At 64.2% G+C, this 114,817-nt stretch carries 99 protein-coding genes; 60 read left to right on the forward strand and 39 right to left on the reverse strand.

The features are described 5' to 3' along the window. The first annotated feature begins 175 nt into the window (after window positions 1-175). Window positions 176-370: a hypothetical protein gene (locus tag C2L71_RS03920; protein WP_103264482.1), complete on the forward strand. Its 195-nt coding sequence runs from the start codon at window positions 176-178 to the stop codon at window positions 368-370. Between the two features lie 133 nt (window positions 371-503). Here C2L71_RS03920 and C2L71_RS03925 read toward each other — a convergent pair whose 3' ends face one another. Further along, window positions 504-1,304, reverse strand: coding sequence for an SDR family NAD(P)-dependent oxidoreductase (locus C2L71_RS03925; protein WP_103264483.1), 801 nt, complete (start codon window positions 1,302-1,304; stop codon window positions 504-506). 26 nt (window positions 1,305-1,330) lie between these two features. Further along, window positions 1,331-1,801 carry a VOC family protein gene (locus C2L71_RS03930; RefSeq protein WP_103264484.1) on the reverse strand — a complete coding sequence of 157 codons (471 nt, stop codon included), beginning with the start codon at window positions 1,799-1,801 and terminating at the stop codon, window positions 1,331-1,333. A 319-nt stretch (window positions 1,802-2,120) separates the two neighbouring features. Here C2L71_RS03930 and rplS point away from each other — a divergent pair, with 319 nt between their 5' ends. The 13 genes from rplS (at window position 2,121) to C2L71_RS03995 (ending at window position 15,722) form a co-directional block, all read left to right on the forward strand. Next, window positions 2,121-2,468: a 50S ribosomal protein L19 gene (gene rplS, locus C2L71_RS03935; RefSeq protein ID WP_103264485.1), complete on the forward strand. Its 348-nt coding sequence runs from the start codon at window positions 2,121-2,123 to the stop codon at window positions 2,466-2,468. A 388-nt stretch (window positions 2,469-2,856) separates the two neighbouring features. Then, window positions 2,857-3,645 carry a ribonuclease HII gene (locus tag C2L71_RS03940; RefSeq protein WP_103264486.1) on the forward strand — a complete coding sequence of 263 codons (789 nt, stop codon included), beginning with the start codon at window positions 2,857-2,859 and terminating at the stop codon, window positions 3,643-3,645. A gap of 261 nt (window positions 3,646-3,906) precedes the next feature. Beyond that, on the forward strand, window positions 3,907-4,380 hold the full coding sequence (locus C2L71_RS03945) for a YraN family protein (RefSeq protein WP_239926315.1): 474 nt from the start codon (window positions 3,907-3,909) through the stop codon (window positions 4,378-4,380). After that, complete coding sequence (locus tag C2L71_RS03950) at window positions 4,377-5,876, forward strand: YifB family Mg chelatase-like AAA ATPase (protein ID WP_103264488.1); 1,500 nt, start codon at window positions 4,377-4,379, stop codon at window positions 5,874-5,876. The genes C2L71_RS03945 and C2L71_RS03950 overlap by 4 nt, the downstream gene beginning before the upstream one ends. Further along, on the forward strand, window positions 5,873-6,847 hold the full coding sequence (gene dprA, locus C2L71_RS03955) for a DNA-processing protein DprA (RefSeq protein WP_239926317.1): 975 nt from the start codon (window positions 5,873-5,875) through the stop codon (window positions 6,845-6,847). Before C2L71_RS03950 ends, dprA begins: the two co-directional genes overlap by 4 nt. A 128-nt stretch (window positions 6,848-6,975) precedes the next feature. After that, window positions 6,976-8,376, forward strand: coding sequence for a methylenetetrahydrofolate--tRNA-(uracil(54)-C(5))-methyltransferase (FADH(2)-oxidizing) TrmFO (trmFO, locus tag C2L71_RS03960; protein ID WP_239926319.1), 1,401 nt, complete (start codon window positions 6,976-6,978; stop codon window positions 8,374-8,376). Window positions 8,377-8,419: 43 nt separating this feature from the next. Beyond that, on the forward strand, window positions 8,420-9,331 hold the full coding sequence (locus tag C2L71_RS03965; protein ID WP_418762849.1) for a tyrosine recombinase XerC: 912 nt from the start codon (window positions 8,420-8,422) through the stop codon (window positions 9,329-9,331). A 155-nt stretch (window positions 9,332-9,486) separates the two neighbouring features. After that, window positions 9,487-9,942 carry a hypothetical protein gene (locus C2L71_RS03970; RefSeq protein WP_103264490.1) on the forward strand — a complete coding sequence of 152 codons (456 nt, stop codon included), beginning with the start codon at window positions 9,487-9,489 and terminating at the stop codon, window positions 9,940-9,942. A 123-nt stretch (window positions 9,943-10,065) separates the two neighbouring features. After that, on the forward strand, window positions 10,066-10,569 hold the full coding sequence (locus C2L71_RS03975; protein WP_103264491.1) for a hypothetical protein: 504 nt from the start codon (window positions 10,066-10,068) through the stop codon (window positions 10,567-10,569). Window positions 10,570-10,686: 117 nt separating this feature from the next. Then, entirely contained in the window at window positions 10,687-11,352 is a 666-nt protein-coding gene (locus tag C2L71_RS03980; RefSeq protein ID WP_103264492.1) for a response regulator transcription factor, read from the forward strand. Window positions 11,353-11,473: 121 nt separating this feature from the next. Continuing rightward, window positions 11,474-12,472 (forward strand): sensor histidine kinase, encoded by a 999-nt coding sequence (locus C2L71_RS03985; protein WP_239926321.1) that lies wholly within the window; start codon window positions 11,474-11,476, stop codon window positions 12,470-12,472. Window positions 12,473-12,700: 228 nt separating this feature from the next. Beyond that, complete coding sequence (locus C2L71_RS03990; protein WP_103264494.1) at window positions 12,701-13,540, forward strand: ABC transporter ATP-binding protein; 840 nt, start codon at window positions 12,701-12,703, stop codon at window positions 13,538-13,540. After that, window positions 13,530-15,722 carry an ABC transporter permease gene (locus C2L71_RS03995; RefSeq protein WP_103264495.1) on the forward strand — a complete coding sequence of 731 codons (2,193 nt, stop codon included), beginning with the start codon at window positions 13,530-13,532 and terminating at the stop codon, window positions 15,720-15,722. Before C2L71_RS03990 ends, C2L71_RS03995 begins: the two co-directional genes overlap by 11 nt. A 54-nt stretch (window positions 15,723-15,776) precedes the next feature. Here the strand turns inward: C2L71_RS03995 and C2L71_RS04000 are convergent, their stop codons facing one another. Continuing rightward, window positions 15,777-17,141, reverse strand: coding sequence for an MFS transporter (locus tag C2L71_RS04000; RefSeq protein WP_103264496.1), 1,365 nt, complete (start codon window positions 17,139-17,141; stop codon window positions 15,777-15,779). A 154-nt stretch (window positions 17,142-17,295) separates the two neighbouring features. Here C2L71_RS04000 and C2L71_RS04005 point away from each other — a divergent pair, with 154 nt between their 5' ends. The 11 genes from C2L71_RS04005 (at window position 17,296) to C2L71_RS04055 (ending at window position 32,069) form a co-directional block, all read left to right on the forward strand. Beyond that, window positions 17,296-17,640, forward strand: a complete 345-nt coding sequence (locus C2L71_RS04005; protein ID WP_103264650.1) for a nitrous oxide-stimulated promoter family protein — start codon at window positions 17,296-17,298, stop codon at window positions 17,638-17,640. A gap of 241 nt (window positions 17,641-17,881) precedes the next feature. Continuing rightward, the gene (locus C2L71_RS04010; protein ID WP_103264497.1) at window positions 17,882-20,023 is read left to right on the forward strand and encodes a PTS sugar transporter subunit IIC/EAL domain-containing protein; all 2,142 of its coding nucleotides are present in this window, start codon (window positions 17,882-17,884) and stop codon (window positions 20,021-20,023) included. A gap of 241 nt (window positions 20,024-20,264) precedes the next feature. Then, window positions 20,265-23,141, forward strand: a complete 2,877-nt coding sequence (gene uvrA, locus C2L71_RS04015) for an excinuclease ABC subunit UvrA (protein WP_103264498.1) — start codon at window positions 20,265-20,267, stop codon at window positions 23,139-23,141. A 265-nt stretch (window positions 23,142-23,406) separates the two neighbouring features. Beyond that, entirely contained in the window at window positions 23,407-24,990 is a 1,584-nt protein-coding gene (locus tag C2L71_RS04020) for a GNAT family N-acetyltransferase (protein ID WP_103264499.1), read from the forward strand. A 44-nt stretch (window positions 24,991-25,034) separates the two neighbouring features. After that, the gene (locus C2L71_RS04025) at window positions 25,035-25,520 is read left to right on the forward strand and encodes a GNAT family N-acetyltransferase (RefSeq protein ID WP_239926323.1); all 486 of its coding nucleotides are present in this window, start codon (window positions 25,035-25,037) and stop codon (window positions 25,518-25,520) included. Window positions 25,521-25,705: 185 nt separating this feature from the next. After that, window positions 25,706-26,545, forward strand: a complete 840-nt coding sequence (locus tag C2L71_RS04030) for an alcohol dehydrogenase (RefSeq protein WP_239926365.1) — start codon at window positions 25,706-25,708, stop codon at window positions 26,543-26,545. Between the two features lie 23 nt (window positions 26,546-26,568). Continuing rightward, complete coding sequence (locus C2L71_RS04035) at window positions 26,569-27,510, forward strand: DUF1848 domain-containing protein (protein WP_103264501.1); 942 nt, start codon at window positions 26,569-26,571, stop codon at window positions 27,508-27,510. Between the two features lie 396 nt (window positions 27,511-27,906). Next, entirely contained in the window at window positions 27,907-28,173 is a 267-nt protein-coding gene (locus C2L71_RS04040; protein ID WP_103264502.1) for a twin-arginine translocase TatA/TatE family subunit, read from the forward strand. 206 nt (window positions 28,174-28,379) lie between these two features. Then, entirely contained in the window at window positions 28,380-29,897 is a 1,518-nt protein-coding gene (locus tag C2L71_RS04045) for a helix-turn-helix transcriptional regulator (protein WP_103264503.1), read from the forward strand. A gap of 113 nt (window positions 29,898-30,010) precedes the next feature. Beyond that, entirely contained in the window at window positions 30,011-31,492 is a 1,482-nt protein-coding gene (locus C2L71_RS04050) for a UbiD family decarboxylase (protein ID WP_103264504.1), read from the forward strand. Continuing rightward, window positions 31,482-32,069, forward strand: coding sequence for a UbiX family flavin prenyltransferase (locus C2L71_RS04055; protein WP_103264505.1), 588 nt, complete (start codon window positions 31,482-31,484; stop codon window positions 32,067-32,069). Before C2L71_RS04050 ends, C2L71_RS04055 begins: the two co-directional genes overlap by 11 nt. 28 nt (window positions 32,070-32,097) lie before the next feature. Here C2L71_RS04055 and C2L71_RS04060 read toward each other — a convergent pair whose 3' ends face one another. From C2L71_RS04060 to C2L71_RS04075, 4 genes are all read right to left on the reverse strand, one after another. After that, window positions 32,098-32,985, reverse strand: a complete 888-nt coding sequence (locus C2L71_RS04060; protein ID WP_103264506.1) for a sensor histidine kinase — start codon at window positions 32,983-32,985, stop codon at window positions 32,098-32,100. 3 nt (window positions 32,986-32,988) lie between these two features. Then, on the reverse strand, window positions 32,989-33,861 hold the full coding sequence (locus tag C2L71_RS04065) for an ABC transporter permease (protein ID WP_239926325.1): 873 nt from the start codon (window positions 33,859-33,861) through the stop codon (window positions 32,989-32,991). Then, window positions 33,854-34,765: an ATP-binding cassette domain-containing protein gene (locus C2L71_RS04070; RefSeq protein ID WP_103264652.1), complete on the reverse strand. Its 912-nt coding sequence runs from the start codon at window positions 34,763-34,765 to the stop codon at window positions 33,854-33,856. The genes C2L71_RS04065 and C2L71_RS04070 overlap by 8 nt, the downstream gene beginning before the upstream one ends. A 142-nt stretch (window positions 34,766-34,907) precedes the next feature. Further along, window positions 34,908-35,612: a response regulator transcription factor gene (locus tag C2L71_RS04075; protein ID WP_103264508.1), complete on the reverse strand. Its 705-nt coding sequence runs from the start codon at window positions 35,610-35,612 to the stop codon at window positions 34,908-34,910. 548 nt (window positions 35,613-36,160) lie between these two features. Here C2L71_RS04075 and C2L71_RS04080 point away from each other — a divergent pair. From C2L71_RS04080 to C2L71_RS04095, 4 genes are all read left to right on the forward strand, one after another. Next, window positions 36,161-36,814: a response regulator transcription factor gene (locus C2L71_RS04080; protein WP_103264653.1), complete on the forward strand. Its 654-nt coding sequence runs from the start codon at window positions 36,161-36,163 to the stop codon at window positions 36,812-36,814. Between the two features lies 1 nt (window position 36,815). Then, window positions 36,816-38,216 (forward strand): sensor histidine kinase, encoded by a 1,401-nt coding sequence (locus C2L71_RS04085; RefSeq protein ID WP_103264509.1) that lies wholly within the window; start codon window positions 36,816-36,818, stop codon window positions 38,214-38,216. Then, window positions 38,213-38,956, forward strand: coding sequence for a hypothetical protein (locus C2L71_RS04090; protein ID WP_103264510.1), 744 nt, complete (start codon window positions 38,213-38,215; stop codon window positions 38,954-38,956). Before C2L71_RS04085 ends, C2L71_RS04090 begins: the two co-directional genes overlap by 4 nt. 82 nt (window positions 38,957-39,038) lie before the next feature. Beyond that, window positions 39,039-39,848 (forward strand): M15 family metallopeptidase, encoded by an 810-nt coding sequence (locus tag C2L71_RS04095; protein ID WP_103264511.1) that lies wholly within the window; start codon window positions 39,039-39,041, stop codon window positions 39,846-39,848. A gap of 105 nt (window positions 39,849-39,953) precedes the next feature. Here the strand turns inward: C2L71_RS04095 and C2L71_RS04100 are convergent, their stop codons facing one another. The 4 genes from C2L71_RS04100 to C2L71_RS04120 all read right to left on the reverse strand — a co-directional run bounded on the left by C2L71_RS04100 (window position 39,954) and on the right by C2L71_RS04120 (window position 43,396). Further along, the gene (locus tag C2L71_RS04100; protein ID WP_103264654.1) at window positions 39,954-40,385 is read right to left on the reverse strand and encodes a hypothetical protein; all 432 of its coding nucleotides are present in this window, start codon (window positions 40,383-40,385) and stop codon (window positions 39,954-39,956) included. Between the two features lie 234 nt (window positions 40,386-40,619). Beyond that, window positions 40,620-41,228, reverse strand: a complete 609-nt coding sequence (locus C2L71_RS04105) for a putative ABC transporter permease (RefSeq protein WP_103264512.1) — start codon at window positions 41,226-41,228, stop codon at window positions 40,620-40,622. 15 nt (window positions 41,229-41,243) lie between these two features. Continuing rightward, a complete protein-coding gene (locus tag C2L71_RS04110) occupies window positions 41,244-42,350 on the reverse strand; it encodes a putative ABC transporter permease (protein WP_103264655.1) in 1,107 nt (368 codons plus the stop codon). A gap of 554 nt (window positions 42,351-42,904) precedes the next feature. Then, window positions 42,905-43,396 (reverse strand): VanZ family protein, encoded by a 492-nt coding sequence (locus C2L71_RS04120; RefSeq protein WP_239926327.1) that lies wholly within the window; start codon window positions 43,394-43,396, stop codon window positions 42,905-42,907. Window positions 43,397-43,586: 190 nt separating this feature from the next. On the opposite strand from C2L71_RS04120, the gene C2L71_RS04125 reads away from it, so the two are divergent. From C2L71_RS04125 to C2L71_RS04135, 3 genes are all read left to right on the forward strand, one after another. Further along, entirely contained in the window at window positions 43,587-44,420 is an 834-nt protein-coding gene (locus tag C2L71_RS04125) for a DUF4013 domain-containing protein (protein WP_157938923.1), read from the forward strand. Next, a complete protein-coding gene (locus C2L71_RS04130) occupies window positions 44,417-45,511 on the forward strand; it encodes an aldo/keto reductase (protein WP_239926329.1) in 1,095 nt (364 codons plus the stop codon). Before C2L71_RS04125 ends, C2L71_RS04130 begins: the two co-directional genes overlap by 4 nt. 67 nt (window positions 45,512-45,578) lie before the next feature. Beyond that, complete coding sequence (locus C2L71_RS04135) at window positions 45,579-46,385, forward strand: rhomboid family intramembrane serine protease (RefSeq protein ID WP_103264515.1); 807 nt, start codon at window positions 45,579-45,581, stop codon at window positions 46,383-46,385. Window positions 46,386-46,420: 35 nt separating this feature from the next. Here the strand turns inward: C2L71_RS04135 and C2L71_RS04140 are convergent, their stop codons facing one another. Then, complete coding sequence (locus C2L71_RS04140) at window positions 46,421-47,293, reverse strand: hypothetical protein (protein WP_129588471.1); 873 nt, start codon at window positions 47,291-47,293, stop codon at window positions 46,421-46,423. A gap of 247 nt (window positions 47,294-47,540) precedes the next feature. Between C2L71_RS04140 and C2L71_RS04145 the strand changes: the two genes are divergently transcribed. Further along, on the forward strand, window positions 47,541-50,186 hold the full coding sequence (locus tag C2L71_RS04145; RefSeq protein ID WP_187143258.1) for a DEAD/DEAH box helicase: 2,646 nt from the start codon (window positions 47,541-47,543) through the stop codon (window positions 50,184-50,186). Between the two features lie 74 nt (window positions 50,187-50,260). Here C2L71_RS04145 and C2L71_RS04150 read toward each other — a convergent pair whose 3' ends face one another. Both C2L71_RS04150 and C2L71_RS04155 read right to left on the reverse strand, forming a co-directional pair. Then, window positions 50,261-51,175, reverse strand: coding sequence for an SIR2 family NAD-dependent protein deacylase (locus tag C2L71_RS04150; RefSeq protein ID WP_103264517.1), 915 nt, complete (start codon window positions 51,173-51,175; stop codon window positions 50,261-50,263). 16 nt (window positions 51,176-51,191) lie between these two features. Continuing rightward, a complete protein-coding gene (locus C2L71_RS04155; RefSeq protein WP_103264518.1) occupies window positions 51,192-51,611 on the reverse strand; it encodes a peptide deformylase in 420 nt (139 codons plus the stop codon). Window positions 51,612-51,964: 353 nt separating this feature from the next. On the opposite strand from C2L71_RS04155, the gene C2L71_RS04160 reads away from it, so the two are divergent. The 4 genes from C2L71_RS04160 to C2L71_RS04175 all read left to right on the forward strand — a co-directional run bounded on the left by C2L71_RS04160 (window position 51,965) and on the right by C2L71_RS04175 (window position 59,674). After that, a complete protein-coding gene (locus C2L71_RS04160) occupies window positions 51,965-53,167 on the forward strand; it encodes an NADP-dependent isocitrate dehydrogenase (RefSeq protein ID WP_103264659.1) in 1,203 nt (400 codons plus the stop codon). Between the two features lie 266 nt (window positions 53,168-53,433). Beyond that, window positions 53,434-56,028 (forward strand): YhgE/Pip domain-containing protein, encoded by a 2,595-nt coding sequence (locus C2L71_RS04165; RefSeq protein WP_103264519.1) that lies wholly within the window; start codon window positions 53,434-53,436, stop codon window positions 56,026-56,028. Continuing rightward, window positions 56,015-58,207, forward strand: a complete 2,193-nt coding sequence (locus C2L71_RS04170) for a YhgE/Pip domain-containing protein (RefSeq protein ID WP_239926331.1) — start codon at window positions 56,015-56,017, stop codon at window positions 58,205-58,207. Before C2L71_RS04165 ends, C2L71_RS04170 begins: the two co-directional genes overlap by 14 nt. 150 nt (window positions 58,208-58,357) lie before the next feature. After that, complete coding sequence (locus C2L71_RS04175; RefSeq protein WP_103264520.1) at window positions 58,358-59,674, forward strand: FAD-dependent oxidoreductase; 1,317 nt, start codon at window positions 58,358-58,360, stop codon at window positions 59,672-59,674. Window positions 59,675-59,737: 63 nt separating this feature from the next. Here C2L71_RS04175 and C2L71_RS04180 read toward each other — a convergent pair whose 3' ends face one another. Further along, entirely contained in the window at window positions 59,738-60,547 is an 810-nt protein-coding gene (locus C2L71_RS04180; RefSeq protein ID WP_103264521.1) for an SIR2 family NAD-dependent protein deacylase, read from the reverse strand. 192 nt (window positions 60,548-60,739) lie between these two features. Here C2L71_RS04180 and C2L71_RS04185 point away from each other — a divergent pair, with 192 nt between their 5' ends. Beyond that, the gene (locus C2L71_RS04185) at window positions 60,740-61,117 is read left to right on the forward strand and encodes a winged helix-turn-helix transcriptional regulator (RefSeq protein WP_103264522.1); all 378 of its coding nucleotides are present in this window, start codon (window positions 60,740-60,742) and stop codon (window positions 61,115-61,117) included. On the opposite strand, the gene C2L71_RS04190 is transcribed toward C2L71_RS04185, so the two are convergent. From C2L71_RS04190 to C2L71_RS04200, 3 genes are all read right to left on the reverse strand, one after another. After that, entirely contained in the window at window positions 61,114-61,911 is a 798-nt protein-coding gene (locus C2L71_RS04190; protein ID WP_103264523.1) for a hypothetical protein, read from the reverse strand. The genes C2L71_RS04185 and C2L71_RS04190 overlap by 4 nt on opposite strands. 123 nt (window positions 61,912-62,034) lie before the next feature. After that, entirely contained in the window at window positions 62,035-62,961 is a 927-nt protein-coding gene (locus C2L71_RS04195; protein ID WP_103264524.1) for a Fic family protein, read from the reverse strand. Between the two features lie 156 nt (window positions 62,962-63,117). Next, window positions 63,118-65,664 carry an excinuclease ABC subunit UvrA gene (locus C2L71_RS04200; protein ID WP_157938924.1) on the reverse strand — a complete coding sequence of 849 codons (2,547 nt, stop codon included), beginning with the start codon at window positions 65,662-65,664 and terminating at the stop codon, window positions 63,118-63,120. 391 nt (window positions 65,665-66,055) lie between these two features. On the opposite strand from C2L71_RS04200, the gene C2L71_RS04205 reads away from it, so the two are divergent. The 5 genes from C2L71_RS04205 to C2L71_RS04235 all read left to right on the forward strand — a co-directional run bounded on the left by C2L71_RS04205 (window position 66,056) and on the right by C2L71_RS04235 (window position 75,283). Continuing rightward, window positions 66,056-66,889 (forward strand): transporter substrate-binding domain-containing protein, encoded by an 834-nt coding sequence (locus tag C2L71_RS04205; RefSeq protein WP_103264525.1) that lies wholly within the window; start codon window positions 66,056-66,058, stop codon window positions 66,887-66,889. Between the two features lie 14 nt (window positions 66,890-66,903). Further along, window positions 66,904-69,981 carry a mechanosensitive ion channel domain-containing protein gene (locus C2L71_RS04210; RefSeq protein ID WP_103264526.1) on the forward strand — a complete coding sequence of 1,026 codons (3,078 nt, stop codon included), beginning with the start codon at window positions 66,904-66,906 and terminating at the stop codon, window positions 69,979-69,981. Between the two features lie 348 nt (window positions 69,982-70,329). Beyond that, the gene (locus tag C2L71_RS04220) at window positions 70,330-72,117 is read left to right on the forward strand and encodes an ABC transporter ATP-binding protein (protein ID WP_103264528.1); all 1,788 of its coding nucleotides are present in this window, start codon (window positions 70,330-70,332) and stop codon (window positions 72,115-72,117) included. Window positions 72,118-73,554: 1,437 nt separating this feature from the next. Further along, window positions 73,555-74,946: a Y-family DNA polymerase gene (locus tag C2L71_RS04230; RefSeq protein WP_103264529.1), complete on the forward strand. Its 1,392-nt coding sequence runs from the start codon at window positions 73,555-73,557 to the stop codon at window positions 74,944-74,946. After that, on the forward strand, window positions 74,939-75,283 hold the full coding sequence (locus C2L71_RS04235) for a YolD-like family protein (protein ID WP_103264530.1): 345 nt from the start codon (window positions 74,939-74,941) through the stop codon (window positions 75,281-75,283). Before C2L71_RS04230 ends, C2L71_RS04235 begins: the two co-directional genes overlap by 8 nt. Window positions 75,284-75,494: 211 nt before the next feature. Here the strand turns inward: C2L71_RS04235 and C2L71_RS04240 are convergent, their stop codons facing one another. Both C2L71_RS04240 and C2L71_RS04245 read right to left on the reverse strand, forming a co-directional pair. Continuing rightward, the gene (locus C2L71_RS04240; RefSeq protein WP_239926333.1) at window positions 75,495-75,929 is read right to left on the reverse strand and encodes a cytochrome c3 family protein; all 435 of its coding nucleotides are present in this window, start codon (window positions 75,927-75,929) and stop codon (window positions 75,495-75,497) included. Window positions 75,930-75,962: 33 nt separating this feature from the next. Next, window positions 75,963-77,729 (reverse strand): FAD-dependent oxidoreductase, encoded by a 1,767-nt coding sequence (locus C2L71_RS04245; RefSeq protein ID WP_103264532.1) that lies wholly within the window; start codon window positions 77,727-77,729, stop codon window positions 75,963-75,965. A gap of 258 nt (window positions 77,730-77,987) precedes the next feature. On the opposite strand from C2L71_RS04245, the gene C2L71_RS04250 reads away from it, so the two are divergent. Further along, window positions 77,988-79,427: a helix-turn-helix transcriptional regulator gene (locus C2L71_RS04250; protein WP_103264533.1), complete on the forward strand. Its 1,440-nt coding sequence runs from the start codon at window positions 77,988-77,990 to the stop codon at window positions 79,425-79,427. Window positions 79,428-79,678: 251 nt separating this feature from the next. Then, window positions 79,679-80,356 (forward strand): nitroreductase family protein, encoded by a 678-nt coding sequence (locus C2L71_RS04255; RefSeq protein ID WP_103264534.1) that lies wholly within the window; start codon window positions 79,679-79,681, stop codon window positions 80,354-80,356. Window positions 80,357-80,359: 3 nt separating this feature from the next. Here C2L71_RS04255 and C2L71_RS04260 read toward each other — a convergent pair whose 3' ends face one another. Together C2L71_RS04260 and C2L71_RS04265 are read right to left on the reverse strand one after the other, a co-directional pair. Continuing rightward, a complete protein-coding gene (locus C2L71_RS04260) occupies window positions 80,360-82,516 on the reverse strand; it encodes a Tex family protein (protein ID WP_103264535.1) in 2,157 nt (718 codons plus the stop codon). A 41-nt stretch (window positions 82,517-82,557) separates the two neighbouring features. After that, window positions 82,558-82,971, reverse strand: a complete 414-nt coding sequence (locus C2L71_RS04265) for a winged helix-turn-helix transcriptional regulator (protein ID WP_239926336.1) — start codon at window positions 82,969-82,971, stop codon at window positions 82,558-82,560. 115 nt (window positions 82,972-83,086) lie between these two features. Here C2L71_RS04265 and C2L71_RS04270 point away from each other — a divergent pair, with 115 nt between their 5' ends. Next, window positions 83,087-83,437, forward strand: coding sequence for a TIGR04076 family protein (locus tag C2L71_RS04270; protein ID WP_239926338.1), 351 nt, complete (start codon window positions 83,087-83,089; stop codon window positions 83,435-83,437). Here C2L71_RS04270 and C2L71_RS04275 read toward each other — a convergent pair. After that, on the reverse strand, window positions 83,434-83,883 hold the full coding sequence (locus C2L71_RS04275) for a GNAT family N-acetyltransferase (RefSeq protein ID WP_103264536.1): 450 nt from the start codon (window positions 83,881-83,883) through the stop codon (window positions 83,434-83,436). The two genes, C2L71_RS04270 and C2L71_RS04275, sit on opposite strands and share 4 nt — an antisense overlap. Before the next feature lie 118 nt (window positions 83,884-84,001). Between C2L71_RS04275 and C2L71_RS04280 the strand changes: the two genes are divergently transcribed. Continuing rightward, complete coding sequence (locus C2L71_RS04280) at window positions 84,002-84,343, forward strand: arsenate reductase family protein (protein WP_103264537.1); 342 nt, start codon at window positions 84,002-84,004, stop codon at window positions 84,341-84,343. Window positions 84,344-84,556: 213 nt separating this feature from the next. Then, entirely contained in the window at window positions 84,557-86,512 is a 1,956-nt protein-coding gene (locus C2L71_RS04285) for a fructose-1,6-bisphosphatase (RefSeq protein WP_103264538.1), read from the forward strand. 272 nt (window positions 86,513-86,784) lie between these two features. Here C2L71_RS04285 and C2L71_RS04290 read toward each other — a convergent pair whose 3' ends face one another. Then, window positions 86,785-88,035: an L-lactate MFS transporter gene (locus tag C2L71_RS04290; protein WP_103264539.1), complete on the reverse strand. Its 1,251-nt coding sequence runs from the start codon at window positions 88,033-88,035 to the stop codon at window positions 86,785-86,787. Window positions 88,036-88,298: 263 nt separating this feature from the next. Between C2L71_RS04290 and C2L71_RS04295 the strand changes: the two genes are divergently transcribed. The 3 genes from C2L71_RS04295 to C2L71_RS04305 all read left to right on the forward strand — a co-directional run bounded on the left by C2L71_RS04295 (window position 88,299) and on the right by C2L71_RS04305 (window position 90,404). Then, window positions 88,299-89,177 carry an aldose 1-epimerase family protein gene (locus C2L71_RS04295; RefSeq protein ID WP_239926340.1) on the forward strand — a complete coding sequence of 293 codons (879 nt, stop codon included), beginning with the start codon at window positions 88,299-88,301 and terminating at the stop codon, window positions 89,175-89,177. A gap of 8 nt (window positions 89,178-89,185) precedes the next feature. Further along, window positions 89,186-89,782: a DNA-3-methyladenine glycosylase I gene (locus tag C2L71_RS04300; RefSeq protein ID WP_103264541.1), complete on the forward strand. Its 597-nt coding sequence runs from the start codon at window positions 89,186-89,188 to the stop codon at window positions 89,780-89,782. Between the two features lie 292 nt (window positions 89,783-90,074). Continuing rightward, a complete protein-coding gene (locus C2L71_RS04305) occupies window positions 90,075-90,404 on the forward strand; it encodes an SWEET family sugar transporter (RefSeq protein ID WP_239926342.1) in 330 nt (109 codons plus the stop codon). Window positions 90,405-90,603: 199 nt separating this feature from the next. On the opposite strand, the gene C2L71_RS04310 is transcribed toward C2L71_RS04305, so the two are convergent. Both C2L71_RS04310 and guaA read right to left on the reverse strand, forming a co-directional pair. Continuing rightward, complete coding sequence (locus C2L71_RS04310; RefSeq protein WP_103264542.1) at window positions 90,604-90,972, reverse strand: 3-hydroxyisobutyrate dehydrogenase; 369 nt, start codon at window positions 90,970-90,972, stop codon at window positions 90,604-90,606. A 23-nt stretch (window positions 90,973-90,995) separates the two neighbouring features. Next, window positions 90,996-91,979, reverse strand: a complete 984-nt coding sequence (gene guaA, locus C2L71_RS04315; protein ID WP_103264543.1) for a glutamine-hydrolyzing GMP synthase — start codon at window positions 91,977-91,979, stop codon at window positions 90,996-90,998. 248 nt (window positions 91,980-92,227) lie between these two features. Between guaA and C2L71_RS04320 the strand changes: the two genes are divergently transcribed. Next, window positions 92,228-92,593, forward strand: coding sequence for a transcriptional regulator (locus C2L71_RS04320; RefSeq protein WP_103264544.1), 366 nt, complete (start codon window positions 92,228-92,230; stop codon window positions 92,591-92,593). Window positions 92,594-92,605: 12 nt separating this feature from the next. Next, complete coding sequence (locus C2L71_RS04325; protein WP_239926344.1) at window positions 92,606-93,601, forward strand: DMT family transporter; 996 nt, start codon at window positions 92,606-92,608, stop codon at window positions 93,599-93,601. Here C2L71_RS04325 and C2L71_RS04330 read toward each other — a convergent pair. Continuing rightward, entirely contained in the window at window positions 93,595-93,990 is a 396-nt protein-coding gene (locus C2L71_RS04330) for a metallopeptidase family protein (RefSeq protein WP_103264545.1), read from the reverse strand. The two genes, C2L71_RS04325 and C2L71_RS04330, sit on opposite strands and share 7 nt — an antisense overlap. 345 nt (window positions 93,991-94,335) lie before the next feature. On the opposite strand from C2L71_RS04330, the gene C2L71_RS04335 reads away from it, so the two are divergent. Further along, complete coding sequence (locus C2L71_RS04335; protein WP_103264546.1) at window positions 94,336-94,794, forward strand: PadR family transcriptional regulator; 459 nt, start codon at window positions 94,336-94,338, stop codon at window positions 94,792-94,794. Then, window positions 94,791-95,789, forward strand: a complete 999-nt coding sequence (locus C2L71_RS04340) for an HAAS signaling domain-containing protein (protein WP_103264547.1) — start codon at window positions 94,791-94,793, stop codon at window positions 95,787-95,789. The genes C2L71_RS04335 and C2L71_RS04340 overlap by 4 nt, the downstream gene beginning before the upstream one ends. A 91-nt stretch (window positions 95,790-95,880) precedes the next feature. On the opposite strand, the gene C2L71_RS04345 is transcribed toward C2L71_RS04340, so the two are convergent. The 8 genes from C2L71_RS04345 to C2L71_RS04380 all read right to left on the reverse strand — a co-directional run bounded on the left by C2L71_RS04345 (window position 95,881) and on the right by C2L71_RS04380 (window position 105,038). Then, window positions 95,881-98,799 (reverse strand): ABC transporter permease, encoded by a 2,919-nt coding sequence (locus C2L71_RS04345; protein WP_103264548.1) that lies wholly within the window; start codon window positions 98,797-98,799, stop codon window positions 95,881-95,883. Between the two features lies 1 nt (window position 98,800). Further along, window positions 98,801-99,481, reverse strand: coding sequence for an ABC transporter ATP-binding protein (locus tag C2L71_RS04350; protein ID WP_103264549.1), 681 nt, complete (start codon window positions 99,479-99,481; stop codon window positions 98,801-98,803). Between the two features lie 115 nt (window positions 99,482-99,596). Then, window positions 99,597-100,601 carry a sensor histidine kinase gene (locus tag C2L71_RS04355; RefSeq protein WP_103264550.1) on the reverse strand — a complete coding sequence of 335 codons (1,005 nt, stop codon included), beginning with the start codon at window positions 100,599-100,601 and terminating at the stop codon, window positions 99,597-99,599. Next, the gene (locus C2L71_RS04360) at window positions 100,598-101,290 is read right to left on the reverse strand and encodes a response regulator transcription factor (RefSeq protein WP_103264551.1); all 693 of its coding nucleotides are present in this window, start codon (window positions 101,288-101,290) and stop codon (window positions 100,598-100,600) included. The genes C2L71_RS04355 and C2L71_RS04360 overlap by 4 nt, the downstream gene beginning before the upstream one ends. A gap of 152 nt (window positions 101,291-101,442) precedes the next feature. Next, complete coding sequence (locus C2L71_RS04365) at window positions 101,443-101,838, reverse strand: hypothetical protein (RefSeq protein WP_129588472.1); 396 nt, start codon at window positions 101,836-101,838, stop codon at window positions 101,443-101,445. A gap of 345 nt (window positions 101,839-102,183) precedes the next feature. Next, window positions 102,184-104,106 (reverse strand): heavy metal translocating P-type ATPase, encoded by a 1,923-nt coding sequence (locus C2L71_RS04370; RefSeq protein ID WP_103264553.1) that lies wholly within the window; start codon window positions 104,104-104,106, stop codon window positions 102,184-102,186. Between the two features lie 199 nt (window positions 104,107-104,305). Further along, a complete protein-coding gene (locus C2L71_RS04375) occupies window positions 104,306-104,524 on the reverse strand; it encodes a cation transporter (protein WP_087189829.1) in 219 nt (72 codons plus the stop codon). Window positions 104,525-104,621: 97 nt separating this feature from the next. Beyond that, window positions 104,622-105,038: an ArsR/SmtB family transcription factor gene (locus C2L71_RS04380; protein WP_103264554.1), complete on the reverse strand. Its 417-nt coding sequence runs from the start codon at window positions 105,036-105,038 to the stop codon at window positions 104,622-104,624. Between the two features lie 194 nt (window positions 105,039-105,232). Between C2L71_RS04380 and C2L71_RS04385 the strand changes: the two genes are divergently transcribed. The 3 genes from C2L71_RS04385 (at window position 105,233) to C2L71_RS04395 (ending at window position 107,988) form a co-directional block, all read left to right on the forward strand. After that, window positions 105,233-105,907, forward strand: coding sequence for an ATP-binding protein (locus C2L71_RS04385; RefSeq protein ID WP_103264555.1), 675 nt, complete (start codon window positions 105,233-105,235; stop codon window positions 105,905-105,907). Window positions 105,908-106,130: 223 nt separating this feature from the next. Continuing rightward, a complete protein-coding gene (locus tag C2L71_RS04390; protein WP_103264556.1) occupies window positions 106,131-107,045 on the forward strand; it encodes a helix-turn-helix transcriptional regulator in 915 nt (304 codons plus the stop codon). A 1-nt stretch (window position 107,046) separates the two neighbouring features. Next, window positions 107,047-107,988 carry a DMT family transporter gene (locus tag C2L71_RS04395; RefSeq protein WP_103264557.1) on the forward strand — a complete coding sequence of 314 codons (942 nt, stop codon included), beginning with the start codon at window positions 107,047-107,049 and terminating at the stop codon, window positions 107,986-107,988. A 198-nt stretch (window positions 107,989-108,186) separates the two neighbouring features. Here the strand turns inward: C2L71_RS04395 and C2L71_RS04400 are convergent, their stop codons facing one another. Continuing rightward, window positions 108,187-108,945 (reverse strand): SOS response-associated peptidase family protein, encoded by a 759-nt coding sequence (locus C2L71_RS04400; protein WP_103264558.1) that lies wholly within the window; start codon window positions 108,943-108,945, stop codon window positions 108,187-108,189. Between the two features lie 229 nt (window positions 108,946-109,174). Between C2L71_RS04400 and C2L71_RS04405 the strand changes: the two genes are divergently transcribed. Both C2L71_RS04405 and C2L71_RS04410 read left to right on the forward strand, forming a co-directional pair. Then, entirely contained in the window at window positions 109,175-109,501 is a 327-nt protein-coding gene (locus C2L71_RS04405) for a metal-sensing transcriptional repressor (RefSeq protein WP_103264559.1), read from the forward strand. Between the two features lie 96 nt (window positions 109,502-109,597). After that, entirely contained in the window at window positions 109,598-112,213 is a 2,616-nt protein-coding gene (locus C2L71_RS04410; RefSeq protein ID WP_103264665.1) for a heavy metal translocating P-type ATPase, read from the forward strand. Window positions 112,214-112,440: 227 nt separating this feature from the next. Here C2L71_RS04410 and C2L71_RS04415 read toward each other — a convergent pair whose 3' ends face one another. The 3 genes from C2L71_RS04415 to C2L71_RS04425 form a co-directional block, all read right to left on the reverse strand. After that, window positions 112,441-113,121 (reverse strand): DUF2461 domain-containing protein, encoded by a 681-nt coding sequence (locus tag C2L71_RS04415; RefSeq protein ID WP_103264560.1) that lies wholly within the window; start codon window positions 113,119-113,121, stop codon window positions 112,441-112,443. Continuing rightward, complete coding sequence (locus C2L71_RS04420) at window positions 113,100-114,032, reverse strand: RNA polymerase sigma factor (RefSeq protein WP_103264561.1); 933 nt, start codon at window positions 114,030-114,032, stop codon at window positions 113,100-113,102. The genes C2L71_RS04415 and C2L71_RS04420 overlap by 22 nt, the downstream gene beginning before the upstream one ends. A gap of 245 nt (window positions 114,033-114,277) precedes the next feature. After that, window positions 114,278-114,778, reverse strand: coding sequence for a flavin reductase family protein (locus C2L71_RS04425; RefSeq protein WP_103264562.1), 501 nt, complete (start codon window positions 114,776-114,778; stop codon window positions 114,278-114,280). Window positions 114,779-114,817: the final 39 nt, after the last annotated feature.

Genomic DNA, 114,817 nt, shown 5'->3' on the forward strand with positions numbered 1-114,817 from the left:
GGAGCCCCGTCTCGCCCCCTGCCGCCCCGCGCGCCGGCGGAAACGGTATCGACGCCCGCCGGGCGAATCCCTATACTGGAACGGTATGTTCGACAGCGGGCCGCATGAGGCCGGCCTGCAGCGGATTTCCGCCCCCGGACAGGTCCGAGGGCCCGCAAAGAGAGGAGACCCGGACATGGGACGAGGAAGCGGACCTGCGCGTATCGATGTGGCTTTGCTGGCGGCGATGCTCAACCCGGCGATCTTCGTCATTCTGCTCGGAGGTCTGCTGCTGGGCTACGATCCCGCCGTGCTCATCGTCGTGGGGATCGTTGGCTATACGACGTGGGGAGTACTCAAATATATTGCCAATCGGCAGAGCAGGGAATAGCTCGGGCGGGAGGGAGCTTGCCGACGCGTTCGAACCTGCGCATCGGTGAGTGCTATGCATACCTGAGCGAGATGGGGCGAAAAGGAAGGCGCGGCCGTGGCCGCGCCTTCCTTTTCGCCTTGGAGGCGCTGGATCAGAGCATTGCTCCCAAATCGATGACGATCTCGCGGCCGTTGAACTTCGTGGCCTCGTCGGACTCGGCGAGCCAAAGCACCATCTTCGTGATGTCCTCGGGGTTGAGGAACTTGAGCCCTCCGGGGTTCTTCTCGTCTTCGAACATCTCCTGCCAAGAAGAGAAGTTCTTGCCCATGGTGCTATTGACGAAATCAACGTAGGCCTCGGTTTCGCACATGGGGGTGCGCACCTTGGTGGGGCAGACGACATTGCAGTAGATGGGAAGCCCTTCGCGCTGAAGTTCGAGGGCGAGCGTCTTGGTGAGGCCGATGATGCCGAACTTCGTCATGCAATACGTCGCCAGTTTGGCTGTGCCTTTCAAGCCCGAGACGGACGATATGTTGATGATGCGGCCATACCCCTGCTTGCGCATGTATAGAGCGGCATACTTATCGGTGCGCCACGTGCCCTCCAGGTTCACCGCGAGCGCTTTCTCGACTTCTGCATCGGTGAGATCCCAGGTGTAGTTGAAGTTGATGATGCCCGCGTTGGCGATGACGACGTCGAGGCGTCCAAATTCATCCCAAGCCCGGGCGAATGCCGTTTCCATCTCGTCGGTCGAGCAGATGTTAGTCTTGATGGCGAGGGCCTTCCCGCCGGCTTCTTCGACCATCCTGACGGTCTCGGCGAAGCGTTCGTCGGTTGGATCGAGCATGTCAAGGAGGATGCAATCGTAGCCCTCCTTCGCGAATGCGACGGCATGCGTGCGGCCTTGGCCCATCGCGCCGCCGGTAATCAGAACGGTTTTCTTATCCGACATGGGGCGTCTCCTTCGGATCGGTCTTCTTAGCGAGCGCGTGTGACGGCTTCGACGATGAAGCCGAGCTTGTCCATCGAATCAAAGTACGTGAAGCGGCATGCGGGATTGACGAGCGACGTCCCCTCCTGCCAGATGCCGATGCCTTTGTCGGCCATGAGCTTGATGATGGCATCCTGGTCATCCACGTCGAAGCGGATGTGGTGCAGGCCGTGCATGCCCATCTTGAGATAATCCTTCCAGATGGTATCCTGGTCACCGACGGGCTGGAGAAACTCCAGCTGCACGTTGAAGAAATCGTAGAACACGGCGTAAACAGGCGCTTCGATGGTCTCGCCCCGGTAATAGCATTCCTTGTAGACGAAATCGCCCTCGTTGTCCGGCGCCAGGCCGAAGACATCGAGCATTCCCTGCTTCGCCTTTTCGATATCTTCGACTACGATGCCAATCTGGACAATCTCTTTCAGTTCGTCGGTGATTGTGAGGTCCTTCACTTTCATGGCACTCCTCCTTTAACGATGGGCGGTACGACTCCGTGCTTCTATTCTACCGCGTCAAGCCTGGCCGTGTCGCGCTTGGAAACGGGCTTGGTCGACGTGGGCGGAGTATTGTCTAATAATGTGCAGATGCTGTTTGACACATCATCGAAAGTGTCAAACAGCGGAAGCGTTCGGCCGCTATGCGGACGCGCCTGCCAAGCTGGGACGGTATCCAAGATTTCCCCTTGCAAGATGGTTACTTGGGCGGTATACTATCCAATCGTGTCTTTCCAAGACAGCGTGCACGAGGTTTCACTGAACATATACGAAGGAACGGACCATGGATATCATTCGCGCCATCGAGCAACAGCAGATCAAGCAGGACCTCCCCGAGTTCAACGTGGGTGACACCGTGAAGGTCCACTACCGTATCACCGAGGGAAACCGGGAGCGCATCCAGGTATTCCAGGGCGACGTCATTCGTCGCCAGGGTGCATCGAGCCGTGAAACGTTCACGGTTCGCAAGATGAGCTTCTCGGTGGGCGTGGAGCGCACGTTCCCGGTACATTCTCCGAAGATCGAGAAGATCGAGGTCGCGCGCCACGGCGATGTTCGTCGTGCGAAGCTCTACTACCTTCGCGACAAGGTGGGCAAGGCCGCCAAGATCAAGGAGAAGGCGTTCCGCTAGTTTTGGCTCGGTTTTCGACCGATCCGTTTCGACGGAGTTGTTAAGCCGTCGCTCCGTGTGCCGAGGTTCGACCGGAGTCGCAAAGCCTCCTCGTATCGAGTTCCTTTCTTCGTCAGCCTAGCGTTTTCGCTGCGGAGGAGGGATGCCGATGCGCAGGAGGCTTTTTGCCGTCCTGGGTCTCGGCAGCTTGTCGTCTCCCAGGCGAAAGGATGCTCGAGCGCGCTTTGGCGGCGGCTTGCAGGGTGCATGGGCATTCCGCATCTGCCCGATTGCTGCATAGGCTGTTTCACGTGCCGCTGCTGCGGCTTCGAGGAAGCTGCGTTTTGGTATCATGGGCAAAATAAGATAGCGGCCCGTGCTTACGGGACGAATGGGGGCATGAGAGCGCATGGGATCCACAGTGGCCGATATCAAGCGCCGGCTGCAGGAAGCAGGAGAGCGCGAGTTTGCCGTGCTGGAGCGCGCGCTCGTGGCCGACACGCGACGAGGCGTGCGCGAGGCCGTCGAAGTTGCTCGCAGGCGTCTTGCAGGCGAGCGCGCCGAGCGCGAGCGTGTGGCGCGCTTGTATGCCTATGAGCGCGAACTGGCGGCTGGCCGCGGTGCCGGGGTAGTGGTTGGTCTTGACGAGGTGGGCCGCGGCCCTTTGGCGGGGCCGCTTGCGGTGGGCGCCGTCGTGCTGCCGCTCGAGCCGGCCGTTGAAGGTTTGGACGATTCTAAACAGGTGCGTCCCGAGGCGCGTGAACGCATTGCTGCAATCGTAAAGCAGGTCGCCGTCGCTTGGACCGTCGAATACGTGGAGGCTGCGGACATCGATGCCTGCGGCATGACTGCATCGCTTGTCCTGGCGTTTCGCCGCGCTGTTGCGCACATCGAAGAGGCGGGGGCGTGCCCCGATGTCATTTTGCTCGATGGGAACCCGTTGCGTCTCGATCCGCGCGAGGTAAGCGTCGTGAAGGGCGATGGATGCTGCGCCTCTATCGCCGCAGCTTCGATCGTTGCAAAAGTCGAGCGCGATGCCCTCATGTGCCGCTACGCCGAGCAGTATCCCGAATACGGTTTCGATGCGTGCAAAGGCTATGCCTCCCCAGCGCATATCGAGGCCATCAGACGCTACGGCCTCACGCCCATCCACCGTGCCACATTCTGCACGGCGTTCGTCCAGCCGACGCTGTTCTAACGCGCCGCTTCCACGCGCCGCTGCGTGGGCACGGGGTTGGGTGCTCCTTGCCCATGGCTCGAGGACGCCGCTGGAAGCGCGCGAGATTTTTGTCAGCTCTGCGTTGAAATCGCGCAGGGAAGGCGTTCGCGCCTCGCAAGGCTTGTGCGGCCCCTGCGCATGATAGAAGGTCGATATGCGCCGTCGACCTGCTGGATGCCAGCAATCTTGGCGTCAGGATAGCTGCGTATCATGGCCTCGGAGACGAAAGGGGCGATGATTATGAAGGAAGCTGCGACGGCGGAAAAGGTATCTGGAAAGCAGGAGGGCTCCGCAGGGCGGCCGGGCTGCGAGCGGAAGCGCAAGCAGCCCGTCAAGCGCAAGCCGATCGGTAGGCAAAACGCCGAGCTGGGCCGTCGCGGCGAGGATGCTGCGGCACGGTTCCTCGAGCGGCGCGGATATGAGATAGTCGCACGCAATTGGACGTGTGCGGCCGGCGAGGCGGACATCGTTGCACGTGACGGCGAAACGATCGTGTTTGTGGAAGTGAAAACGCGTTCGAGCTGCGAGAAAGGAATGCCGTCCGAGGCTGTGGACGCCTCGAAGCGCGAGCGCTACGAGCGAATAGCGGCGCTGTATCTACAGGGTTGCGACGTGGTCGACGTTCCCATCCGCTTCGATATTGTGGCGATCGTGGTGATCGCGCCCGATCGTGCGATGATCCGCCACCATATCGATGCGTTCGGCGCGGCATGAGCGGGAAGGGCCGATGCCTCGTGCAGGCCGCCACCTTGCGCGGTGTGGAGGCGGTGCCGGTGGATGTGGAGGTGGCGGTTTCGAGCGGCGTGCCCGGCTTTGCCATCGTCGGCATGGCTGATGCTTCTGTGCAGGAATCGCGCGAACGGGTGAAGGCGGCCCTGCGTTCGTGCGGGTTCACCATGCCGGCAAGCAAGATCGTCGTGAATTTGGCTCCGGGAGCGTTGCGTAAAACAGGTTCCGGTTTTGACCTGCCTATCGCTGCGGGTATTCTGGTTGCCACAGGACAAGTTGATCCCTCCGCGCTCGAGCGCGCGCTCTTCGTCGGCGAGCTTTCGCTCGAGGGCGCCGTGCGACCTGTCGCCGGGTTGCTTGCCTATGCGCTGTGCGCGCGCATGCTTGGGGTCGGGCTGGTAAGCGCAGAAGTCGAAGAGGGGTCGTGTGCGCTTGGGAGGCTGGAGTTGCGCTGCGCGCGCACGCTGGCGGACTTCCGCACCCCTCCTTTTCCCCGTGCTGTGGGGAAGAAGATGCAGATACGAGCCGAGTCTTCCGATTTCTGCGATATTGCAGGGCACGATATGGCCAAGCGAGCCCTGCAAATAGCTGCGGCAGGAGGGCACGGAGCGCTGATGATGGGGCCTCCCGGATCAGGCAAGACCATGCTTGCGTCTAGACTGCCCTCCATCCTGCCGCCGCTGTCGGAAAGCGAGGCTCTCGAGACGGCGGTGGTGCATTCGGTTGCCGGAGAGAATTACGATCGTTCGCTTCACGGTGTGCGGCCTTTTCGCAAGCCGCATCATTCGGCGAGCCTCGCGGGGCTTGTGGGCGGGGGATCCCCTCCGCGCCCCGGCGAGATATCGCTCGCCCATAACGGCGTCTTGTTTCTTGACGAGCTGGCTGAATTCTCGCCATCGGTGCTGCAGGGCATTCGGCAGCCGCTCGAATCTGGCAAGGCAACGGTGACCCGCGCCGACGGCAATGTCGAATTTCCTGCTCGGTTCATGCTCGTAGCCGCCTCGAACCCCTGCCCGTGCGGTTATTTTGGGGACGATGAGAAGAAGTGCACGTGCTCGGAACGGCAGATACGCGCCTACCAGGGCCGGATCGGCGGACCTGTTATGGACCGTATCGACGTGCATATCGCGGTGCGCCGCATACCGCCCGGAGAAGTTCTTGCCACGGGGCGCGGTACGAGTTCTGAAGAGTTGCGCCGCGCTGTGCTGAAAGCGCGGGAGTACGCCTCATGGCGCCGCGCTCGGGCAGGCACCGGCTCGCGTCGCGAGACGACCGAGGAGCTGGTTCGTGCCTGCGATCTTTCCTCGGAGGACGAGGAGTTCCTTAAAGCGACGGCGCAACGCTCGTGCATGAGCGGCCGCGCCATTATGCGGACGCTTGCACTGGCGCGCACCGTGGCAGATATGGAGGAGCGCTCGCGCGTCAGACGAGCTGATCTGTGCGAAGCGATTGGCTTCAGGTCGAGGCAGGGGGAGCTATGAGCGGAATGCGAACGGATTCTCGGTTGGGAGTGAGTCCGCCGAGTGCGGGAGACTTGTCAAAACGATCGGGTGGGCCGCGTACGGTGCTCGCGCGGACGGACCAGGGCTATCCATCTGCTTTGGAACGAGCAGCCGATCCGCCTGAGCGCCTGTACGTGGCTGGTGCGGTCGATGCTCTTGAGGAAGGGATCGCCATTGTCGGTGCGCGCAGATCGACTCCGTACGGACTCGGGTGCGCCGCGCGGTTCGCACGTGCAGCCGCCGAGCACGGCGTGGTGGTGATATCGGGCGGGGCGCGAGGCTGCGATGCGGCCGCCCATCGAGCCGCTATGGAGGCAGGGGGTCGCACGGTAGCGTTTTTAGGCGGAGGATGCGACCGTCCGTACCCGGCCGAGCATGAGGGTTTGTTCCGGCAGATTGTCGCATCAGGAGGAGCTGTGGTGTCCGAGCATGCATGGGATGAGCCTCCTCTTCCGTATCGATTCCGCCTGCGCAACCGGTTGATCGCATCGCTTGCCCGCGCCACGCTCATCGTGGAAGCGGGCTTGCCTTCGGGCACGTTCTCGACCGCGGACGAGGCGCTCGCCGCGGATCGGGACGTGCTCGTCGTGCCGGGCGCAATTACATCGGCTTCGTCGCGGGGCGCGAACCGTCTGCTCTACCAAGGGGCAACGCCCATTGTCGACGACGAGGCGTTCGCGGACGCCCTGTTCTCGCTGTTCGGCTGCCTGAAGCAAGAGTGCGTATCCTCCTTTGGCGAAACTGCCGCCGTTGCGAAGGCGGATGGCCCGGATGATCCGATCGTGGAAGCGCTGCGCGCCCAAGCTCTCAACATGGAGGAGCTTTACGAGATTGCGCGTGCCGGTTGCGGCAGGATCGATGCGCGCGAATGGCTTATGGAGCGCCTTGTGCGGGCCGAGGGAGCCGGCGCAATCGCTCGTTATCCCGACGGGCGTTGGGGACCATGCTGAGGATGCCGGCCCGGTGCGGTGGAGGGTCGCCTCTTGCGCTCGTCGGCGGTCTTTTTCCCGATCCCGCCGCATCGGGCGATACCCTTTGGTATCCTACGGGCATGCCACGAACAACGACATTTTCCAGGGTGACCGTCCTCGGTGCGGGCCTCGCGGGGAGCGAGGCTGCGCTGCAGTTGGCGGATCGGGGCGTGCGCGTGCGTCTCGTCGAAATGCGGCCAGCCGTCGGCACGCCTGTACACGCAACGGGGAGCTGTGCCGAGCTCGTCTGCTCGAATTCACTCAAGAGCACCAAGTTCGAAAGCGCAGCCGGCATGCTCAAGGAAGAGCTCGTACGCCTCGGATCGCGTCTGTACGCGGTCGCGCTGCGTAACGCCGTGCCTGCGGGCGGGGCGCTCGCAGTCGATCGCGAAGCGTTCGCTCGCGAGGTCACCGCGCTCGTAGAGGAGCACCCTTCCATTGATCTGGTTCGGCACGAAGCCTTGAATCTCGGAGAGGCTGCGCGCGGAGCGGACGTGCTCGTTGTGGCCACGGGACCCTTGACCTCGGATGCGCTGGCCTCCTCACTTGCCGAGGCGGCCGGCGCCGAGCACCTGGCCTTCTTCGATGCTGCGGCGCCCATTGTCATGGCCGATTCGCTGGATGGGTCGAAGCTGTTTCGCCAGAGCCGCTACGAAGATGCTGACGGGGGGCAAGCGGGCGACTATCTCAACGCGCCGTTTTCCCGTGCCGAATACGAGGCGTTCATCTCGTCGCTTGTGACTGCGGAGCGCGTCGTGCAGCGCGACTTCGAATCGCGCGATCTGTTCCAAGCGTGCCAGCCCATCGAGGAGATAGCCCGCAAGGGTCCCGACGCGCCTCGGTTCGGTCCGCTCAAACCGGTAGGGCTCACAGATCCCCGCACGGGTCGTCGTCCGTGGGCGGCGCTGCAGCTGCGGGCGGAGGATGCGCACGGCGAGAGCTACAACCTCGTCGGATTCCAAACGAACCTGACGTTTCCCGAACAACGTCGCGTTTTTCGCATGATACCCGGATTGGAGCACGCGGAGTTCGCCCGTTATGGTGTGATGCATCGCAACACCTTCGTGGACGCGCCCCGTCTGCTCGGGCCCGATCTGAGGCTGCGCGCTTCCGGCGCCGCTGCGATCGGCGTACCGGTGTTCCTTGCTGGCCAAATTGCGGGGACCGAAGGATATTGCGAGGCCATTCGCTCCGGACTGCATGCAGCCGTCTCGGTCGCGGCCTTGCTGAAGGGGCGCGCTGCGCCCTCTCTGCCGATCGAGACGGCCTTCGGAGCGCTTTTGGCCTATGCGACTGATCCCGCCACGGTCGATTATCAGCCCATGCATGTCAACTTCGGCATTCTCCCGCCGTTCGAGCAGCGCATCCGGAACAAGCGGGAGCGCTACCGGGCATATGCCGAGCGCGGCTCGCGCGCCCTCGCCGTCTATGAGGACGAACTTGCGAATGCGGATCTGCTCTTGCATGCGTCGGCTGGAGGCGCGCAAGGGAGATGCGATGGAGCGTGATCGGAAGGAGGGCGCCGCTACCGAGACCGGGCGCGATGCCCGGATGGCCGCGCTGGTGGACGGCTTCTGCGATGTTTTGCGCTTCGAGCGCAATGCGTCGGCTCATACGGTACGGGCCTATCGGATCGATCTTGAGGACTTCCTTCGCTGGTCGGTTCGCGAGGGCGTCGACCCCCTGATCGCTACCCATCGACAATTGCGGCGCTACCTGGGAGAGCTCGACCGAGCACAGTATTCGCGCACAACCATCAACCGCAGGCTTTCGGCCCTGCGCGGCTTCTACCGCTGGCTCAATGTGACCGGAACGACGGACGAAGATCCTGCGAGCGTGCTGCAGGGGCCCAAGCAGCCCAAAAGCCTTCCGCGCGTCATCAAGGCGTCGGACATGGTCAGGCTATTATCGGTGTACGGCAAGCGCGATGCGGAGGGGCATCCCCGCGAGCAGTCGTATGCCGATATGCGCAACCAGGCCTTGCTTGAGTTTCTATACGCATGCGGTGCGCGCGTGTCGGAGGCGTCAGGTCTGTTGGAAGCGGACGTTAATCTGGCATGCGCGCAGGTCAAGGTGTTCGGCAAAGGCTCGAAAGAGCGCATCATCCCCCTGCACGCCATGGCTGTTTCGTCAATGCGTTCTTATGCGACGGTCGCTCGGCCGCATCTTCTGAAGGACCGGTCATGCGCATTCTTCTTTGTGTCCACACGCGGCAACCGCATGGGCACCGATGCCATGCGAAAGATGTTCAAAGACGCTTTGCGCGCTGCCGGATTGGATGAGACGCTATCGCCTCATACTATGCGCCATACCTTCGCCACCGACCTGCTCGAAGGAGGCGCCGATCTGCGTAGCGTACAGGAAATGCTCGGGCATGCGAGCCTGTCCACGACTCAGATATACACGCATCTGTCTGCCGACCGCCTCAAAACGGCGCATGCTCAGGCCCATCCTCGCAGCTGAGTGCCGTACCAGTCATGGCGCACAGGTAGCGGCACCGTGACCGCTGCCTGACGGTTGCTTCCTGTGCCGATTCGCCTACCCCTTCTCGGTCACAATGGGCGGCGCCATAGCGGCGCGCCGATCTTCGCGGCGCGCGATCCGACGAAGGGAGGACCATGAAAAAGAGAATGCGCGCATTCGCGTGCGCTGCGGCCGCTACGCTTGCCATCGTGCCGTTCATGTCCGGCTGTGCCGCCGATGAGGCGCAGTCCGAAGGACAGACGACGGAAGGCGCAACGACCGAGCAGCAGGACACGATGGGCGAAGCTGCCGAAGTGGTCAAATACGGTCAGGTCATGGCCGTGAACGGCGATGAGGTGACGGTCGTTCTCGGCGAGGTGGACCAGCCGAACGGTGACGACGAGGGTTCCTTCACGATGGGCCAAGATGAGATCACGTTCGATCGGACCGGAGTCGAGATCACGGACGGTTCTGGTGCCATGCTCGATCCCACGACGCTTACGGTCGATACTGTGATCGCCATGAAAGGCACAGGCGAAGGGGCCGATTTTAAGCCGGCTGTTATCGAGATCGATAATCTTCCCTTCGAAGCGGGCGAGCAGTCCCGTTAGCGAAGGGTCTCGGATCGTTCCCTTGCCTTTCAGCTTTGGGAACCTATAATGCGGGGATGCCCCTTTATCGGAGGGGCGTCCCCGTCGTCGTTTTTGAACCGGCGCATTGCAAAGGAGTCGGGCATGCGGTTGTTGAAAGTATCTTCGGAGAAGCTGCTGCTTATCGCCGGCATCGTGTGGAGCGTGGCCGGCTTGAATATCGCGTTCATCGGCTTGACGGCCTACCTGGTGGAAACCGGATGGCTTGTTTGGGCTCTCGTGGGCGCTACATTGGCGGTGTTCGTACTGTTCCACGTGTTCGTGTTTACCAAGATGGTGGGCAAACATGCCGAGCGCATCCGTGGGTTCGACGAGGACAGAACCTACGTGTTCAAGTTCTTCGACCGTAAGGGCTACCTCATGATGGCGATCATGATGGCGGTGGGCATCGGACTGCGTGCTTCGGGGTTGGTGCCCGATTGGTTTATTGCGTTTTTCTACACGGGACTGGGGCTTGCGCTGGTCGTGGCCGGTGTCAGCTTCCTGCTGCGCTATTTCCGCAGCGACAAGACGCCGTGCCCGGCATTGCCCGGCACCTACTCGAAAGACCGCAGAGGCGGGACCTCCGGCGGCCGCGGTCGTCGATGACGAAACGGTTACGGGTTGCTTCGCGCGATGGTGGCGTGCCATAGTATGGTTACGGAAGCGTTCGACGACTGTCATTATTGTTTTGACGTCTTGTGCGATGCGATTGCGAGGAGGACCATGTCCAAGGTATTCGTCGTCGAAGACGACGCATCGTTGCGCGAGGAGCTTGCGCGCCTGCTTGACCTGCAAGGATTCACCTGTGAGACGACGGTTGAGTACGATGCTGCGGTGGACGACATCATCGCGGCAGCTCCCGACTGTGTCATTCTCGATCTCAAGCTTCCCGGCGTGAGCGGCCATGCCATCTGCCGGGGGTTGCGCACGCGAAGCGATGTGCCCGTCATCATGCTTACTTCGTCCGACAGTGAGTTCGATGAACTCATGAGCATGAACCTGGGCGCCGATGATTACGTGACAAAGCCGTACAATCCGGCTATCCTGCTCGCGCGTATCCAATCGGTTCTCCGGCGGACGGCCCGTTCGGAGTCCGCGTCGTCCATTACGCATCGCGGGGTGACGCTCGACTTGGCGAAAAGCGAGGTGAAGTTCGGGGAACGGACTGTCGAGCTCACGCGCAACGAATTCAAGATCCTCCGCCTGCTTATGGAGAACTGCGATACTATCATCTCGCGCCAGGAGCTTATGAATGAGCTCTGGCAGTCGGACGCGTTCATCGACGACAACACGCTGACGGTAAATATCAACCGGCTTCGCAAGAGTCTCGAGAAGGCGGGCGTGACCGACTACCTGATTACGAGGCGGGGTCAGGGGTATCTCGTATGAGCACCGCGTGCTTGCATGTGCAGCCGGCCGCGTGGCCCGCCATGCTGCTGGAGGCCCCGGGCGCCGTACCGGCGAGAAACTCTGCTGCCGTATGACGCCGGTGGCCTACTTGAAGGATCGCATGCCGGCAGTCTGCATCGTGTTGATCTGCGCTCTGGCGATCGGGTCTGCCGTGGCGACTCTGGGTGCCGGCACGGATGCCGCTGTCTTGCTGTCCTTGTTCGTCGTCCTGAGCGGAGCAGGCGGTTTTTTGTGGGATTACCTTCGAATACGGCGTTTCTACCGGGAGTTGGGCGAACTGGCGGCTCGGCTAACCCAGCCCTGTCTCATGCCGTCCTTGCTCGAGGAACCGCTGTTTCTCGAAGGAAGACTCACCTTCGAGGCCATCGAATCTGCGAGCAAGGCAGCGGCGGACGAGGTGACGCGTTATCGTGACCAGGCGGAGTCGTACCGCGACTACATCGAGCTGTGGATTCACGAAATCAAAACGCCCATCGCAGCCGCCTGTCTGATAAGCGCGTCTTCGCACGGTTCCGAGGCGAACCGGCTCAAAGGCGAGCTCGACCGCATCGAGGCGTACGTTGAGCAGGCTCTGTACTATGCCCGATCGACATCGCTCGCACGTGATTACGCGATCCGCGAAGTCGATCTGGCAGTATGCGTGCGAAAGTCGTGCAAGAAGCACGCCCGGTATCTTATCGAGCAGGGCGCGACGCCGGACATTCGGGTGCCCGACGGCGAGCGCGTGTTCGCCGATGAAAAATGGCTGTCCTTCGTGCTCGGCCAGCTTATCGTCAATGCTGCGAAGTATGGGGCCGTGCGGATAGGATTCTCGTCACGCATCGAAGGCGAGGGTACGAGCGCCGCGCACACGGTGCTCGAGGTGTCCGACGATGGATACGGCATTCCTGCTGCCGACGTGCCGCGCGTCTTCGATCGGGGATTCACGGGCCTCAACGGCCGTAAGCAGGGAGCCTCGACGGGCATGGGGTTGTATCTTGTGGCCCAGTTGTGCGAGAAGATGGGGCTTGGCGTGGCGATCGCGTCTGAAGAGGGTTCGGGAACGCGGGTTCTGGTGACGTTTCCGCATGATCGGCGGGCGTATGATATAAGGAAGTAAGGCTCAGGCCCCTTCCGCCAAGGCGCCGATCCGCGCGTTATCGCCGGCAGATGAGCGACGGGAGCTGTGCAAGGCCTTCCTTCCGGCGGCACGTGCCGCTCATGCGCGCAAGCGGTTCATGCTACCAACCTTTCAAAAGCGTAAGTATTGCGTAAGCGCAAGCGATGGCGCCGCCGTCGGTGAGTGCGTAGTATCGTCATGGCAAACATGCGAGAAGGAGATAGGGCTATGACCGAAGTCTACGCAACCCCTCAACCGTCGGCTGTCGGAAGAGCGGCCGCCATGCAGGCTGCACACGGATCCGAGTCGATGTTGTCCGTACGTCAGATCGAGAAGGTATACGGCAACCGCGATTCCATCACGCACGCGTTGAACAACGTGAGTTTCGACGTGATGCCGGGCGAGTTCGTGGGCATCATGGGGCCCTCGGGCTCCGGCAAGACCACGCTGCTCAACTGCGTGGCCACCATCGACACCGTGACGAGCGGCCACATCCTTGTCGACGGGCGCGACATCACGGGCCTGCGCTCCCGTGCGCTCGCGAAGTTCCGCCGCGACGACTTGGGCTTCATCTTCCAGGACTCCAACCTGCTGGACACGCTCACCGGCTTCGAGAACATCGCGCTCGCGTTGACGGTGAAGGGCGAGCCCACCGGCCAGGTGAAGCCCAAGGTGGATGCCATCGCGGCCACCCTCGGCGTGTCCGAAGTGCTGGGGAAGTACCCCTACCAGATGTCGGGCGGCCAGAGGCAGCGCATCGCTGCGGCACGCGCCATGGTGGCCGATCCGAAACTCGTGCTGGCCGACGAGCCTACGGGCGCGCTCGACTCGCGCAGCGCCACCGTTATGTTGGAGACGCTCTCGATGATGAACGCCTCTCTCGGTGCGACCATCATGATGGTGACGCACGATTCCTACGCTGCGTCGTTTGCGAACCGCATCCTGTTCGTCAAGGACGGTGCCGTGTTCAACGAGATACGCAAGGGCGACACCTCGCGCAAGGACTTCTTCGCGCGCATCATGGAAGTGGTCACATTCCTGGGCGGTGACGTGCGCGATGCTTGCTAAACTGGCCTTCCGCAACATCCGCCGCTCCGTCAAGGACTACGGCGTGTACTTCGTCACGCTCGTGTTCGGCGTGGCGGTGTTCTACGCGTTCAATTCGGTGTCGAGCCAGTCCATCCTCTTCGACTTGGAGGACGAGGCGTCGGCGGGCGTGTTCCAGATGACGGGGCAGTTCCTCGGCATGTTCAGCGTGCTCATCGCCTGCGTGCTCGGATTCCTCGTGCTCTACGCGAACGGTTTCCTCATCAGGCGGCGCAAGCAGGAGTTCGGCACGTACCTCGTGCTGGGCATGAATCCCGCCAGCGTGTCGGCCATCGTGCTCATGGAGACGGTGGCGGTGGGCCTCGTGTCGCTCGTGGTAGGCCTGGCGCTCGGGTTCGCGCTGTCTCAGGGCATGTCGTTCGTCACGGCGGGCTTGTTCAACATCGAGATGACGCAGTACCGCTTCATCTTCTCGTTCGACGCCTTCCTGCTCACGCTGATGTGCTTCGCGATCATCTTCGCGGTGACGGCCCTGTTCAACACTGTGTCCATCCGCCGCTACAAGCTCATCGACCTGCTGTCAGCCCGCAGCCGCAACGCGCGCTTCCGCGTACGCAACCCGTGGATTAGCTTCGCCGGGTTCGTTGCGGCCGTAGGCCTGATCACGTGGGCGTACGCTACGCTCGTCGAAAACGGCCTTCTGGAGTTCGACGACGGGTTTTGGAAGGCCACGGCGCTCATGGTGGTCGGCACGTTTCTGCTCTTCTGGTCGCTCGCCGGCTTCGCCATCGCGGTGATCGAGCGCACGCGCGGCGTGTACTTCAAGGGCCTCATGATGTTCACGATGCGCCAGATAGCCAGCAAGGTGAACACGGCGTTCGTGTCGCTGTCGGTGGTATGCATCATGCTGTTCTTCTCGCTCACCGTGTTCTCCACCGGCATGGGGCTGGCGCGCGCCTTTAGCGGCAACATCGAGGACGGTACGATCTACGACGCCACGCTCACGGCGAACGTGTACCTGAACCAGGGCAGCACGCACGATTCCCAGGAGCTTGCGCAGATGACCGAGGAGGATCGCGAGTACCAGAAGGTTGCCGACGAGAAGGCGGCCGCCGTGACGGCCGACGCGGAGGCCTACGGCTGGGACATCGCCGCCAAGCTGGCCGACTCCTCGCCGGCGTGGGATGAGTTGGTGGAGCGCGCGGCGCAGATCGACGCCTTCGTGAGCGACGAGACGTCCTACGGCGAGCTTATGGAGCGCTACGGCCAGGGCACGGGAAATGCGAAGCAGAACGAGGCGCTGCACAACCAGGGCGTCACCCTCATCGGCGTCTCGCAGTTCAACGCGCTCGCCGAGCTTGCGGGCCGGCCGACCGTGGACGTGGGCGAGGACGGCTACGCGGTGAACAACACGCTCGACGCCATGAAGGGGCTCTCGGAGGCGCTCGCGCGCTCGGGCGAGACGGTGGTCGCAGGCGGGCGCGTGCTCGAGTCCACAGGCGAGCTGCGCAGCCAGCCTATGGAGGACACCACGTTCTCCGCGAGCGGCGCTGAGCTCATCGTGCCCGACGCGGTGATCGCCGGCCTGCGCGCTCAAGGCGCCGCGCCCGAGCAGAGCATCCTCAACCTCATGTACAAGACGGACCGGGCCGAAGGCGACAAGCTGCTCGAGCAGGTGCTCGCCGACGCATCTCCTGCCAACCCGGAGGTGGCGGCCTCCGGCTGGAAGTTCAGCCCGAAGCCCTGGCCCGTGACGCTGTCGTTCACGGCCGAGGAGGTGCTCGTGCAGTCGGGCGGCATGAACCTGATGATCTCGTATCTGGCGCTCTACATCGGCTTCGTGTTCCTCATCGCCACGGCGGCCATCCTGGCCATCCAGCAGCTGTCCGAGACGAGCGACTCGCTGCCGCGCTACCGGGTGCTCGCCGAGATCGGCTGCGACCGCCGCATGATCGTCCGGTCGCTGCGCGCGCAGGTGCTCGTGTACTTTCTCGTGCCGCTCTCGCTGGCCGTGTGCCACACGGTGTGCGCTGTGAGCGTCATCAGCGACGCGGTGCTCGGCCAGCTCGGGGTGTCGGTGCTCGAGCCCGCCTTCATGACCGGCGTGCTGGTGGCGGTGGTGTACGGGGCGTATCTGCTGGTCACGTACTTCGCCAGCAAGGGTATCATCCGCGCCTCGCTGGGGAAGAAGCTCGTGGGGTAGGGAAAGGCGCGCATGCGAAACGCTGGCGGCCGCAAACGCCGGCCGCCAGCGTTTCTAGCTCGGCTTGCGCTCAAGCGTTTGCTCCAAGTGCTTTCCAAGGCGCATCGTGACGATCCCCATGACTAGGATCGCGACGATAATGCCCAGCACCGTTGCGAACTCCAGATCCCATCCGATCTCGCTCAGCGTCGCGAAGAGCGTGACGCTGATGGCGGGCGCGATGTTGATGAAAACGGCGATGCGCGAGTATATTTTGGTGTATTCGCGCGGACCGAACAGATGGCGCGCGATCGTGGGACCCAGCACGTTGGTGGCCCCGTACAGTGCTCCGAACAGGACTGATCCCGTATAGATGAGCGCGGTGGAACTGTAGCCCAGCCAGCAGCACACGGTTCCCGTGAAGCCGCAGGCGCAGGCGACGCACAGAGCCACCACGATGCTCCTGTCCGCGATGGCGCCCAGGCATACTTTCGCTACCGCCTGGGAGGCTTGCATGCACATAGCCACCGCCGAGGCCACCATCACGGCAAGCGCGGGGGTGATGTCCGCCAGTCCCGTGTCGCCGAGGTGGTAGACGTAGGTGGGAAGCATGTTGCCAGCTTGGCCGGTGCCGTTGAAGAGCGCGATGGTGAGAGCAAGCAGATAGAATGCGGGGGAGCGGAACGCCTTCTTGGCCGAGACGCCCCATTGCATTCCCTCGTCGGCGCCGACTCGCTCCGCCTCGCCATAGGGTTGCAGTCCGATGTCGGAAGGGTAGCTTCGGATGCAGAACAGCGTGGCGGGCAGGCCGAGCGCGAGCACGGCGCCGCCCAGCACAAGGTACGCGCTGCGCCAGCCGAGATCGCCGATGAGGACGCCGCCCACCATGCTCCAAACGGCGCCTCCGACGCCCATCATGGCCACACAGATGCCTACGAGCACGCCCATGTGCGAATTGAACCATCGGTTGACGAGCGTCGGCGATGCAAGGTAGGAGAGGGCCACCACGCCGGTTCCTTCGAGGACGCCGGACAGGTAGAACTGCCAGATCTCGGTCCACTGGGAGCAGAGGAGTACGCCGGTGCCGCAAAGGGCGACCGATACGGAGAGTACGATGCGGAGGTCGAGTTTTTCCATGAGGTTGCCCAGAGGAGAAGCCATGACTGAACAGCTCAGGAATATAATGGTAATAAGCACGGTGAACTGGCTGGAAGCTATTCCCAGCTCCGTCGATACAGGCACGACGAAGATCGACCAGGTATTGAACACGATAGCGGAGGAGGAGAAGCACAAAAGCGCGCCGGTGCCCACTGCGAGGACATGCCGTATAGTGAGCTTTTGCGGCCTCGGAGCTTCGTCCGAGACCTGCTTCTCGTCGAGCGCTTGCGCTGTCGCTTCCACGTCCCAGCCCTCTCTTTCCTGACGCTGAGCATCCGCCATTCCCTTGAAGGTCGGGGTCGTACCCCCTGGTTCGCACCGAACCGCTCCAAGTATACTCCGCCCCGGTTCGCCGAAGCGGGTAAACCCCCGGAAGTTCGAGCCATTCGTGTGTCTTCATGCTCGCGGAATGGTATGCTCTGCTATTATGCGCGTTATGCAAGACTCACCGAGGACGGCGAAGCGGCGTGCCCGCGAGAAGCGCACCATCTCCCAGATGGTGGCGCTGTATTGCGCAGGCAACCATGATGGGAACGCGCGCAGCGAGCTCGCGCACTGTGGCGAGGCCGTATGCCCTGCCTGTGCAGACGTGGACGCCTATGCTGTGTTGCGCACAGAACGATGTCGCCGCATGGAGGCCAAGACTTCTTGCGAGAAGTGTGGCAACCACTGCTATACGACCGACAAGCGCGATGAGATTTGCGCCGTCATGCGCTATGCGGGTCCGCGCATGCTCGGGAAGCATCCCGTGGCAGCGGTTCGCCATCTCCTGGGCCGGTAGAAGCTGGCGGCGTTGTCGAGACGCGCGCTCGTGGTTCGTGTTCCACTTGTCGGGCCGCGTGCAGATCGGCGTCGCTCGTTCGCCATGCGACTCGCTCGCTAAGGCGCCGACCGGATCGAAATCCGCTTTCCGAACGTATCCGTCCGCGCTGCGCGCCGTGCCTATTCGGGGTACAATGGTTGCCGAAGGCTATCGGTGCAGGTTTTGACCGAGAGCGGAACGAGGTGACGGAAGGGCGGGCATGCTCGACAAGGTGTACGCGCAGTTCGCGCGTTTGGAAGGGGTCATGGCGTTCCAGGCCATCCGCCAGGGCCTCATCCTCACCATTCCGGTGCTGCTCGTGGGTTCGTTCTGCCTCATCCTGCTGAATCTCCCGCTCGAACCGTACCAAGAACTGCTCGGCAGTGCACCGCAGGTCGAGGGCCTGCTCCACCTTGTTTACGATGCCACGATGGGCATATTCTCGCTCTACGTAGCCGTGGCTGTGGCATTGCGCTACGCGAACGCCTACGCCGAGCGCTTCGGCGCGTTTTTCATTCAGGGAGCTCCATTCGCCGCGCTCGCGGCCTACCTCATGTCGGTGGGCTTTGGCACGGCGGGGTTCGATCTGGTCGTTCTCAGCACCCGTTCGCTGTTCATCGCCATCGTGTGCGGGCTTGGATCGTCGGTTCTGTACTGTCGCCTCGTGAACCTCCGACGTGCGCCGCGGCTCTACGGCGACAGCATCGACAACGTTTTCAACCAGGCCGTCACGGGGCTGTTCCCCATCGCCGTGGTGATTGCGCTATTCAGCCTGGTGAACGTCGGTGCGACGGCGCTCACTGGGGCGAGCTGCGTGGAGGAGGCGTTCTTCTGGGGAGTGAGCGCGCTTTTCCCGCTGGCTACGGCCACCCTCGGCAGCGGCCTGCTCTATTTGTTCATGAACAACGTCATGTGGTTCTTCGGCATTCACGGGGGCAACATGCTCGACGGCGTGGCGCAGAGCGTGTTCGTGCCGGACACGGCGGCCAATGCTGCTGCGCTCGCAGTTGGCGGCGAGCCTGTGCAGATCGTGACGAAGACATTCCTTGACGTATTCGCTTCGATCGGAGGGGCGGGCGCGCTCCTGTCGCTGCTCATCGCCATGCTCGTTTTCGGGAGGCGGCGAAGCGCACGGCGCCTGTCAGCATTTGCCGCGATTCCCATGTGCTTCAATATCTCGGAGATCATGTTATTCGGTCTGCCGGTGGTGTGGAATCCGGCGCTGTTCGTGCCGTTCATCATCGTGCCGATGGTGAACCTTGTCGTGGCATATGCGGCGACTGCGACGGGTCTCGTTCCGCCCGTTATGGTGGACGTGTCGTGGACGACTCCGCCGCTCGTCGGGGGCTATGTGGCCACGGGTTCGCCTGCGGGAGCCGTGCTGCAGCTCGTCTGCATCGCGCTGGGAGCAGTGCTCTACCTGCCATTCCTACGTCGTTACGAGCGGCTGGCCGACGACCGGGCGCGAGTGGAATACGCGTCGCTGCTCGCGTCGTTCCAAGAGGATGAACGCGCCGGGCGCGAGCGCGCGCTCGTCGCGGCTCCGGGCGCCTTGGGAGGAGTGGCCCGTTCGCTTTCGGAGGACGTGCGCCGTGCGGTGGCCGAGCGCACCTTCGAGCTGCGCTACCAGCCCCAGTTCGACGCGACGGGGCGCTCAACAGGGGCCGAGGCGCTGCTGCGCCTTGAACACCCCGTGTACGGCATGCTGTATCCGCCGCTCGTTATCGAGCTAGCGAAGGAGGCAGGCGTCGTCAACCGGCTGGAACGCGCCGTATTCGAGCGGGCGATCGAAGATGCGCGGGTTTTGGAGGCTCTCGCGCATGCGGGGGAGCTCGACTTCGGCTTTCGCGTGAGCGTGAACGCCACGGCCTCGATGCTGCAGGACGAGGCGGCGGTCGGGTTCATGATCGACGCTTTTCGTGCGAGCGGTCTCGATGCGGGGCGTGTGGTGGTGGAGGCCACCGAGCGTGAGGCACTGCGCTGGGACGAGGGCGCGCACGACCTTCTGCGGCGCGTGGCGGATGCCGGCATGCCGCTCGCAATCGACGACTTCTCTATGGGGCGAACGTCGTTCCAGTATCTTGAGACAAGCGTGTTCAGCGTGGTGAAGCTTGACGGAACCATCGCGAAAGGCGTCATGGAGAACGAGCGCTACGCCGAGATCGTTTCGTCCATCGCCGATCTCTCCGAGCAGCTGGGTTTCTCCGTCCTGGCCGAGTACGTGGAGACGGCCGAGCAGCGCGATGTGCTGAAGATGCTCGGCTGCACGTATTTCCAGGGCTACCTGTACGCCCCCGCGCTGCCCCTCGATGAAATGGTGGAGCGGGCTCGCTTGCGTGACGGTGCTCCGCCGTCTGAATAAAGGGCGCGCTGTACATAAGCCGAAGCATCCCGCGCAATCTGCCATCGAACGAATTGTGCGCATCGTTTGAACGCTCGGACACGAACGGATGTTTTCGCGGGCTCTTTCCGCTCGCTGCGCTAGAATGGACGATTGCACGGAAATGATAGTTTCCCGGTAGCCTAATTTGCGACCATCGGCGCGCAGCGCTGTAGGCGCGGCGCCGGTAGCAGATGCGCGAAGAGAAAGAGCGATAAGCCACATGGGACAGAATGCCATCGTCATCAAGGGTGCCCGCGAGCACAACCTCAAGGACATCGACCTCATCATCCCGCGCGACGAGCTCGTGGTCATCACGGGTCTGTCAGGCAGCGGCAAGTCGAGCCTCGCGTTCGACACGATGTACGCCGAGGGCCAGCGCCGCTACGTGGAGAGCCTCTCCAGTTACGCGCGCATGTTCTTGGGGCAGATGAGCAAGCCCGACCTGGATAGCATCGACGGCCTGTCACCGGCCGTGTCCATCGACCAGAAGACCACGTCGAAGAACCCGCGTTCCACCGTGGGCACCACCACCGAAATATACGACTATCTGCGCCTGCTGTTCGCTCGCGTGGGCGTGCCTCACTGTCCTGAGTGCGGGCGCGTCATTCGCAAGCAGACCACCGACCAGGTGACCGACGAGATACTGGCGCTCGCTCCCGATGCGAAGGCCATCATCATGGCCCCGGTCGTCACCGGACGCAAGGGCGAGTTCACGAAGCTGTTCGCCGACCTGCAGAAGGAGGGCTTCAGCCGCGTGCGCATCGACGGCGAGATCGTGAAGCTCGAGGCCGAGCCGCTCACGCTCAACAAGAAGATCAAGCACTTCATCGACGTGGTGGTGGACCGCGTGCAGCTGAAGGAGAGCGCCATGAGCCGCATTGCCGAGGCGGTGGAGCTGGCCACGAAGCTGGCCGACGGGCGCGTGCTCGTGCAGGTGCTCGGTGAGGACGGGCAGCCGCTCGGCGAGGGCGGCGGCAAGTCGAGCGGCGCCACGGGTGGCCTCGGCGCCGGCGAGCATATCTTCTCGCTCGCGCTGGCGTGCCCCGAGCACGGCCATTCCATGGACGAGCTGCAGCCGCGCGACTTCTCGTTTAACGCCCCCTACGGCGCCTGCCCGGACTGTCTCGGCATCGGCAGCCGCGAGGAGGTGGACCCCTCGCTCGTGGTGCCCGACCCCTCGCTCACGCTGGCCGAGGGCGCCATCGCGCCGTTCAAGACGGGCAACTACTACCCGCAGGTGCTGCGCGCCGTGGCCAAGCACATGGGCACCGACGAAAATACGCCGTGGGAAGATATGCCGAAAAAGGCGCAGGATGCGCTGCTCTTCGGCCTCGGCAACGATAAGGTGCGCGTGGACTACGTGACCGTGGACGGCCGCGAGACGTACTGGTACATCGAGTGGGAGGGCGCGCTCGCTGCCGTGCAGCGCCGCTACCAGGAAGCCCAGTCCGACAACCAGCGCGAGAAGCTGTCGGAGTATTTCGCTATCGTGCCGTGTCAGACGTGCGGTGGCAAGCGCCTCAAGCCGGAGATCCTGGCCGTGACGGTGGGCGGCAAGTCCATCCACGATGTGACCGAGATGAGCGCGGCCGACTCGCTCGACTACTTCGAGGGCTTGGCCTTTCACGGCTCCGAGGAGCATATCGCCGGTCCTATCGTGAAGGAGATCAAGGCGCGCCTGCGCTTCCTGGTGGACGTGGGCTTGGACTACCTCACGCTCGAGCGGGCCACGGCCACGCTCTCGGGCGGCGAGGCGCAGCGCATCCGCCTGGCCACGCAGATCGGCGCGGGCCTTATGGGCGTGCTCTACATCCTGGACGAGCCATCCATCGGCCTGCACCAGCGCGACAACGAGCGGCTTATCGCCACGCTGGAGCGCCTGCGCGATTTGGGTAACACCGTCATCGTGGTGGAGCACGACGAGGACACCATCCGCAGCGCCGACTACGTCATCGACATGGGCCCGGGCGCGGGCGAGCACGGCGGCGAGGTGGTGGCGGCCGGCAAGCCCGACGAGATCGTGAGGTTCGAGGGCTCGCTCACGGCCGACTACCTTTCGGGCCGCCGCACCATCCCCGTCCCGGAGAAGCGCCGCAAACTGCGACGCGGGTCGCTCAAGCTCACGGGCGCCTCGGAGAACAACCTGAAGAACCTGACGCTGGAGGTTCCCTTCGGCACGCTCACCGTGGTCACGGGCGTGTCGGGCTCGGGCAAGAGCTCGCTGGTCACCGACACGCTGGCACCGGCGCTCGCGAACCGCGTGAACCATGCGCATCGCCGCTCCGGCACGTACAAGAAGATCACCGGCCTGGACAAGATCGACAAGGTCATCAACATCGACCAGAGCCCCATCGGGCGCACGCCGCGCTCGAACCCGGCCACCTACATAGGCCTCTGGGACGACATCCGGGCGCTGTTCGCCAGCACGCAGGAGTCGAAGGCGCGCGGCTACGGGCCGGGGCGCTTCTCCTTCAACGTGAACGGCGGCCGCTGCGAGGCCTGCAAGGGCGACGGCCAGATCAAGATCGAGATGCACTTCCTGCCCGACATCTACGTGCCCTGCGAGGTGTGCGGCGGCGCGCGCTACAACCGCGAGACGCTGCAGGTCACGTACCGCGGCAAGAACATCGCCGAGGTGCTGGACATGACCGTGGACGACGCGCTGGCCTTCTTCGAGAATATCCCCGGCATCAAGCGCAAGCTGCAGACGCTGCACGACGTGGGTCTGGGCTACATCCGCCTGGGGCAGCCCGCCACCACGCTCTCGGGCGGCGAGGCGCAGCGCGTGAAGCTGTCGAGCGAGCTGCAGCGCCGCCAGACCGGCAAGACGTTCTACATCCTGGACGAGCCCACCACCGGCCTGCACTTCGAGGACGTGCGCCAGCTCTTGGAGGTGCTGGAGCGCCTCGTGGACGCCGGCAACACGGTTCTCGTCATCGAGCACAACCTGGACGTCATCAAGTGCGCCGACCGCATCATCGACCTGGGACCCGAGGGCGGCGACCGCGGCGGCACCATCGTGGCCCAGGGCACCCCCGAGGAAGTGGCCGAGGTCGAGGGCAGCTACACCGGCCAGTTCGTGAAGCGCATGCTATAGGCGCGGAAGGCTGCCAAGGGCGCGGGGCGATCGGACTTCGGGAATCGCGCGCTCGGTCTGGCCGGGGACGATCGCCAGGCCCTGCGCGACGACAGGCGATGCATGCCGCGTGCTCTTTCAAGGCCGGGGGGCTGATCTTTGCCAGATTCTTGAGCAAAACCTCTTTACCGCGGAGTCGCATCGTGCGACAATGCGTCGGCTTTGTTGATGATGAGCGGTTCGTACGCGCGGAGAAGAGGGTTCGGTCAAGGTGGCGGAAACGGCGATGTCGACGGGAAACCGCCATGTGGCGCGCGGTGTCGTGTGCGCACTCGCGGGAGGCATATGCTGGGGGTTCTCGGGCACGTGCGCCCAGCTGCTCATGGACGACTACGGGATTCCGGCAACCTGGATCACGTGCGCGCGCATGGTCATCGCAGCCGCCTTCTTCCTTGCTATGACGGCGCTGCGCAACTGGAAGGGCCTTCTTGCCGTGTTCCGCGATTGGCGGTCGCTCGTCCAGATAGCCGCCTTTGCCATTTTCGGCGTGCTGCTCACCCAGCTGAGTTACCTTTACGCCATAGGTTATACGAGCGCCGGCGTGGGCACCACGATCGAGCAGGTGGGGCTTGTGCTCATCATGCTTTACGTATGCCTGCGGTCGCGTCGCATGCCGCGCATCCGCGAGGCGCTCGGACTTGTGCTCGCCCTCGGCGGCATGCTCCTCATCGCGACCCAGGGGGATCCGGACACGCTCGCCATTCCGCCTGAAGGGCTCGCGTGGGGGCTCGTGTCGGCTCTTGCCCTCGCGTTCTACACGCTCATGCCCGTCAAGGTGCTGAAAAAGTGGGGGTCCATGCTGGTTACGGGCCTGGCCATGCTCTTCGGCGGATCTGCTGCATCGGTCGTGGTGCAGCCGTGGTCGATGCCCGTGGAGCTGACGGGAGGGGCTCTTGCCGCCTTCGTCGCCATCGTACTGGTTGGAACGCTCGGGGCCTACATGCTCTACCTGCAAGGGATCAACGATGCAGGGCCGGTGAAGGCGAGCCTTTTGTGCTGCGTGGAGCCCGTATCGGCGATGGTGCTTGCCCTTGTCTGGCTGCAGACACCCGTATCGGTGTGGGATCTTGCAGGCTGCGCGTTCATTGTGGCGATGATCTTCCTGGTCACCGAGCGAGAACCGAAGCCGACGTCGGAAGCGACGGCAGTCGATGCGCTTCCAGGATCGGGTGCGGTCTACGACGATCCGCCGCTGTTCGCGGGCCGTGCTTCGGTGCTCGGCTACTACACGTCGCGTCCAGCGGTGCGCGAGGACTTCGAGCGGGTGGCGAGCTTGATCGACGTTGGGCATGAGACGTTCGCCGCGCTTGGTATCGATGAGGGGCGCAACAAGAAATATCCTTCATCAAGGCGCCTCATGCACAGCATCAAGAATGGTACGACCCACGTTGTGGAGGACGGTGACGGCCGCTTGATAGCCGTGTTCGCCGTCTCGTTCTCTCCCGACAAAAACTACGCTCGCGGTATTGAAGGCGGTGCCTGGCTCACCGATACGAACGCCGTGCCGCAGCCCTATGCCGAGTTGCATTGGGTATCGGTGGACTACCGGGCACGCCGCCGCGGCGTGGGCATGTTCATACTAGACAAAGCCGACCAGATCGCGCGAGCGGGCGGCCGGTCGAGCATTCGCGCCGACGTGTACGAGCCCAATGCGCCCATGCAGAAGCTGCTCGAAAAGCACGGGTATCGGCGCTGCGGCATCGTGGCGATCCGCGATGTGCTGGGACGCGAAAAGCGGCGCGTCGGGTACGAGAGGCTGCTGCGCACGCGCTCGCGCGGCGCAGCGGGATCGGAAGAAGAAAGCGAGTAGCAGTGCACTTTCGCAGAGCGAGGGCAAACGATATCGAGCGCATCATGGACATCATTGAAGACGGCCGCCGGGCGCTGGGCGCGCTCGGCATCGACCAATGGCAGGGATGCTACCCTCATCGCGCAGCGATCGAGGGCGACGTCGCCTGCGGCGAATCCTATGTCGTGGAGGAATCCGGACGTGTGCTGGCTACCGCCATGATCGGGCTTTCCGGCGAGAGCGACTATGATCTGATCGAGGGCGCGTGGCTCACGCGGTTCCGCTCGGATGATCCGGGCTATGCCGTGGTGCATCGCGTGGCGGTGGATGCCGGCGCTCTTGGCCGAGGTGTCGCGTCTTTCCTGCTGTCCTGCGCTGAAGATGTGTCGCGAGATGGAGGTGTGGCGAGTGTGCGCATCGACACGCATCCCGGGAACAAGCCTATGCGCCGACTGCTCGAGAAGACGGGTTTTGCGCAGTGCGGGACCATCTACATCGCTCATGCCGAAGGGGGAGTGCCTGAGCGCATTGCCTACGAGAAGCTTGTGTAGGCGTCTGACCTCGCGTTGCCTGCGCTGTTGCAGGATGTGTTGTGCCTGTTCAGATGCGTACCCCAGACTTCCTGTCGATATTCTGTCGCTTATGCCGAGGTGCGGCCGGTCTTCCGCCGTGCGAGTATAATTACGACACTATGGCCACTCTGTCTCATCAGTCGCGAGAAAAAATAGCCTTGGCGGTGTTCGCCGGGCTCATCGTGCTCAGCCTGTGCGGGTTCGGATGGTACCTGCTCGTCGGTCATTCATGGAACGTCGCCGCGTCCAACATCGACGACACGTTCGGCAGCATGGAAGGCTATACCGCCATCGTGTACGATGGCGTTGAGCACCCTGTCGATGCGGATTCCGACGTCGCGCTGCCGGATGCGGATGACGAGCCGGCTGCTCCGGGGCTGCTGTCGGCAGGGGGGTCGGACGACGACGCAGGGCATTCAGGTGAAGGATCCGGCGCCGGTTTCGGCTCCACCGTCAATCCGGCGGCAGGAGCGGGCGCCGCAGACTCGAGGAGTCGTGGTTCCGGGGTCAATGCGGAGGATGCGAAAGCGTCCGAAGGAGGCACGGGGCGCGGAACAGCCGCAAGCGACCTGTCGGGTACGCACAAGGGCGTCACTGCGGCAGAAGCGAAAGAGAGTTACGAGGAGAAGGGCGCGACGGTATTCTCTCTCGACACCGACGACCCGGGCCGGTACGAGGAAGGCGTGATCCTCAAAAAGGGCGCGCATCGCTTCGGCGTGCTCAGCGTCCTCGAGTCGCTGCCTGCCCGCCTCATTGAGCGGCAGATCGCCTATTTCGCCGAGCATGAAGTCGATTTCATAGTCGTACTGACCTCCGACAAGGAGTATCTCGAAGGTGTCGAGGGCGTCGATATCGCGCTTTCGATCCACGACGAGGAGCTGTTCGTAATGGGGGAAACCGTGAACGGCACGTTTTTCGTCGATGCTCCCGATGAAGGGTCGGTCGGCGTCATCCTCATCTCGCCGAGCAACGTTGTTTCCGCAAAGGTTATCGAAGAGCTGTAGCGCGTTCCAAGGAGGATCGGCGCGTGATAGTAAGCGCATCTCGGCGAACAGATATACCTCGGTTCTACTTGGACTGGCTGCTCAATCGCTTCGATGAGGGGTTCGCGCTCGTTCGCAACCCGGTGAACCGCGCTCAGGTGAGCCGGGTGCCGCTCGGGCCCGATGCGGTGGACTGCATTGCCTTTTGGACGAAGGACCCCGCTCCGCTCCTGGCCTGCGCCGAGCGGCTTGAACGTGCGGTTCCGGCCCCGTTCTTCGTGCAGTTCACGCTCAACGCCTACGGTTCCGACGTGGAGGCTGGCCTGCCCCGTAAGGCCGAGCTGGTCGAGACCTTCCGCGCGCTTGCCCGCGCTGTGGGGCCCGAGCGCGTTGTGTGGCGCTATAGTCCCATCCTTCTCGGGGGCCGCTATACCGTCGAGCATCATCTGCGCTGGTTCGCGGTCTTCGCCGACCGGCTGCGTGGATACACGGCTTCCTGCCGGCTGAGCTTCCTCGATGTCTACCCTAAGATCGCAGAGCGGATGGCCCTGCTTGGTTTCGAGGATGTGCCTGCCGACCAAAAGGCTTCGCTGGCCCTTCGACTTGCCGAACTCGGGGCCGAGCGGGGCATCGCGGTCGGAGGATGCGGAGACTCCGCGCTCGACGACGCAGGGCTTGCTCGCGTTGGATGCATCGACGCTGATCTGGTGGCGCGCGTTGCGGGCGTCGAGACGCGCCCGGGCTGGCCTGCCGAGCCGGGTGGATGCCGATGCGCGCCGAGCGTGGACATCGGCTCGTACGATACCTGCACGAACGGATGCGTTTACTGCTACGCGAATCCCGGTGCGCCGTTTTCCGGGGGCCCTTGGCGCCATCGTCGCTACGATCCGTGCGCTCCGATGCTCTGCGACGCTCTGCGGCCTGACGACACCGTGGTCGAGCGGGTTATGCCGAAGCTTCCGCCGGTACGGCCACGGCTGTTCTGATGGCGCGCAAACACGGGTGCTGATCAGCGTCAGCGCAGGTTGCTTACGTGTTCGTAGAAATCTCCGTAGAGAACGTAGCCGTTGGAGGCGACGATCTCGGATCCTGATACGGGATCGAGATGGCCTGACCGGTGATGATGGTGTCGCCATAGGCGCGGAATGGAAGACACGATGCGCGCCCCGGACGGGCAGTGATATGTGGAAAAGGAATTGACCTCGCAAAACAGGATACATACCCCATTTGCACGACAAGGAGCACGATCGCAGGATCCGCAAATCATGAGTCTGCACGATAGGCGCCCGTGCGCAGCGGGGGCATACTGGCACAGTCGATTGCGAACCGCACGGCAACGGCCAGAAGAGCCGTTGCCCGAACGCCCACAAGGAGGACCCAACATGAAGATACTCGGTATGGGCATGCCCGAACTCGTTATTATTCTTGCCGTGATCCTGCTCATCTTCGGCCCGAAGAACCTTCCGAAGCTCGGTGCATCCATCGGCAAAACGGTCAAGAGCCTGCGCGAGGGCCTCGGCGGCAACGAGAAGACCGATGCTGCCGAGCTCATCGTCGAGGACAATGCCGAGGAAGCGGAAGCTTCTGATCCGGCCCCGAAGCAGACTGCTGCGAGAACCGCTTCCAAGAAGGCGAGCCAGACGGCGTAGCCTATCCAGCTGATCACTCTCTTTTCAGTGGCGCACCCCCCTCCCTCCCTGCGCCCCGCAACCGCCCGCGGCTGATGCCGCGGGCGGTTGCGCGTATTCAGGGAAAACGCCGCACGGGCACTCGGGCAGTTCAGGACCTCTGCTATCATGGGGAGTCGACAGCCGTCTGTGGGCGGCGCAAGAATCTCCGAGAGAAGGAGGGATCCGTGCGATTCGGCATCCGCGCCGATCAACCTAGCGCTGCGGAGGCCTTCCGCGTTATCGCGGGGTTCGCGTGCAATCAGGGATTCGCGTTTTCGCTGTTTTACCTCGGGACCAATCAGGCTTTCGGCGGTGGTCCCTTCGCGTTCGAGCGGGCGGATCTGTTCGGGACGCTCCTGAGCATGGTTGCTGCGTTCGCGTTGCTTCGCGCCGCTTCGCCGCGCGCCCGAGACGCGCTGCTCGCGCGCCCGCTTCTCTGGTGCTATGCAGGGCTGCTCGTCGTCGGGTCGCTCGTGCCGGCGCTCGCCGAGGCGGGGCAGCCGGGCATCATCGTGGAGAGCGTGCTCGTGGGGGCGCCTGCGGGCCTCATGCTGGCGGCATGGGGACGCGCGCTGGGCCGCCATCCGATGGGAGCATCGGTCCGCCGGGTGTTCACGGCGTCTGCTTTTGCTGCTCTCGCATGCCTTGCGGCAGCGGCCGTACCCGGCGCCGTAGCCCTCTTTGCGCTCAAGCTGCTGCCTCTCGGAAGCGCGCTCGCCCTGCGCGGCCTGCTCGCGAATGACGCTTCCGAGCATCAGATCGGCAGCTCCGTTTCCTCGGAAGCCCGGCCTTCGGGCGCTCCGCTTTCGTTCGGCGACCTGCTTGCCACGAAGGAGCAGCGCGAAGAGGCCGCACGGCTCTCGAAGAAGATCGTGGCTGGCACGGCTCTGTTCGGGCTTGCGGCTGGCTTCATGGGGACGTTCGCCTCCGAGCCCGGCATGGCTTCCATGCCCGCGTTTCCGGCGACCTTGCTTTTGCTCGCGTTGTTCTGCGCAGCGGCGATGCAGCTGTTCTCGTCGGGAGGATTCGAGGTCGCCGATAGATTGGACGGGCGCGCCGCCGAAGGCCCACTCGACAGCGTATACCGGCTGTCGGTGCTCGTGATGATGGCCGGCTTCTTGTTCGTGCCCGTGCTCGGAGCGTTCGGCGTGCCGGGCGAGTCCATCGTGCTCGCGGGGTATCTGGGACTCTCGTGCGTGCTCGTCTCGCTGTTCCTCGTGATGTCCAGGATCACTGGGCAGGATGCTGCGGCGGTGTTCTCGCTCGGGTTTGCCGCACTGTACGCGGGAGAGATGGCCGGCATCGCGCTCGGCAACGGCATCGAGCTGCTGGAACCGGCGGGGCAGGCGCCTTATGCGGTCGCCGCGTTCGCAGGGCTGGCGGTTCTGTTCGCCTATCTGTTCCTGTTCACCGAACGGGATTTCCGTGCGTTGTCGGTCATCGCGCGCGAGGCCGATCGCTTCGGCGACGCCTGCCGCCTCATTGCCGGCGAGTATGGACTGTCCAAGCGCGAGGCCGAGATCTTGCCGTTCGCGCTGAAGGGTAGGACAGGGGAGCGCATCGCCGCCGAGTTCTTCATCTCCAAGAGTACGGTCGATACGCACCTTCGGCGCATCTATGCGAAGACCGGGACGCACGGCCGCCAGGAACTTATAGACCTCGGCGAGCGCACGGCGGGGATGCGAAGCCGTCCGCGCTGCTGAACGTATTGCGGCCCAGCGCTTTGCGCGCCATCGGCGTCGCCGGTTTGCTACAATGCAAGAATGCGAAAAGGGTGCATCGCATGCACCAGAGGGGCAGAGAAAGGACTGCGGCCATGCAGAACCAGGTGAACGATCTGCGCAGCGCGATCGAGCTTTTGAAGGGGATCCCCGGGCAGTACATCGAGACCGACGTCGAGGTGGACCCCATAGACGAGCTGTCGGGCGTGTACCGACGCATCGGATCGGGCGGTACGGTCAAGCGGCCGACACGCCTGGGGCCGGCCATGACGTTCAACGCCATCAAGGGCCACCCCGGTGCGCGTGTGCATATCGGCCTGCTGGCCAGTCGCAAGCGCGTGGGCTATCTGCTCGGGTGCGATCCGAAGCGTTTGGGCTTCCTGCTCAACGAAGCGGTCGACCGTCCTGTCGCGCCCGTCGAGGTGGGCGCCGATAAGGCGCTGTGTCAGGAGGTCGTCTACCGAGCCGAGGACGAGGGCTTCGACATCCGCACCATTTTGCCGGCCCCCACGAATACGCCCGACGACGCCGGCCCGTACCTGACGCTGGGCATGTGCTATGCGCACGATCCTGAAACGGGCGTGCATGACGTCACCATCCACCGCATGTGCTTGGAAGGGCCCGACGAGTTGAGCATCTACATGGTGCCCGGCGCGCGGCACATAGGCCATTTTTACGAGGTCGCCGAAGCGCGCGGCGAAGCGCTGCCCATATCCATCAGCATCGGCGTCGATCCGGCTATCGAGGTGTCGACGTGCTTCGAGCCTCCCACCACGCCGCTCGGCTACGACGAGTTGAGCATTGCAGGCGCGCTGCGCGAGCAGCCCGTGGAACTTGCGCGCTGTTTGACCATCGACGAGCTGTGCATCGCCAACGCTGAGTACGTCATCGAAGGGGAGATCCTTCCCGGTACGCGCATCGCCGAGGATCGCGAATCGGGCACCGGCTTCGCCATGCCCGAGTTCCCGGGCTATACCGGCCCCGCCGTGCCGGAGATCCCCGTGATCAAGGTGAAGGCCGTCACGACGCGCAGGAATCCCATCTTCCAGACCTGCATCGGGCCGAGCGAGGAGCACACCTCCATGACCGGCATTCCCACCGAGGCGAGCATTCTGTCCATGGTAGAGCGCGCCATGCCCGGCAAGCTGAAGAACGTCTACTGCGCAAGTCCTGGCGGCGGCAAGTATCTGGCGGTGCTTCAATTCTGCAAGTCCCAGCCGTCAGACGAAGGGCGCCAGCGTCAGGCCGCGCTGTTGGCGTTCTCTGCGTTCAGCGAGCTCAAGCATGTGTTCATCGTAGACGAGGACGTCGATCCGTTCGACTTGGAGGACGTGCTGTGGGCCATGAACACGCGCTTCCAGGGCGATGTGGATGTCGTGCCCATTCCCGGCGTTCGCTGCCACCCGCTCGATCCATCGAACGATCCGAGCATGTCGCCGAGTATTCGCGAGCACGGAATTGCCTGTAAGACCATCTTCGATTGCACGGTTCCCTTCTCCGAGAAGCATCGTTTCGTACGCGCTCGTTTCTTGGATGTGGACCCGAAGCATTGGGTGCCCGAGTTCGATGGCGAGTAGGGCGGACGCGCGACGCATCGTCGTGGGCGTGACGGGGGCGAGCGGCACGCCGCTCGCGGCCCGCTGTCTGCGCATGCTGCGTGAAATTGACGGCATCGAAGTGCATCTCGTGGCGAGCGAGGCCGCGCGGACGACGGCGGCTTACGAGTTCGACGGACCGTTCGAGGATCTTACGGCGCTGGCCGACGTCTGCCACGATGATGCCGCGCTTGACGCGCCCATTGCCAGCGGCACGTTCGAAACCGGGGGCATGATCGTCGTGCCCTGCAGCATGAAGACGGCAGCCGGCATTGCGAGCGGTTATTCCGACAGCCTCCTTTTGCGCGCTGCGGATGTCACTGTCAAGGAGGGGCGCCGCCTGGTGCTCGTCGCTCGCGAGGCGCCTCTGAGCGTGATCCACTTGCAGAACCTGACACGCCTGGCTTCGCTGCCAGGCGTGTCGATATGCCCGCCTGTCCTGTCGTACTATCATCGACCCGAGAGTCTTGAGGACATGGAGCGCCATATCGTCGCCAAGGCGCTGCAGCAGTTGGGTGTCGATGTCGAGGGATTCGCGCGCTGGGGAGAGGCTTCCTGAGGACGCCTCGAAAAGGGACGCCGAAACGTTACTCCGGGAACGCGAGTTCCACCGACAGCACGTCGCCGTCGAGGCGGGCAGACGCCTTGATGCTCAGGGCATGCGCCAGCTGGGCGACGATGGCCAGCCCGAGGCCGCTGCCCCCGCCGCCGCGGGCGGCGTCGCCCTGGTAGAAGCGCTCGAACAGGCGATCGGCGTCCAAGCTGCCTGGGTCTGCCATGCGATTCTCGAACATCACCGTGCGGCCCTCCTGCACGATGTGCGGGGGCTCGCATCCGTAGCGCAACGCATTCACGGCGAGGTTGCGGAAGATACGAGCGAGGGCGTCGGCGTTCGAGTCGACCATGAGCGCCTCGTGGGAAAGCTCGATCACGGGCTCCCACCTGTACTCCTTGAACTGGGCGTACAGCGAGGCGAGCGCCTCTGCGAGCACCTGGCTCGCATCCACCGGCTCGCGCTCAAGGTGGAAGTCGGGGTCCTGTGCCTGGGCGTAGGTGTACAGCTGGTTGAGCAGTCCCTCAACGTCGTCGAGGCGGCGGCCTACCACGCACAGGTACCGGGCGCGCAGAGCCTCGTCCTCCTCGGCCGCCAGCAGCTGCGTGTAGCCCTGCGCCCCCGCCAGCGGCGTGCGGATGTCGTGCGCGAGGTAGGTAAGGCCGCGCCGCAGGTCGCGTTTGCCCTCCTCGGCGGCGATGCGCTCGCCCTGGTGGCGGTCGATCTGGCGGTTCACCGCCTGCGCGAGCCGCAGGAACCCGCGGGTGCGCACGAACACAGTGACGCGGGCGTTGCTCGCCGACTCCCGGCCCACTAGGAACTTCGCGATGGCGCGCAGCTGCAGCTCCGAGCGCACGAGCTGGGAAGCCAACACGACGACGGCGACAAGGGTGACGGCGAGCAGAGCGACCGCGATCTCCATGGGTTACACGTCCTTCCTCTGGAGCACGACGGCGCTCGCCGCCGCGGCGACGATGATGAACGCCGCGCACACGAGCGCGATGTGCGGCACGCCCAATGGTCCGGCAAGTCCGAGGGAGAGCGAGGACATGCAGGAAGACAGGGTGAAGTCGGCAAGGAACGACGCGCTGGGGAACAACAGCAGCACGGATTGGAGCGCGAGGGTCACGAGCCCCGCGGCTAACACGATGCCGATGACGATGCCCGCCGCCATCTTGCGCGTCACCCACACGGCTAGCGCGGTGAGCATGCCGAAGCCCGTGGCGGCAAGCACCACGAGGGCTGTCCAAAGCAGAAGGTCGGGCAGCGGGCTCATGATGAGCGGAAGCCCTGCGACGGCGGCCGTAGCCAGGGTTGCCACGACGATGAGCGCCGTGAACACCGCCGCGAGGATCGCGATCTCGAGGAAGCGCGCTCCCAGGAACGCAAGGCGGTTCGGCTGCACGGTGAACACGTTCTTGCTGAAGCCGCTTTCGAACTCGGTCGCCAGGAAGATGGCCACGAACACGGCGAACAGGGAGGATAGCCCGCCGCCGCCGAGGAACACGTTGCCGATGAGCGCCTCGGGCGTGAGGCCCTGGGCGACAAGGCCCGCCAGGGCATTCGCTTGCAGGAGGTCGTCCGCATCCGGTCCGCTCGGGCTCGTGAACCCGATGTTGACTCCGGCGGGAGCTCCGTTTGTGTACGACACCTTCATCGACTCCAGGAACGTCGGGTCGGTGATGACGGCCATGGTTCCCGCGCCTGCGGCGGCCAGCACCACAATGATGCCGAGGAATATCCACAGCGACTTGCCGTGGACGAGCCGATACAGGTCCATTCTCAAGATATTAGCCACGGTACTCAGCCCCCATCATCTCAACGAAGAACTCCTCCAGGTCGCGGCGGTGCGTGAACAGGGCGCTCACGGCGATGCCCTGCTCGTTCAAGGCCGAGCCCACTTCTCCCGCGTCCGCGCCGCCATAGATGCGGATGGCGCCGTCGGGCAGGGCCTGTAAGTTCAGGGCCCCGAAGCGCTCTTGCAGCACGGCCAGGGCGAGCGTGGGGTTCGCAGCCTCGAGCTGCAGGAAGTCGCTGCACTCCTGGTCGACCTCGGCGGCCGTGAGCTCGCGCACCATGCGCCCCTCCCGGATGACGCCGTAGCGCGTGGCCATCTTCCCCAGCTGCTCCAGCACGTGCGAGCTTACCACCACGGTGACGCCGCGCTCCTCGTTCAACCGCACGATGAGCTGGCGGATCTCGCGCGCGCCCTCCGGATCCAGGCCGTTGAGCGGCTCGTCGAGCAGCAGCAGGTCGGGCTCGCCCAGAAGCGCGAGTGCAAGCCCTAGGCGCTGCTTCATGCCCATGGAAAACGTCTTGGCCTTCTTGGAGCCCGCGCCTTCGAGGCCGACGAACGCGAGGAGATCCTGCACTGCGGCCTTCGGGTCGACGAGTCCCAGCGCGAGCGCCTTCATCATGAGGTTGTCGACAGCGGTCATGCTGCCGTAGAGTCCCGGCTGCTCGATGAGCACGCCGATGCGCCTCGAGGCGCCCGCCTCCCGGGGTGACGTGCCGAACACGTGCGCCTCGCCGCCCGTGGGCGCTGCCAGCCCCGCGAGCATCCTCATCACCGTGGTCTTGCCGGCCCCATTGCGTCCGACGAACCCGTATATGTCGCCTTGATCGACGTGCATGTCGAAGTGGTCGACGGCCGTCTTGCCGCCGAAGGTCTTCGTGAGCCCGCAGGCTTCGACTACGTTCACGTCCTCGCTCCTCTCGGTATCGCTTTCTATGGTTTCCTTCTCGCCACCCACGATACGGAAAGGATGTTCAGCGATTCGCCTCGAAAACGTTAAGAAAGTTATAAGCTGCTGAGGGCGGCGGGGTCGCGCTCATGGCGCCAGCTCACTCTGCCAGCTTGAAGCCGATGCCCCAAACCGTCTCCAGGTAGGCGTCGGTGCCGGAGGGCTTCAGCTTGCCGCGGATGTTGCTCACGTGCACGTTTACGGCCTTCTCTTCCACGACGCAGTCTTCGTTCCATGCCGCCTGGAATAGCTCTCGCTTCGTGAACACCTTCTTCGGTCGGCGCACGAGCGCCTCCACGATGCCGTACTCCAGGCGTGTGAGCCTCACAGGTTCCCCGGCGGCTACGAGGGTGCGCGCTTCGGTATTGAGCACCCAGTCCTTGAACCGCAGCGTGGCAGAGGTGCACGTCGTACTGCGCGACGCATGGCGCAGCTGCACGGCGACGCGCGCGAGCAGCTCGTCGAGGTCGAAGGGCTTGGCTACATAGTCGTCGGCCCCCAGCTCCAGAAGCTCCACCTTGTCGCCCGGATCGGTGCGGGCCGACACCACGATGACGGGCGCATCGCTGTGCGCGCGGATCTCGCGCACGAGCTCCTCGCCGGAGGCGCCCGGCAGCATGAGGTCGGTGATGACGAGGTCGAAAGGTTCCTCGCCTGCGGTGGTGGCCGCTTTGAATACGAGGCGTGCCTCGCTTCCCGAGAACGCCTGCGTGCAGGCGTAGCCCGCCTTCGCAAGCGAGGCGGCCATCACGTTGTTGATGTCGATGTCGTCTTCGATGACGAGGATGCGTGCGCTGTTCTTCATACGGCCATTGTAGCCGAATCGGAGTGCTGCCTGCGCAGCCCTGCAGCAGATGGAGAAGTTGTGCATGACGCCGCGGGCGCCGCGACCGTCGTGACGGGGAGGGAGGGAAGGGAAACGTCACGCAGTCGCGGCGCCGTCGGCAGCGAGGGCTGACCGAACGGGCGTGGGCGCTATCCAAAACATGATGAAACGCCCGTGATACGTACAACTAGAGGAAGCGCGGCATCGGCGAGCGGGATCGCGGCGATGCTCCGAACTCCGAACGCAGCGGGGCTTTGCTCCGGACCGTTCATCCGCCGTATCGCACAACCCTGCTCCGTCGGCTTCCGCCATCATCGTATAGGCTCAACCCCTCTGCCCGGCAGCGAAAAGGCATCAAAACGGCATCATATTCGGGTAAGATGTGCATACGCGCGGTGCCGAGCATCTGCGGAGAGAGGCATTGTGGTGTTCGCTGCGCTGTGTCGATGTCGGCGAAGCTCCGTTCCCTCTGCCGTTTTGATGCCGGCTCAGGGTAGAGTGGACGAGGGAGACGAGGGAGGTTGCGCGTGATCAAGATTTTGATCGTCGAGGATGAAAAGCCCATTTCGAACCTGATACGGTTGAGCCTGACCAAGGAAGGCTATTCCTGTTCATGCGCTTACGATGGCGACGAGGCTGCCGATATGCTGGAACGCGAGCGGTTCGACCTCGTGCTCCTGGACGTCATGCTGCCGGAGATCGACGGGTTTGAGCTGATGGAGCTTATCCGGCCCCTTGAGGTTCCGGTCATGTTCATCACGGCGAAGGATGCGGTGGCCGATCGGGTGCGGGGCCTGCGCGCGGGCGCGGAGGACTATATTGTCAAGCCTTTCGAAATCGTCGAGCTGCTTGCAAGGATCGACGTTGTGCTTCGCCGGTACCGGAAGAACGAGTCGGTCATCGAAGTGGGCGGGTTGCACATCGATGTCGAGGCCATGCAGGTGCGCAAAGACGGAGCCGAAGTTTCACTGACGAAAAAGGAGTACGATCTGCTGCTCTTGTTTGCCCAGAATCCCCATCGCGCCCTTTATCGGGAGACTATCTACGAGCGCGTTTGGGGAGGGGAGTACCAGTATGGCAGCAAGACGGTCGACCTGCACGTGCAGCGCTTGCGGAAGAAGGTGGGCTGGGAGGATCGGTTGCTGGCGGTGAACAAGGTGGGCTACCGGCTCGAGGCATGACGTGAAGTTCCGGTTGAAGATAACGCTGTGTATGCTCGGTCTGCTCTCCGTATTATTCGGAGTGGGAGGCGGCCTGCTGATCACGCTCTCGTTCCACGATTCGCTCGAGCGCGAGGAAGCGTCCGCATACAATGCCTACCAGATGGTGCTCGGCACCCTCCAGATCGTAAACGCTGCCTCCGAGCAGACGGACTACGCCGACGTCTCCGAAACGCTCAGGCAGCTTTCGGAGCAGAACGAGGGATCGTGGAGCGCGCTGCGCCTTTACACCGCATCCCAGACCGTCTACGAACACGACGCCGCCGACCTCGATCGTCCTGACGAGCTGCCGGCGCTCGGCAGCTGTTCGATGCGCCATGCGACCACGGATGGCGACGGGCATCTGCTGGCTCTCTCGGGAGCGCTCGAGGCGGATGACGAGACGCTGTATCTGGATATGGCGTTCGATGTATCGTCCCTCTTCGAGGCGCGCCAGGCTCAGCTGTGGACCTACCAATGGGTGTTCCTGCTCATGGCCGCCTTGTGTGCCGTGCTTTCGTACACGCTTGCGCGCGTGCTCACCGCGCCGCTCGTACGCCTATCCGAGGCGTCGCGCTCCATTGCAGCGGGCCAACTGTCGACTCGCGTGCGCGTGCGGACCGAAGACGAGGTGGGCCTCGTTGCCCGCGACTTCAACGCCATGGCCGAGGCCATGGAGGAGAATGTCTCCCGTCTCGAGGAGGCGGCGGCGCGCCAGGAGCGGTTCATGGGCAGTTTCGCCCACGAGGCAAAGACACCGCTGACCTCCATCATCGGCTACGGCGACCTCATCAGAGGCCAGGTGCTCAATGCGGAGGAGCAAACGCAGGCGGCCGACTACATCGTCTCGGAAGGCAAACGGCTGGAGAACCTGTCCGCCAAGCTGCTGGAGCTGCTCGTGCTGAAACGAGAGGACGTCTCGCTCTCGGCGGCGTCCCCCTCGGCGCTCGTCCAGGGGCTCGCCGCGCGTTGGGAACCCCTGTACCGCGCGCAGGGGATCGAGCTGTCGTGCGAATGCGAGGAGGGATGGTGCATGCTCGAGCCCGACTTGGTCAAGTCGTTGCTCGTCAACGTATGGGACAACGCCCGCAAAGCGATGGACGGGCGCAGCGGCAGCATACGCGTGCGGTGCGAGATGCTGGTCGACGGCTGCAGGCTGTCCGTGAGCGACGACGGGCGCGGCATTCCTCCCGATGCACTCGAGCATCTCGATGAGGCGTTTTTCCGCGTGGACAAGTCGCGCGCCCGCGCGCAGGGCGGGGCGGGACTCGGGCTGTCGCTGTGCCGAGAGATCGTCGACGTGCACGGCGGCTCCCTGCGCTTCGAAAGCAAGGTCGGAGAAGGCACGACCGTGATCGCCGAGCTGAGAGGAGGCGCGGCATGAAAGCGGTGCGCGCTCTGCCCGTCCTGCTGACCGTACTGGTCGTTGCCGTGGGCGCCTGCATCCCCCTGTTCGCTTCTGCGGCCCTGGACCGTCAACTCGAACACGAGACGAAGCGGTGGGAGGATACGAGCGTTTCATTGGTGCTCTCGCAGGAGGGCGATTTCTTCCAGACTTTGGAACTGTTCCGCTCCGACCACTCCCAGGTGGAGCTGTCGGAAGGTGAGGCCATGAACGCCGAAAAGGCCCAAGAGGCCGCTCGGTATGCCGCCGCTTTGCTCGCCCTCGGGATTCCCATGGAGGAAGAGCCGAGTGTCGTGCCGATGCTGTTCGCGAGTTCGGGCGCCCCGGTGTCCTCCGGTATCTTCTGGTGCTGCACATGGGGCGAGAAAGACAAGCAGGCTCAGCTATGGATCGACGATCAGAGCGGCCGCATGGTGGCGCTCGAAAGCCCGATTTCCCCTTCCGAGGTCTACGCGTCAGACAGCCCGTTCCACGAGGCGGCGTTCAACGTGCTGGAATATTGCCAGACCCAGTATCCGATCGATTCTCTGGACTATGAGATCAGCCAGGATGCCGCCGGAGACGAAACGGCCGCCTCAACGGAGGACGCGGTCAGCGTCTCGAAAACGGGACGTTTCGCGCAGTACCTGGTGACCCTATCGAGAACGGTCGACGGTCGCACTGAATCGTGTCCTGTGCCCATGATGATTGACGGCGAGCAACTCTTCTTCAATCTGTGATGACGTTCCGATGCCGCTCGGCTGCCGAACGGACGCGATGCTTTTCTATCATAGCGAATGTTGTTGGTAGAAAGGTGAGCGCATGAACAGAACGACGCGACGATTCGCACCTCGGCGGCGCGCTTTGAGGCCCGTTCGCCCGCGCCGCCGCGCTCTCGCACGGCTGGTGGCGGTATACATCCTTGTGGTGGGCTGCCTGTTCGCAGGCCTGCGTCTTGCGGACGGAGCGCTTGCGGCGCAGCAGGACGAGCGGCCTGCTGCACAGACCGCGGGCCAGGAAGCAGAGGCGCGAAAGACCGGCTACGACGGACCCTCGAGCGCCGGCGACTGGAATCTGGTGCTCATCAATCGGGACAACCCGCTTCCGGAAGGATACGAGGTGACGACCGCGCCGTTGGCGGGCGGCCAAGCCGTGGACGATCGCTGCCTTGCCGACCTGCAAGCTATGATGGATGATTGCCGAGCTGCTGGGCTCGAGCCGGTCATCTGCTCGTCCTACCGCACGCAGGACAAGCAGCAGGAGCTTTTCGACGAGCAGGTTCGAATACTGGAATCCCGAGGACTCTCAGAAGGGGAAGCACGGGCGAAAGCGGGTACGTCTGTCGCACTTCCTGGCACAAGTGAGCATCAGCTCGGTTTAGCGGTGGATATCGTGGACGCTCGCAACCAGCTTCTGGACTCAAGCCAGGAGAGCATGCCTGTACAGCAATGGCTGATGGCGAACAGCTGGTCATACGGATTCGTCCTGCGGTATCCTTCGGACAAGAGCGATGTAACCGGCATTATCTACGAACCCTGGCACTATCGCTACGTGGGAAAGCCCGCCGCGCGCGAGATGCACGAGGCGGGCCTGTGCCTAGAGGAGTACCGGGCGCTCGTATCGGGTTCGTGAGCGATCTCGGCCGGATGTCCCGCCGCAGGCGCCTGCGGCGGGTCCTCGCCGTTTCCCGCGCTCGCGGCCAGCGGCAAAGGAGCGAAGAACCCTTACCGCCGCATCTTAGAAGAGGCGCCCGCTCCGTTCCATGGAGAGGACGGCCTTGACGCCGACGAGAGCGCATGCCGCGACCACGATAGCTCCCGCCGCCCCGCTCGCGATGAGCCGCACGGGGCATGAGTCGAAGGGCGAGCGGTCGTAGATGTAGATGGCCGAGCTGCCCTCCTCTTCGCTGTCGATGTCGTCCCCTGCACCGGACGGATCCCTATCGTCGGCCTGGCGGTGGTTCTCCGTTGCGGGCGCTGCGGACTCGTCGTTGGACGTACCGGGCGAATCGTTGCGGCGATCGGCTTCGATCTTCTCGGGCTCGCCTTCCGCCTTTCCTCGATGCTCCTCTTCGGTATTCCTGGTCTCGCCGTCGCCCATAAGGGCGTCCATGCCGCGTCCCAGCGCTCCGGGCCGCGTGCTGCTGTCTTTGGTTTCCTTTGAGCTCATATGCACTCCTTCGCTCTCGATCATCGGGCGCCGCCTTCTCGGCTGCGCTTCGACGGAAGAGGGATCCGGGGCGCGGCCGGTCCCGTCGGACGAGGCTTCAGGCGGCAAGCACAACCGTACCTCGGGCGGGGAGGACTCGTTCTTGAAGCGTGCCGTCGCGTCGCCGCTGCGTGGGCGATCTGCAACGGGCGCGTCAGGACGGCGAGGCCTTCCTGCGCTTCGAGGGCGAAGCGTCTAGGCCGCGGCGAACTTCACGGCGCAGAGCGCTGCAAAGCACACGACGACGCTCGCTGCAAGTGCGTTCATGGCGCGCGGCGGCACCTTCGCCAGTGTCTTCTCGCAGAGCGGGTACACGCACCAGGTATAGAGCATGGCCACGGCGCCCAGCGCCATGTCGTTCACGAGCCACGCTTGGCCGAGCACGTTCAAGGGCAGCTGTGAGTTGTCCCAGAGCGGGAACTCGCCGGCGGTGTTGGGCTGGTTGAGCATGAGGCCCATGCCCAGCTCCATGACCAGGCACACTGCAATGGTGATCAGGTAGAACTGCGCGCCGGCACCGAACAGCGTGCGTCGGCGCGCCACGAGGCGCTGTTTGAGCGGCTCGAGCAAAAGCACGCACACCGCGACTCCTACGCCGTAGACGAGGAACGGGTAGAACGGGTCGTCCCACACGAGCGAGTCGGCGTCTACAATGCCGAACAGGTTCATGAACGTGCAATAGGCGATCTCCATCCAATGCCCGATGACGCTGAACGCGCAGAAGTGCACGACGAGGTTGCGCCAGAACGAGAACGTGCCCGGCAAAACGCCATGAAGCTTGCGATCGTTCGCGAGATGCGGCATGATCCTCCCGCAGGGCTAGCCGGACTCGGGCGCGGTGGGTTGCGCCTGCTGCGCTTGGGCTGCCGCAGCCTCCGCTTCCGCAGCAATCGTTGACGCGTCGAAGTCGGGCAGCAGGACGTTCACGCAGTAGAAGAAGAACAGGATGCAGAAGACGATGACCACGGCGACAAACGCTACGTTCATGACGTCCTTGGAGAACCGTGCGAGGAACGTTTCCAGACCGGGGTAGACGACCCAGGTCATGAGCGTGGCCACGATACCGAACGCCACGGCGTTCTGTAGGCACACCTGGCCCATGAAGTTGCAGAACATGTCGCTGTAGTCCCACAGTGGGTACGCGCCGTCGGGGCCGGGCTGGTTGAGCATGAGGCCCATGGCCAGCTCGATGCCGGTGCACACGAGCGCGTTCACGACGAAGCTGAGCGCGAGCGGCAGCGCGTGGCCCTTGAGGTGCTTCTGCAGGAAGTTCTTCACGGGGAACAGCAAGAGCACGCAGGCCACGGCCCCGAAGCCGTACACGCAGAACGGGTAGAGCCAATCCGACCAGATCTGAGAGTTCGGGTCGTAGATGCCGGGGATGAGCCCGAAGCGGATCAACGTGCAATAGCCCGCTTCCATCCAGTGCCCCACCACGCTGAACACGCAGAAGTAGATGATGAGATTGCGCCAGAAGCCCCATGTGCGCGGCCGGTAGAAGTCGATGTGGCGCTGGAGATCGGCGTGCTTGATCTCTGCCGAGAAGGGCTGGGTGAGCACGGCCTTGGCGCGGCGCGACGTAAGGAAGTAGACGAGCAGGATGATGTCGGACGATGACGCGATGAGCTGGCCGACGATGTCGAACTGCCCCATAGCTAGGTTGTAAGCGCTGCCCACGACGATGTTGAACAGGCTGAACCCTATGATGAAGTGGCGTGCAAGGTGCTTGCGCTGCCAGATGAGCCAAAGACTCACGCCGTCGAACACAAGGTTGGCGAAGTCGAGCATCTCGCCGAAGCCCAACTCGTCGCCGCCCTTCACCACGAACACCAGAAGCGAGATGGTGAAGACGACATTGCAGGCGAAGAACACCTCGATGAGGCGCATGAAGCCGAGCTTCTTCGGGTCGCTGAAATCCTTTGGCATAGACGGTGCTCCAATGCTCGCACAGGGGAGAAAATCGGTCTCGGCCATCGCCAGGTAAACCTTCCCTGTCCGCTCGGCGATGGGCCACAGGCGATTATAGCGCGCCGTTTTCCCCGATGGCGCTCCATAGAAGAGGTTTAACCCACGGTTGCAGGTCGGGTTCGTGCGCGTGCGGCGCGTGTCGGGCTGGACGATGTACTGCGCGCGTCGCGAAAGCCGTACGGCTGCTCGGCGAGATGGGCGGCTGGCGGCCACTTCATGAGGACGCTCCAGAAGGTCTTCTCGATGCGTTCGACAGCCGACAGGTCCGCTTGGCCTGGCCCGGGTTGCAGGCGGACGAGCTGGTCGGCGCGAACGCAACCTTCGAGAGTCCTTTCGCCAACGAGATCGAAAGCGGCGGGCACGATGGCGTGGTTTTTGGCAATGCCGGCGAAGCCTGCGCAGAACATCGAAGGACGCTCGCCGGGCCTCGAGGTGCCCATGCTTGCGCAGTCCGCGGTCATCCTAGCCGTGGCGCTGGGAGTGGGGCTTGGGGCGTCGGCGTTCCTGCGGCATCAGCGTTCGCTGCGCGAGAAAACCGCACGCGCGACGAGCGCGCCAAGGGACGCGCCGAGCGTGTCGACCAACCAGTCGAGCGGGTCGCACATCCGTCCGGGTACGAAGTACTGATGGAGCTCGTCGGTCACGCCGAAGAGGCTCGCGCAGGCGATCGCGACAAGGCAGGCGCGCGCAAGCGGAATATGGAGGCGCAGCGCGTTGGCTAGAAGGAATCCCAGTATCGCGTACTCGCAGAAGTGGGCCGCGGGCGAGAGCAAGTCGACGTACGGCCCCAGCAGGCTCTGCTGCATGGCTTTCAGGTTGCGGTAGAGTTCCGAGAAGAGGCCGAGATCGCCGCTGAGGTTCGATCCGGTGTTCGACGACATGAACACGACGAGGCACGCCCAAGCGGCGACGAGGGCCCAGCGCATGGCGGCGCGGCATGCGCGGGGGATCTTCCGCGGGCGTGGCGTGGCAGTTTCATCGACGTTTGTCTGGCGGATGTCCATAAAGGCACCTTACCATAGCGGCGAGCGAATGTGCACATGTCGTCCGCAATGCAACACGGACCAATCCGAGCGGCGTCTGCTTTCGCTCGGCCGGGGTTTTCCGCGCGTCTCGCGACCGCGTCGAAGAGCATCCCGCCGAGTGGGCGGGGACGTCCTGCTCGAAGCGGCGTACATAAGGTACAATGGTTCCATGGAACATCAAATCTTGCAAGAGAAGCCCGCATCCGGCTGGAAGACGCTCGTCATGGCCTTCGGCGACGTGGTTCGCTCGCCCAGCTGGCCGGTGAAGATGCTGCAGATGGGGCTGGTGTCGGTTGTGCCCGTGTTCGGGGCTGTCGTGTTGAACGGATACCTCCTCGGCTGGGCGCGCGATGCGGCCTGGGGACGCACGGAACCCCTGCCGGCGCGCTTGTTCGGCAACGAGGACGGGGCGCTGTATCGGCGCGGCTGGTACGCCTTCGTCATCAGCTTGGTGTACGGGCTTGCGCTGGCCCTCGTATACGCCGCATGCGTTTCGCTGTCGCAATCGGCGTTTCCGGCTGCAGTCGGGCAGCCGGCCGTCCTCGATCTCTACGCATACGCCCAGCAGCGTGTCGCTATCCATCCTATCCTGCTTGCAGTCTACTATGCGGCCTCCCTCGTTATCTCTCCTTTCATGCTCGTCTCGATGATGCGCATGAGTATCTACGGTCGCCTGGGCGCTGGCTTGCAGTTCGGCCGCGTTCTTGCCATGGTTCGGAAGGGCCTCGCGAGCATTGCCGTCATCGTTGTGGTCACGGCGCTGGCGGAGGAGGCTGTATCGGCTTTGAGCGGGCCGCTTTCCGATGCGGCGCTGTCGGCGCAGCTCGATCCGCTTGCGACGTTCGGGACGTTCGCCGGCCTCGTGGCGGCGCTCGCCCTTCTCGCGTTCGTAAACGCGGTGTCGATCCGCGCGGCGGGTTTGTGGACGGCCCGGTTCGACGTGCCCCGATGGAAGGGCTACGGCGATCCTTTGCCGTTCGAAGAAGAAGGGAACGATGCATGAACAGGACGGAAGCCACCGTGCCGATGAATCGCGTTGTTCTGGGGTCGACGGGCATCGTGTCGCCCCAAGATGCCTTCGGCGCGCTGCCCATCCAGCGCATCTCGTTCGACGAGGCGGAGCGCCTTCTGCGCCGCGCCGTGGACGGGGGCATGTCGTTCTTCGACACTGCGCGTGCCTACTCCGACAGCGAGGAGAAGATGGGGCGTGCCCTGCACGGCTTGCGTGATCGCGTTGCGATCGCCACCAAGACCATGGCCAAAACCCCCGAGGATTTCTGGGACGATCTGCATACGTCGCTTAGCAACCTTCGAACCGACCATGTCGATCTCTACCAATTCCATTGTATTGACCGCGTGTGGGAGCTCGGCGACGGCACCGGCATGTACGAATGCATGGTCGAAGCCAAGCGACAGGGCAAAATCAATCATATCGGCGTCACGGCGCACAAGGTGGGGACGGCCTTCGAGGCCGTCGAGACCGGTCTGTACGAGACGATGCAGTTTCCATTCAACTATCTGTCCTCTCCGCGCGAGACGGAACTCGTATCGGCGTGCGAGCGCAAGAACATGGGGTTTATCGCAATGAAGGGGCTCGCCGGCGGCCTTCTTATGAATGCCGATGCGCTGATGGCCCATATGGCGTGCTTCCCGAACGCGCTGCCCATCTGGGGCATCCAGCGTCTGGAAGAACTCGAGACATGGCTATCGTACATCGAGGAGGGGCAGCCTCGGATGAGTCCGGAGCTGGCTGCGGCCATCGAAGCGGATCGGGCTGAGCTGGCAGGCTCGTTCTGCCGTGGCTGCGGCTACTGCGCCCCTTGCCCGCAGGGCATCGTCGTCAACCAGTGCGCCCGTATGTCGCTGATGGTGCGCCGGGCGCCTTCCGATGTCTGGCTGAGCGAAGCGTGGCAGACGGAGATGGACAAGATCGATTCGTGCACCGAGTGCCGGTCATGTGTCGAGCGCTGCCCGTACGGGCTGGACGTTCCGGCGGTGCTGAAAGAGAACCTGGAAGACTATCGTCGCCTCCTTGCCCGCCGTGTCGAAGCGGGAAGTGCCGAAAGTGCGGTGGACGGGCGCGGCCCCGCATGAGGGCGTGCACGTCGGATTCGCCTCGGATGCCAGAGCGTGCGGGAGCGAAGATTGCAAGGAGCCTTCCATGCCGTACAAGGTGAACGATCGCGGCGGACAGCGGCCTGTCATCGAAGACGAGCAGCTCGAGCGCATGATGGGCGCGAGCACGCCCGGATTCTTCGCGCGCAACCGGTTCCGTCTGGTTACGCTCGCGCTTATCGCGATAAACGTGATCGTTTTCGCGGTCGAGGCGGCGGTATCCGTCCTTGCCGGCGCGCACGTGGGGGTCAGGGTCGACGTGCCGCCCCTCGTGCTCGTGGGCATGGGGGCGATGTACGCGCCGCTCGTGCAGGCGGGCGAGCTGTTCCGGTTCGTCACGCCCATGTTCCTGCATATGGACCTCATGCATCTCGGCTTCAACATGGTGGCGCTCTACAGCGTAGGCGAGGTGCTGGAGTGCGTGCTCGGGCGCGGCAACTTCCTGACGCTCTACTTCGTGGGAGGCATCACGGGCAACGCCGTGTCGTATGCGGCCGACGTGCTGGCGGGCGGGATGCCCGCTGTGAGCGCCGGAGCGTCGACGAGCGTGTTCGCGCTGTTCGTGGCTGTGGCGCTGCTCGGCGTGCTGCACAAGGGCAACCGCCACGTGTTCGCCCAGTACAGTAAGAGCATGCTCGCCATTATCGGCGTCAACGTGGCGTACACGTTCCTGGTGCCGGGCATCTCCGTGAGCGGGCATCTGGGCGGCGCGCTCGGCGGCCTCATCGCCATGTTCATGGTGCCTTCGAAGAACCTATGCGTGCCGAATGCAGTGCGCATCGTCGTGGCTGTGCTGTGGACCGCCGCGCTCGCGTGGGCGGTCGTCGGGGCGTTGGGCTACGGATCGGGGTAGGCTCTCGCGGCGTCGAAATACGGAGCAGCACGTCTTCATATCCTTGTGTGCTCGGAGGCTTCCAGGAGTCTGCGCGCGAACGGCACGAGCGCTCTGCCATGCGTTGTGCGCAGGTAGCCCTCGTCGAGGCCTTGCGGCCCCAGCCTGATGCGATCCAGGCCGTCGGCGTCCTTGAACATGCGGTAGACCGTTGCGGCGTCGGCTCGGGCGCGTGCTGGAACAAGCGATCCTAGATCGTCGATGCCCAGTTCAGGAAGGGCGTTGCGGCGAATCGCTTCCTCGATGGCCTCCAGTCCTGCATCGTCGTCGCGGTCGTGCCACTTGACGGCTAGGTACGTACGCGGGTCGAAATCGATGTTCGCTCCCGCCGTGGTGCTTCGCTGCGCACCGGTGCCCGTGTCGCGGCAAAACTGCGCGTAGTAGGCCGCGGCACGCGCTCCGTGGCCGGTGTCGAGGTACGGGTCCTTGCGCCGAGAATCATGAAAGGCGGCGGCCATTGCCAGCGCGCATGCGTCTTCGTCAGCCAGGCCCTCGAGGTCTGCTATGACGAGCGATAACATGAGCACACGCGCCCAGTGCGGCCTGAAGTGTATGGCGCCGCCCGTGGCCCAAGGTTGCAGGTCGCCGTCGATGAACGCAAGCCAGCGTTCGAAGTCGCGCCGGACGCGATCGGTCGGCGCCTGCCGAGCAAGCGGTTCGAGCGGCTCGTCGGCTATGTCCTCGGTTCGCAGCTCGTTGGCTATGATCTCCGCGAAGCCTGGATCTTCCATGGCGCTGGCGAACGCATCCGAGCCTCCTGCGAGGCCGTTGAGGAAATGCTCGGCGATCCGTCCATCTTCCGCACGCATTCGCTCCACACGGTAAGCCGGGCGCCCGACGATCCCATCGTTTGTTCTATCGGTGTTCATCTGCAGCGGCCTTGTCGATTGCGATCGTTGCGGCCATTGTACCGTGCTGCTCTCGCGGGTTGAGCACGCTGGTGCTGCACGGTTGTCCGGCGGCGTAGGCGGCCCTGAAGCCCGCGCATTGGGTGTGCGCTCGTGCGCGTTGCGGGGTCTCGCGCGTGTTCTTTTGTCGCGTCCGTCGCCCTCTGCAGGCGCGTGCGGGTAGAATACGCATTCTACGATACGATCGAATTGACCCGGAGGCCCGTCCATGGCAGAACAAGAGGCAGACGAAACGACGGCGCTCGGCGAGGGCGGCCGCAGCATGCTTGCCCCCGGCGAAGCCGAAGGCGGCGCATACACCCACGGTTCGCTCGGCAGGCTTTCGCCCGCGTGGTGGGAACCCGAGGAGGAAGGGGCCGAGCCGGAGCCTTGGGCGACGGCCGACGAGGCGCTCGATCGCTTCCTTGCCTGGACAGCCGAGCGCGGCATCGAGCTGTGGCCGCATCAGGAAGAGGCCCTCATGGCGCTCATGGTGGGCGACCACGTGGTGCTGGGTACTCCGACGGGTTCCGGCAAGTCGCTCGTGGCTCTTGGAATGTGCTTCATGGCGATGGCAACCGGGCGCAGGTCGTACTACACGGCGCCCATCAAGGCGCTTGTGAGCGAGAAGTTCTTCGATCTGGTGGACGTCCTCGGGCGCGAGAACGTGGGCATGATCACGGGCGACGCGCACATAAACGCCGAGGCGCCCGTCGTCTGCTGCACGGCCGAGATCCTAGCGAACCAGGCGCTTCGAGAAGGGGAGCGCGCCGATGTTGGCTGCGTCGCCATGGACGAGTTCCACTTCTACGGCGACTACGATCGGGGGTGGGCGTGGCAAGTGCCGCTGCTCACGCTGCCGAAGACGCAGTTTCTGCTGATGAGCGCAACGTTGGGGGACGTAGGAGCGATTGCGGAGTCGCTTGGGGAGCGTACGGGCGTCCAGGTTGACGTGATCGCCGACGCACCGCGACCCGTACCGCTGGCATACGAGTACGTGGAGATGCCGCTCGAGGGCACGGTGGAGCTCGCGCTGCGCAAGGGCGAGGCGCCGCTGTACCTCGTGCATTTCTCGCAGGATGCGGCGCTGTCAACCGCCCAGTCGCTTGCGAGCTACGGGGTGGCGACCAAGGAGCAGCGCGAGGCTGTGAAGGAGGCCGTGAAGGGCACGCGCTTCACCACGGCGTTCGGCAAGACGCTCAAACGCCTGCTGGCAAGTGGCGTGGGCGTGCACCATGCGGGGATGCTCCCACGCTACCGCCTGCTCGTGGAGAAGCTCGCCCAACAGGGCCTGCTGCCGGTCATATGCGGCACGGATACGCTCGGCGTGGGCATCAACGTGCCCATCCATACCGTGGTGCTGACGGCGCTCACGAAGTTCGATGGACGGAAGATGCGCCGCCTGCGCGCTCGCGAGTTCCATCAGATCGTCGGGCGGGCCGGCAGATCCGGCTTCGATACCGAGGGCATGGTGGCGGCCCTTGCGCCCGAGCACGACATCGAGAACGCGAAGCTTATCGCCAAGGCGGGGGACGATCCGAAGAAGCTGAGGAAGATCAAGAAGAAGCGCGCTCCCGAGGGGTTCGTCTCGTGGAACAGGCAGACGTTCCAGCGCCTTATCGAAGCCGCGCCGGAAACGCTCAAGCCGCGTATGAAGATCACCCACTCGATGGTGCTCTCCGAAGTGGTGCAGGGCGGCGATGCCTTCAGCCGGGTGCGGCGCCTCGTCGAGGACTCGGCCCAGCCGCCCGAGGAGAAGGCGGCGCTCGCCGTGCGCGCCGACGAGATATTCGATACGCTCATTACGGCGGGTGTCGTGGAGCGTTTCGAAGGTGAAGGGGGTGCGACCGAGTACGTGACCACGATTGACGTGCCGGAGGATTTCGCACTCGACCAGCCGCTTTCACCATTTTTGCTGGCTGCGCTCGAATTGCTCGATCCGCAGGAGGAGACGTACGCGCTCGACGTCATCTCGCTCGCCGAGGCCACGCTCGAGGATCCGCGACAGGTGCTGCGTGCCCAAGAGCGCCAGGCGCGCGAGAAGGCGATGGCGGAGATGAAGGCCGACGGGGTCGAATACGAGGAGCGGCTTGAGAGGATAGCCGAGATCACGTACCCCAAACCTCTCGAGGATCTGCTGGATGCGGCGTTCGTGCGCTACTGCCGCGAGGTCCCCTGGGCGCGCGATTTCGAGCTGGCGCCCAAATCGGTGCTGCGCGACATGCTGGAGACCGCCTCGGACTTCAAGACCTACGTGGGCCGTTACAAGATCGCGCGATCCGAAGGGACGCTCCTGCGCTACCTGTCCGACGCTTACCGCGTGCTCGACCGGACGGTCCCCGCCGATAAGCGCGACGAGCGTCTGGACGATGTGGTCGCATGGCTGGGATTCGTCGTGCGTTCGGTGGATTCCAGCCTGATGGACGAATGGGAGGGCGCAGGCACGGCCGCCGCGCCTCATTTGGCGGCGGACGAGGTTGTCCGCGATCGGCGGGGGCTCACCGTGCTCGTGCGCAATGCGCTGTTCAGGCGCGTGCGGCTTGCAGCGCGCGGCGAGATCGAAGAGCTCGGCAGGCTCGACCAGGACGGGGGATTCGGCGAGCAGCGCTGGCGCGAGGCGCTCGAGGCGTACCGCGAAGCGCACGAAGACATTCTGCTCGATGCAGATGCGCGCTCGACGGCCTACTTCGTCATCGACGAGTCGGACGAGCGGACCGAGCGCAGGTGGCGCGTGCGCCAGATATTCAGCGATCCGGAAGGCGACCACGACTTCGCCATCGTGGCGGACGTAGACCTCGACGCGACGCAGGAAGAGGGCGAGGCCGTGTTCCTGCGTATCCGAGCCGGTTTCGCAGAGGAGCTTGCAGAAGCCTGATCGGGAGCGTTCGATGGCGGCATGAGAGTCGCCGGGCGTTCGGGAGCGATCGGGGGTGTCCTGCGTTCGGGGCGCTATCCGTCCGTCGCAGTTCCAGGTGTAGGCAGTATCTGAGGGAGGAGCTCGGCGATATCGCCCTGCAAGCCCGCAGCGCGGCCCTCTCTGCCATCCGGGACGCGCGCATCGTCGCGGTTCAAGCGCACGAGCGGTGCATCGCATGACGTGGCCAGGCGATCAAACGGCAGGCGGATGATGGAGGGCGTGTTCCATCCGACGCCCAGCTCCAGCAGGACGGTGCGTTCGTCGCGCACGCCTTCCGCGAAGCGCAGGCAGCGCTCCCGAGCGTCATGCCAGGCGGCGTTTTCGACGAATGCACCGTCGATGCGCAGGTGCACTGCCATGGGCCCGCCGCACACGGGGCAGTGCGGAACGAGACCGCTCGGTGCCCGCGTCGGGTCGCCTTCGTCCGCCGCCGCGAGGATGTCCTCGACGAGCTCTCGATTCGGGTAGAGGCTGTCGTGGCAGCCTCGCGCGCACTGGTTGAAGCCGTAGTCGCCTTGGACGGCGAAAATGCGCGCGGGATCGAATCCGGCTTTCTCGAACTGGGCGTCCACGTTCGTGGTGAGGACGAACCATTCCTTTCCGTGTATCGCCTCCAGCAGGCAGCGGTACAGGGGCAGCGCAGGAGGCTCGTAGCGGTTGGCCCATACGTGCCGCGCCCAGTAGGCCCAGCGGTCTTCCTCCGAAGGGAAGGGGTAGAATCCCGCCGAGTACATATCGGTCATGCCGTAGCGTTCGATGAAGGGCGCGAAACCGCGATGGAAGCGCTCGCCGTCGTAGCGCAGTCCGGCCGCCGCGGACAGACCCGCTCCGGCACCGACGAGCACACGGTCCGCGCCTTCCAGCAGCGTGCGCGCCCGTTCGATTCGCTCGAGCAGCTCCTGCTGCCGCTTTGCACGCGATCTTTTGGATGTCGATGACGGACTCATGCCGACCGGTGCGCCCTCAGACGAGCTTGCCCTTGCAGTGGTCAATCATGTGCTGAATGATCTGCGCCGTCCAGTCGGTGAAATCTTGCTTGCGCGGTTGCAGTTCGCCCTCCGCAAGCTCCTCGTAGGCGACCTTGATCTTGGCGAAGCGCGTCACCTTGGAGTCGGCTTCGAGGGAAAGGCAGCCCTCTTCCGCTTTGAACGCTCCCAGGGCCAGCTTCAGTGTAGGATTGTACATGACATGAGGCTGGTCGTTTTCGTCGAGATAAGCGACGATGCACTTGGAGACGCCTATCTGGTTGGCGGCCAGGCAGGCGGCGTTGTCGAGCGATGCCAGCGTGTCGAGCAGATCCTGCGCCACCTGCGCGTCCTTTGCTGTGGCGGCGTCGCAGGGCTGCGAGAGGATTGCCTCGTCTTTGACCAGTTCCTTGATCATGGTACTCCCGTCTTCGTCGGCTTTACGAGTCCGGCTTGTACGCGCGAACGACGCAGCTCCGGATTTGATCCCAACGAATTCTATCATGAAGTCGTGCGAAGGCCCTCGGTCTCCCGAACTTCCGGCTGCCCTCGCGTCGGCGTCGAACGGTCTGCGCAAGGGGGGCGACAACGTCTGTCAGCGCGCCGCGGGAACCAAGGCGATGTGGCGAGTTGGTGCCGTGCGCTGGAATCGACGCGTGTTTTTACTCTTTCGGAACATTTCAACGGTATCATAGACGTGCACAGAGGAGAGGGGCATGCTCGCGCTCATGCGATCGGGACTGCATGTCGCACGATGACGAAAGGCTGACAATGGCGAAGATTCAGATGACCACGCCGCTGGTGGAGATGGACGGCGACGAGATGACGCGCATCATCTGGCAGATGATCAAGGACGAGCTGATCTGCCCGTACGTCGATCTTAAGACCGAGTACTACGACCTGGGCCTCGAGCACCGCAACGCCACCGACGACCAGGTGACCGTGGATTCCGCCGAGGCCACCAAGCGCCTGGGCGTGGCCGTAAAGTGCGCCACCATCACGCCGAACGCTGCGCGCATGGACGAGTACGACCTAAAGCAGATGTGGAAGAGCCCCAACGGCACCATCCGCGCCCTGCTCGACGGCACCGTGTTCCGCACGCCCATCACCGTGGCGGGCATCGAGCCGTGCGTGCGCAACTGGGTCAAGCCCATCACCATCGCCCGTCATGCCTACGGCGACGTGTACAAAAACACGGAGCTGCGCGTGCCCGGTCCCGGCACGGTGGAGCTCGTGTACACTGCGGCTGACGGCACCGAGACGCGCGAGCTCGTCCACGAGTTCGACGGTCCCGGCATCGCCCAGGGCATGCACAACCTCGACGCGTCCATCGAGAGCTTCGCGCGCAGCTGCTTCGAGTACGCCCTCGACGTGAAGCAGGACATCTGGTTCGCCACGAAGGACACCATCTCGAAGAAGTACGACCACCGCTTCAAGGACATCTTCCAGGAGATCTACGATGCCGAGTACGCCGCGCGCTTCGAGGAAGCCGGCATCGAGTACTTCTACACGCTTATCGACGACGCGGTGGCGCGCGTGATGAAGGCCGACGGCGGCTTCATCTGGGCGTGCAAGAACTACGACGGCGACGTGATGAGCGATATGGTGTCCAGCGCGTTCGGGTCGCTCGCCATGATGACGTCGGTGCTGGTGAGCCCGCAGGGGTACTACGAGTACGAGGCCGCGCACGGCACCGTGCAGCGCCACTACTACAAGCACCTCAAGGGCGAGGAGACGTCCACGAACTCGGTGGCCACGATCTTCGCGTGGTCGGGGGCGCTGCGCAAGCGCGGCGAGCTGGACGGTTTGGACGACCTCGTGACATTCGCCGACAAGCTGGAGCGCGCCACGCTCGACACCATCGAGGCCGGCGAGATGACGGGCGACCTCGCTCTCATCACCACGCTGCCGAACCCGGTGAAGCTCTCCACCCGCGACTTCATCCTCGCTATCGCGAAGCGCCTAGCGGCGTAAAGGCGCGGCGGCGCGCCCCTCCCTCACCAAGTTCCCCGGCGCCCGGGATCCTTCCCGGGCGCCGCTTGGTTCGGAGGGCCGAACGGCGTTCTCCATCGCGCTGTGCTGCGCGCCGTCGGGATCGCGAGAGCATGACCTTGCTGCCCGTCTTTCCGCCTGCCATGAGGAGAAACCGTTCAAAACGCACCGGATGCCTGGCGTTTTCTCTCAGGAGGGGTATGATTGCCCGGTTGTTTCAAGCGGTTGCGAAAAGGGGGCGGTAAGGCATGGGGAACGTTTTGCGCGTGCTCAAGCGCGATGTCCTGCGCCTGCTCCATGTGCCGCCAGCCCTCGTGGTGGTGCTTGCACTGCTCGTCTTGCCTTCGGTATACACCTGGTACAACGTCGTGGGCTTCTGGAATCCATACGACAACACGGGCAACCTGCGCGTTTGCGTGGTGAACGAGGACGCGGGCGGTTCGAGCGAGCTGACCGGCGAGCTCCACGTGGGCGATCTCATCGTTGACGAGCTGCGCGTGAACGACCAGCTCGATTGGACGTTCTCCGACCGGGGCACCGCCCTGTCCGAGCTCGAGGCGGGGAAGAGCTACGCCGTGTTCGTCATCCCCGAGGACTTCACCGAGCATTTGCTCTCCCTGACCACGGGCGAGTTCTCGAAGCCCGAGATCGAATACTTCGTGAACGAGAAAACCGGCCCCGTGGCACCGAAGATAACCGACACGGGCGCCAGCACCCTCGACGAGACCATCAACTCCACGTTCGTCTCCACGGTGAGCGACGTCGCCGCCGATGCGATCGACCAGGCGCTCGCCGACTCGCGCACCGCCTTGGACGCGTCCCGCTCCCAGGCGGCCTCCAAGCTGGGGGAGGCGACGCAGGTGATAACCGACGCGCGCGAATCGATCGCGGGGATAGCGTCGGCCACCGATCAGGCGCAGGCCAAGACCGACGAGTCGAAGGGCGCGCTCGAGCGCGCCCGGTCGGGTGTCGAGACCGCAGGCGAGACCCTCGATACCGTATCGGGCCTGACGTCCCAGCTGCAAAGCGGCCTCTCCTCTTTCTCGGCTTCGGCGATGCCGGCCGTCAATCAGAGCCTGCTCGCGGCCTCGGCAACGTCCTCGAAGGCCAACGGCGCGGTGGCGGGAATCGTCGGCGATGTCGGCGATGCGCGGGCCGCCATCTCGACGGCCATCGTGCAGGGCCAGGCGATGGTCGACGAGAACAGGGCGCTCGCGGTGTACCTGCGCGAGCAGGGCGAGGCGCTGCCCGATACCGATTCGAACAAGGAGTCGATCCTCGCGGTCGCCGACGAGCTGGATCAGCGCGCCGACGATGCTCAGAAAACGCTCGAGCGCCTGACCGCTGCCAACGAAGGGGCGGGGGAGCTTTCCCAGGCTGTCTCGCAGGCGAGCGGCGCGCTCGATACGGCCGTCCAGAACGCCACCGAAGAGGCCCAAGGGTATTCGGACGTGCTGTTCGGCACGACGATACCGGCCATCAACGGCAGCCTGTCCCGGATGGGGACGACTGCGGCGGCATTGGGAACCGCGGTGTCGAACCAGCGCCTCCTCATCGACCAGGCCGAACTCGTGCTCGACCAGCTGTCCTCCACGATGGCCGACGCGAAAGAGGCGCTCTGCCAGACCGACGGCATCCTGGTGGGGCTCGAGCAGGGGCTCGACACCGTGCTGACCGATGTGCTGGCCCTGAGCGAGTCCGATGCCCTGGTGAAGGCGTTTGGCGAAGACGGCCTCGACGCGTCGAAAGTCGCCGACTTCATGGGATCGCCCACCGAGCTCGTCACCGAGGAGCTCTACCCGCTGAACGCCTACGGTTCGGCCATGGCCCCGCTGTTCATGAACCTCACGTTCTGGATCGGCGCCTTCATGCTGCTCGTCATCATGAAGCAGGAGGTGGACGGCGAGGGCATCCGCAACCTCACCGTGACCCAGCGCTATCTGGGCCGCTTCCTGCTCCTTGCGGGGATGGCCGTGCTCCAGGCGGTGATCTGCTGCGCGGGCGTGCTGTTCATCGGGGTGCAGGCGGTCAACGTGCCGGCGCTCTTCTTCGCGGCCGCCGTGGCCTCGCTCGCCTATCTCAGCATCATCTACGCGCTCTCGGTCACGTTGCAGCACATCGGCAAGGGCATCTGCATCGTGCTGGTGTTCGCACAGATACCCGGCGCGACGGGGCTGTATCCCATCGAGATGACCTCGAGCTTCTTCCAGACGGTCTACCCGCTGTTCCCTTTCACGTACGGCATCGAGGCCATGCGCGAGGCCATCTGCGGGTTCTACGGCACGCAGTACGCGGATGCGCTGGGCATGCTGGCGTTCTTCTTCGCGCTGTTCATGGCCCTGGGCGTTCTGGTGCACCCGCTCATGGCGAACGTCAACCGGATGGTGGCGGGCCAGGTCAGGCAGAGCGGCATCTTCAACGGGGAGGACGTCGAGATCCCAGCGCGCCCGTACCGCTTCTCCCAGATATTCAAGGCGCTGTCGGGTAAAGAGGAGTACCGGGAAGAGCTGAGCCGGCGCTACGAGCGCTTCTCGCGCTGGTACCCGCGCCTCATCAGGGGGTCCGTCGCCCTCGGCCTGGCGGTGCCCATCGCCTTGGCGGCGCTGTTCGCGCTCACGCCCGCCGAGAAGGTGCAGCTGCTCACCGCATGGCTCGTCTGGCTGGTCGCGGTGTTCGTGTTCCTCGTGGTGGTGGAGAGCCTGCGCGACAGCTTCGAGCGGCAGATGAAGCTCGACGGCATGACCGACGAGGGGCTTTTGAAGCTGGGGTCCTCGCGCAACGAGATGGAGCGGCTGTCCGTCGATCCGGCGGGCGATCCGAAGGGGGGCGATGGGCTTGCGTAACATCGTCCGCCTCGTGCGCAGCGACTTCAAGCACCTGTTCTCGAACGCGATGAGCGTCATCATCGCCATCGGGCTGGTGGTCATGCCGTCGATCTTCACCTGGTACAACGTCATCGCCTGCTGGAACGTGTTCGACAACACGGGCAACCTGACCGTGGCCGTGGCCAGCGTGGACGAGGGCTACGAGAGCGACCTGATCCCCTTGCGCGTCAACATCGGCGAGCAGGTGGTATCGGCTTTGCGCGCCAACGAGGAGATCGACTGGACGTTCACCACCGAGGAGGATGCGGTGGACGGGGCGCGCTCGGGCCGGTACTATGCGGCAGTGGTCATCCCCGAGGGCTTCAGCCGGGACATGCTCACGTTCTATTCCGAGGACGTGCAGCATGCGCGCATCGTCTACTATTCGAACGAGAAGAAGAGCGCCATCGCCCCCAAGATCACCGATCAGGGTGCCGATACGGTATCGTACCAGGTGAACAAAGTGTTCGTGGAAACGCTCTCGGAGATAGCGCTGAACGTCGCCAAGTCGCTGTCCGAGTACGCCGACGAGGCCGACATGGACGGGCGCATCGCGGCCGTCGCGGGCCACGTGCGCAGCATGGGCGACGATGTGGGGCGCATGGCGTCGGTCCTGGGCCTGTACGCCTCGCTCGCGGATACGTCCCGATCGCTCGTCTGCGACTCCGCGAAGCTCATCGATTCCGCGCAGCGCGAGGTCGACGGTCTCGGTGCAACGGCGTCGCAAGGGGGCTCGTCGGCTTCCGACATGGCCTCGGCGCTCAAGGAGTCGGCCGAGGAGCTTTCGCGCGCCCTCGAGGCGAGCAGCCGGGGATTCTCCGCCGTGTCCGGATCGGTGGACGAGCTGTTCGACGTCGCCTCGACGGGGGCCCAGGAGAGCGCCGCGGGGATGCGGGACGAGGCGGACGCCCTCGACGGGCATATCGCGCAGTATCAAAGCATCGTGGGCGAGCTCGATCAGATGCACGGGAGCATTCCCCCGGAGTACGAAGAGGCGCTCGACGCCGTCATCTCGAGGATGAACGCGCTGATAGCGCTGGAAGAGGGCATGCGCGACAACCTGCGCACGGCCGCCGACAAGTTGGAGTCGGGCAACGACGACGCGCAGGCCGAGCGCGAAGAGGTCAAGGCCCTCGCCGACCAGGCGCGCTCGAACGTCGCCGAATTGAAGAGCAACTACGATGCCAATCTGAAACCGGCGCTGCGCGATTTCGCCGACCGCGCGGCCGACCTTGCGGGCATCGTGAGCGGGGGCCTGGACAACCTGCGCGCATCGGGTTCGGGCCTGGCCGATTCGGCCGGATCGGTCGGCTCGGTGCTGGGCGAGGCGTCGGAGAAGATCGATGCGGCCATCGGGAAGATGAACGAGTCCGCGGAGGGCCTGCGGGCGCTGGCGGACGATATCGACCGCGCCCTCGCGACGGGCGACGCAAGCTTCCTGCGCCAGGTGCTCGGCTCGGACGCGCAGGTTCTGTCAAAGGCGCTCGCCGCCCCGGTGTGCATCGAGCGTACGGCCGTGTTCCCGGTTGAAAACTTCGGATCGGCTATGGCTCCGTTGTACACGACGCTCGCCCTGTTCATCGGCTCGTTGCTCATTCTCGTGGCGGTGAAGCCCGCCGTCTCGCAGCGCGTGCGGGAAGGTCTGGACGATCCGCGGCCCCGAGAGCTGTTCCTGGGGCGCTTCGGCATCATGGCGTTTCTGTCGCTTCTGCAGACGACCGTCATGGGCCTGGGCAACCTGCTGTTCCTACAGGTGCAGGTGGCCGAGTCCGTGCTGTTCATGCTGTGCTTCTGGTTTGCGGGGCTCGTGTTCACGTTCCTCATCTACGCGCTTGTGGCGGCATTCGCGAACCTGGGCAAGGCGGTGGCGGTGCTGCTGCTTATCGTCCAGGTGACAGGTTGTGGCGGATCGTTCCCGTTGCAGATACTTCCCTCGTTCATCCAGAATATCAGCCCGTGGCTGCCGGCCACGCATGTGGTGAACGCGATGCGGGCTGCGATGTTCGGCGTATACGGCAACGACTTCTGGATCGAGATGGGGCTGCTCGCGCTGTTCATCATTCCGGCCGCGCTCATAGGGCTCGTGCTGCGCAAACCGCTCGCGCGTTTCATGACCTGGTATGTCGAGCAGGTGGAGTCTTCCAAGCTGATCGGTTAGGGGCGGGCTCCTGCCCGCTCGCGCCTTGCAAACAGGCAACCGTTCGTTCAAGGCCGGTCCACGCTTGCATGCAGAGCCCTCGTGCAATCCGCCCCGTCGGGTACCGTTTGCTGGACATGCGCGAACGGAAGCGGACGAAAGGGCGGGCCCATGACCTCGATTTGGGAAGCGAACGCGGAACGGCCGGACGGCGTCGTGAAGACGTTGGACGGGGACGTCTCCGTCGACGTGCTCGTGATCGGCGGCGGAATGGCGGGAATGCTGTGCGCTTACCTGCTCAAGCAAGCCGGATACCGCTGTGCCGTGGCGGAGGCCCGACACGTGGGATCGGGCGTGACGGGCGGCTCTTCGGCGAAGGTCACCGCGCAGCACGGACTTATCTACGACCACCTGGTCAAGTTCGACGGCATCGAGAAGGCCCGGAGGTACTACGAGGCCAACCAGGCGGCCGTCGACGGGCTCCGACGACTCGCCTCCGAGGTGCCGTGCGACTTCGAGGAGCGGACCGCCTACGTGTACGCGCAGGATTCGACCGAGCCGTTGGAGCGCGAGCGCGCCGTGTACGAGCAGCTGGGTATCCCGCACCATGTGCTGAAGCACGCGCCCTTGCCGCTTGCGAACAGGGGCGCACTCGGGATGGAGCGGCAAGCGCAGTTCAACCCCCTCAAGCTCCTCTGCGGGCTCATGCCCCTGCTCGACGTGTATGAAGAAACCTTCGTCGAGCAGGTGTCGGGCAATACGGCCCGCACCAAGCGCGGGACGATCACGGCGGACTACATCGTGTTCGCGACGCATTATCCGCTGGTTAACGTGCCCGGCCTCTACTTCATGAAGCTTCACCAGGTGCGCTCCTACGTCCTGGCGCTGCGCGAGGCAGCGCCGGTCGACGGCATGTTCATCGGCGCGGACGGCGGCCTGTCGTTCCGCACCTATGGTGACTCCCTTCTTTTAGGCGGCGGCGGCCATCGCACGGGGGAGGGGCCGAGACCAGATGAGGGCTTCGCCGCGCTGCGCGAGTTCGCCCGCATCGCGTATCCGGACGGCAGAGAGCGTTTCGCCTGGGCGGCGCAGGATTGCATGAGCCTGGACAAGCTGCCCTACATCGGCGTCCATCGACGCGGGCGTCCGAACCAGTTCGTGGCCACGGGGTTCAACAAGTGGGGCATGACCGGGTCGTTCCTTGCGGCGCACACGATAACCGATCTCATAACCACCGGCAAGAGCCCCGTCGAGGACCTGTTCTCGCCGCAGCGCTCCATGATGACAGAGGATCTGTTCACGAATCTGGGTGTATCCGCCTCGAACCTTGTGAAGGGAGGGCGCCGCTGCTCACATCTGGGATGCTGCCTTGCGCACAACGATGCGGAAGGCAGCTGGGACTGCCCCTGCCATGGCTCGCGCTTCGGCTCCGACGGCGCGGTGTTCGACGGCCCGGCCAAGAAGCCGATCGCGCCCGAGCGGCGGTAGGCGAGCGGCGGGACAGGGGCTGTTCGAGGGCCGTGTCCTCGGATTCCGCGCCTGCGACGTCGCTCAAGCCCCGCGCGGCGCGACGAGCGGCCAGAGCTCGGCGATGTCTCCCTGCAGGCCCGCCCCGCTCACGGGCACACGCGCGTCGTCGCGGTTCATGCGGACGAGCGGCGCGCCGGCGAGCGCCGAGAGCCGCTCGAAGGGCAGGTGGATGACGCTCGGGGTGTTCCATCCCACGCCCAGCTCCAGGAGCACTGCGGGCTTCCCGTGCATCCTTTCGACGAAGTGCAGGTAGCGCTTTTGGGCCTCGCGCCAGGCCGCGTCCTCGACGAAGCTCCCGTCCACGCGCACGTGCACCGTCATCGGCCCGCCGCATACCGGGCAGCGTGGCACGAGGCCGTTGGGCGCGCGTGTGGGGTCGCCGTCCTCTCGCGCCGCCGCGAGGATGCTTTCGGCCAGCTCGCGGTTGGGATAGAGGCCGTCGTGGCAGCCGCGGGCGCACTGGTTGAGGCCGTAGTCGCCCTGCACGGCGAACAGCCGCTCGGGCGCAAGGCCCGCCTTCTCGAACTGCCCGTCCACGTTCGTGGTGACGACGAAGAGGTCTTTGTTCTTGAGGGCGGCGAGCACCTCGCGGTACAGCGGCAGCGCCGGCGGCTCGTGGCGGTTCGCCCAGACGTGGCGCGCCCAGTAGGCCCAGCGGTCCTCCTCGGACGGGAAGGGGTAGAACCCCGCCGAGTACATGTCGGTCACGCCGTAGCGCCTGATGAACGGCTCGAAGCTGCGGTGAAAGCGCTCGCCGGAGTAGGTGAGCCCCGCGGCGGCGGACAGCCCCGCCCCCGCGCCCACGAGCACGCGCTCGGCGTTCGCGAGCAACCCCCCCCCGCGCCTGCTCGATCGCACGTTCGCACTCGGCTTCTTGCGTTTGCGATGCGATCATGGGTTTCTCCCGTTCCGTTGCGTCGTTTCTTCCGCCATCCTACAATATGCGGTAGCAGAAGGTAAGCAGGCACTTTTGCGTTGGGTTGGTGCCTTTTTGAAACCGTGAGACGAGGAAGCGAGGCCGCCATGGAGTACGCAGAGTTCCGCAACGACGAAGCCCCTTCGATCGACGACTTGCCGCCGTGCCCAGTGGAGACGACAGCGCAGCTCATCGGCAGCAAATGGCGGCTGCTCATCCTGCGCGACCTCATGGAGGGCACGAAACGCTTCGGCGAGCTAAAGAAGTCGGTGGGCTCCATCTCGCAAAAGGTGCTTACGTCCAATCTCCGCGATATGGAGAAGAAGGGGCTTGTGGTGCGGCGCGTGTACCCCGAGGTGCCCCCGCGCGTCGAGTACGGCCTCACCGACCTCGGTAAGAGCCTGACGCCCATCGTCGACGCCATGCGCGCCTGGGGCGAAGGCTACCTCGATCGAGCGCGAAAGACCTCGTGGGGCGGGTTTTAGGCGAAGAAGAACCCGGACGTCATGTCAAGGTAATTGCCGCCGGAGTAGCCGGGGAAGCGGTTCTGCACGGCGGCCTTGAACTCCTCGGCCCCCACGCATTCGGCGGCGATGGCCTTGAGGTCCTCGAGGTAGTCGATCTTCGTCCGCACGTCCTTGAGGTCTTCGGGCGTGTAGTGCGAGGTGAGCACAAGGCCGATGCCGCGCTCGAGGTAGCCGCGCAGCTGGGCGACGATGGCGTCTGCGTGGCCCGGGCTGGCCACGATGGAGTGGCAGTCGTGGCCGAGCATGTGCGTGTACAGCGCGTCGATCTCGGGGATCTCCAGGTCGAAGGCCTCGCTCGTGCGCACGATGCTCATCCGCACGCCTGCGAGCTCCAGCTCGTCGCCCTCGATGACGTCCGTGACCGTCGCGATGGAGCTGTCGAACGCGTCGCTGAACGCGCCGGCGAAGTTGTCGATGAGGGCGCGCCCGCCGCCGGAGTGGCCATACACGTCGGCCTCCCGGGTGGCGAAGACCGGCGTGCCCGCGAGGAAGCTTGCGCCCGCCATGTGGTAGGACGCCACGATCCCCTCGACGTCGATGCCTGCGTCGCGCAGGTAGCCCTCGAGCGCGGTGATGCTGTCGAAGAAGCAGGGCATCTCGATCACGAAGCCGCGCCCGCCCTTCTCGACGACGAACACCTCATCGTCGATGGGGTCGGCCGTGCGATATGTGTGCAGCCTGACCTCGCCGAAGTCGTAGACATCCACCCAGCCTGCGGCCAGCTCGATGCGCGTGAAGTCGTTCTTGTCCATGTCGTTCCTCCTGCGGTCTGCGGCGTTTTCCGTCGCGCTTTTCCTTGCACCGAGGAGGATACCGGCTACAGTTTCAATTGGTAAGTAAGCACTTAAAAGTGCGGTAGTCACCTTTTGGTTACTTTAAGTGCGCGGCACGTAGCCTCTACCGTGCCCTTCCTGCTCCAGTTGCAGCATGCGCTGGCCGACGGAGTCTTCCAGCCGGTGCGCCACGAGGTCGACCATTGCCGAGCCGTCGCGGCCTTCTATGTCACGCGTGAACGACTTGATGGCCTGGTAGTATGCGGCGACGCCCTGCTCGTCCGCTTTGAGGCTCACCGGTGGGAAACCGCCGCTCATCAACATGAAGTTGAGCAGGATGCGGCCCGTGCGGCCGTTGCCGTCCTGGAAAGGGTGGATGTCCTCAAACGCCAGGTGGAAGAGCGCTGCCGTCTCTATCGCGCGGGCTTCCGCCTTCGCCGCCCATGCGACGAGATTGCCCATGAGCGTGGGAACGCGCGCCGGTGGCGGGGGGATGATGGGCGAGGACGAGATGTAACGCTGATCCCTGCGATACTCGCCCGGCTCGCAATCTTCCAAGTGCGCCGAGGCGACGCGATGGACTGCGAGGACTACCTCCTCCGAGAGCCGCTTCCTTTCGCGCACGAAACCGACCATGAGGTCGAAGGCGGCGGCGATGTCGATCACTTCAAGGTGCTCGCTCAGTGGCTTGCCGGGAATGACGGCGTCCTCCTCCAGCACCAGGCTGGTCTCTTGGAGCGAGAGTGTGTTGCCTTCGATGCGGGCGGTGGTATGCACGAAGTCGACCTTCATGGCGTTGAGGATGCGATCCTCCTTCGCGGGGTTGAAGCCGCGCTCGGCAAGGATCGAGCATTGGCTTTCAAGGCGCTCGATGAGTTCTTTGTCGCAGTTCGGAGCCGTGGGAAGCGTGTCAAAGCGGCGAAGCTGGGATTGTAGAAGTCGCAGGTAGCTCTCGCGCTCGTCGGTGACGCCATACATCTTCTCGTAACCGGTGGCGTATTCGAGGTCGCTTAAATCCTGTTCTGGCATTGCGTGCTCCCTTGTGAGTGCTTGCGATGAGATTTTACCATGCTTTCGCAAGGGTCTCGAAGCTGGCGCCTTCTGCCAAAATTGTAGGGAGTGTTCTGCAATTGGACTACTTTGAGCAACAATGCAGAGTATATCTGGCACCTGCGAACGACACTCTTACAAATACCTTCCCGTGACGCTGTCCGGGTTGGCGGCCACCTGCTCGGGCGTGCCGGCGGCGACGATGTGGCCGCCGGATGCGCCGCCGCCGGGACCGAGGTCGATCACGTAGTCGGCGTTCGCGATGACGTCCAGGTCGTGCTCGATCACCACCATGGTGGCGCCTTGCGACACCAGGCGGTCGAACACCTCGAGCAGCGTGCGCACGTCGAGCGGGTGCAAGCCGATGGTGGGCTCGTCGAACACGAACACGGCATCGTCCTGCGTGCGCTTCATCTCGCTGGCCAGCTTCAGGCGCTGCGCCTCGCCGCCGGAAAGCGCCGGCGTGGCCTCGCCGAGGGTGAGGTACCCCAGTCCCAGGTCGCAGAGGGTTTGCAGCTTCGCGGCCACCTTCCTGAGGTCGGAGGTGGCGGCCAGCGCCTCGCTCGCGCTCATGGCCATGAGGTCGGGTAGAGACACGAGGTCCACCGGGTCGTCGGCGTGCGGGCGGCGGATGCGATCGGCCTCGGGGGCGTAGCGCGAGCCGCGGCAGGCGGGGCAGGTGATGTCCACGTCGGGCAGGAACTGCACGTCCAGGCTGATGGAGCCCGTGCCGTCGCATACGGGGCAGCGCAGCTTTCCCGTGTTGTACGAGAAGTCGCCCGCCTTGAGCCCCGCCGCCTTCGCGTCCGGCGTGCGGGCGAAGGCGCGGCGCAGCTCGTCGTGCACGCCCGCGTAGGTGGCCACGGTCGAGCGCACGTTGATGCCGATGGGGGAGGCGTCGATGAGGTTCGCCCGCTCGATGCCCGCAGCCTCGAGGGCGCGCACGTGGGCGGGCGGCCTCTCGCCGGCGGCCCACGCCTTCAGCGCGGGCACGAGGCTCTCCAGCACGAACGTGGTCTTGCCCGAGCCCGACACGCCGGTGACGGCGGTGAGCCGGCTGCGGGGAACGTCCACGGCAAGCGGCTTGACCGTGTGGAGCGCGTCCGTTTCCAGATGGATGCGGCCGAGGGCGAACACGTCGTCCGCATCTGCCCGGTCGCGCACGCAGACGGTGCGCGCGCCCGACAGGAACGGCCCGATGAGCGAGGCGGGGTCGGCCTCGATCTCGGCCACGGAGCCCTGCGCGATCACGCGCCCGCCCGCGGCACCCGCTCCAGGGCCTATCTCCACGATATGGTCGGCCGCGCGCAGGATGCGCGCGTCGTGGTCCACCATGGCCACCGAGTTGCCGTCGGCCAGAAGGTCGCGCATGACCTCCACCAGGCCGTCGACGTTCAGGGGGTGCAGGCCGATGGACGGCTCGTCCAGCACGTAGAGCACGCCGGTGGTGCGGTTGCGCACGGCGCGGGCCAGCTGCACGCGCTGCCGCTCGCCGGTGGAGAGCGTCGAGCCCGCGCGGTCGAGCGAGAGGTACCCCAGCCCCAGGTCCACGAGGCGGCGCGCCGTGTGCTGGAACGACTCGCAGATGTTTCGCGCCATCGGGCGCATCTCGGGGGAGAGCCCGCCCGGCACGGCGTCCACCCAACCGGTGAGGCCGTCGAGCGTCTTCTCGGTGGCTTCGGCCAGGTTGACGCCCGCCACCTGCGGCTTCAGTGCGTCGGCAGACAGGCGCGTGCCGTGGCACACGGGGCAGGTGCCCTGCTTGAGGAACCGCGCCACGCGCGCCAGGCCCTTCTCGTCCTTCACCTTCGCCAGCGCGTTCTCCACGGTGTAGACGGCGTTGTAGTAGGTGAAATCAAGCTCGGCGAAGGTGTCGGATTTCTTCGCCTTGTACAGGATGTGCTTCTTCTCGGCGGGGCCGTGGAACACGATGTCGCGCTCCTTGGGCGTGAGCTGGTTGAACGGCACGTCGGTGCGCACGCCCATCTCGCGCGCAACCTGCTTCATGAGGTCCCACATGAGCGTGCCCCACGGTGCCACCGCGCCCTCGTCGATGGTGAGCGACTCGTCGGGCACAAGGGCGCTTTCGTCCACGGTGCGCACGATGCCGGTGCCGTCGCATTCAGGACAGGCGCCGTCGCCGTTGAAGGCCAGCGCCTCGGCGCTCGGGCCGAAGAACTCCACGCCGCAGACGGGGCACGTGATGGGGCGCTCGGCAGCGACGTTCAGCGTGGGCGGCACGCGGTGGCCGTTGGGGCACACATGGCTGCCCACGCGCGAGAACAGGAGTCGGAGGCTGTTCAAGAGCTCGGTGGAGGTGCCGAACGTGCTGCGCACTCCGGGCACGGCGGGCCGCTGGTGCAGCGCGAGGGCGGCGGGCACGTGCAGCACCTCGTCCACGTCGGCGCGCCCTGCCTGCGTGAGGCGGCGGCGCGTGTAGGTGGAGAGCGCCTCGAGGTAGCGCCGCGAGCCCTCCGCGTACAGCACGCCGAGGGCGAGCGACGACTTTCCCGAGCCCGACACGCCCGCGATGGCCACGAGCTGGTTCAGCGGGATGTCCACGTCGAGGTTCTTCAGGTTGTGCACGCGCGCCCCGCGCACCTGGATGCGGTCAGGGGCGGGCGAGGCGTCAGAAAAGAGCTGAGCGGGCGTGTGCGAGGAATGCTGGGTCGTGTCGTCCACAGTGTGTTCGTCTGTCCTCCCTGTTCGATCGGCGGCGTCCGGGTCGACGCTGCCTTGTTCGCCGGCTATCTTATCATGCCGAGCTCCGCCGGGACCTTCCCTTCGTCGCACATGGCGCGCTGGCGCCCGTTCGCGTCCGGTTCATTACGTATCTGTTGACCGCAAGCTTCGCGAAGGGGGCTTCGTCGCAGGGCGCGATGCAGCGTCGAAAGCGCACGAAACTTAAAAAAGAGTTGAAACACCCTTCTTTTCCGAGCGCCGCACCGCGGTTTTGACATACTGAATGATTTGGTGAGGCTTTGCGCGATCGCTATGAGCAAAAGCGGGGCGCTGGATTGTGCGAATGCTCAACGCGTACAAGGACAGGGTGTGTACAGGAAGGAACAAAGCCATGGCTGCAAAGGGAGGGCGTGTCGCGTTGGTTGCGGCACTTGCGCTCGTATGCGCGCTTGCAGGACTGGTCGGATGTGCTAGTGCATCGGACGGGAATCTTGTCGCAGCAGGCGAGCGCACACTGCGCGTGGGCGTGCGCAGCGACGTGGTGGGCTTCGGGTACCTCAATGAGACCACGGGGAAGTATTACGGCCTCGAGATCGATATTGCCGAGGAAATGGCCTCGCGTTTGGGCTTCTCCGACGTCGAGTTTGCGACCGTGTTGCCGGAGACACGCAAGGACATGCTCATGAACGGCGAGATCGACTGTCTCGTGGCGTGCTACTCCATAGCCGAGTCTCGTCAGAAGAACTTCGACTTCTCGGCGGCGTATTACGCTGACAACTCCGTCATCGTGGTGGAAAACAGCTCGCTCGTCGACGACGTCGAGGATCTCAAAGGTCTCACGTTCGGCACCATGGCGGGATCGAACACCGCGCCTCAACTCGTGATCAAGCTCACTGAGTCCGGATTCACCTCCGGCGAGGCCCTTTCGGCAAGCGAAGATAATTCGGACGTCCAGTTCGACACGTTCCATCTTGTGCAGATGGCGTCCTATCAAGAGCTCGCCCAGGCGCTCGAAGAGGGCAGAATCGATGCCGCCTGCATGGACGGCAGCATTGCCAAAACCTATATGAGCAGCGACCGCAGCATCCTCGACTTTACGATCGATACGCAAAAGTATGGTGTCGCCACACAAAAGGATTCCGCGCTCAGCCAGCCGGTGGCCGAGGCTGTGCAGGGAATGCTCGACGACGGCACCATCGCTCGGCTTACGGACAAATGGAATTGAGGAGGCGAGCGAGCATGTCTCGGAAACTCAAGGTCAAAATCATTTGCCTCATCGCGGTGGCGGCCATCAGCATGGCAGCTATGGGCATACTGCTATCCTCTATGCAGAACGAACTCTCGCTCGACGGTTACACGACCGAGATGAAGCAGGAGGCTGACGCGCTCGAAGGGCTGCTGAGCGTGGCCGATGAAGGCGTGGCGCAAAGCACCGTCACGTACGACGAGATCTACCAATCAAAAGCCGAGAGCGTTGCCTTCATGGCGAACAACGATGCCGGTTTCGAACCAACCGATGCGAAAATGGTCGAGTATCAGGACCTCCTCGGCGTGGATAACGTTGTAGTGGTTTCCCGCGACGGCGCGATCCTCGCGAAGGCCCGCGACACGCTCGCCAATTTTTCGTTTTCGCGCTTCAATCAGCTGCGCACCGTTTTTGCCGATGGAGAGCCTTCTGAGGCGGTTGAGATCGAGCTTCCCGAACAGGATTGGCTCTTCCGGTATTACGCCGCGCGCATCGATGACGGCTCCATGGTTGTGATCGAACAGAATCCCGATGAGCTGCGCCAGCTCGTGGCGGACACGGGATCGATCGAGAGCGTGCTCAAAGACATCGCCATCGGCCAGCACGGCTACCTGTTCGCGGTGTCCGCGCAGGACTATGTGATCGCCTACCATCCGAATGCCGATCTCGTGGGCGCCGATGCCCTTGACGCCGGCATCGATGCGGTCGATTTGGAAGACGGGAATCTCGCTTGGATGAAGCTCGCCGGCGAGTCGTTGTACTGCGAGGTCAGCAAGATCGGCGACATGTACTACGTGGCCGCCGTGCCCGAAAGCGACATGGCGACCACCCGCAATATCACGGTGGGCGTCATCCTGTTCATCTTCTTCGCGGTCATGTGCGTGGTCATCATGTATGGCATCTTCGTCATGCGCGAGGACGAGCGCGAGGGGCGCAGCCCCGAGGATTACTGCACCATGGGGCCGCTGCGCTACAACAAGGCGATCGGGAGAAAGGCGGCGGTGCTCTCGCTTGTGGGCTTCATCGGCATCCTGGGCGTGTCGTTCTACATGCAGACGCTGTTCGCCCTGTCCTCGGAGTCGGTGGCCAACAACGAGCGCGCTGCCGAAGCGGTGGAGACCATCCAACGCGCCGACGAGCGCATGACGGCTCTGCAAGATCAATACAGTGAGCGCTACCTGAGCAAGGCGCGCGTGGCCGGCTATATCCTCGATCACAATCCAGCGCTCGCGAACCGAGACGATCTGCAGAGGCTCGCCGACACGCTCATGATCCAATACCTGTTCACGTTTGACGGAAACGGCGTAATGACCGCCACCAACTCATCGTATGCAAACTTCACCATGAGCGAGGATCCCGAGAGTCAATCCTTCGAGTTCCGCAAGCTGCTGCAAGGCGCCGATTCGGTAGTGCAGGAAGCGCAGCCCGACGAGATATCCGGGCAGCTGCGGCAGTACATTGGCGTGCCACTTCACGCCGAGTCGGGCGAGGTGGACGGAGCCGTACAGATCGGCATTCGCCCGACGCGCTTGGAGAAGCTGCTCGAGACCGTTACGGTGGACAGCGTGCTCAACGGCGTGAAGGTGGGAGCCGACGGATTCGCCTTCGCCGTGAACAAGGAGGACGACACGTTCGTCTCCTTTCCTGATCAGCGACTCGTGGGCAAGAACGCGCTTGAGCATGGCATGACCGAGAATCAGTTCAAGGACGGATACTGCGACTACGTCACCGTCGAGGGCGTCACCTATTACGCCTCGTCAGCCGAGACGGACGACTACTATCTGTACATCGCCGGCACGGAAGGCGAGCTCATGGCCGAGCGCGTACCGCTCACCATGGCCACGGGCGGTGTCGCCTTCGTGTGCCTTGCGGCGATATTTCTCCTGTTGGCGTTCGAGCCGCGCCGCAGTGTGACCGTGGCGAAGGGGGTCGGCGCCGAGGAGCGCGACGCGCGCATGATCGACGTGAAGATGCCGAGCGGGCGCACTGCAAAAACCGAGAGCGCCGCCAGCCGCTGGCTTGATCGCTCGTTCAAATGGAGCGAGAAGACAGCCGAGCAGAAGACGGCAACGGTGGTGCGCTGGCTGGTGGGCGTGTCGGTGATCGCCGTATTTGCAGCCGTGGTGTTCCAAGATCGCATCTTCGGGCAGGGTTCTCTCTTCTCCTACATCCTGGGCGGAAACTGGGAGCGTGGACTGAACATTTTTGCGTTCACGGCGTGCATCATGTTCGTGTGCGTGGCCCTGACCGTGGTGACCATCGTGCACAAGCTGCTGAACCTGCTGTCCTCCGTGCTGGGCGCGCGCGGCGAGACGGTATGCAGGCTCCTTGGTAGCTTCATCAAATACGCCACCATCATCGGCATGGTGTACTACTGCCTCATGCTCGTAGGCGTGGACACCACCACGCTTCTGGCTTCGGCCGGCATCCTGTCCATCGCCATCAGCTTCGGCGCCAAGGAACTCGTATCCGATATCCTGAGCGGGCTTTTCATCATCTTCGAGGGCGAGTTCCGCGTGGGCGACATCATCAAGGTGGGCGACTGGCGCGGCACCGTGGTGGAGATAGGCGTGCGCACCACGAAGGTGCAGGATGGATCGCAGAACATCAAGGTCATCCGCAACAGCGACATCAGCAATGTGATCAACATGACGAAGGAGACGTCCTATGCCTCGTGCGACGTCGGCATCGAGTACGGCGAGTCGCTCGAACGCGTGGAGAACATCCTTTCCAAGGAGCTGCCGAACATACGCAAACGCCTGCCCGCCATCATTGACGGCCCGTTCTACAAAGGCGTCGTGGAGCTGGGCGACAACAGCGTAACTATTCGCATCGTGGTGCAGTGCGCCGAACCCGATCGCTTGCAGCTTGAGCGCGATCTGAATCGCGAGATGAAGCTGATCTTCGACAAATACGACATCAGTATTCCGTTTCCGCAGGTGGTCGTCAATCAACCTGTGGAGTTCAAGAAAGCGACGGCGAGGGAAAAGCGCAGCGCCGACCGGTTCAACGCGGAGCAGAAAGCCGCGGCGAAGGAGCTGGGCAACGATGAGGACGACGAGACGCGGTAGCGCGAAGCTGCCGCGCCGCGACGCGAACGCCTCGGGAGCGCATCGTTCCCGAGGCCGTTTTCGCGAGGAGGAGAGCGGAATCGAGCAGCGATGCGTTTGCACGTCTGCCCATCGAAGCGAAAGCCATCATGAGTGGAAAAGCGCCATAGGTGCACTACCTTCTTGTGCATGTTCGAACGGAGTTTCTTTCGGAGCGCTGCGATCGGTAAACATCGGCGGCGTAGCGGCGAGCTTCGTGACCGATGCCGCATGGACCTTCGGCTTCTGAATCTCACGATGCTCCATCGCTTGGAATAGCCAAGAGCTTTTTATGTCATAATCGGGGGGAACGAAGAGAAAGGCTCCCTCATGGCACGATCCGCTGCTCCGTCGACGACGCGACGCACGCTGCACTACTTCTGGCTGGTCACCCGCAAACACCTCGGGCTGTTCGCCACGCTCATGACTGCGACGCTTCTGTTCGTGGCGCTGCTGTCGTACGGCAACCCCTACGTCATGAGCCTCGTGGTGGACCGCGTGAGCGCGGGCTCGGTGGCGCCCGACGAGGTGTTCGCGGTGTTCGGCCCTTATATCGTCGCGCTCATCCTCATCAACGTGGCTGGCCAGGCGGCCAGCAAGGTGCAGGACTACGCGATGTACCGGCTGCAGATCGCCGCCTCCTACGACCTGGCCACCATGTCGTTCGACGCGCTGTCCAACCAGTCGATGTCGTTCCACTCCAACCGCTTCGGCGGCACGCTCGTGAGCCAGACGACCAAGTTCATGAGCGCCTACCAGCTGCTGCTGGAAACCATCACGTTCCCGTTTCTGCCGGTCATCTGCTCGGTGGTGTTTACGTGCGCCATCCTCGCGCCGCGCGTGCCGGTGTACGTGGCCATCCTCATGGCGCTGCTCGCGGTGTACGCGGGCGTGTCCTACTACATGTACAAGCGCATCCTGCACCTCAACGAGCAGGCGGCCAGCGCGCAGAACCAGCTGTCGGGCGAGCTGTCCGACTCGGTTGCCAACATCCTGGCGGTGAAGACCTACGGGCGCGAGGACTACGAGCGGGGGCTGTTCGATCAGGCGAACCGCGAGGTGGTGGCGCGCGACTCGAAGCGCATGTGGGCATCGCTCACGCGCGGCATCGTGACGGCGTGCATCACCATCGCCATCATGAGCGTGGTGGCCGTGTTCATCGCGGGCGGGAACGCCTGGTACGGCATCACGCCGGGCACGCTCGTGGTGATGTTCACGTACACCTACACGGTGACGAACCAGTTCAACTTCATCAACAACGGCCTGCAGCGCTTCAACCGCGCCTTCGGGGACGCGAGCGGCATGACCGTGATCCTCGACGAGCCGCGACTGGTGGCCGACAAGCCGGGCGCGCCCGAGCTCGAGGTGCGCGAGGGCGCCATCGACTTCGAGGACATCGGCTTCTGGTACACCGACGGCGAGGCGCGCACGCGGGTGTTCGACGACCTCGACCTGCACATCCCCGCCGGCCAGCGCGTGGGCCTCGTGGGATCGAGCGGGGCGGGGAAGACCACGCTCACGAAGCTGCTGCTGCGCCTGTCCGACATCCAGGAGGGGCGCATCCTCGTGGACGGGCAGGACATCTCCGAGGCCACCCAGCAATCGCTGCGCCGCCAGATCGCTTACGTGCCGCAGGAGGCGCTCCTGTTCCACCGGAGCATCGCGGAGAACATCGCCTACGGGAGGCCCGACGCCACGATGGAGCAGATCCGCGAGGCGGCGCGCCAGGCGAACGCGCTCGAGTTCATCGAGCGGCTGCCGCAGGGCTTCGACACCGTCACGGGCGAGCGCGGCGTGAAGCTGTCGGGCGGCCAGCGCCAGCGCATCGCCATCGCGCGGGCGCTTCTGGCCGACTGCCCGTTGCTCGTGCTGGACGAGGCCACGAGCGCGCTCGACTCCGAGAGCGAGCAACTGGTGCAGGACGCGCTGGCCACGCTCATGCGCGGGCGCACGGCCATCGTGGTGGCGCACCGCCTGTCGACGGTGGCCAGCCTCGACCGCATCGTGGTGCTCGACGGCGGCCGCGTGGTGGAGGACGGCCCGCACGCCGAGCTCATCGAGGCCGGCGGGGCCTACGCGAACCTGTGGAGCAGGCAGACCGGGGCGTATCTGGAGTAGGGCGCGCGCAGGCAGCGGCCGGCGCGCATAGGCGAGGTGTGGGACGAACAGCCGAGTTTGGGGGATGCGGATCGCTTCCTGCGCCGGAGATATCGTAAGTTGTGGCCGGATTCGACGGAAATTCGCCGCATCGCAGCAAGAACTCGTGCACTCGTAGGATCAACGCGTTCTTGAACAGGGAAAACGCAAAAGGCTTGCGATGCATGACGAGTGCAGGTCGCGAAACTCGTCTTCTGATAGCGAATTTCCGGCGGAATTGGCCACGATTTCGCTTTTTGATGGCGTTGGCGTGGCGGTCAAAGCGAAGTAGCTCGGAGCGAAGGGATAGCTGTCTGCTGGAGTAGTCGCAACAACGAGGCCTCATCCTCGTGGCAAGATGCCCAGCGAGAATGCGCGCGAATCGGTTGTACTCGCGATAGTTCTCGACCTGTCGCCAGGTGGCGGTCACCACGGTAAGCCCGATGGATTCGAGTGCGTTACGGCGCGCGGCGTCTTCGGCGATGCGCTCGGCACCCGTGTGGCACAGGGTGCTGTCGTACTCGACGGCCACCTTCTTCTCGGGCCAGAGCAAATCGCATCGGAAGAACGACTTATCTGTCGACCAGCTGTTCCGCCTTCCGAGAGGGACGGAAGCGTTCATGCGCGGCGGAGCGACACCGCTTCCTCCGCTCGTGTACGGCAACGTCAGCAGCTCGGCCAATATCGATTCCCGCGGCGAAGCCGACCCGCTCAATACGTGGCGTATCGCGACCCGCGCACGCTTGGCGCCGCGGACGCGCTCAGTTTTGTCGAGGTAGGCTTCGAGCTTCTCCGGCGTGGTGAGGGGTGGCCTGCTTCGCACGCCGTAGGGCCGGGTTTCGTCGGGAGCGTACGTGCCGCAGAGCTCGTAGCCGAGATGCACGAGACGCGGGAAGCTCAGCAGGGAGGCCATGTGGACAAAGGTCAACTCGGGGCTCGTGACGAACACGGCTTCGCCGCCGCTCTGGAAGGGCGTCGCGCGTAGCGACTGGGCCGGCAAAACATACATCTGGTGAACGGCAAGATCGGTTGCGCGATTGCGGCGTCCGTAGAGTGTCAGGACGTGGATCGGCTTGGAGAGTATCCCGTTGTCGAAAAGTGCATCGACATCGGTACGAGGAATGCTCGGCATGTGCTCGGGAAGCGAGCATGCGCGGCATCGCGCACGCGGGAGCCCTGCGTCGCTTAGGGAGGATCTCCAGAATTCGAGGGCGGAGGAATATGCGAGCACCGTTTTCATGGCGCGAGTGTAACATGCAATATGACCAGGAGGAACAATAAATTCTACGCGATTGATCGGTGTGTGCACCGCGCTGGAACGGGAGAAGAACGGTGTCGGATCCGTGCTGGATTCGTTTGGAAAAGCGCTATACTAATACGTACAAACGTTTTGGTTATCGTAAAGCAAGGAGGCGAGCGGTGGCGGAAGGTCGCACGTACGTGTGCATCGACTTGAAGAGCTTCTACGCCAGCGTCGAGTGCGTCGATCGCGGCCTCGACCCGCTGAAGGCGAACCTCGTCGTGGCCGATCCCGACCGCACGGAGAAGACCATCTGCCTGGCCATCACGCCGTCGATGAAGGCGCTCGGCCTGTCGAGCCGCTGCCGCGTGTTCGAGATTCCTGAAGGCGTGGACTACGTCATGGCACGTCCGCGCATGCAGCGCTACATGGAGGCGTCGGCCGACATCTACTCGATCTACCTGCGCTACGTGTCGCCCGAGGACGTCCACGCGTACTCCATCGACGAGTGCTTCATCGACGCGACGCCGTACCTCGCGCTGTACCGGATGGAGCCTAAGGAGTTCGCCGTCATGCTCATGGACGCGGTGCTGGCCGACACGGGCGTCTGCGCCACCGCGGGCATCGGTCCGAACCTGTTCCTCGCCAAGGTAGCGCTCGACATCACGGCGAAGCACGCCGAGGACCATATCGGCTACCTCGATCAGGCCGAGTTCGAGCGCTCGATCCAAACCCACCGGCCCATCACCGATATCTGGAACATCGGTCCTGGCATCGCGAAGAGGCTGGCGAAGTACGCCGTGTACGATCTGCGCGGCGTGTGCGAGATGAGCGAGGCCACGCTCTACCGAGAATTCGGGGTGAACGCCGAGTACCTGATCGACCATGCCCATGGCGTTGAACCGTGCACCATCGCCGACATCCACGCCTACGAGCCGAGCGGCCATTCCCTGGGGAACGGCCAGGTGCTGCCCTGCGACTACTCGTTCGAGGAAGCGCGCGACGTGCTCAAGGAGATGGTGGACCAGCTCGTGCTCGACCTCGTGGAGAAGCGCCTCGTAGCCGGATCGATATCGCTGTACGTGGGCTATGCTAAGGGGCGCCGCGCGGACGGCGGGAGCGATGCGCAAGGCTGCGGCGCGGCGCGCGGGGAGGGCGACAGGGTGGATGACGACGGTACGGACGCGTTCTTCGACGGCGACCACGGCAGGCGCCCCGCAAGCGGCCGCCGCGGTTTCCCTCACACCGGCTCCACGCGCAGGCAGGCGGATCGCACGAACCTCTACTCAAAGCTCATGCCGCGCTTCCTCGACCTGTTCGACGAGACCACGCGCAAAGACGCACCCATCCGCCGCATCAACGTGGGCGTCGGCGGGGTGCTTCCCGAGGAATTCGCCACGATGGATCTGTTCTCGGATGCGGAGGCGGAGGCCGAGGAGCTCCGGCTGCAGCAGGCCGTGCTGGCCGTGAAGGGGCGCTTCGGGAAGAACGCGCTTCTGCGCGGGACCAGCTTGAAGGAGAAGGCCACGGCGCGCGAGCGCAACGAGCAGATCGGGGGCCACCATGCCTGAGCGCCGCCCGCGCGCCGACCGCGCCCAGCAGTTCATGCCCTTCGCCGCGCTCAAAGGCTACTACGATCTCATCCGCGAACGCGAGCGCGTGGCGGAGCCGAAGCGCGAGCTGACCGACGAGCAGGCGCTCGAGCTGTCGCAGCGCCTCGCCCGGATGGAGCGCCGCACGATGGCGACCGTCATTCACTACGACGGGGAGGCCTATGTGGTCGACCGGGGTCTCGTGAGCGACATAGACGAGGCTCGCCGGACCATCACGGTCGTGCGTACCCGCATCGACTTCGAAGATATCTGGGATATCGAGCGAGACGGCGATGATACGGCTGATGCCTTGTGAGCGCCCGCACAAAGTCCTCTCACAAAGCCCTCTCTCGCCGTTGCGACACGGCGCGCCTCGCGTATGGGCAATCGAGGGATCGGCCATTGTGGGTATAGGAGGGCTCACACGCGTTTGCGCCCTCACGCGCCGCCCCTTCCACCGAGGGGAGGGGCTCGGGGAAGGGGCGGCGACAGGAGGGGGCGGGTAGGCGATAAGCTGCTTTCAGCTCTTACTCGAGGTGATGGATGGGTCCCGCACCCTGTTCGGCACTTTGCCAGCCGTCGGGCAAGGGGATATCATGGCATTCGTTGCAGCTCAGCGTTGAGGTCGCGTCCACCGAATGGCACGAGAGGCATTCTCCTGATTCGAGGTGAGCCTTGTGTGGGTTGACTCCCTCGATGCCGGCGAAATCCTCGTTTCCTTTATTGATGACGTCGCGAGGATGGCAGCTCAAGCAGAATTTGTTGCTGTAATCATCGGTTTTGTCAAGCTCTCCGTTGACATGCAATGCCATGAGCGAGCCCGTTGGGAACGAGTCGGGGGAGGCGGATGCTCCGCCCTTGTCGGAATCCGCCTGCTGGGGCGCGCATCCTGCGATTGTCGCAGCCAAGGCTGTTGTGGCCAGGGCGGTTAAAAGCAACATCAATAGTCTTTTGTTCTTCACGTCAAACACCTTCGCCTTCCTCGGTCTCAGTCCCTAGATATTTGCGTGGATGTAATCCATGCCGAGGATGTCCTTGATGGCGAGCCAGGCGAAGCACTGGCCGTGGCCGATGCCGGAACCCATGACGTTCGGCGGATACACGTTGCCGTAGAAGGAGCCTGCGGTATTCCCTGCAACATAGAGGCCGGGAATGGGCTTGCCGTCCTTATCGAGCACGCGGCACCGCTCGTCGTTCTTGAGGCCACCGCGTGTCGAAGTCATCGACGAGCAATGCTTCGAAGCGTAGAACGGCGGCGTGTCGATGGGGGTCATCCAGAGAGGATCCTTGTAGAAGTCCAGGTCTTCCCCGGCAGCGCATAGCTCGTTGTAGCGGTTGAACGAGGCCGTGAAAATGTCCTTGTCGAATCCGCAGTGCTCGATAAGCTCGTCGATGGTGTCGAACTTGAAGGTCACGCCCAACTCCACGTTCTTGTCCACTTCCTCCTGCGTGTTGGAGGCGGTGTAGTCCTCGACCATGTAGCCGCCTTCGGGGAACTTCTCTTTCCATGCGCTGTCCCAGATGCTCCATGCGCATCCATCGGAGGTGCAGGTGAGCTTCGGGATGGAGGGGGACTGGAACGGCAGGTTCTCGGCCATGAGACGGCGGCCTGCGCCGTCCACCATAAACACAGGGAGGTTCGCAACGCCAGCGTAGAAGTGCGTGCCGTCAAGCTTGGGCAGCGTGCCGTCCGTCATGACGGCGGCGAACGGCCACAGATCGCCGCAGGCGAACTCATCCATATCGGCGCCTATCCACATGCCCATCTTCTGGCCGTCGCCGGTATCGTTCGTATTGATGTTGTAGCGGATGATCTTGCTCAGCGATACGTTGTAATGGGCCATCATTTCACGATCGCCGGACATGTCACCGGTGGTAAGCAGCACGCCCTTTGCGGCGTTGTACTTTACGTACTCCTCGGATTCGTTCTTGGCGATGACGCCTGTGCACCGACCGCTGTCGTCGCGGATCAGCTGCACGGCTGGCTGGCCGTAATGGAAAGTCGCGCCCTTCTCGGTCGCGTATTCTTCCATGATGCCGGTCCAGTCGACGTCGCCGCCGGTGGCGAAGAACTTGCCTTCGGAATCAGCGAAGAAGATCATCTGGGCGAACGCTTGCCACAACGGGCTGGCTCCGGGCATGCCGATGCCGTCGTTCGTGATCTTGTAGTCCAGCGAGGCGGCCGGAATGAGCTGGTAGCCCTTGCTGTTGAAGATGCCTTCGAGCCAGTTGACGTAGGGGCCGGAGTTGTCGAACCAGAGACCGTACGAGGACGTTCTACCTTGCACGCCGTTGCTGATGGCCCAGGTGGAGGTCACAAACTCCTTGCGATCGGTGGTCAATCCCAGCTTCGTCTGAACATCGGAATTGAAACCAGCAGTGCAGAGGCGCGCGACGCCGTACGAGCTGCCCTTTTCAAGTACGTGGACGTCTGCTCCGCTTTCTGCGGCCAGCATCGATGCGGGCAAGCCGCAAATGCCGGCGCCGCAGATGACGATGTCGCAGTCGATGGTTTCCGCTATCTCGTCGTCCGAGATGGGATTGGGCGGCGTGAGGAACGCGGGTTCTCCGGAGGCGCCGGCCTCGGCACCGGTTTCGGGCGTCTCGCTGCTCCCCTTGTCCTCCGCGGGCGCTCCGCTCGCGCAACCGCTCATAGTCCCTACCATCGCCGTGCCGACGCCGGCGAGGGCGGCACCTACGAGAAAGTCTCGACGGGATAGACCCTGGTGCTCGGATTCGATTGCGTCGAATTTGTTTTCCATGATACTCCCTTTCCCCTTGCTTCCTTGTTCTGCTTCCTTGAGCCGACCGTCGATGGCAGCCGCCTTCGCCAAGCAATGCTAGGGCCTGATCCGGTGCTAACCCCAGGTTTAACTTCAAGGGGAAACGGGTTATTCGCCTAACCCGCCCGCTCTGGGGTTCGTGCTCGAAGCTGGTCGTAGGGAAAGAGGTGCGAAAGAGGCCTTTCGTCCGCGTGGATTTATCCCTACAATTTGCAGGATACGGGGAGAGGGGTTCGAATGAGGGCAGCAGTGAAGGATTCCGCAGGGCATACGATGCGATCATTCGCGAAGTCGTTGCTCGTATACGCAAGCTATTGGTACCTGCTCGGGCCCGCGTTCGGTGTTTCGCTGCAGCTTTATTTGAACCACCGGTTCGGCCTCGTGAATGCACTCGGACCAGCTACGTTCCCCGACGTCATCTGCGTGGCTAGCTGCATCGTCCTCATGTGCTATATGGCGGCCAGCTCATTCTTCTCGCTGCGTGCACAGCGCAGGCGGCTTGCTCTGGCGTCGTCGGTATGCGGTGTCGCCTCGATGCTGGCTATGGTGCTGCCCACCCTGGTGGGAGTTTTTTCGGGTGCGTGGGCGCTCGTTGGCATCATGCTGTTCTCGTTCTTCCTTATGACCCATCTTCTGCTCTGGCTTGAAGTCTTTGTCTGCTACGACAATATGGTGAATCTCGTCTATGTTTTGGCCGTGGCCGCCTTGGCATGCTGCCTGTGCTGGTTTCTTATCGGACTCGAAGGTCCGCGCTTGCTGTGGGCGCTCGCGTTCGTGGTGGCGTTGGCGGGAGGTATCCTGCTAAAAGGCTTCCGCTCCACCGTGGAACTTGATTCGCCTCGATCAGAATCCACCGGTCGCGTGGGGAGGGCCGGGGGGGGGCTTCTCGTTGTGACCTTCTTCTTCGGCGTGGGCTTCATGTACACCACGAGCTTCATGTCGTTGGAAGAGTTCCATACGAGCTTCGATTGGACCGTTCCCGTCTATGCGCTGCTGCTGTGCGCAGCGGTGCTCGTATTCTCGCGGCGGATCCGCGTGTCCACGTTGTACGGCATCGCGATGCCGGTGGCTATTGCGGGCATCCTTCTGGCGCTGTTCGATAATCCGCTGCAGCTTTCGCCGACCATCCTGAACGAGATCGGTTTCTTCACCTATCTGGTCTTCATCCTGGTTTTGTACTGCATCCTGGGTCGCGAGTGGAACTCCGACTCCCCGCGAGTCGCTTGTCTGCTCATACTCGGACTCTACCTCGGTTTGTTTGCCGGTCGACAGCTTTTTTCTGCGATAGACGCGCTTGTTGACGAGGGGTCGCAGGCGTTTGTGCACGAGCTGCTTGCCGTATCGCTGCTCGTCGTTCTGGTAGTGTGCATGATGGGAGGTTGGCGCATTATCAATAAGATCGTTTCGAACGGTCTCTCTCGTCCGCGGTTCGACCACATCACCGAACTCGAGAGCCGTGAAACTGCGATGCACATCGCGAGCATCTACAAGTTGAGCGAGCGCGAACGCGAGGTGCTGGAACTGATGTTGGAGGGCAAGACGGCCACCGAGATAGCCGAATCGCTCATCATCGCACATGGGACGGCGAAGGCGCACATCAACAACATCTATAAGAAGGTGGGCATCCACACCCGCGAAGAGCTTTTGGCCATGATTCCGGGGAGGCTGTCGTCCTAGCGCACAGTGCCGATCTGCATCGGATACACGCGGCCGTATGCCGCCGATCTGTTTGTCGGGCGCCCCTGGTTGCAAGATGCCGGCTCGTCTCGTACGTTCGCGGGCGTGAGACTCCGCCATGTCGTCGTTGGCCTGTGGCGAAGCCCGACATCGTTCCTCCGATTTCTGCAAGATGCAGAAGGAAGAAGTGTAGGAGGGTTACACTGTGTAGGTGGATATCGGCGTTCGCCTCGAAGCGGAAAGGAGCATGTATGACCGTCATGGACACCATACGAGCACGCCATTCGGTGCGCGATTATCTTAATCGGCCCGTCGAGGGAGAGGACTTCGCGGCGCTTGAGGGCGCCGTGGCAGATGCGGGCGTGGCAGGCGGTCTGAACGTGCAGCTGGTGCGCGACAACCCCGAAGTGTTCAAGTTGTTCCTTGCACGCTATGGCGTTATCAAGGGCGCACGTACGAGCATCGTGTTTGTTGCTCGCGACGGCGAGCAGGATGAAGCGATAGGGTACTGGGGTGAACGTATCGTGTTGATCGCTCAAGAGTTGGGGCTGAACACGTGCTGGCAGGCTATGTCGGCGCGCAAGAAGTCGAAGGCGGAGGTGCCCGAAGGCGAAGACGTGCGCATCGTCATCGCTGTGGGTTATGGTAAGACACGGGGGAAGCCGCGCAAGACGAAGCCGCTTGAGGTGTTGTGCACGTTTGAGGGCACTGGTCCGATGCCCGCGTGGTTTGAGACTGCCATGGAGGCGGCCCAGCTTGCGCCTACCGGCATGAACAGTCAGAAATTCCATATCACCTTGCGTGCCGACGGTCGTACCGTGACAGCCGAGGCGCCCGAAGGCGGTTTGAATGCCATCAACCTGGGCATCGTGAAGCGCCACTTCGAACTGGCTGCCGATGAGACGGGCGCCGACTGGGCATGGGAATGACGCTTACAGCTTCTCCCTCACCATGGAGAGCGAGATCTTGCCGCGGTCCTTGTCGACGGCGGTGACCCAGACGGTGACGGTGTCGCCCACGGCCACCACCTCGCTCGGGTGCTTGACGAAGCGGTCGGACAGTTTAGAGACGTGCACGAGGCCGTCCTGTTTCACGCCCACGTCCACGAACGCGCCGAAGTCCACCACGTTGCGCACGGTGCCGGTGAGCTCCATGCCGGGGGCGAGGTCGTCGAAGGAGCGGATGCCCTTGCTGAACACCACCTCCGGCGCGCTGTCGCGGGGGTCGCGCCCCGGCTTCTCCAGCTCGGCCACGATGTCGCGCAGGGTGGGCAGGCCCACTCCCAGCTCGGCCGCGAGGGCGGGCAGGTCGCCGAGGCGGCCCGCGATGTCGGGGACGCCGCCGCGCGCGAGCGCCTCGGGCTTCACCTTCGCGCGCTTCAGCAGCTCGCGCGCCACAAGATAGCTCTCGGGGTGGACGCTCGTGGCATCGAGCGGGTTCGCGCCGCCGGTCACGCGCAGGAAGCCGGCGCAGTTCTGGTAGGCCTTGGCGCCGAGCTTCGGTACCTTCTTGAGCTCCCGCCGGTCGGAGATGCGCCCGTGCTCCTCGCGGTAGGCCACGATGTTCTTAGCCACGGTGGCGCTCACGCCCGACACGTAGCCCAGCAGGCTCGCGCTGGCCGTGTTGAGGTCGACGCCCACGCGGTTCACGACGCGCTCCACCACGCCGGCGAGCGCGCAGCCGAGCTCCGCCTGGTTGAGGTCGTGCTGGTACTGGCCCACGCCGATGGACTGCGGCGGTATCTTCACCAGCTCGGCGAGCGGGTCCTGCAGGCGGCGGCCCAGGCTCATGGCGCCGCGCGTGGTGACGTCGAGGTCGGGGTACTCCTCGCTCGCCAGCTTGGAGGCGGAGTACACCGACGCGCCTGCCTCGTTCACGATGGTGTAGCGCAAGGGGGCGTCCGACTTGGCGATGAGGTCGGCCACCACCTCCTCCGTCTCGCTGCTGCCCGTGCCGTTGCCGATGACGATGGTGTTGGCGCGGTGGCGCTTCACGAACTCGGCCAGCTTGTCCTGCGTCTTGCGCACCTCGCTGCGCGGCGGGGTGGGGTAGACGGTGGTGAAGTCGAGCAGCTTGCCGTACTCGTCGAGCACCGCCACCTTGCAGCCGGTGCGGTAGCCCGGGTCGATGGCGATGACGCGCGCGCCGCGCACGGGGCGCTGCGAAAGCAGGCTCTCGGTGTTCTTGGCGAACACCTTGATGGCGTCGGCCTGCGCGCGCTCGGTGAGGAGGCTGCGCATCTCGCGGTCGAGCGCGGGGGCCATGAGGCGCTTGTAGCCGTCGGCCGCGGCCTCGCGCAGCACGGGGGCGAAGGGGCTTGCCGGGTTCCTGACCACGCGGCGCTCGAGTTGTTCGATGGCGGCGTCTGCGTCCACGCGCACCTTCGCGCGCAGCTTGCCCTCCTTCTCGCCGCGGTTCACGGCGAGCACGCGGTGGTTGGGGATGCGCGAGAGCGGCTCCGAGAAGTCGTAGTACGCCTCGTAGACGGTCTTCTCCTGCGGGTCGACCGCCTCCACGGCCAGCGCTCCGGTGCGTTTGGTGAAGTTGCGCAGGGCCTCGGTGTGCTCGGCGTCGTCGGCGATGACCTCGGCCACGATGTCCTGGGCGCCCTGCAGCGCCGCCTCGGGCGTGGGGAAGCCGGCCTCGGCGTTCACGAGCCCCGCCGCCTGGGCGAGCGGGCTCAAGGCGTTGCGTCCCTGCGCCAGGATGAGCAGCGCAAGGGGCTCCAGCCCCGCGTCGCGCGCCTTCGACGCGCGGGTGGCGCGCTTCTTCTTGTACGGCTTGTACAGGTCCTCCACACGCTGCATGACCGCGGCGTCCTCGATCTTCGCGCGCAGCTCGGGCGTGAGCTTGCCCTGCTCGTCGATGGCCCGCAGCACCTCGTCCTTGCGGGCCTCGAGATTGCGCAGATAGGTTAGGCGCTCGTCGAAGGCGCGCAGCTGGGCGTCGTCCATGCCGCCCGTGGCCTCCTTGCGGTAGCGGGCGATGAACGGGATGGTGTTGCCCTCGTCGACAAGGGCGATGACGGCCGCGACCTGGGCTGCGGAAAGGCTGAGTTCGTGCGCGAGGGTTGTTTGGATGGTGGGCATGGGGTGGGCTCCTTGGTTCTGGCTCGAAATCGGGCTTGACATTATACGCGAAGGCCTTTGCCGGGGATGCCCGCGTTCTCGGTGTCGTCCGCACGCTCGTCCGATGCGCCGCCTGCACCCGGGTCGTGCTCCCGTCCCCATGCGCACATGGCCTCCATCAGGGGGTAGAGCGACGTGCCCTTCTCGGAGAGGCGGTACTCCACCTTCGGCGGGATCTGGGGGTACTCGGTGCGCACGATGAGACCGTCGGCCTCCATGCCCTTGAGCTGGCTGCTGAGTGTCTTGTCGGTGATGCGGCCGATCTTGCGTTTAAGCTCGTTGAAACGCATGGTCTCGCATTCCACGAGCCAGTACATGATGACGAGGCGCCACTTCCCGCCGATCATCGACAATGTGTAGCCGAACGGCGTGTCGGCGAGCGACGAGAGGCTTCCCTCGTAGGGCTCCATGCTCATAGCGCTTCCCTTCAGGATAGTACCTATTCTGAATGACCGTACTTCCGCTGCGGCCTCGCTCACAGTATAACGAGGCTGCAAGCACGCATGCCCAACGATCGCGAAAGGATGCGCCATGGCCATGACCAAGGTGAGGATCACCGTTTTGAAGGCCACGTTCGACGAGGAGCTGGCCGCCGAGTACGGCGCCGAGGGGCTCGCGCCGTGCCCCATGATGAAGGCCGGGCAGGTCTTCCTCGCCGACTACGCCAAGCCCGAGGGTTTCTGCGACGAGGCGTGGAAGGCCGTCTACCAGTACGTGTTCGCGCTCGCCCACGGCGGCGGCGACTTCACGTTCTACTTCGACGACTGGATGCGCGTGCCCGGATGCGCCATCGTCAGCTGCAACGACGGTCTGCGCCCCGTCATCATGAAGCTCGAGTCCACCGACATTCCTGCCCAGCTGGACTACGAGCCCGTTCGCTAGAGGCGCATTTTCAGGTACACCATGTCCATGAGCTTGTGGCCGTCCTCGTACATGGGATGGTCGTAGTTGTCGACGAAGAAGTTCTCCACGACATGCGAGCGCTCGAACCCGCACCGCTCGTAGAAGCGCAGGATGCCGGGCACGTCGCCCGTGCCGACGAGGAGCCAGTCCCCGCGCCCCCGGTAACGCTCGGCGACAAGCGCGACGAGCCGCCGCCCGTAGCCCTTGCGCTGGTGCTCGGGCACGGTGACGATGTTCTTGATCTCGAACACGTCGGGCTCTTCCTGCGTCACCACGCAGAGCGCCCGCGCCTCATCGTCCTCGATGAGGGCCAGCAGATCGCCGCGGTGCAGGTACCGCTCGATCATGTCCGCCGACTCGTCGGCGATGAGCAACAGGTCGAGGTGCTGCGCTCTGTCGCTTTCGGGGATTTCGGCGAGTTCCATATAAGGCTCCTCCTCGTGTCTTAGAATCGCAGGCGTGATAATCCCAAAGAGGCATTATAGCGGGCTGACGCGTCTGGTTTCCCGGCGCGCGCACGCGAGCGAGCGGAAGGCGAAGGCGATGAACATCCAGGTGTTCGGCACCAAGAAGAGCTTCGACACGAAGAAGGCGCAGCGCTACTTCAAGGAGCGGCGGGTGAAGTTCCAGTTCATCGACCTGGCGGAGAAGGGGATGAGCAAAGGCGAGCTGGAGTCGGTGCGCCGCGCGGTGGGCGGCATCGACGCGCTCGTCGACCCGAAGGCGAAGGACCAGGACACGGTGGCGCTGCTTGCATATCTCTCGCCCGACCAGAAGTTCGACAAGCTGTTGGAGAACCAGCACGTGCTGGTCGAGCCCATCGTGCGCAACGGCAAGCAGGCCACGGTGGGCTATGCGCCCGACGTGTGGAAAGGGTGGGAGTAGTACCGCGGCAAGGGCGCAGTAAACAGTCGGCGCCGCCCGTCGTGCGCGCGTCGTTCGTGTGTCCTTCTTTGCGCTGCCCGACGCCGCACGCGATTCGGTGCCGGCGTTTCCGTCGAATAATCGCGCCGTTTCGGTGTCGCTTCGCCCGGTGCGGTCCAGTTGCGGGTACCATAGGGCCGTGCAAGCGCTGCAACATCCACAAGGAGGCCCTACATGGACGTGAGCGAAAAGCGGTACTTGGAGCTTCTCTCCCGGTCGTTTCCCACCGCCGCCAAGGCTTCGGCGGAGATCATTAACCTGAGCGCCATCTTGAACCTGCCGAAGGGCACCGAGTTCTTCGCCTCGGACATCCACGGCGAGTACGAGGCGTTCTCGCATATCCTGCGCAACGGCTCGGGCTCCATCCGGCTCAAGATCGACGCGGAGTTCGGCGACTCCCTGAGTGAGGAGGAGAAGCGCTCGCTTGCGACGCTCATCTACTATCCGCATGAGAAAATGGAGTTGGTGTTATCGCAAGTGAGCGATCCTGGGGCATGGTATGCCATCATGCTGCCGCGTCTCGTGGCCGTATGCAAACGCGCCGCGCGGAAGTACACGCGCTCCCGCGTACGCAAAGCGTTGCCGGACGACTTCGCCTACATCATCGAAGAGCTCATGACCGAAGACCGTCACGGCGAGGACAAGCAGGCGTACTATGCGGCCATCATCGACGCGGTCATTCGCACTGACCGCGGTGGAGAGCTCATCGAGGCGCTGTGCCAGCTTATCCAGCGACTTGCCATCGAGCGGCTCCACATCATTGGCGACATATACGACCGTGGGCCGTATCCCGACGTCATCATGGAGACGCTCATGGACCACCATGCTCTCGACATCCAGTGGGGCAACCACGACATCGTATGGATGGGCGCTTCGCTTGGACAGCGCGGCTGCATCGCCCACGTGGTGCGCAACTGCGCGCGCTACGGGAACCTCTCCATCCTCGAGGACGCCTACGGCATCAACATTCTGCCGCTCGCTTCGTTCGCGCTCGAAGCATACCGCGACGATCCGTGCGTTGCGTTCGGTCTCAAAGGCAACCCGGAGCTTACGCCGCAAGAACTGGAGATGAACGTCAAGATCCAGAAGGCCATGGCCATTATCCAGTTCAAGGTGGAAGCGAAGCTCATCGACGAGAATCCCGACTTCGGCCTGGAGGATCGCAAGCTGCTGGACAAGATCGACTACAAGCGCGGTACGGTCTTGCTGGACGGTTCGGAGTACGCGCTGACCGACACGGTGTTCCCCACGGTGGACCCAGACGACCCCTATCGCCTTACGCCCGAGGAGGAGGACGTCATGCAGCGCCTGGAGCAGGCGTTCACGGGGTGTGAGAAGCTGCAGCGGCACATGCGCTTCTTCTTGGACGCGGGCAGCCTCTATAAAATATACAACGGCAATCTGCTCTTCCATGCGTGCGTTCCGCTGAACGAAGACGGCTCGCTTATGGAGACGGACGTGTTCGGACAGAAGTACAAAGGCCGCGCGCTTTACGATGTCATGGAACGCTATGTGCGTGCGGCGTTCGATGATTCCGATCCTGAGATGCGCAAGCGCGGCCGCGACCTTCTGTGGTATATGTGGCTGGGTGAGGGATCGCCTCTGTTCGCGAAAAGCAAGATGGCTACGTTCGAGCTGTACCTCATAGCCGAGAAGGAGGCGCGCAAGGAGGTGAAGAACCCGTTCTACGCCTACCAAAACGACGAGCACGTGATGGCCGGCATCTTCGAGGACTTCGGGATGGATCCCGCAACTTCGCGCATCGTGTGCGGCCACGTGCCGGTGAAGGCGAAGGACGGCGAGGATCCGGTGCGATGCGGCGGGCGCGTGCTCACCATCGACGGCGGCTTCTCGAAGGCCTACCAGCCTACCACGGGCATCGCCGGTTACACGTTGATTTCGAATTCGCATGGCTTCGTGCTGGCTGCACACGAGCCGCTCGAGTCAACCCGCGCCGCCGTGGTCAACGAGCAGGACATCCACTCGTCGCGTCGGGTGGTAGAGCGCGTGGAGAAGCGCACGCTCGTGGCTGACACCGATACCGGTAAAGAGCTGAAGCGGCAGATTGTTGATTTGGAACAGCTGCTGGAAGCCTACCGCATCGGCGAGGTAGCCGAGGGCGGGAAGTAGGCAGCAGGGGCGCGTTGCACAGCGTGTCTTCGACCAGGCGTTCTTCAAACGTAAATGCGATGCGTTATCGAATCCGCCTTCATGTCGGCTTTGTCTGCGCGCAGCGTCGATGCGATTGAGGTGATCGGCATCGACGTGCTGGCAAGCGCTGTAGCACACATTCATCCAAATCGGTTTTCTGCACTGACGGCGAAAGAAAGGGAAGAATCTGCCGGTAGGCCGTGGCGAAGTCATCGAGGGATGACGCGGTGTTGTTCCATTTGAAATTGCCGCTATCCCGCCTGGGCAAGTCGCTTCGCCAATCTCTTCCCTATAAGCACGAGCACGATCCCTAGAAGCGACAATACGCCCGCAATGATCATTGCTCCTTCCCAGGAGCCGGTGGCTTCGGTGGTGCTTGCGGCGACCATGGGGCCGATGAACGCGGCAACCGTGTAGCCGGGATAAACGAACGACCAGTTCTGGCCGAAGAACTTCGATCCGAACGAATCGCCCACGGTTGCCGGCATAACGCTCATAGTTCCGCCGAAGCAGCCACCAACGATCATCATGCAGGCAAGGAACGTGATGAACGTAGTGGCGTGGGCCAGGAACAGGAGCATGATCACGGCGTTGACGCCTAAGATGAGGATGAGCGTCGTGAAGCGGCCTATCTTGTCGGATACCGCGCCGAACCCGAGACGCCCCAGCACGCTGCCAACACCCAAAAGGCTGACCATCAGGGCTCCTTCAGCCGCGCTGAGGTGTGCGAGCTCCTGACCAAGACTCGAAGCGTGCCCGTTGATCATCTGCCCGCTGGTGACCGCCACCATCAATATGAAAAAGAGTATGTAGAACAACGGTTGTCTCAGGATCTCCCGACCCGAGTAGTTCCGCCCCGACGATACGGCCGAGGAGGTCGTCTGATCGTCCGGATCCCAATTAGACGGTTTCCAGCCAGGGGCAGGCATGACAAGGAACCATGTGAACACGAGGTAGATGACCAGCCACGCAATTCCCACGATGCGGAAGGCCATGAGGACATCGAAAGACTCGATGAGTATATTGCCTAAAGGAGCGAACACCACCGGCCCCATCCCTGCGCCGCAGGTGCAGACTCCATTGGCAAAGCCGCGTTTGTCTGGAAACCACGTTGTGGCAACGGAGAGCAGGGCATTGTAGGACAAGCCGTTGCCGATGCCGGCCAGTCCTCCGAAGAACAGATACAAAAGGGGGAGCGATTCAGCGGAGCCCGAAAGCAGCCAACCGCAAGAGAACAGCACGCCTGCTATCAGTATCACGTATCGAGGCTGGATGTGCTGCTGCATCCAACCGCCGAGAAAGCTTCCCACGCAGCTCATCAACATGAATAGAGAGTACGCCAGTGCGACGCCGGAAGCTGAGTATCCGAAAGCATCCATCAGAGGGACGTTGAAGATGGACCACATGTAGATCAAGCCGTTCCCCAGCGTCAAGAGCGTGGCAATGGCCAAGATCAAACCGCGTGGTAGCTTGCTTGCGCGTTCGGTCCGTATGTTCTGCATGGTGTCCTCCTGTCGCCCAGAGAAAGTCTACCGCGTTATTCGCGATGCGAGTATAGAAAAAGACGAGAGAGGACAAAGGGAAAAGCATGAAAGGCGCAGTGCGGGAGGCGGAAAGTTCCAAATGCGCTGATTTCATCGCAGCGACTATGTTGCAAGTATATTCCGATGAATACTCGTCGTAAAAGTAGAATCTAAGATAGGTTTGCATATGCGCTACTATAGTTTTGGAATCATCCGAAGCAAAGGACAATATGGTGTGGGATATGACGATTATCGCCTTGAAAAATGACACGCTATCGGTTCTTGCGTCGAGCAAGGGTGCGGAGTTGCAGAGCGTCGTTCGCAACGGCGCTGAGCGCCTGTGGTCGGGCGATCCTGCGGTGTGGGGGCGGCGTGCACCGCTGCTGTTCCCGCTGATCGGGCGCTTGCGAAATGGCTGGTACGCGAATGACGGCAAGCGAGTGGGTGCGCCGATGCACGGGTTCTGCCGCGACCGCGCGTTCGCGGTCGAGCAGGTGTCGGACTCGCACGTGCGCTTCGAGACGGTGTCCGATGAGGGCACACGGGCTGTTTACCCCTTCGACTTCCGCCTGTGTGTGGAATTCTCGCTCGAGGACAACGCGATAGTGAAGTCGCATATCGTCGAGAACACAGGCAACGCGCCGATGCCGTTCGAGCTGGGCGGGCACGAAGCATACGCGACGTGCTTGCTGCCCGGCGAGCGCATGACGGACTACTTCGTGCGTTTCGAGGGGCTCGATACGATCGAGATGTTCGGAATGGACGAGGCGGGCATCCTCACGCTGCCGAAGATCGCAGTGCCGCTCGAGGACGGGCGTCTGACGAAGACGCCCGAGCAGCTGGGCATCGACACCATCGTGCTGGAGAACGTCCCGGGCAGCACGATCGCACTGGCGAGCAGCGCAAACCGTTGCGAGGTGACCGTGGAATTCCCGGACTTCCCCTATCTGGGCATTTGGACGAAGGCAGGCCAGGACGACGCCCGCTACCTGTGCCTGGAACCGTGGTCGGCGCTGCCCGACGCGCATTTCTCCCCGCGCGAGCTCGCCGAGAAGCCCGGCGTGCGCGTGCTCGCGCCGGGCGAGCGTGCGACGCTTGCGTACCGGATGACGTTTCGCTAGGAGGCACAGTGGAGGAGCGGACTAGGTGCTCGTGGGCGGGCGACACGCCGATCTACGTTGACTACCATGACAACGAGTGGGGAAGACCCACCCATGACGACCGCGAGCTGTTCGAGCTGCTGGTTCTGGAGGGCGCGCAGGCGGGCCTGTCGTGGCTTACGATCCTCAAGAAGCGGGAGGCGTACCGCGAGGCCTTCGACGGCTTCGATCCCGCCAAAGTGGCGCGCTACGACGAGGCGAGGGTCGAGGAGCTCATGGCGAACGCAGGGATCGTTCGCAACCGCCGCAAGATCGAGGCGGCCGTGGCCAATGCGGAGCTGTTCTTGGATGTGGCTCGAGAGTTCGGCAGCTTCGACACGTTCATCTGGGGGTACGTGGACGGCGAGCCCGTTGTGAACCACTGGGAGACCCAGGCGGACGTCCCGGCCACCACGCCGCTCTCCGACCGCATCAGCAAGGATCTGAAGAAGCGCGGCTTCAAATTCGTCGGCTCCACCATCGTGTACGCCTATATGCAGTCCATCGGCATGGTGAACGACCACGTGGCCGATTGCTTCGTGCGGAGGGAGATGGTAGGAAAGTCTTCCGATGAGGGGATCAGCTGAACCTATGTCGAAGGGCGGCAAGGTCGACCGTCGCCGGCCCGTAGCGCCCTTCGGCGTCGCGCGTGAACGCGCACTTTGCGGTCTGGCAAAAGTGCAACGTTGGCTTGTCGGATGGCGTTTCGGTAGATGCCGCAAGGGCAGCGGACTGGCTCTGCGGCTTTTAGCGCGGTAAACGGCGCGCTTACCTCCTGCTCGCCTTCGCGTCACGGTTCATCGCGCCCGCGGGGGCCTCGAATGCCTCGATCTATCATCGAGTTGCAGAGATTCCCATCCGCGAACACGAGGGTGCTCGATGAACGTGAAGACCGGTACGCATAGACGCATGGTGCAGAAGGCATCGGTGCATCAGGGAGGCATCAAACGCCATGCGAGGCCCATCGCTATAGTGGGGCGCATAGCCTCGGTGCTGTCGGTGTGTATGTACGTCTCCTACATTCCGCAGATCATGGACAACCTGGCCGGGCACCCCGGCAATCCTGTGCAGCCCCTGGCAGCGTTCTTCAACTGCCTGTTCTGGACCATCTACGGCCTCTTCAAGAAGGAGCGGGACTGGCCGATCGTGGTGGCCAACGTGCCGGGAATCTTCCTCGCGGCCGCCGCGTTCTTGACCGCCGTCTTCTAATGCCGCTCCGATGCTCTCCCGTGCGCAGGAAGCTGCTCGCACGGATGGCGAGCGACAGCGGGAGTTGCGTAGTTCGAAAGCGGGTATAGCAAGCCTGTACAGCGAGGGCTGCGCGTCGCAAGGTACGCAGCCCCCGTTTTTCGCATCGATGGCTCGTGATCGTTTATCGGACTCGGTGGGAGGCTCCGATTTCTCGCTATCAGAGTTCTATGCGGTCGAACTTCGCGAGGATCTCCGTGGCTGCAGAGCATGCCTCGCAATCGCAGTACTTCGCACCCGCCTCCTTGCGTTGCTGTTGGGCTGCAAGCGCGCTTGCAGCCGCGTCTTCGCCAAGCATCTCGATTGCCGGCCCTTGCAAGAAGGCGATCACGCCGTCGATCGTCGTCGGGCGCCCTTCGAGGACGTCGAGCAGGTCGTTCGTTGCCGCATCGATAGCAGCGTCGCTCGAATTGGCTGCTACTGCATCCTTCCATGCCTGCGCAGCATCCTTTGTCACCTGCGTGCTGAATTCGGAATCCGCGAGCGTGTCCACGCGCTCGGTCACGTAATCGAACGTCTCCTTGTTCATGACAACTCCTTTCAGCGATTCTTCTATTCCCACTCAATCGTCCCGATCGGCTTCGGCGTGAGGTCGTAGACCACCCTGCAGATGCCGGGGACTTCGGCGAGGATCCTCGCGGTGATCTTCTTCAACAGCGCCCAATCCAGCTCGGGGACCTCGGCGGTCATGGCATCCACCGTGTTCACCGCGCGGATGATGGCGGGCCACTCGAACGCGCGGACGCCGTCGCGGACGCCGGTGGCGCGGAAGTCGGGGACGCTCACGAAGTACTGCCAGACCTTGCCCTCGAGGCCGGCCGCGGCGAACTCGTCGCGCAGGATGGCGTCGGCTTCGCGCAGCGCCTCGAGGCGGTCGCGCGTGATGGAGCCGAGGCAGCGCACGCCCAGGCCCGGGCCCGGGAACGGCTGGCGCTCGACCATGCCCTCGGGCAGCCCGAGCTCGCGGCCGATGACGCGCACCTCGTCCTTGTACAGCAGCTTCACGGGCTCGCACAGCTCGAACTGCAGATCGTCGGGCAGACCGCCCACGTTGTGGTGCGCCTTCACGCCGTCGGACTCCAGGATGTCGGGGTAGATGGTGCCCTGCGCGAGGAAGCTCACCTCGTCGCCCACCTTGCGGGCCTCCTCCTCGAACACGCGGATGAACTCGGCGCCGATGATCTTGCGCTTCGCCTCGGGCTCGGCCACGCCGTCGAGCAGATCGAGGAAGCGCTCGGAGGCGTCGACGTACACGAGGTTCGCGTCGAGCTGGTTCTGGAACACGTCCACCACCTGTTCGCTCTCGCCTTTGCGCATGAGGCCGTGGTTCACGTGCACGCAGATGAGCTGCTTGCCGATAGCCTTGATCAAGAGCGCCGCCACCACGGACGAGTCCACGCCGCCGGACAGCGCCAGCAGCACCTTTTGGTCGCCCACCTGGGCGCGCACGGCTTCCACCTGCTCGTCGATGAACGCGCTCGCCAGCTCGGGCGTGGTGATTCGCTCCATGTCTTCAGGGCGCTTGTTGGAATCCATGCGGGGACCTCCTCGTGCTCGGTGATGTTCTGGGGGAAATTATACCGGATGGCGCAGGTTTCTCCCGATGATATGGTTGTGAGCTCGATAATTTGCAGAAAACGTGGAAGCGTGGCCGGCACCGTCCGCCTTCGGCGCTTGGACGGGCAACGGGTAGGGAAGCGCCTCTCAACAAGAAGCGCATAGTGCGTGTCCGGCAAGGTTGCGCTGGAGTACAGTCAAGCTTGATAAGGAAAGGAGACGCTGCTATGGACCCGGTTTCGCTCCCTGAATGGTTCACGGCTTTCGCCGAGATCTCGGCGGTGGCGGTCGCATTGTTCCTGCCTCAATACCAGGCGCATCGCGAACGCAAAACCAGTTTCACGCGCATGCGACGCGTGACAAAGGGCATGCTCTATGCTCTTGCGCATGATCGGGCCGCATGCACGGAAAGCTGCGATTCGAGTCGGCTCGAAAGCGCAAAAGAGCTGAATCTCTACTTACAGGTGGCCTTTCTCGTTTTGAGCGATCAGCGCGAACTCGACCTAAGGGAGGAAGTTGCTCGCCTCTATCGTGCGCTTACTTCGCCGCATGCCGATATTCAGGCCATCGAACAGGAGATCGCGTTGTTGTAGTGCGAGTTCTCCATGCCTGCGGTACGGCCCTGTGCTACCATCGTCGGCATGCATTCTCCGCTGCTGAAATATGCACTCGCCGTCTTTTTGGGTGGCGCCAGCTACGGCGCCATGGGCACGGTGGCGAAGAGCGCGTTCGCCGCCGGTTTCACATGGCCTCAGACGGTCATGAGCCAGGCGCTGTTTGGCACGCTCCTGTTCGGCCTCGCGTTCGTCGGCGAGGCGGCGCGCAACCGAAGCGCGGCGCACATGAATGCCCGCAAGTTGTTCAAGCTCATGGGAACCGGCGTCGCCACCTGCATCACAGGCGTGCTGTACAGCATCGCTCTCTCGAAGCTGCCGGTGGCTGTAGCCATCACGCTTTTGTTTCAATTCACCTGGATCGGCATCGTCATTCAGGTGGTTGTCACACGCAAACCGCCTCAAGCTGCTCAGGTGGGCGCCGCGGCCGTCATCATGGCGGGTACCGTGCTGGCGAGCGGGCTTCTCTCGGCTGACGTGGACTTTGCGTCGTTCGATCCGATCGGCATCGTGTGCGGGCTGCTCTCGGCGGTGACGTGCGCAGTGTTTATGTACCTGTCGGGCCATGTCGAGAACGACATGCCGGCCTTTCAGCGCGGATTCTTCATTTGCTGCGGGTCGCTCCTGGTTGGCATGGCTGTGTGTCCGGGCTATTTCCCTTCCGGCGTGCTTTTCGAGGGTATTGCGGGCTATGGCGTGCTGCTGGCAGTGACGGTGCTGTTCGTTCCCGTGCTCTTGTTCGGTATCGGCACGCCGAAACTGCCGGTGGGCGTATCCACGATCCTCGCCGCTTCGGAGCTTCCGTGCGGCATCTTCGTGTCGCTTGTTGTGCTGGGGGAAACCGTCGACGTTGTGCAGGTGGCAGGCGTGCTCGCCATCCTAGTCGGTGTGGCGATCGCTCAAGCGCCTTCGCTCAAGATGCGTCCTCGTCGCAGACGTGGAGCAGCCGTTGTAAACGACGAGCGAGCAAAAAGGAAGGTTCAGTAGCCCATTTCGTGCAGGCGCGCATCGTCGATGCCGAAGTAGTGGCCTATCTCGTGCACCACCGTCTTGCCGACCTCATCCACCAGCTCCGCGCGCGAGCGGAAGCAGCGCTCGTGCGGTCCTTTGAATACGGTGATCACATCGGGCAGGTCGCCTTCGTAGCCGTCGGCACGATCGACGAGGGACACGCCGTCGTACAGGCCTAAGAGTTCGTCCTTGCGCACCGATGCGCCTCGACAGCCGGGCTCGTCCAGAATGTCGAAGTGGTAATCATCGGGTTCGCTCTCTACCACAATCGCCACGTTATCGAGTGCCCGGAGGAACCGCTCGGGTATGTTCGCGAGAGCCTCCTCGACCACGGTCTCGAACTCCTCGTCGGTCATGCGGGCCATCCCCGCCTCCTGTCATCGGTCTTTTTCGCTGGGGCGAGTATACCGGATGAACTGTAGGAGGAACGCGCGACTAGGAAGCTGCACGGTTTTTCGCCTATGCGATCTGTTCGCTCAGCACAGTTTTTCTCTTTCGAAAGGCATGGTTGCCTACCTGGGGCTTCTCTGATCCGGAAGGTACGGTTCCCCGAATCCAAGTTGCCGACATCCAACAGTGCGCACAAACGAAAGGATCGTGCGATCGCATCGCAATCGCCAATCTGCGAACCTTTTACTGTGCGTCGCACGCTAATGTGCAATCTATGGTATAGTGTGCGACACACACTAAGCGAGAAGGGGCAGGGATGCATGGATCGTAACGACATCGTGTCGAGCATGGTGCTGGAACTTCGCCGCGGCACGCTCGTGATGCTGGTGCTCAGTCGGCTGCGCGAGCCCGCGTACGGATACGCGCTGGTGAAGTCGCTCGCCGACCACGGCATACCCATCGAGGCTAACACGTTATACCCGCTCATGCGGCGACTCGAGTCGCAGGGGCTGTTAGAAAGCAAGTGGGATCACGGTGGATCGAAACCGCGCAAGTACTACCGCACCACGTCCGAGGGCCTGCGCGTGCTGAGCGAGGTCGAGGAGCAATGGCAGGTTCTGTGCGGCGGCGTGAATGCCTTGCTGCGCGTCGCCGTAGACGGCTCCGGCGGCGAGGATGCCGGCGGAAGCGGTTACGGGCACGCTGATGAAAGTGATCGTCCTGGCAGCGTTTCTTGCTGTAGCGATGATAGTGACGGTAACGGAGGTGGGGTGCAATGACGATTCGAGATAACGATATGATCGAGCGCTACCTGTACGCCGTCACGCGGCACCTGCCTGCGAAGCAGCGCGACGACGTGGCTGAAGAACTGCGCACGCTCATCTCCGACATGCTCGAGGAGCGTTGCGGAAGCATGCCGCCTGCACAGAAGGATGTGCGCGTCGTGCTCACCGAGCTTGGAACTCCGGGCGAGATGGTTCGCAAGTACACCGCCGACGAGAACGCGTGCCTCATCGGCCAGCCGTACTACGCGCAGTATCTCTACGTGCTGAAGATCGTGCTCGCTTGCGTGGCCGGCGGCATGCTCGTAGCCGGCGCGCTGTCTCTCGCGACGGGCACGCAGGGGGGCGTTCTCGGCGGCGTGCTCGAAGGGATCGGCTCGCTCATCGCAGCGCTCGTCTTCGCTTTCGCGTTTGTCACCGCGTTGTTCGCCTTCTTCTCGCACCGCGGCATCGACGTTGAGGTGATGGGCTCGCTCGACGATCTGCCGCCCGTGCCGCGCGAGACGAGAAACCCTGCGCGTGGCGATGCAGTTGTCGGCATCGTATTCTCTATCGTCGGTGCCGTCGTGCTCTTGCTGTTCCCCGATGTATTGAACGCGCTCAGCCACCGCAGTGACGGTATGCGGCTCGAACCCTTCAACGCCGAGGCCATCCGTGCGTCGGCGTGGGTCATCATAGCTTGGACGGTCGTGTGCGTCGGCGCCGAAAGCTTCAAGTTGGTGGAAGGCCGTTACACGAAGCGCCTGCTGGCGGTCACGCTCGTCAGCGATCTTGTGGTCGCAGTGCTTGCCGTCTTCTGGCTAACGAATTTCCATCTGGTTGACGCTCAAGCAATCGTTCAGGCGATGCAGTCATCGGGCCTCGCGTTGGAGGGGCCGGTTCTTTGGGCGGTGTCGAATGTGCAGGTGGCGTTCTGCGGCTTCATTGTGGTTGCGCTCGTCATCGACGCAGTCGACTCCATCGTTAAAACCGCGAGGAACAGCCGAATCTAAGCCGGCAGCCGAGTCTACCCACCATGCGAGGAAGGGGCGCCAGGCCCCTTCCTCATGCGTCCCGACCATCTTCTTTGCTCATGAAGAACCCCTAGATTGCGTCGTCGCGCAGGGCCTCCACGATGCTGCCGGCGCGAGCACGAGCGAGCGCGTAGGCAACGCTGAGCGCCAGCACCGCGAGCACCACGCCCACTGCGGCTCCGACGTAGGACCATGGCAGCGAGAACGTCGTGCCCGCGAACGTCATCGCGGTCGCCTGATGTAGCGCCCATGCTACCGCCGCAGCCGCCGCAAGGCCGATAAGCAGACCCCGCACGGCATAACTTACACATTCATAGGTGAGCATCCGGGCGAACGCGCGGTTGCCCATACCCACCGACTTCAGCACCGCGAACTCCCGCGTACGCAGGATGATGCTGTTAGCCAGCGTGTTGAACACGTTCGCCACTGCAATGAGGGCCATGATGATGGAGAAGCACATCACGAACAGTTGCACGGCCTGCATCACGAGGCGGTCCTGGCGGGCGCTCTCTGCGAGGTCGCTCACGTTGATGGAGACGCCTTCGAAGCCTGCAGCCATCTTCTCCAGCTCTTCGGCGGCCTTCGCGTGATCGGAGGCCTTGAACGAGAAGCCCGCGAACGAGTACGTGAATGGGCTGGTCTGGTAGTCGCCATTGAATGCTGCAGCGCTTTCGGGCAGGATGAGCGCGGGGAACTGTCCGCTTGCACCGACGGCGCCGAGAGCGTCCGGCTCCTCATCTGCGAGCGCGCCTACCTCGATCGGGATCGGCGTCGCAACATCATCGAGCGGAACCGTCTGCGCAGGAGCTTTAGGATCCACCACGTTCATGTAGGATACGAGCGGTCCTTCGGCGCTGTCGAGAATGCCCATGAAAGCGAATCCTTCGGGGCGGTCGATGGCGTAAAGGTCGATGCTTCCCGTGCTCGCGAACGGCACGGCCGACACGTAGGTCCCATCCATGAGCGTCTCCTGAAACGTGTTGAGTCCGAGAGCGCGCACGTTGTCCGGGTCGGTGTACTCGATCTCGTCAAGACCGAGCTCGGCCACGAGTGCGCGCCAGGAAGCGTCATCGAGGTAGAACAGCGATACGGAGCCGTAATAGTCGCCTTGCTCGCCGAAACTCGGGGGCACGAAATCTGCGTTGCGCTCGGCATCGATGCGCTCGCGCACGCCTTTCGCCTCGGGCGTGATCATGGTGGCGGGGATGATGCCCTCAGCTTGACCTTGCCGCGTTGAGCCGAGGAACTCGAGTCCCTCGATACTGCGCGTCTCGTCAAGGAATCGATCGAGGTCTTCACCGTGATCCGACAGATCGTCGACCATGCCGGTGGCTGTCGGCTCGACATGGGCAGATACGATGATGTCGGCTTCGCTTGCCGCACCGCCGCGGCCCGCGCGGTCGGCAATGGGGGACATCGCGGCCGCCAGGCTGCCGGTGGCAACGATAAGCACGACGCTCACTGCAAGGGAAGCGACCACGGTGCGTCCGCGGGATGCCGAGCGGGAGAGGTTGCGGTGCGCCACGAAGCCCGGCATGCCGAAGATCCGGCCAGCGAAACCGAGTTTGACGAGATTTCCAGACGATGCTCCTGCAGCCGAGCTGCGTATGGCGTGTTTGGACAGGCGCACGTCCTGCGTCTGGCGGATAGCATCGACGGCTGATACGCGGCTTGCTCGTAGGGCCGGTACCCAGGCACTGACCGCGAGCGTTGCGAACGAGAGCGCCGCGGCGGCGGCCAGCATAAGCGGGTCCACCTGCACGGGTACGCCGCTTCCGGAGCCGACGATCGAAACGAACGCTTCCTGCGACACGGCGAAAGCACCAGCTGTCCCAGCCACGCCGAGCGCGAGCCCCAGCGGCACGCCCACGATCCCCAGCACGAGCGCCTCGGTCACCACCGTGCGCCTAAGCTGTCGTTTCGACGCTCCGAGTGAAGCAAGGAGACCGAACTGGCGCGTGCGTTCCGCCACCGAGATGGCGAAGGCGTTGTAGATGAGCGACACCGATGCCACGACGATCACGAGCGCGAGTACGGCCGCGATGGACCAGAGCGTCCCCCAGATGGGCCGGTCATCTGATACGCCGAGATAGCGAAAGATGTTCGTGTGGAAATGCGTCGAGGCATCGTTTTCCACGCCGGTGGCCTCGACCATGAGCGCCTGCATGTCCTCCAGGCTGCCGATGCCCTGCGTGCGCACGTAGGCGCCCGTGAGTGCACCTTCTGTTTCGTCAGGGGTCGTGAGCGCCACGATAGAGGAGTACGCTGCGGTGAAATTGTTGCCCGTGAAAGGAGACTGGCGTTCGTAGAATCCCACCACCCGGTACGTCCGCTCGGACACGTCGCCCAGTTCTTCGTTCACCGTGCCGGTGCCCTGTTCGACGGAGTGTAGCCATTCGTCGACGCTGCTCAGCACGACGGGCTCGCCGCTTCCGTCATCGTACAGGCGTGTTCCCAGATCGAGCGAGAGCATGCTTCCCACGGCAAGAGGTCCGCTTGTCCGCGCTCCGCCTTCGCCGTCAGCGCCCAGCTCTGCGCCGCGCGCGTAGTCTGGAAGCACGATCTCGTCCGCCGCTTCGGGCATGCGCCCTTCCACGAGTTCGGGCATGATGGCGAGCGGCTGGCCGTCCGGATTGAAAGAACCTTTTGCCTCCTCGGGCAGCGTGCGCACCGCCACGAACTCGCCGTAGGTGTACGACTCCTCCTCCGAGAGTCTGGCCGAGCCCAACTCTTCGAACGTCGCGATGTCGCTTGTCCGACCGTCGGCTTCAAGTGCGTTCAGCGCCTCGTCGGATACATCGGTGGTGAAGATGTGCCACGATCCCTCGTCAGCAACGGTGCGCTCCAAGAGCGCCGCCTGCATGCTACCGACGCTTGTTAGCACGGCGGTCATAAGCGCTGTGGAAAGCGCGATGCCCGCCACGGTGACGGCGGTGCGCACGCGGTTTCTGGCGAGCGACCGCAGCGTGAAGCGCGTGAAGATGCCCATGCTAGCGCCGCCTCTCGTCGGAGGCGACGCACCCGTCCTCGATGGCGATCACGCGATCGGCCGCGCAGGCGACGTCCTCATCATGGGTGATGACGACGAGCGTTTGGTTGAAATGGCGGTTCGAATCGCGCAGAAGCGCCATGATCTCAAGAGAGTTGCGCGAGTCGAGGTTGCCGGTGGGCTCGTCGGCGAGCACCACGGCAGGCGCGTTCATGAGCGCGCGCCCGATGGCCACGCGCTGCTGCTGGCCGCCGGAGAGCTGGTTGGGCAGAAAGCCCTCATGGCCGCGCAGCCCCAGGCCGTCGAGCAGCGTGCGCAAGCGCTCCTCGTTGACAGGTCGGCCGTCCATGAGTACGGGTAGCGTCATGTTCTCCACCACGTTGAGCACGGGAATGAGATTGTAGAACTGGTAGACCAGTCCCACTTCGCGCCGTCGAAGCACCGCGAGCTCCTCGTCGGAGCGCGCATACACATCGGCGCCGGCCAGGCGCACGGTGCCCGACGTGGGGCGGTCGACGCCGCCCATGAGGTGCAGCAGCGTCGACTTGCCGGAACCCGACGAGCCCACGATGGCCGCGAATTCGCCCTGGGCAATGGAGAGCGATACGTTGTCGAGCGCCTTGAGCGCCGTCGCGCCCTGCCCGTACACCTTCGTCAGATGCTCGACCGTGAGGATGTCCATAGGTTTCTGCCTTTCTCGCTTGAGCCTCTACGGACAGTGTCCCATCGCGCGGTTGCACCGGCATGAAACCCGCATTACGAAATTGTCATCTTGAACCTCGCTGAAGTTCCGCGCGTTATACCACCATCTTGGGAAACGTGAAGTCGAACTGCGCGCCGCCGGTCGCACGGTCGTTTCCGGCGCGCAGCGTGCCGCCTTGCGCGGCGACAAGCGAACGGGCGAGAGAGAGTCCGATGCCGAAGCCCTCGGAGCCTGCCCCGCGGTAGAAGCGTTCGAACAGGTGCGGCACGTCCTCGGGTGTGATGCCGGGGCCCGTGTCGGTCACGCGCAGCCTGAGCGCCACCGCGTCCTCCGAGGCGCTCAGGCGCACCGTGCCGCCGGCGGGCGTGTGCTCCAGACAGTTCTTCAGCACGTTGCCAAGCGCCTCGGCCGACCAGGCGGCATCCCCCGTGAACGACGTCCCCGGCGCCACGTCCACCTCGCAGGCCACGCCGCGTAGGTCGAACGCGCCTGCTAGCGGAGCGAGCGCGTCGCGTACGAGGCGCTCCACGTCCACGGGCGCGGCCTGCACGCGGATGGCCCCGGCGTCGGCCTTCGCCAGTTTGAGGAGCGTGGTCACGAGCCACCCCACACGCTCCACGAGCGTCTCTAGCTCGCGCAGGGCGCGCGTGCGCTCGGCGGGGCCCGCAGCGTCCTCGATGGCGGGCACCAGGAGGCCGATCGCCGTGAGCGGCGTTCTTATCTGGTGCGACACGTCGGCGAGCGCATCGGCGAGCGCGGCCTTCTCCTTCCCGAGGCGCTCGGTGGCCCCCGCGAGCGCGGCCGTCATCTTCGCCAGCTCGTTCTTGAGCACGGCCACGTCTCCCTCGCGGTAGTCCGCGAAATCGATGCGCCGGCCGCCGTGCAGCACCTCGTCCACCTCGGCGGCCAGGCGCGCAATCTCGCGGTAGCGCCGGGTTGAAAATGCGGCGAAGAGGGCGCAGGCAAGGGCGAGGGACGTCAGCGCCGCAAGCCCCGCGCCCGGCCCGGCGAGTGCCCATGCGAGCGCGTCAACGACGCCGAGCGCAGCCGCCAGCACGGCGAGCTCCACCGCGAAGGAGCGATTGCGCAGAAGGCTCATCGTGCGCCTCCTTCCTCGACGGGGCCCGCCTTGTATCCCAAGCCGCGCATCGTGAGCACGAGCTTGGGGTCGGCCGGGTCGTCCTCGATCTTGTCGCGCAGGCGCTTCACGTACACGTTTAACGTGTTGTCACTCACATACTCGCCGGCGCTGTCCCAGATGGCGTTGCGCACATGCTCGCGCGTGACCAGACGACCCTGGCTCTGCGCGAACAGCAGAAGCAGCCGATACTCCAACGCGGTCAGCTGCACCTCGCGTCCCGCTTTGCGCACGACGGCGGCCGTTGGATCCACTTCCACGTCTCCCAGGTGCAGGGTCGCAGACGATCCCGATGTGCGGCGCAGGACGCTCTTGATGCGCGAGAGCAGCTCGCGGGCGCGGAAGGGTTTGGCGATGTAGTCGTCGGCGCCCATATCGAGGCCGGCCACGGTGCTGTATTCGTCGTCCGAGGCCGTAAGGAATATCACGGCCGGCGCGGGTTCGACCGCCTTCGCTGCCGCGCACACGGCGAACCCGTTGCCTTGCGCGAGTGATACGTCGACGAGCGCGAGGTCAAACCGTGCGCTCGTCAAGAGCGTCGCGGCTGCGCCTTGTCCGTCGGCATGCTCCGTTTCGTATCCCTCCCGATGCAAGAGGTCGGTCAAGCTGGCCACGATTGCTGCGTCGTCTTCCACGATGAGTATGCGCATGTGCTCGGCTCCTTCTCCTGCGGACGTTTGCGAACACGGTAGCAGAAAAAGCGTGGCCGCGCAGACAAGGAACAGCTGAAGGCAAGATCTTCGGAATGGGGCAGGCAGGGAGGTTCGCTCTTGCGCCCGATACGGATGTCGAAGGAGCGCGTCTAGCGCTGCGGGTTGAAGACCCGGTCGACGAGCGGCATTGCGATGTAGGAAACGAGCGCGCCGATGAGCGCTCCCAGGGCGTCCACGAGCCAAAGTACCGGCACTGCGGCGAAGTCGGAAGTGCCCAGCGCGAGTTCGCCGATGATGGCGGCTAAGCCTGTGAGCGCGAACGCCATGATGCAGGCGCGCTTGAGGGGCACATGCTGCCACAGCGCGTTCGTCAAGAGGAACGTCAGCAGGAAGGTGGCGAACAGGCGGGGAATGGCAGGCCACAAAACAACGACCGCTCCAGCCCAGACGAGAGCGATGCTCCAGCGCGCGATCATGAGCGCCTGTCGCGTTTTCGGGCGGATGGGCCGATCGGCGGGTGTTTCAGTTGTTTTTCGCGTGTCCATGCGGATCAGCCTAACAAAGAGCGGACGCAGCGCGATCTTGGTTCGCGAGCAGTCGCGCAACCGTTGCCGACTCATCGGCGCGATGTTACCGTGCGCAGAGTGGGATGCATCCGACATATATACCGCAATGAGTGTCAAGAGCAAACTTCGCCCTGTATCGAAGGGCGAAGGAAGTATCGTTCCGACTTCTTGCGCCACTGCAAATCACACCCTGCAGCGCCGACTTCCCAAGCTGGCTGCCGCCTGGCGAAAACGCCAGGCTAGCGTTCCCGTCTGGCCAAACGTGCGATGCCGCCCCTGGGCGGCATCGCAGCGGTTTATCAACAGCCGGACCCTTGTGGCCCGCTACTTTCTCACGTTCATGGCGCGCATGGCGTTGAGGATGGCGATCACGGCCACGCCCACGTCGGCGAACACGGCCAGCCACATGTTCGCGATGCCCACCGCCGCCAGGATCAGCACGAGGAACTTCACGCCGAGGGCGAACACGATGTTCTGCCACACGATGCCCATGGTCTTGCGGGCGATGCCGATCGCCCGCGCGATGTTGGACGGCTTGTCGTCCATGAGCACGACGTCGGCCGCCTCGATGGCCGCGTCCGAGCCCATCGCGCCCATGGCGATGCCGATGTCGGCGCGGGTGAGCACGGGCGCGTCGTTGATGCCGTCGCCCACGAACGCCAGCTTGCCCTTCCCGGAACCCCTCTCGTGCGTCTCCTCGAGGAGCTTCTCCACCTCCGCGACCTTGTCCTGGGGCAGAAGCTGCGCGCGGAACTCGTCGATGCCCAGCTCCTTCGCCACGGCGGCGGCCACGTCGGCGCGGTCGCCCGTCAGCATGACGGTCTTCTTCACGCCGGCCGCGCGCAAGGCGGCGACGGCCTCGGCCGCGTCGGGCTTCACGACGTCGGCGATGACGATGTGGCCGATGTAGTCGCCGTCGAGCGACACGTGCAGGATGGTGCCGGTCAGCTCGCAGTCGTGGCAGCCCACGCCGCACTCGCTCATGAGCTTGTCGTTGCCTACGAGCACCACGTGCTCGTCGATGCGCGCCCGCACGCCGTGGCCGCTCTGCTCCTGCACGTCGTCGATGCGCTGCTGGTCGATGGGCCCCGAGTAGGCCGCGCGAACCGACAGGGCGATCGGGTGGTTGGAGTACGCCTCGGCGTGCGCCGCGATGGACAGCAGCCGGTCGGGGTCGATGCCGGAGGCGGGGTGCACGGCAACCACGTTGAACGAGCCGTCGGTGAGCGTGCCGGTCTTGTCGAACACGACCGTCTCGGTGCCGGCGAGCGTCTCCAGGTAGTTGCTGCCTTTCACGAGGATGCCGAGGCGCGAGGCGCCGCCGATGCCGCCGAAGAACGACAGGGGCACGCTGATGACGAGCGCGCAGGGGCACGACACCACGAGGAAGATCAGCCCGCGCTGCACCCAGTCGGACCAGTTCTGGCCCAGCACGAGCGGCGGCACGACGGCCAGCAGCACCGCGATGCCGACGACCGCCGGGGTGTAGTACCGTGCGAAGCGGGTGATGAAGTTCTCGGTCTTGGCCTTCTTCTCGGCTGCGTTCTCCACGAGCTCGAGGATGCGACTCACGGTGGACTCGCCGAAGGGCTTGGTCGCGCGCACGGTGATGAGGCCGGTCATGTTGACGCAGCCCGAGATGATCTCATCGCCTTCGCGCACCTCGCGCGGCACCGACTCGCCGGTGAGGGCCGCGGTGTCGAGCTGCGACGTGCCGCTCACCACCACGCCGTCGAGCGGGACGCGCTCGCCGGCTTTGACGACGATCTCGTCGCCCACGGCCACCTCGTAGGGGTCCACCTGCACGAGCCGCCCGTCGCGCTCCACGTTGGCGAAGTCGGGCGCGATGTCCATCATGTCGGCGATGGACTTGCGCGATTTACCCACGGCGTAGCTTTGGAACAGCTCGCCCACCTGGTAGAACAGCATAACGGCCGCGCCTTCGGCCATGTGCGGGTCGCTGTCGGGGAACAGCACCAGCGCGAAGGCGCCGATGGTGGCCACGCTCATGAGGAAGTTCTCGTCGAACACCTGGCCGTGGCCGATGTTCTTCGCCGCGCGCAGCAGCACGTCGTAGCCGGCGATGAGGTAGGGGACAAGGAACAGCGCGAACTCCACCCACAGCGCAGTCGTCTCGCTACCGAGCCACGTCGACAGCGGAAGCAGCTCCGCCACGACGTACACGACGACGAACAGCGCGATGGCGAGGACGATGCGGTTCCTCGTGCGTTTCTGTTTCTTGTTCATCTGGGGTTCCGCCATTCTGACGAAGCGGCGGAACACATCGACGCTGCGGGCTTCCGCAGCACCTCGTCTTGCCCCTTGTGTGCTGTCCCTTGCGTGCGAAGCACGCGCGGCCGCGCGGCGGGGCAATCTGGGGCGCTGCAAAAGCCCTCGCTGACTCTTGCGGGCATAGTGGCATCTCCTTTTGTTGGTTGAAGTGGTCCTAGCGCAGGATGACGCAATCCGGCTCGATCTTGCGGCACGCGCGCTCGGCCTCGTCGAGCACCGCTTCGAAGCGGTCGTCGTCGGCTTCCAACACGAGCTTCTGCGTCATGAAGCTGACCGTGGCGCTTTTTACGCCGTCGATGTTCGAGATGGCGTTCTCCATCTTGGCCGCGCAGTTCGCGCAGTCGAGGTCTTGGAGCTTGAAGGCTTTGCGCATAGTTCGTCCTTTCACGTGCGCCGCGAGCGGCGCTATCCCTGATTCCGTCTCCGAGCGAGATGTTTCACGTGAAACATCTGTACGCATCGATCGTTCTCTATTCGCAGATGTGGGTCATGCCCTGGGCGAGCATGGTGTACACGTGATCGTCAGACAGCGAGTAGATGACGTTCTTGCCGTCGCGCTGGAACTTGACGAGGCGGGCCTGCTTGAGCGTGCGCAGCTGATGAGACACGGCGCTTTGCGTGGCGCCGATGAGCTCAGCGAGGTCGGCGACGCACAGCTCCTGGCCCATGAGCGCGTACAGCATCTTGATGCGCGTCGTGTCGCCGAACACCTTGAACAGGTCGGCCAAGTCGTACAGCAACTCTTCGTCGGGCATGCTCTCGGATCCTGGTTCGGACGCGCCTGCATGTTCAGCGCAGCCGCACGAGCAGCCGTTGTCGTGCGCACTCTCCGCCGGGGCGGAGCCATCGTCGGGCGTCGTCGCGGTTGTGCTCTGGTTTTGCTTCATCCTGTCAACCTCTCAACATATGATCAACTGTTCATAAGTATACGGAGGAGGCGAGGCGTGTCAAGGGTAAAGCGAGGGAAATTCTCGCTTGTTGGATTTCCAACGAGGGCTGTCGACGCGACGTGCTATGCTCCCGGGCAAATTGGCGAGAACGTACGCGGGTGTACGTCGAGGATGCATGCGGGAGGAACAGTATGAAACGGAAGATCATCGAGATCGACGAGGTGGCGTGCACCGGCTGCGGCCTGTGCGTTTCGGCGTGCCACGAGGGCGCGATCGGCCTGGTGGCCGGTAAGGCCCGCCTGTTGCGGGACGACTACTGCGACGGGTTGGGCGACTGCCTGCCCGCGTGCCCGACCGGTGCCATCGCCTTCGTCGAACGCGAGGCCGAAGCCTACGACGAGGCGGCCGTGCTCGCGGCGCGCGATCGAGCCACCGACGGGGCTGCCGAGATCGCCGCGGGCTCGCTGAACGCGGCCGGCCGCGATGCGCCGCGCCCCTCCGAGCTGACGACGTGGCCGGTGGAGATCAAGCTCGCCCCCGTTCGGGCGTCGTGCTTCCAAGGCGCGCACGTGCTGATCGCCGCCGACTGCACGGCGTTCGCCTACGCCGACTTCCATCGCGACTTTTTGCGCGGGCGGGTCGTCCTCGTCGGCTGCCCGAAGCTGGATGCCGTCGACTACAGCCAGAAGCTCGAGGCTGTCTTCGCGGGCAACGACATCGCCTCGGTCACCGTGGCGCGCATGGAGGTTCCGTGCTGCGGCGGGCTTGAGCACGCTGCGCGCACGGCCCTCGAGCGCAGCGGCAAGGACGTGTCCTTCGAGGTGACGGTGATCTCCACGTGCGGCGATCTGCTCGAACGGCGGTAGCGCTCCGCGGCGAGAACGGGGAACGGCGACCGCAGCGGCGCGCCATCGCCGTTGCGGCGCCATCGCCCCATCGCCGCGGGAATGTTTCACGTGAAACATTTGTACGGGTTTGGCACTTGCGAGCTCGGGGCGTCGCGCCGGTCGCGGCGTCCCGCCCGCAATTTCGTTCAAGCGGGCCGTGCGGGTTCGTGGTATCGTTTCCTGCTTGGACGAAAGGGTTTGCATGGAGATGATCGAAGCGTGGAACGAGCGCCCCGACGTGCGGGGCGCTCGTTTGGCCGACCCCGAGATGGGAGCCGAGAACCGGCGCATCGCGCCGTTCGGGCCGTGTCCGGGCGTGGAGTTCGTCACGCTCGAGGGCATCGTGCAGCCCTTCCCGCTGCACTTCCACGATTTCTGGACCATCGGGCAGATGGTGGGCGGCGGCCGCCGCATGCGCTGCCGCGGCGAAGAGCATGTGCTGGGACCCGACGATTTCGTGCTGTTCGAGCCGGGTGAGGTGCACGGTTGCGAGCCCGTGGGGGAGGCCCCGCTGGCGTATCGCAGCATCGTCGTTCCCGACGAGCTGTTCTCCCAGGTGGTGGGCGAGGCGATCGGCGTGGCGGGCCCGCATCGCTTCAAGACGGTGGTCACACGCGACGTGTCGCTTTCGGCCTGCATGGCGCGCCTGTACGCGTTCGCCTGGAGCGAGGGGGCCGACCCGCTCGAGGAAGAGGAGGCCCTGCTCGCCCTGCTGGCGCGCGCCGCGCGTTGCTGCGAGGGCGGCCGGGCGGCGTTGACGGCGTCCGCCGCGCCGACGGGCGCCGTCGCTGCGGTGGCTCGCGCCCGGGCGCTCGTCGACGAGGCGTACGCTGCCGAGCTGACGCTCGCGGATTTGGCCGAAGCCGCCGGTCTGTCGCGGTTCGCCCTCATCCGTGCGTTCTCCGACGAGACGGGCCTCACGCCCCATCGCTACCTGCAGGCCGTGCGGGCGAACCGCGCGCGCGACCTGCTGGCCGTCGGTGATGCCCCGGCCGAGGCGGCCGCGCGTGTCGGCTTCTCCGACCAGGCGCACATGACCCGGGTGTTTAAGTCGTTCTACGGCGTCACGCCGGGCCGCTACCGCAGCGCCGCGCGCGCCTCGCGCGAGGAGCGCTAACATGGTCGCGGCAGACGTCCGGGCAGCGGACGACGCGCAGACGCAGCAGCGGCCGGCGGTGCGCGGGCACGTGCTGGCGCTCGTCACCGTGCTCGTGTGGGCCGTGACGTTCGTGTCCACGAAGGTGCTGCTCGTGCACCTCGCACCCATCGAGATCCTGTTCTTCCGCTTCATGATCGGCTTCGCCGCGCTCGCCCTGCTGCGCCCGCGCATCCTGCGCGTGCGGGGGTTCAAGGAGGAGCGCTGGTTCATGCTGGCGGGCGCCACCGGCGTCACGCTGTACTACCTGCTCGAGAACATCGCGCTCACGTTCACCACGGCCTCCATCGTGGGCGTGGTCGTGGCGGCGGCTCCGCTGTTCACCGGCATCGCATCGGCCGTCGTGCTCAAGGAGCGGCTGCGCGCGCCGTTCTTCGCGGGCTTCGCGGTGGCCATGGCGGGCGTGTGCCTGGTCAGCTTCTCGGGCGGCGCGGCGGGGCTTACGGGGGAAGGCGGCCTCGGCCAGACCGGGCTCGTGGGCGTGGCGCTGGCGCTGGCCGCGGCGGGCACGTGGGCCGCGTACTCCATCGTGACGAAGAAGCTCTCGACGTTCGGCTACGACAGCATCCTCGTCACGCGCCGCACGTTCGCCTGGGGCCTCGCTTTCATGCTTCCGACGCTGCCCGTTTTGGGCTTCTCGCCCGACTGGGCCTCGCTCGCCGCGCCCGAGATGTGGGGCAACCTCGTGTTCTTGGGCCTGGGGGCCAGCGCGCTGTGCTTCGTGACGTGGAACATGGCGGTGAAGGAGCTGGGGCCCGTGAAGACGAGCCTGTACATCTACCTCGTGCCCGCGCTCACCGTGCTGGCCTCGGCGGCCGTGCTGGGCGATCCGCTCACGCCGCCCGTCATCGCCGGCGTGGCCCTGACCATCGCGGGTCTGTTCCTGTCCGAGCGCGGCAAGTAGCGTCCGCTGGCTCGGCGCATGCCGGGTCCGACGCTGCGTGGCCCGCGATGAACGCCACAAGAGCCACGTTTATCGCGAACAAATGTTTCACGTGAAACATTTGGGCGGGCGGAGGCGCTGTCGGGCTTGCCTGCTTGGCCGCCGCAAGGGGTGAGGTTCGCCGTCGCATGAGCATCGTCTCCGCGGAGACGACGTTCGCTAACGCTCGGGTGCGACACGCAGCTCGATGGCGCCGCGGTCGAGCAGCGGCGCGTAGACGCCGCGCAGCCACAGCGCGGGCTCGCCGGGCCCCAGCGCGAGCGGCATGCGGTTGTGCACGGGAGCCACCGCGTCGTTCGGCTCGGTGGTGACGAGCGAGAACCGGCCGCGATCGTGGATGCCCGCCAGCAAGAGCGGCGCGCCGTCGAGCGGCTCGAAGGCGTACTGGCGCTTCACGGGGCGCCCGGTGCGCTCGCTCGGCACCGTCTCGGACGCGTGCGACTCGTAGAAGCCCCAGGCGGGTATCAGGCAGCGGCGGCGCGCGAAGGACGGCGACCACATGCTGCCCTCACCCTTCAGCGCCGTCTCGATGCGCGTGTTGAATACGGGCCCGTTCTTCCATGGAACCTCGTATCCCCAGGCCATATGCGCGACCGCGAGGCCGCATCCGTCCCCTGTGGCCACGATGAGCGGTACCACCGACGAGGGGAGCGCCTCGGCGCGCGGCGGGGGCGCGGAAGCCGGCGGGGCGGTGGGCCTGTTGTCGAACAGCGACAGCTGCGTCGCCGCATCACAGCGCGCTCCCTGCGCGCGGGAGGCCCGCGCAGCGTCGCCCGCGGGCGCGGATAGGTACGCCTCGAAAGACTCCAGCGGATCGAGCGATTCCAGCTCGTCGGCGTGATCGGCCAGGTCGCGCTCGATCTCCGCGGCGATACGCGCGACTTCGTCGCGGTCGACGGGTATGAAACGGCGGCACATCGGCTACTCCTCCCTCGCGTTCCTGCACGTCTCCAGTGTAGCGGTTCACGGCCGACCGAGAGGCTGCCGCGCGGTGTCCTTCGCATGACGGCCGGTTTGCGCCTTACGCCTGCGCCGCCCGCCAAGCACCGCGCGCCCCGCCGCTCGCGCGTCGTGGGATTGACAATACCCATAAGGGGTATATACTCGCGCTAAGATACCCTCACGGGGTATAGAGGAAAGGAGCATCATGGCGGAGAAGAACCTGCCGGCTGCAGAGGCCGGCGGCTGCTGCCGTCGCAAGGAGACGCCGCGCTCGGAGGAGCTGCAGGCCGATCTGCAGAAGCGGCTCAATCGCGTCATCGGCCAGCTGGGCGGCATCAAGACCATGATCGACGACAACCGGTACTGCGGCGACGTGCTCACGCAGCTCGCCGCCGCCGAAAGCGCCGTCCACAGCATTTCGGCCCTCATGCTGCAGAACCACCTGGAAACCTGCGTGGTCGAGCAGATCAGGCGCGGCAACGTGGAGGTCGTCGACGAAGTGATGCAGCTCATGAAGAAGTTCTCGCGATAAACCGAGGAGGCCGTGCGAAAGACGGGCGAGATGTTTCACGTGAAACATCCGTTCGCTTTGCGCCGGGCGTCCATGACGTCCATGAAGGAGCATGAGGTGAAGCAAGCATTCGATGTGACCGGCATGACGTGCGCGGCGTGCTCCGCGCGCGTGGAGAAGGCCGCCCGGGCCGTGCCCGGCGTGGCCGACGTCGCCGTGAACCTGTTGAAGAACAGCATGGAGGTGACGTATCGCGACGGCGCGGAGCCGTCGGCCGTCGCGAGCGCCGTCGAGGCCGCCGTCGACAAGGCGGGCTACGGCGCCGCCGCGCGCGTCCCGACGGGCCAGCAGGCTCCCGGTGCCGGAAGCCGCGCGGCCGGGGCGCGTCCCGTGGCCGACGCGGCCGCCGAGGCCAGGCGCGTGCGCATGCGCCTCGTCGTGTCCGCGGCGTTCACGATCCCGCTGTTCTACCTGTCCATGGGGCACATGTTCGGCTGGCCGCTGCCCGGGTTCTTCGTGGGCGACGCGAACGTGATGACGTTCGCGTTCACGCAGTTCCTGCTGTTGCTGCCCGTCGTGTTCGTCAACTTCAAGTTCTTCCGCGTGGGCTTCAAAACGCTCGCCCACGGCGCGCCGAACATGGACTCGCTCATCGCCCTCGGCTCGACGGCGGCCACCGCGTACGGCATCTACGCCATCTACAAGATCGGCATCGCGCTGGGCGCGGGCGACCTGCACGCCTCGCATATGGCGGCGATGGACCTGTACTTCGAGTCGGCGGCCATGATCCTCACGCTCATCACGCTGGGCAAGTACTTCGAGGCGCGCGCGAAGGGCAAGACCACCGACGCCATCGCGAAGCTCGTGGACCTCGCGCCCAAGGAGGCCACGCGGCTCGTGGACGGCCGCGAGGAGCGCGTCGCGGTGGAAGAGGTGCGCGCGGGCGACGTGCTGGCGGTGCGCGCGGGCGAGGGCATCCCCGTGGACGGCACCGTGCTCGAGGGCTCGGGAACGGTGGACGAGTCGGTGATCACGGGCGAGAGCGTGCCCGTGGACAAGCGTCCCGGCGACGCGGTGACCGGCGCCACCGTGAACAGCACCGGGTGGTTCACCATGCGGGCCGATCGCGTGGGCGACGACACCACGCTGGCGGGCATCATCCGGCTCGTGGACGAGGCCACGTCGACGAAGGCGCCCATCGAGAAGATCGCCGACAGGATATCGGGCGTGTTCGTGCCCGTGGTCATCGTCATCGCCGTCGTCACGTTCGCCGTGTGGATGTTCGGCGGCTCGACGCTCGAGGTTGCCCTGTCGCACGCGATCAGCGTGCTCGTCATCTCGTGCCCGTGCGCGCTCGGCCTGGCCACGCCCACGGCCATCATGGTGGGCACCGGGCGCGGGGCGGCATGCGGCATCCTCATCAAGTCGGCCGAGGCGCTGGAAACCGCCCACGACGTGAAGACCGTCGTGCTCGACAAGACGGGCACGGTGACCGAGGGCGCGCCGAGCGTCACCGACGTGATGCCGGCGCCGGGCGTGGGCGAGGAGCGCCTGCTGGAGCTGGCGGTGTCCATCGAAGGTCGATCCGAGCACCCGCTCGCGCGCGCCGTGTGCGACTACGCGCGCAGCCGTCATGTCTACCCGCTGCTCGTGGAGGACTTCAAGCAGGTGCCCGGCGAAGGGGTGGCAGCGCTTGTCGACGACCATCCGTCGTGCGCCGGCAACCTGCGCATGATGGAGGCCCGCAATGTCGCCGTGGGCGCGTTCGCCGAGGAGGCGCGACGGCAGGCCGACGAGGGCAAGACGCCGCTCTTCTTCGCTCAGGACGGCGAGCTTCTGGGCGTGATCGCCGTGGCCGACACGGTGAAGCCCTCGAGCGCCGCCGCCCTCGCCGAGCTCAAGGCCATGGGCATCCGCACGGTGATGCTGACCGGCGACAACGAGCGCACCGCCGCCGCCATCCAGCGCAAGGTGGGCGCCGACGAGGTCATCGCCGGCGTGCTGCCGGACGGCAAGGAGCGTGAGATCCGCCGCCTGTCCGAGCAGGGCCGCGTGGCCATGGTGGGCGACGGCATCAACGACGCCCCGGCGCTCGCGCGCGCCGACGTCGGCATCGCCATCGGGGCAGGCACCGACGTGGCCATCGAGAGCGCCGACATCGTGCTCATGAGAAGCGACCTGCTCGACGTGCCCGCCTCCATCCAGCTGTCGCGCGCGACGCTGCGCAACATCAAGCAGAACCTGTTCTGGGCGCTCGTCTACAACGCGGTGTGCATCCCCGTGGCCGCCGGCGCGCTGTCGTTCATGGGCCTGAACCTCAACCCTATGATCGCCGCGGCCGCCATGAGCCTGAGCTCGGTGTGCGTGGTGTCGAACGCCCTGCGCCTGCGCGGCTGGAAGCCCAACCTCCCCAAGGTGCCGACGGGCGCTCCCGCGAGCTCGCCCGTCGAAGGCGGCGACCCCGGCGAGGCCGCGGACCCCAAAGAAACCCCCGATGAAACCCCCAACGAAAAGGAGATCGCTATGGAGAAGACCCTGCATGTCGAAGGCATGATGTGCCAGCACTGCGTCGCCCACGTGAAGAAGGCCCTCGAAGGCGTGGAGGGTGTAAAGGAGGCCGTCGTCGACCTCGGTGCGAAGACCGCTGTCGCCAAGCTCGCGCGCGACGTGGATGCGGAAGCGCTGACCAGGGCCGTCGTGGAGGCTGGCTACGAAGTGGCCAGCGTCGAATAGAGACCTTTCGCGTTCCTGATCCAATCGAGCGGACGTCGACGCCGGGGTCGAATGCTGGAGCCGGCTGGCGACGTCCGGCGGGCATTCGGCGTGCGGCGGCATCGAACGCCGAGGCTGGCATTCGACGTGTGGCGCTCGCGAGATGCGGACTGCGAGGCCATGCGCGTCCCGCAGTCCGCATCCGCGTTCGTCGCAGCCGCCCGCAGCGGCCTGCGGCGATCGACGCGCTACCGCGCCGGCATCTCGAAGCCCTCGAGCGCTCGATTAAGGAACGCATTGAGAGGCTGCATGCGCTCGAACGTCGCCGCCGCAGCGTCGACGAAGCCGGTCGCGGACACCTCTTCGTCGGGCACGTGATGTTCGATGTACCAGCTCTTGTGCTTGAGCCAGGAGCCTTGCGGATGATCGGGATCGAACTCTTGCGGCACTCGTTTGAGCGCTTCGCCTTCCACGGTGAAGCAGCCGACACCCGCAGGATCGGCGATGAGGGCCTCCCATTCGTCGCCCCGCTCGGCGATCGCACGGCGCACGCGGGCGGTCGCGTCCTTGAACATGCCGGCGAACAATCCCCCGCCGAGGAACGACCGGCCGTCGGGCTGGATCATGAGGTAGTACCCTACCGGCACGGGCAGCTTTCCGGCCGGGCCGATATGCGCGCGCAGCGAGGGGTTGTAGGGCGACTTATCGTGCGAGAAGCGCGTGTCGCGCGGGAATTTGAACGTGAGCGATTTCGGATCGCGGCCCAAAACGGACGGATCGAACGCGCCGATGCGCTCCATGAGGTCGGATAAGAGCGCCTCGAAGGCCTGCTGCGCTTCGTCGCGCCGCGCTTTCGTGTCGTGGAACCACGTGCGGTTGTTGTTGTGTTCGAGGTCGGACAGGTACGCTAATGCTCCTTGCATGTCCATGGTCGTGCGCTCCTTTCGGGTCGGTCTCCGACGGCCTGCTTGAAGTCGCCGGATGCAATGAGGTCTTTGATGAACGAGGCGGCCCCGTCCGGGCAGCGATAGCGTGGAAGCGAGGCGAACAACCCGGCTGCGTCGTCGAGCCTCTCCATCGCATCGGTCCTCGTTTCGACGTCGCCGGCGTGCGCGCTGCTTTCGCTCGCCGGTTCGCCGATACGCTCGCCGTCCGGAGCTTCTTCGACGCGCTTCAGGTTTTGCCAATCGAGACGGACAGGATCGATGCGCTTCGTCGCGATGGCGTAGTCGATGCGACGTTCGCAGCGGCACGCATCGCTGCCGGCTGCGCTGCAGTACGTCGAGAGGAACTCCGCCATGCGGGCCCGCGCGCGCGAGAGGCGCTTGCGGTACGCTTCGGGCGTGATGCCCAGCGCATCGGCCGCCACGCGGCTGTCCAGCTTGAACATGGTGCCCAGCACGAACGCGCTGCGCCCCTCGGCGTCCAGGCACTGCAGCATGCCGTTCATGCACGACAGCTTCAATTCGCGCGCAAGCAGGTCGCGGTCCACGCTGCCCGAGAGGTCGGGCACGTCTCGTTCGCGGCCGCTGACGATGTCCTCGCTGTAGATGTCGAAGCTTACCGGGAATCGTGCGAACAGGCCCTTGCGGTATGTCGCCAGGTGGTTGAGCGCGATGCGGTACACCCAGGTGGAAAACGAGCTCTCCCTTCGGAAGCTCGAAAGCCGCGTGATGGCCTTTATCAGCACCTCCTGGGTTGCGTCTTCGGCGTCGGGCACCGTGCCGAGCATTCTGAGCGCGAGATTGAACACATCGTCCTGCACACGTGCGAGCAGTTCTTCCAAAGCCGCCTCGTCTCCTGCGAGCGCGGCGTCAAGCGATACGGTCTCGTCTGTCATGATTTGCACCTCCTACATTCATTAGACACGAGTGCGAGCGGCTTCGTGACAGGCGATCGGGAGAAAATCCGGAAAAAATCGAGCAACCGCGTGGAGATGCAAGGAGAGCGGTGCGGGCGGCGCACGATGCGGCGGCGCAACCGCCTTGTCAAAGGCGCGGGTTGTTGCGTGCAGCGCAGGATGCAGGCATGTGGTCGCTTTGCGCAACGGCTGCGCAAAGCGACCATACTCGATGCGGCGCCACGTCAGTCTTGGACCAGCACCTTTTCGATAGATCCGATGTAGAGCGTGTGGAAGTCCTTTTGCGGGTACCATGCGCTTATGGCCTGATTGTCGACGAAGCAGCCCTCTTCGAGCGGCTGCGCGTAGGCTTTGCGGCAGACGAACACGAGCGAGGCCTCGGTGAAGTACGGCGTGCCGTCGGCGAACGCCGTCGAAAGGCCTGATTTCGCGATCTTCTCCTCATCGCGTCCCGACACGCTGCCGAAGTACTTGAGCGCATCGCGGTAGCCTTCGCCGAAGAAGCTCAGCGAGAAGGTGCTCTGTACGTCGACGAACTCCTTCGTGTAGCGCTGCGGGCGCAGGTAGATGGTAGCGGCCGGCCTTCCCCAGACGACGCCGAGGCCGCCCCAGCTCGCCGTCATGGCGTTCGCTCGTCGCTCGTCGCCCGCCGCGACTAGCATCCAGTCCGAGCCGATGAGATCGAACACGTTGCGGTCGATCTCGCCTGCGTTTATTTCTCTCATAGGACGTCCGCTCCTTCGCTTCGGTGACGTAGCCCCCGC

Origin of the sequence: Enteroscipio rubneri, assembly GCF_002899715.1 — a bacterium.
GTDB classification, from domain to species: domain Bacteria; phylum Actinomycetota; class Coriobacteriia; order Coriobacteriales; family Eggerthellaceae; genus Enteroscipio; species Enteroscipio rubneri.

Excerpts from the sequence above, each read along its gene's own strand:
- C2L71_RS03920 (WP_103264482.1), top strand. The coding sequence starts at position 176 with ATGGGACGAGGAAGCGGACCTGCGCGTATCGATGTGGCTTTGCTGGCG.
- C2L71_RS03925 (WP_103264483.1), bottom strand. The coding sequence starts at position 1,304 with ATGTCGGATAAGAAAACCGTTCTGATTACCGGCGGCGCGATGGGCCAA.
- C2L71_RS03930 (WP_103264484.1), bottom strand. The coding sequence starts at position 1,801 with ATGAAAGTGAAGGACCTCACAATCACCGACGAACTGAAAGAGATTGTC.
- rplS (WP_103264485.1), top strand. The coding sequence starts at position 2,121 with ATGGATATCATTCGCGCCATCGAGCAACAGCAGATCAAGCAGGACCTC.
- C2L71_RS03940 (WP_103264486.1), top strand. The coding sequence starts at position 2,857 with ATGGGATCCACAGTGGCCGATATCAAGCGCCGGCTGCAGGAAGCAGGA.
- C2L71_RS03945 (WP_239926315.1), top strand. The coding sequence starts at position 3,907 with ATGAAGGAAGCTGCGACGGCGGAAAAGGTATCTGGAAAGCAGGAGGGC.
- C2L71_RS03950 (WP_103264488.1), top strand. The coding sequence starts at position 4,377 with ATGAGCGGGAAGGGCCGATGCCTCGTGCAGGCCGCCACCTTGCGCGGT.
- dprA (WP_239926317.1), top strand. The coding sequence starts at position 5,873 with ATGAGCGGAATGCGAACGGATTCTCGGTTGGGAGTGAGTCCGCCGAGT.
- C2L71_RS03965 (WP_418762849.1), top strand. The coding sequence starts at position 8,420 with ATGGCCGCGCTGGTGGACGGCTTCTGCGATGTTTTGCGCTTCGAGCGC.
- C2L71_RS03970 (WP_103264490.1), top strand. The coding sequence starts at position 9,487 with ATGAAAAAGAGAATGCGCGCATTCGCGTGCGCTGCGGCCGCTACGCTT.
- C2L71_RS03975 (WP_103264491.1), top strand. The coding sequence starts at position 10,066 with ATGCGGTTGTTGAAAGTATCTTCGGAGAAGCTGCTGCTTATCGCCGGC.
- C2L71_RS03980 (WP_103264492.1), top strand. The coding sequence starts at position 10,687 with ATGTCCAAGGTATTCGTCGTCGAAGACGACGCATCGTTGCGCGAGGAG.
- C2L71_RS03985 (WP_239926321.1), top strand. The coding sequence starts at position 11,474 with ATGCCGGCAGTCTGCATCGTGTTGATCTGCGCTCTGGCGATCGGGTCT.
- C2L71_RS03990 (WP_103264494.1), top strand. The coding sequence starts at position 12,701 with ATGACCGAAGTCTACGCAACCCCTCAACCGTCGGCTGTCGGAAGAGCG.
- C2L71_RS03995 (WP_103264495.1), top strand. The coding sequence starts at position 13,530 with ATGCTTGCTAAACTGGCCTTCCGCAACATCCGCCGCTCCGTCAAGGAC.
- C2L71_RS04000 (WP_103264496.1), bottom strand. The coding sequence starts at position 17,141 with ATGGCGGATGCTCAGCGTCAGGAAAGAGAGGGCTGGGACGTGGAAGCG.
- C2L71_RS04005 (WP_103264650.1), top strand. The coding sequence starts at position 17,296 with ATGCAAGACTCACCGAGGACGGCGAAGCGGCGTGCCCGCGAGAAGCGC.
- C2L71_RS04010 (WP_103264497.1), top strand. The coding sequence starts at position 17,882 with ATGCTCGACAAGGTGTACGCGCAGTTCGCGCGTTTGGAAGGGGTCATG.
- uvrA (WP_103264498.1), top strand. The coding sequence starts at position 20,265 with ATGGGACAGAATGCCATCGTCATCAAGGGTGCCCGCGAGCACAACCTC.
- C2L71_RS04020 (WP_103264499.1), top strand. The coding sequence starts at position 23,407 with ATGTCGACGGGAAACCGCCATGTGGCGCGCGGTGTCGTGTGCGCACTC.
- C2L71_RS04025 (WP_239926323.1), top strand. The coding sequence starts at position 25,035 with ATGGACATCATTGAAGACGGCCGCCGGGCGCTGGGCGCGCTCGGCATC.
- C2L71_RS04040 (WP_103264502.1), top strand. The coding sequence starts at position 27,907 with ATGAAGATACTCGGTATGGGCATGCCCGAACTCGTTATTATTCTTGCC.
- C2L71_RS04050 (WP_103264504.1), top strand. The coding sequence starts at position 30,011 with ATGCAGAACCAGGTGAACGATCTGCGCAGCGCGATCGAGCTTTTGAAG.
- C2L71_RS04055 (WP_103264505.1), top strand. The coding sequence starts at position 31,482 with ATGGCGAGTAGGGCGGACGCGCGACGCATCGTCGTGGGCGTGACGGGG.
- C2L71_RS04060 (WP_103264506.1), bottom strand. The coding sequence starts at position 32,985 with ATGGAGATCGCGGTCGCTCTGCTCGCCGTCACCCTTGTCGCCGTCGTC.
- C2L71_RS04075 (WP_103264508.1), bottom strand. The coding sequence starts at position 35,612 with ATGAAGAACAGCGCACGCATCCTCGTCATCGAAGACGACATCGACATC.
- C2L71_RS04090 (WP_103264510.1), top strand. The coding sequence starts at position 38,213 with ATGAAAGCGGTGCGCGCTCTGCCCGTCCTGCTGACCGTACTGGTCGTT.
- C2L71_RS04095 (WP_103264511.1), top strand. The coding sequence starts at position 39,039 with ATGAACAGAACGACGCGACGATTCGCACCTCGGCGGCGCGCTTTGAGG.
- C2L71_RS04100 (WP_103264654.1), bottom strand. The coding sequence starts at position 40,385 with ATGAGCTCAAAGGAAACCAAAGACAGCAGCACGCGGCCCGGAGCGCTG.
- C2L71_RS04105 (WP_103264512.1), bottom strand. The coding sequence starts at position 41,228 with ATGCCGCATCTCGCGAACGATCGCAAGCTTCATGGCGTTTTGCCGGGC.
- C2L71_RS04110 (WP_103264655.1), bottom strand. The coding sequence starts at position 42,350 with ATGCCAAAGGATTTCAGCGACCCGAAGAAGCTCGGCTTCATGCGCCTC.
- C2L71_RS04120 (WP_239926327.1), bottom strand. The coding sequence starts at position 43,396 with ATGGACATCCGCCAGACAAACGTCGATGAAACTGCCACGCCACGCCCG.
- C2L71_RS04125 (WP_157938923.1), top strand. The coding sequence starts at position 43,587 with ATGGAACATCAAATCTTGCAAGAGAAGCCCGCATCCGGCTGGAAGACG.
- C2L71_RS04130 (WP_239926329.1), top strand. The coding sequence starts at position 44,417 with ATGAACAGGACGGAAGCCACCGTGCCGATGAATCGCGTTGTTCTGGGG.
- C2L71_RS04135 (WP_103264515.1), top strand. The coding sequence starts at position 45,579 with ATGCCGTACAAGGTGAACGATCGCGGCGGACAGCGGCCTGTCATCGAA.
- C2L71_RS04140 (WP_129588471.1), bottom strand. The coding sequence starts at position 47,293 with ATGAACACCGATAGAACAAACGATGGGATCGTCGGGCGCCCGGCTTAC.
- C2L71_RS04145 (WP_187143258.1), top strand. The coding sequence starts at position 47,541 with ATGGCAGAACAAGAGGCAGACGAAACGACGGCGCTCGGCGAGGGCGGC.
- C2L71_RS04150 (WP_103264517.1), bottom strand. The coding sequence starts at position 51,175 with ATGAGTCCGTCATCGACATCCAAAAGATCGCGTGCAAAGCGGCAGCAG.
- C2L71_RS04155 (WP_103264518.1), bottom strand. The coding sequence starts at position 51,611 with ATGATCAAGGAACTGGTCAAAGACGAGGCAATCCTCTCGCAGCCCTGC.
- C2L71_RS04160 (WP_103264659.1), top strand. The coding sequence starts at position 51,965 with ATGGCGAAGATTCAGATGACCACGCCGCTGGTGGAGATGGACGGCGAC.
- C2L71_RS04165 (WP_103264519.1), top strand. The coding sequence starts at position 53,434 with ATGGGGAACGTTTTGCGCGTGCTCAAGCGCGATGTCCTGCGCCTGCTC.
- C2L71_RS04170 (WP_239926331.1), top strand. The coding sequence starts at position 56,015 with ATGGGCTTGCGTAACATCGTCCGCCTCGTGCGCAGCGACTTCAAGCAC.
- C2L71_RS04175 (WP_103264520.1), top strand. The coding sequence starts at position 58,358 with ATGACCTCGATTTGGGAAGCGAACGCGGAACGGCCGGACGGCGTCGTG.
- C2L71_RS04185 (WP_103264522.1), top strand. The coding sequence starts at position 60,740 with ATGGAGTACGCAGAGTTCCGCAACGACGAAGCCCCTTCGATCGACGAC.
- C2L71_RS04190 (WP_103264523.1), bottom strand. The coding sequence starts at position 61,911 with ATGGACAAGAACGACTTCACGCGCATCGAGCTGGCCGCAGGCTGGGTG.
- C2L71_RS04195 (WP_103264524.1), bottom strand. The coding sequence starts at position 62,961 with ATGCCAGAACAGGATTTAAGCGACCTCGAATACGCCACCGGTTACGAG.
- C2L71_RS04205 (WP_103264525.1), top strand. The coding sequence starts at position 66,056 with ATGGCTGCAAAGGGAGGGCGTGTCGCGTTGGTTGCGGCACTTGCGCTC.
- C2L71_RS04210 (WP_103264526.1), top strand. The coding sequence starts at position 66,904 with ATGTCTCGGAAACTCAAGGTCAAAATCATTTGCCTCATCGCGGTGGCG.
- C2L71_RS04220 (WP_103264528.1), top strand. The coding sequence starts at position 70,330 with ATGGCACGATCCGCTGCTCCGTCGACGACGCGACGCACGCTGCACTAC.
- C2L71_RS04235 (WP_103264530.1), top strand. The coding sequence starts at position 74,939 with ATGCCTGAGCGCCGCCCGCGCGCCGACCGCGCCCAGCAGTTCATGCCC.
- C2L71_RS04245 (WP_103264532.1), bottom strand. The coding sequence starts at position 77,729 with ATGGAAAACAAATTCGACGCAATCGAATCCGAGCACCAGGGTCTATCC.
- C2L71_RS04250 (WP_103264533.1), top strand. The coding sequence starts at position 77,988 with ATGAGGGCAGCAGTGAAGGATTCCGCAGGGCATACGATGCGATCATTC.
- C2L71_RS04255 (WP_103264534.1), top strand. The coding sequence starts at position 79,679 with ATGACCGTCATGGACACCATACGAGCACGCCATTCGGTGCGCGATTAT.
- C2L71_RS04260 (WP_103264535.1), bottom strand. The coding sequence starts at position 82,516 with ATGCCCACCATCCAAACAACCCTCGCGCACGAACTCAGCCTTTCCGCA.
- C2L71_RS04265 (WP_239926336.1), bottom strand. The coding sequence starts at position 82,971 with ATGAGCATGGAGCCCTACGAGGGAAGCCTCTCGTCGCTCGCCGACACG.
- C2L71_RS04270 (WP_239926338.1), top strand. The coding sequence starts at position 83,087 with ATGGCCATGACCAAGGTGAGGATCACCGTTTTGAAGGCCACGTTCGAC.
- C2L71_RS04275 (WP_103264536.1), bottom strand. The coding sequence starts at position 83,883 with ATGGAACTCGCCGAAATCCCCGAAAGCGACAGAGCGCAGCACCTCGAC.
- C2L71_RS04280 (WP_103264537.1), top strand. The coding sequence starts at position 84,002 with ATGAACATCCAGGTGTTCGGCACCAAGAAGAGCTTCGACACGAAGAAG.
- C2L71_RS04285 (WP_103264538.1), top strand. The coding sequence starts at position 84,557 with ATGGACGTGAGCGAAAAGCGGTACTTGGAGCTTCTCTCCCGGTCGTTT.
- C2L71_RS04290 (WP_103264539.1), bottom strand. The coding sequence starts at position 88,035 with ATGCAGAACATACGGACCGAACGCGCAAGCAAGCTACCACGCGGTTTG.
- C2L71_RS04295 (WP_239926340.1), top strand. The coding sequence starts at position 88,299 with ATGACGATTATCGCCTTGAAAAATGACACGCTATCGGTTCTTGCGTCG.
- C2L71_RS04305 (WP_239926342.1), top strand. The coding sequence starts at position 90,075 with ATGAACGTGAAGACCGGTACGCATAGACGCATGGTGCAGAAGGCATCG.
- C2L71_RS04310 (WP_103264542.1), bottom strand. The coding sequence starts at position 90,972 with ATGAACAAGGAGACGTTCGATTACGTGACCGAGCGCGTGGACACGCTC.
- guaA (WP_103264543.1), bottom strand. The coding sequence starts at position 91,979 with ATGGATTCCAACAAGCGCCCTGAAGACATGGAGCGAATCACCACGCCC.
- C2L71_RS04320 (WP_103264544.1), top strand. The coding sequence starts at position 92,228 with ATGGACCCGGTTTCGCTCCCTGAATGGTTCACGGCTTTCGCCGAGATC.
- C2L71_RS04325 (WP_239926344.1), top strand. The coding sequence starts at position 92,606 with ATGCCTGCGGTACGGCCCTGTGCTACCATCGTCGGCATGCATTCTCCG.
- C2L71_RS04330 (WP_103264545.1), bottom strand. The coding sequence starts at position 93,990 with ATGGCCCGCATGACCGACGAGGAGTTCGAGACCGTGGTCGAGGAGGCT.
- C2L71_RS04335 (WP_103264546.1), top strand. The coding sequence starts at position 94,336 with ATGGATCGTAACGACATCGTGTCGAGCATGGTGCTGGAACTTCGCCGC.
- C2L71_RS04340 (WP_103264547.1), top strand. The coding sequence starts at position 94,791 with ATGACGATTCGAGATAACGATATGATCGAGCGCTACCTGTACGCCGTC.
- C2L71_RS04345 (WP_103264548.1), bottom strand. The coding sequence starts at position 98,799 with ATGGGCATCTTCACGCGCTTCACGCTGCGGTCGCTCGCCAGAAACCGC.
- C2L71_RS04350 (WP_103264549.1), bottom strand. The coding sequence starts at position 99,481 with ATGGACATCCTCACGGTCGAGCATCTGACGAAGGTGTACGGGCAGGGC.
- C2L71_RS04355 (WP_103264550.1), bottom strand. The coding sequence starts at position 100,601 with ATGAGCCTTCTGCGCAATCGCTCCTTCGCGGTGGAGCTCGCCGTGCTG.
- C2L71_RS04360 (WP_103264551.1), bottom strand. The coding sequence starts at position 101,290 with ATGCGCATACTCATCGTGGAAGACGACGCAGCAATCGTGGCCAGCTTG.
- C2L71_RS04365 (WP_129588472.1), bottom strand. The coding sequence starts at position 101,838 with ATGGACACGCGAAAAACAACTGAAACACCCGCCGATCGGCCCATCCGC.
- C2L71_RS04370 (WP_103264553.1), bottom strand. The coding sequence starts at position 104,106 with ATGAACAAGAAACAGAAACGCACGAGGAACCGCATCGTCCTCGCCATC.
- C2L71_RS04375 (WP_087189829.1), bottom strand. The coding sequence starts at position 104,524 with ATGCGCAAAGCCTTCAAGCTCCAAGACCTCGACTGCGCGAACTGCGCG.
- C2L71_RS04380 (WP_103264554.1), bottom strand. The coding sequence starts at position 105,038 with ATGAAGCAAAACCAGAGCACAACCGCGACGACGCCCGACGATGGCTCC.
- C2L71_RS04385 (WP_103264555.1), top strand. The coding sequence starts at position 105,233 with ATGAAACGGAAGATCATCGAGATCGACGAGGTGGCGTGCACCGGCTGC.
- C2L71_RS04390 (WP_103264556.1), top strand. The coding sequence starts at position 106,131 with ATGGAGATGATCGAAGCGTGGAACGAGCGCCCCGACGTGCGGGGCGCT.
- C2L71_RS04395 (WP_103264557.1), top strand. The coding sequence starts at position 107,047 with ATGGTCGCGGCAGACGTCCGGGCAGCGGACGACGCGCAGACGCAGCAG.
- C2L71_RS04400 (WP_103264558.1), bottom strand. The coding sequence starts at position 108,945 with ATGTGCCGCCGTTTCATACCCGTCGACCGCGACGAAGTCGCGCGTATC.
- C2L71_RS04405 (WP_103264559.1), top strand. The coding sequence starts at position 109,175 with ATGGCGGAGAAGAACCTGCCGGCTGCAGAGGCCGGCGGCTGCTGCCGT.
- C2L71_RS04415 (WP_103264560.1), bottom strand. The coding sequence starts at position 113,121 with ATGGACATGCAAGGAGCATTAGCGTACCTGTCCGACCTCGAACACAAC.
- C2L71_RS04420 (WP_103264561.1), bottom strand. The coding sequence starts at position 114,032 with ATGACAGACGAGACCGTATCGCTTGACGCCGCGCTCGCAGGAGACGAG.
- C2L71_RS04425 (WP_103264562.1), bottom strand. The coding sequence starts at position 114,778 with ATGAGAGAAATAAACGCAGGCGAGATCGACCGCAACGTGTTCGATCTC.